Genomic DNA, 110,154 nt, shown 5'->3' with positions numbered 1-110,154 from the left:
GCCAGCTCGGCATCGGCGCGATCCGCGGCTCGGGCGCGCTCGGCAAGAAGATCCGCGAGAAGGGCGGCGCCAGCGCCTTCCTCGCCATGCTGAAGCGGCTCAAGGCCGGCGAGACGATGGTGCTCACCGCCGACGTCCCGAAGCGCGCCCGCATCGTCGGGCCGGGCATCATCCAGCTCGCGCGGGCCTCCGGGCGGCCGCTGCACCCGATCGCGGTGGTGACGAGCCGGCGCATCGACTTCAACAGCTGGGACCGGGCCTCGATCGGCCTGCCCTTCGGACGCGGCGCCATCGTCGTCGGCGAGGCGATCCATGTCGCGCGCGAGGCGGACGAGGCCGCCTGCGAGGCGGCGCGTCTGGCGCTGGAAGCCGGTCTCGACGCCGTCCATGCCCGCGCCTATGCGTTGGTCGGCGCGCAGGACCCGGGCGCCGGGCTGAGGCAGGCGCGGCTCGCCGCCGAAGGCGCAGCGCCAGGGGCAGCGGCATGAGCGGCAAGGGCGCGATCCTCACCGGCTACCGGCTGCTGACCGGCCTGCTGGAGCCTGCTGCGGCGGGACTGCTGGTCTGGCGCCGCCGCCGCGGCAAGGAAGACCCGACGCGCCTCGCCGAGCGGCGCGGCTATCCGGGCGTGCGCCGTCCGGACCGGCCGCTGGTCTGGTTGCACGGTGCCAGCGTCGGCGAGACGGTGACGCTGCTGCCCCTCGTCGCCCGCTTGCAGAAGCGCGGCCTGACCGTGCTCGTCACCTCCGGCACGGTGACCTCGGCCAAGCTGCTGGCGGCGAGGCTGCCGGCCGGCGTGATCCACCAATATCTCCCGCTCGACGTGCCGCGCTACATGCGCCGCTTCCTCGACTACTGGCAGCCCTCGCTCGGGCTGATCTGCGAGTCCGAGATCTGGCCCAACCTGCTGATCGAGGCGCGCAAGCGCGAGGTGCCGCTCGTGCTCGTCAACGCCCGGATGTCGGAGCGCTCCTTCGCGCGCTGGTACAAGGCGCCGCAGACCTCGCGCTTCCTGCTGTCCTGCTTCGAATCCTGCCTCGCCCAGTCGCAAGGGGACGCCGAGCGGCTGGCGCAGCTCGGCGCACCACGCGTCAGCGTCGCCGGCAACCTGAAGTTCGACGTGCCCGCCCCGCCGGCCGATGCCGACACGCTGGCCATCCTCGACGGGCTGACGACGGGACGCCCGATCTGGGTGGCGGCGAGCACGCATCCCGGCGAGGAGGAGCAGGTCATCGCCGCCCATCTCGGGATGAAGCCCTATCTGCCTAACCTGCTGACGATCATCGCGCCGCGCCATCCGCAGCGGGGCGTCGAGATCGAGGCGCTGGCGGAGGCCAACGGCATCGCCCTTGCGCGCCGGGCCGCGGGCCAACTGCCGGAGCGCTGGGCGGAACTCTATATCGCCGACACGGTCAACGAGCTCGGCCTGTTCTACCGCCTCTCGCAGGTGGCCTATCTCGGCGGCTCGCTGGTGCCGATGATCGGCGGGCACAACCCGATCGAGCCCGCCAAGCTCGGCTGCGCGCTGCTGCATGGGCCGTTCGTCCACAACAACGCCGAGATCTTCGCCGCTTTCGACCAGGGCGGCGGGGCGCGCGAAGTCGCCGACGCTCAGGCGCTGGCGGGAGCCGTGCATCGCTGGCTGAGCGATCCCGCCAGCGCGCGCCAGGCGGCGCGGGCGGCCGCACAGACGAGCGGCGAACTGGGCGGCGCGCTCGGCCGCACGATCCAGGCGCTGGAACCGCTGCTGATGCGGATCGCACTCGGCCAGCGCGACGGCGCGGCCTGATGCGGGCGCCCGCCTTCTGGTGGCGCCGTCCGGGCCTGCTCGCCGGGCTGCTCGCCCCCTTGGGCTGGCTCTATGGCGCGATCACGCTGCGACGGATGCGGCAACCCGGCACTGATTGCGGCATCCCGGTGATCTGCGTCGGCAATTTCGTCGCCGGCGGGGCCGGCAAGACGCCGACCGCGATTGCGATCGCCGGGCTGCTGGCCCAGCGCGGCGAGACGCCCTTCGTGCTGATGCGCGGCTATGGCGGCAGCCTGCCCGGCCCGGTCGAGGTCCATCCCGAGCATCATGCCGCCCGTGCCGTGGGCGATGAGCCGCTGCTGATGGCGCGCCATGCCCGCACCGTGATCGCGCGCGACCGCGTCGCCGGGGCGAGCCTGGCGCGGGCGTTCGGCGCGAGCGTGATCGTGATGGATGACGGGCTGCAGAACCCGGCGCTGACCAAGCGGCTGAGGCTCGCGGTGATCGATGGCGCCTCGGGCGTCGGCAACGGCCTGTGCCTGCCGGCCGGCCCGCTGCGCGCGCCGCTGGCGGAGCAACTCGGCGAGGTCGATGCCGTGCTCGTCATCGGTGCGGGCGAACCGGGCGCGGCAGTGGCGGCGGCCGCCGCGGCGCGGGGCGTCCCGGTCCTGCGCGCGCGGCTTGACCCGGACCCGGCCGCGGTCGCGCGGCTCGCGGGCCAGGCGGTGCTGGCGGTCTCGGGGATTGGGCGACCGGCGAAGTTCGCGGCGACGCTGCGCGAGGCGGGGGCGCGGATCGTGGCGGAGCGCGCCTTCGGCGATCATCACGCCTACAGCCCCGCCGATGTCGAGAGGCTGGTGGCGGAGGCCGCGCTCTATGACAGCCTCGTCGCTACCACCGAGAAGGACTTGGTGAAGCTCGCGCCGATCTGGCCGGATGCAGAGCGCGGCCGGTTGCTGCCCGTGCCGGTCAAGCTCGCCTTCGATGCGCCGGAGCCGATCGCGGCGCTGCTTGCGGGCGCGACCGGCTCAGGGGCGGGCGCCGCGCCTTAGCCGCAGCTGCACGGCCTCCGGCGAGGCATAGGCCTCCTGCCAGTCGACGGACCAGTAGCGCAGCTCCTCCAGACGGATCGGAACGCCCGTCACGGCGCAGCGCACGAAAGCGCCCGGACGCACGACGCGAAACTCGCCATGGCCGTAATCGAGGGCCGCTTCGGACCCCGGCACCGGGGGGCGATCGCTGATGTTCATGACGATATATCTAAACCGTTGATCCGCGGAGGCAATGTCGGGATAATCCCTCCCCGTGATAGCGCCGCGCCCGACGAAGTCCAGCCTCGTGATTGCCTGCGTCGCGCGCCTCGCCGCGGCGATAGCGGGACTGTCGCTGCTGGCCGGGGCCGCGCTGGCCGGCGGCTACGAGCGTGTGCGCCTGCCGAGCTATGACGGCGATCTCGACGCCGTGCTCTACCGCCCCAAGGGGCCGGGGCCGTTTCCGGCCGTCGTCGCGCTGCATGGCTGCGGCGGGCTGTTCCGCGAGAACGGCAAGCTCTCGCTGCGTCATTCCGACTGGGGCGAACGCCTCGCCGCCGAGGGCTATCTGGTTCTGATGCCGGACAGCTATGGCTCCCGGCGGCTGGGCTCGCAGTGCGGCATCAAGGAAATGACGGTGCGCGCCAGCCGCGAACGGGTGGCGGACGCCGCCGCCGCGCGCCATTGGCTGCAGATGCGCGGCGACGTTCGCCCGGACCGGATCGCCCTGCTCGGCTGGTCCGGCGGCGGCTCGACGGTTCTCGCCGCGGCCCGCAAGGACCGCCGCCCGGCCGACGAACAGCCGGATTTCGCGCGCGCCATCGCGTTCTACCCGGGCTGCCGGGTGCAATCCGAATCCGCGAGCTTCGCAGCGCGCCTGCCCCTGCTGATGCTGATCGGCGATGCGGACGACTGGACCCCGCCCGGCCCCTGCGACTATCTCGCCAAGGCCGCGAAGGCCCGCGGCGAGAAGGTCGAGATCGTGATCTATGCCGGCGCGCTGCATGATTTCGACCACCCGCGTCTCGAGGTGAAGGAGCGCAGCGACATCGCCTTCTCCGCCACCGGAACCGGCAAGGCCACGGTCGGCACCAATCCGGAAGCGCGCGAGGATGCGATCAAGCGGGTTCGGGCGTTCCTGAGCGGTCTCTGATTCAGCCGATCAGAACAGATCGCCCTGCCCCGTCTTCGGCCCCTCGCGCCGGGCGGGACGCGCCGGACGGGCCGGCCCCTCCCCGCCACCGGCCACGACCACGCCGAAGCGTCCGCCCGCGACCTGCACGCCCAAGGCCTGGCCCGCGCGCAGCTGCCCCGGGTCGCGGATGACGGCCCCCGCTTCGTCGCGCACCAGCGCATAGCCGCGCGCCAGCACCGCCTCGGGACCGAGCGAGGCGAGCAGCGAAACAGAAGACCGCAAGCGCTCGCGGCGACGCATCAAGCTCTGCGCGAACGCGCGCTGCAGCCGCGCTTCCAGTGCCGGAAGCCGCTCGCCACGCAGGATGACGCCCCGCGCCAGCGCCCTTGCCCCGCGTTGCTCGAGCTCCTGAAGTCGCCGCCGGGCATCCGCGATGCGCCGGCTCTCGGCCGAGAGCGCCGTGTTGCGGGCCTGCGCCAGCACGCGCCCATAGCCGTCGAGCTTTGCCCGCAAGGCCGCCAGCCTCGCCATCGGAGACTGCCGCGCGAGGCGCTGGGCGGCGAGGCCGAGCTTCTGTTCGTGGACGCGGGCGTTCCGCGCCAGCGCCGGCGCCAGCCGTGCCGCCGCGAGATCGAGCCGCTGGCGCGGGCCCGACAGCACCGCCTCGGGGCCGGGCAAGGCGCGGGCGAGCGCACGCAGATCACTGCGGCGGCGGTCGGAGAGGCGACGCATGGCGCCGGCCTGGCGACGCGCGAGATCGGCGACGAGGCTCATCAGCTCGGCGCGCACCGGCACGACCTTCTCGGCCGCGCCGGTCGGGGTGGGAGCGCGCAGATCGGCGGCGTGGTCGATCAGGGTGATGTCGGTCTCGTGGCCGACGGCGGAGACGAGCGGGATCAGCGAGGCGGCCGCCGCGCGCACCACGATCTCCTCGTTGAAGCCCATCAAATCTTCGAGCGAGCCGCCGCCGCGCGCGACGATGATGACGTCCGGCCGCGGAATGCGCCCGCCCTCGGGCAAGGCGTTGAAACCGGCGATGGCGGCGGCGACCTCCGCGGCGCTGGTCTCGCCCTGCACCCGCACCGGCCAGACCAGCACATGGCGGGGAAAACGATCCTCCAGCCGGTGCAGGATGTCGCGGATGACGGCGCCGGTGGGCGAGGTGACGACGCCGATGACGCGCGGCAGATAGGGGATGAGCTGCTTGCGCTCCTGGGCGAACAGCCCTTCGGCGGCCAGCTTGCGGCGGCGCTCCTCGAGCAGCGCCATCAGCGCGCCGATGCCGGCGGGCTCAAGCGAATCGATGATGATCTGGTAGCTCGACTTGCCGGCGAAGGTGGTGATCTTGCCGGTGGCGATGACCTCCAGACCTTCCTGCGGCCGTGTCTTCAGCCGGCCGAAGACGCCCTTCCAGATCACCGCGTCGATCTTGGCGTTGGCGTCCTTCAGCGAGAAATAGACATGGCCCGAACCGACCGGGCCGCGATAGCCGGAGATCTCGCCGCGCACGCGCACGAAGCCGAAGGCATCTTCCAGGGTGCGCTTGAGCGCACCGGAGAGGTCCGAGACCGACCATTCGGGCGTATTGCCGACGGGCTTGGGCGATTCGCTGTCCATGGCGCGACCATAACGGCGTGACGGCGGCTGCAGAAGCGTTGCCGTCCGGGCGCGCGGCGGCTATTGGCCAGCCGACCCTTTGGCCCACCCAGCCCTGCGGATTGAGACGACGATGAAGATTCTTCTGATCGGATCGGGCGGCCGCGAGCATGCTCTGGCCTGGGCGATCTCGGCCTCGCCGCTCTGCGACCGGCTCTTCATCGCGCCCGGCAACCCCGGCACCGCGCAATGCGGCGAGAATGTCGTCCTCGATATCGCCGACCATGCGGCAGTCGCCTCCTTCTGCAAGCTGCAGGGCGTTTCCTTCGTCGTCGTCGGTCCCGAGGGGCCGCTGGTCGCCGGCCTCGCCGACGATCTCGCGGCCGCCGGCCTCAAGGTCTTCGGCCCCTCGAAGGCGGCTGCCCAGCTCGAAGGCTCCAAGGCCTTCACCAAGGAGCTCTGCGCGGAGTTCGGGATTCCCACCGCCGGCTTCGGCCGCTTCGCGGACGCGGCGTCCGCCAAGGCCTATGTCGCGGCGAAGGGCGCACCTATCGTGATCAAGGCCGATGGCCTCGCCGCCGGCAAGGGCGTGGTGATGGCGGAGACGCTCGAAGAGGCGAACGAGGCCATCGACATGATGTTCGGTGGCGGGCTGGGCGCAGCCGGAGCCGAGGTCGTGATCGAGGAATGGATGATCGGCGAGGAGGCGAGCTTCTTCGCGCTCTGCGACGGGACGAACGCCCTGCCGCTCGCCTCAGCGCAGGACCACAAGCGCGTCGGCGATGGCGACACCGGCCCCAACACTGGTGGGATGGGCGCCTATTCGCCGGCGCCGGTGATGACGCCCGCGATGGAAGCGCGGGTGATGAAGGAGATCATCGCGCCGACTCTCGCCGGCATGGCGCAGCGCGGGACGCCGTTCAAGGGCGTGCTCTTCGCCGGGCTGATGATCACAGCGCAGGGCCCCAAGCTGATCGAGTACAATGTCCGCTTCGGCGATCCCGAATGCGAGGTGCTGATGCCGCGGCTGAGGAGCGACATCGTGCCGGCACTGCTGGCCGCCTGCGACGGCGTGCTCGACCAGATCACCCTGCGCTGGTCGGACGAGGCCGCGCTGACGGTTGTTCTGGCGGCGCGCGGCTATCCGGCCCAGCCGGAGACCGGGAGCGTGATCAGGAACATCGACAAGGCCGCGGCGCTCGACGACGTGCTCGTCTTCCATGCCGGCACGAAACAGGAGGCAACGGGTGCGCTGCTGGCGGCGGGCGGGCGCGTGCTCAATGTCGTGGCGCTGGGCAAGACGGTGAGCGAGGCGCAGGCGCGGGCCTATCGCGGCGTCGATGCGATCGACTGGCCCGATGGATTCTGCCGCCGCGACATCGGCTGGCAGGCGGTCAAGCGCGAGCGCGAAGGCTGACAGAGGCAGGCGCCTAGCGTATATATCGTTGCCGCGTTCGATATATACGGAAGGGCGCCATGGCAATTCTGATCAAGGATGCCCACACGGACCGCGTCGTTCGGGAGTTGGCAGCGCGGACCGGTCGTACGATCAAGGAGGCGGTGCGCCTTGCCGCGGAACGCGAACTGGCCGAGCTCCCGAGCGACAAAGGGCGCATCGATCCCGTGAAGCTCGCGGAAACGCTTGCGCGGCTTCGTTCTTATCCGGTGACAGACGAGCGATCGGCCGACGAGATCCTCGGCTATGATGACAACGGACTGCCGAGGTGATCGTCGCCGACAGTTCGGCGATTGTCGCGATTGCCTTCGGCGAGCCAGAGGCTGCCCTTTTCCAAAGGCTGCTGACCGAAGCGTCCGACTGTGTCTGCTCTGCCGTCACCTTCACTGAATGCGTGATGGTCCTGATCGGCAAACGGGCCGCGACGCCCTTGCGCGAAGTGGAGGCCCTGTTCGGCGACCTCAAAGTTCGGCCTGCCGCCCTCGATCCAGAGCAAGGCCGCCTTGCGGCCGAAGCTTTCATCCGCTTCGGCAAGGGCCGCCACTGGGCCGGCCTCAATCTCGGCGACTGCTTTTCCTACGCTCTTGCCAAATCCCTGCAGGCCCCTCTGCTCTACAAGGGTGAGGATTTCGCCAGAACCGACATTGCATCTGCGCTGACGGCAGGAGCCCGACCATGAGCAATATCGACAGCCTCTTTCCCGGCTTCACCGGGCGCTGGATCAACGGGCCCGTGGGCAAGATCTTCGCCCGCGTCGGCGGCGAGGGGCCGCCGGTCGTGCTGATCCACGGCTTTCCGCAGACCCATGCCGAATGGCACCCGATCGCCGCCGAGCTGGCCAGGACCCACACCGTGGTCTGCCCGGATCTGCGCGGCTATGGCTGGTCGATGGCGCCGCATGGCGATGGCGGGCGCGAGACCTACACCAAGCGCGCCATGGGCGAGGACATCGTCGCGGTGATGCAGGCGCTGGGGCATCTGCGCTTCGCGGTCGTCGGCCATGACCGCGGCGCGCGGGTCGCCTACCGTCTGGCGCTGGACCATCCCGGCCGCGTCGAGAGGCTGGCGCTGCTCGATATCCTGCCGACGATCTCGATGTGGGAGGGCATGAATGCCGGCCGAGCCCTGCAGGTCTATCACTGGACCTTCATGGCACAGCCCGAACCGGTGCCGGAAAACCTGATCAAGGGCGATCCGCTCGGCTGGCTCGACCACACCATCGCGAGCTGGACGCGGGCCAAGTCGCTCGACCTGTTCGATCCGCTGGCGATGCAGGCCTATGGCGAGTCCTTCAGCGACCCCGCCCGGATCCATGCCGCCTGTGAGGATTACCGCGCCGGGGCGACCACCGATGTCGAGCATGACCGGGTCGATCTCGCCGCCGGCAACCGCATCCTCTGCCCGACGCTAGTGCTGTGGGGCGAGGCCGGCATCCCGGCCAAGGGCGCCAGCCCGCTCGAGATCTGGCGCGAGACCTTTGCGCCCCAGGCAGACGGACAGGCGATCGCGAGCGGGCATTTCCTGCCCGAGGAAAACCCGAAGGCGACGCTGGCGGCGCTCGCACCCTTCCTGTCGCAACCCATTGCCTGAGGCGACGCGAAGGGCCAGATCCGGCTGATGCCACGCAGCGAGCACCGCCCTCCCGATGCCACGCCGCAGGACGCCATCGCGGTCCGACGGCAGCAGCCCGGCCAGCCCGAACTCGTCCTCGTGCTCGGCGCCGGCGGGGCGCGCGGACTCAGCCATATCGTCGTGCTGGAGGCGCTCGACGAACTCGGCATCCGGCCGGCCCTGATCGCCGGCTGCTCGATGGGTGCGATCGTCGGCGCGGCCTATGCGGCCGGACTTTCGGGCCGCGATCTGCGCGAGCACGTCACCGCCTCCTTCAGGGACCGGGCCAAGGTGATCGCGCGGCTGCTCGACGCCCGCATCGGCAAGTTCACCGATCTCATGCGCGGGCTCGGCAACCCGGTGCTGATCGATGGCGAGCGGATGCTCGACCTGTTCTGGCCCGAAGCCGTGCCGGACCGCTTCGAGGATCTCGCCATCCCGTTCTTGGCGACGGCGACCGATTACCATCTTCATGCCGAGGTCGCGCTCGGCCGCGGCCCGCTGACGCCGGCCGTGGCGGCCTCGCTGGCGATCCCCGGACTGATCCGGCCGGTGGTGATCGAGGGGCGCGTGCTGATCGACGGCGGCGCGATCAATCCCCTGCCCTATAACCGGCTGATGGCGCCGGGCCGGATCGTCATGGCGGTCGACACCAGTGCGCCGGCCACCATCAGCGAGACCCGGGTTCCGAGCCCACTGGAGGCCATACTCGGCGTCAGCCAGATTCTGACGCGGACGATCGTGCAGCGCATGATCGAGCGCCAACCGCCGGACATCCTGATCCGCGCCGGCGCGGATGGCATCGGCGGGCTGGACTTCTTCAAGGCGAAGGCGATCCTGGACGCGTCCGCCGCGGTGAAGGACGAGGTCAAACGGCGGCTGACGCAAGCGCTGGAACAGGCGAGCTGAGAGCCTCCGGCGCGTCGCAGACGAAGCCGGGGAGCGCTGCGGCCAGTGCCGCCCGCCCGGATGCGGTGAGCGTCACCGCGCGGCTGTCCTTGCGGCGAAGGACCCAAGCCTTTTCGAAGCAGCGGCAGGCCAGGGCGGCGGCGAGATGGCCCGCGAGATGCGGCCTGCGCTCGCTCCAGTCGAGACAGGGGCGCAGAAGCGCGCGGCGCGGCGGCCTGTCCGGCAGGGCGATCCCGAGCGCGGCGAAGACGCCCTCGCCCGACGCCGTCAGGCCGTAGCCACCCTCCGCGACCGCAAGATGCCCGCCCGCCACAAGTGCGTCGTGGATATCCGTACCGAGCCGTCCGGCGAAATGGTCGTAGCAGGTCCGCGCCTGGCTGAGGTCGGCACCGACGCGCTGCGGCAGCTTGCGAGCGGCGGGCCCGGCGGCCGCGAGCACCATCAGCCCTTCCAGCGCCTGCGCGACCTCGGCACCGGCCAGGCGGTAGTAGCGGTGGCGGCCCTGCGCCGCGACGGCCAGAAGGCCACCTCGCAGCAACTGCGCCAGATGGCCACTGGCGGTCTGCGGGGCGACGCCGGCGAGGAAGGCGAGTTCCTTGGCGGTCAGCGCGCGGCCGTCCATCAGCGCGTGCAGGATGTTCGCACGAGCGGGATCGCCCATGAGGCTGGCGATCTCCGCGAGGTAGGGGCCGCTGGCGTTCATGACGCGAGGATGCGCCGTCCCGCCGCCAGCGCAAGAGGCGATGCTACGGCCCCGGCCGTTGCGTCCTGCAGAGACAGCGGGCCGCGGCAATGCGACAACACGGCATGCTTCAGCCTCTCAGCACCGATCCCACTCTCCTGCTGTTCATTGCCGCGACCTTTCTGCTCGCCGGCTTCGTGAAGGGTGTCATAGGCCTCGGTCTGCCGACCATTGCCGTCGGCGTGCTCGGCGTCGTCATGGCGCCGGCACAGGCCGCGGCGCTGCTCGCCGTGCCCAACCTCGTCACCAATGGCTGGCAGCTCGCGACGGGGCCGGGCCTCCGGCGCATCCTCTCGCGGCTCTGGCCGATGCTGGCGGGGATCGTGGCAGGAACCTGGCTGGGCGCGGGGCTGATCGAGCAGCAGAAGAACGGCTCCGCGACCTTCTGGCTCGGCCTCGCTCTGGTGCTCTACGGGCTCGTGGGGCTCAAGGCCGCGAAGCTGCGCGTTCCTGCCGGCGCCGAAGGCTGGCTGGGGCCGCTCGTCGGCCTGGCGACCGGTGTGGCGACGGCGGCGACGGGAGTCTTCGTGCTGCCGGCCGTGCCCTATCTGCAGGCGCTGGGCCTCGACAAGGACGAGCTCGTCCAGGCGCTCGGCCTGTCCTTCCTGGTTTCGACGCTGGCGCTCTCGGTCGGACTGCTCGAGGCCGGCGTCCTCGATGCCCGCGTCGCGCTGCAGTCCGGGCTCGCTCTCCTGCCCGCACTCGCCGGCATGGCCGCTGGCGCGGCGCTGCGCGCCCGCATCTCGGCCGCGAGCTTCAGGCTCTGCTTCTTCGCCGGGCTGCTGGCGCTCGGCGGCTATCTCGTGCTGCGCGCGACCGGCTGACGCCGGTCGCGCCGGGCCTCAGCGGCCGCGGGTGTTGTAGGCGAAGCGGCGATTGCTGCGCTTGATGCCGTACCAGGCCAGTTGCCGGTCGCCGACATCGACATGGACGAGCCCGTTCGAATAGGAGCCGACGCCACCGACAGCGTCCAGCGTCTTCGCCACCGCCGCGGCCTTGCGCGGCGTCGTCGCCAACGGGCGGAAATCGATGGCCTTGCCTTTGTAATGCTGGGAGTTGCGGGCGTGGCGCCCGCCGCAGGTCGAGGTGATCTGGATCGGACCGATCTTCTCGACGAGCTCGCGGATCATGGCGACGGTTTCGGCCTTGAGGCAGCGCAGCCCCTTGACCTGGGGCTGGAATGACACCTGCTCGATCGCGGAGTCGGCGCGCGCAAGAACAGGCACCGAGACCGTGAAGATCACGGCCATGACAATACAACGCATTACTAACCTGACGTGATGGGGAGAGAGGAAGGCTCAAGCCACCATCGCATGGTCTGGCTGAGCGGTTCGGGCGCTTCACTAGAGCGATCACGCGGCCAAAACAAGGCAGATCATCTGACATGATCTGAAACTGTAGCCTTCCCGTGGTCGGCACGATTCGAGATGATGGCTGAAACGCTCCGGAATCGACGCGGATTATCAATGGTTACAAACGCATTTATCAGCCTGCGCCGGTTTCGGCCGCTGGCCGACGGATTTCGGCCGACGATAAGAAGACCTCGCCCGGAGGATTCGCGGCATCGCATTGACGCAGCGCTAACCGCAGGGGCTCTCGGCGAGAGCAAGGGCTGTTCACGCGTGCTACCGTTCGACCGTCCGATCCTGCGGGGAAGACGGAGGATGACCGACGAGACGCGCAACTATCTCCTCTCCGAGATAGAGACGCTGCAGGCCACGGTGTTCAAGGCCGGGGCGCTGAACGCCAAGACGCTCGGCATGGCGGCCGAGAAGCACATCGAGAACGTGCTGCCGCTGGTGGCGCTGTCGCCGCCCCTGGAGGAGGCGACCTACCTTGCCGTAGCCCAGATCGCCCAATTCGCGCGGCTGCTCTATGGCCAGGCGCCGGTCGCCGAGATCGAGCAGGCGCGGCGCAGCACATTGGTCGCGGTCGATGCGCTGGCGGCGCTGCTGCTGGCCTCGCTGCAGGATCAGCCAGCGCAGATGCAGATGGCCGAGCCCGCCGCCGAAGCGCTTCCCCTCGCCGGCTGAGCCAGGCGCTCCTAGCGTCGATCGCTGAAGAAGTCGCGCAGCAGAGCCGCCGCCTCGCTCTCGCGCAGGCCGCCATAGATTTCGGGCGCATGATGGCAGGTCGGGCTGGCATAGAGCCGGACCCCGTTCTCGACCGCCCCGCCCTTGGGATCGCCCGCGCCGAAATAGAGCCGGCGGATGCGGGCGAAGGAGATCGCCGCCGCGCACATCGGGCAGGGCTCGAGCGTGACATGGAGATCGCAGCCGATCAGGCGCTCCGAGCCCAGCGCCTCGCAGGCCAGCCGCAGCGCTAGCATCTCGGCATGGGCCGTCGGATCCCTCAGTTCCAGCGTGCGGTTGCCGGCGCGGGCGAGCACCACACCGTCCCGGCTGACGACCGCTCCGACCGGCACCTCGCCACGCGCGGCAGCGGCGCGCGCCTCGTCGAAGGCGATGGCCATCGGATCGGTCGCGGGCATGGACAGCGGCGCGGGCTGCTGCAGGGCCATCTCACCTCCGTTTTTGACGCTCGCGGCGCCGGGAACGCTCTGCTACAAGCGCCGGCTACACAGCCAATTTCGAGCCTGTCCAGCGTGCGAAGCGGATCTCCGCCCGCGAGACGACCGGCTCAGGAGCCATCATGAGCGACGACAACAATCAGAAAAGCCGGGGCCCGCGCAAGGGTGGAACCGGCGGACGCGGCGGCGGGTCCGGCGGCGGCCGCGATGGCGGCGGCTTCGGCGGCAGGGGTCCACGCAGCGGAGCGGCCGGCGGCGAGCGCAAGCCGTTCCGCGGCCGCAGCGAGGGCGGCGACCGTCCGGCTCGCGCAGAGGGCGCAGCACGCCCGTTCCGGGCCCGCCCTGATGGAGAGCGCAGTGCGAGCCGTCCGCCGCGCGAGGGCTTTGCACCCCGCGGCGAGCGCCCTGCTTCCGGGGGCAAGCGCTTCGACAAACCCCGCTCCGACAATCCTCGCCTCGACCGGCCCCGCTCCGACGGCCCGGCGCGTCCGCGGCGCGCCCGCGAGGAGGCTCCGGCGCCCGAGGCCAAGCTGCTGCCCTCGCTGATCCCCGAGCCGGAGCGTATCGCGAAGGTGATGGCGCGCGCCGGCGTCGCCTCGCGCCGCGACAGCGAGGCGATCATCCTCGAAGGCCGCGTAAGCGTGAACGGTCGCGTGATCGACAGCCCGGCGCTGGATATCGGCCCCGACGATGTCGTGCTGATCGACGGCGAGCCGCTGCCGGCGCGCGAGCGCACGCGGATGTGGCTCTACCACAAGCCGCGCGGGCTGGTGACGACCAACCATGATCCCGAAGGCCGGCCGACGGTGTTCGACGCGCTGCCGGAGGATCTGCCGCGCGTGCTCTCTGTGGGGCGGCTCGACATCAATACCGAGGGCCTGCTGCTGCTGACCAATGACGGCGGCCTGGCGCGCATGCTGGAACTGCCCGAGACGGGCTGGCTGCGGCGCTACCGCGTGCGCGCCTTCGGCTCGGTGACACAGGACAGGCTCGACACGCTGCGCGACGGCGTGACCATCGACGGCGTATCCTATGGCCCCGTAGTGGCGCGTTTCGAGCGCCAGCAGGGCTCCAACACCTGGCTGACGGTCGATCTGCGCGAGGGCAAGAACCGCGAGGTCAAGACGGTGCTCGAGCATCTCGGCCTCGACGTGAACCGGCTGATCCGGGTCTCGTTCGGGCCTTTCCAGCTCGCCGACCTGCCCGAGGGCGAGGTCGATGAGATCCGGTCGCGCGTGCTGAAGGACCAGCTCGGCGAGGAGCTGATGGCCAAGGCGGGCGTCGATTTCGAGGCGCCGCGCCGCGACGAGGCACCGGCGGCCCCGCCGAGACCTCCGCTGAGCAAGGCTGCGCCGAGTGGCGACGATCGCCCACGGCGCCGGCGCGAGAGTGGCGAGGCGGAGGGCAAGCCCGAACGCTGGCAGAGCGACGCGGTGCGCACGCCCTCGCGCGACGACCGCAGCGACAAGCCGTGGAAGCGCACCGTCTGGCGTGACGAAGAGGCGCAGCCCCAGCGCGAGCGCAAGGCTCCGCCGCGCCGCGGCGCCGACCCGAAGGCCGAGCGCCAGACGCGCGAGGCTAGCGGCGAGGTGGTGCGTCGCCGCGACAAGGCGATCGCCGATCCCAAGGGCCGGCGCGTGCTGGTCGAGCGCGTTGCCTCCGCACGCGAGGACGCCCCGGCGCGTGAGGCCATCAACCCGAAGCGCAGGCCCGATCGCCTGCCGCGCAGCGAGCGCGGGGCGGCAGGCCGCGAGGGGCGCGCCTCCCGCGCGCCCGAGCGGGCGAGCGGCGGCGAGCGTCCCGCCCGCCGACCGCGCAGCGAAGGCGGCGAGCGCGAGCGCCTGCAGGAGCGGCCCGAGCGCGCGCCCCGCGGCGACCGGCTCGATCGGGCTCCGCGCGAGGGCGGCGAGCGTCCGCCGCGTCGTTTCGACGACGCTCCGGGCGGCGCCAAGCGCAGCTATGCGGCACGCTCCAGCGAAGGGCCGGCGGGCCGCAGCGGCGAGCGCAGCGGGGGCAAGTCCTTCGGGGCCAAGCCCGGCGGCGGCCGGCCCTTCGGCGGCAAGCCGGGCGGCGGTGGACGTCCGGGTGGCGGCCGCCCCGGCGGCGGGTCCAAGGGTCCACGCTCCGGCGGCAAGCGGGACTGACGGCTAGCCGATGCGGATCGTCGGCGGACGTTTGCGCGGACGGGCGCTGGCCGGCCCCAAGCCGGGGATCGGGACCATCCGCCCGACCTCGGACCGCCTGCGCGAATCCCTCTTCAACGTGCTCGCCCATGCCTATGACGACCCGCTCGACGGCGCGCGCGTGCTCGACCTCTTCGCGGGCACCGGCGCGCTCGGCTTCGAGGCGCTGTCGCGCGGCGCCGCTTTCGCGCTGCTGGTCGACGACGGCACCGAGGCGCGCAGCCTGATCCGCGAGAACCAGATGGCGCTGGGGCTCGCCGGCCACAGCCGCGTCTTCCGGCGCGACGCGAGCAAGCTCGGCCCGATCAGCGCCATGGACCCCTTCGCGGTCGTGTTCTGCGACCCGCCCTACCGCAAGGGACTCGGCGAGACAGCGCTCGCCTCGGCCCGCGACGGCGGCTGGCTGGCCCCCGGCGCGCTGGTGATCCTGGAGGAGGCCGGCGACGCCGAGATCGCCCTGCCGGACGGGTTCGAATTGCTGGAACGGCGGGAGTACGGTGAAACGCAGGTGCTGATCCTGCAGGCGAGCCAGCCGTGACGGTTCGCCCGATGCCCATCGCGCATCGGGCCGCAGCCGAAATCGCATGACGCCGCGCGCCGCGACCCACGCATAGTCGCGCGATGTCGCACCCGTCTGGCCGTTCGCTGCTGCTCGTCCCGCTGCTGGGCCTGCTCTGGGGCTTCAACTGGCCGGCGGTGCGGATCGCGCTGACCGAGATCGCGCCCTGGACGCTGCGGGCGAGCGGCATGACCTTCGCCGGCTTGTTCCTCGTCGCGGTCGCTCTCGTGCGCGGCCTGACGCTGGCGGTGCCGCAGGCGCAATGGCTTCGATTGGCGGTCGCCGGGTTGTTGTCGATCGCGGCCTTCAACATCCTGCTCGCCTTCGCTCAGCTCGTCGCGCCGACCTCGCGCGCGGCGATCCTGACCTTCACCATGCCGATCTGGGCGACGCTGCTCGCCCGCTTCGTCCTGGCCGAGCCGATCGACCGGCGGCGGCTGGTCGGGCTCGGGCTCGGCATGGCGGGGCTGGCCTGCCTCGGCCTGCCGCTGATCGCCGGCGGCGGCCTCTCCTTCGGCCTGCTGCTGGCGCTGATCGCGAGCGTGAGCTGGGCGCTGGGCACCATCGTCAGCAAGCGCTGGCCGGTGAGCGCGCCGGCGCTGACCATCGCCGCCTGGCAGCTCCTCATCGGCGGCGCAGCCGGGGGGGCTCGGCATGCTCGTCTTCGAGGGCGTGCCGGTGCCCAAGATGCTGGAGGCGCGGACGGTGGCGGCGCTCGCCTTCCACATCCTCGGCGCGCAGGCGCTGGCCTATGTGCTCTGGTTCACGGTCATCGCCAGGCTGCCGGCCGGCATCGCGAGCCTGGGCACGCTGATGGTGCCGGCGGTGGGCGTGCTCGGCTCGGTGCTGCTGCTCGGCGAGCGCCCGACGCCGAGCGACTGGCTCGGCCTCGCGCTGGTGATCGCGGCGTCCGGCTCGATCCTGATCCCGGGACGGGCGAAGGCGGGGGGCGTCGCCGAAGCCGGCTGAGCCGCGGAGCCGCCGTCTGCCGCGGGGATAAGCAGCCCATCTTATCCCCGGTAGGCTCCGCGTGCCTGATCTTCGCATCCGTCGCGGAGGTCAGACGCACGGATGCCCCTTCCCTATCCAGATCACTGGCGTTCCCGAAGCGCCGCGCTGCAGCGCAGGCGGCTTGCGAGCCAGATCGCCGGCGACCGCATGATGCGGGCCCTGGCGCGGCTGCAGGCGCTCGTTGAGAAGGCCGGCTTCCGCGAGGATCAGCCGCGCATCCCTGCCGGCAACGGCCGCGAAAGCGGTCAGTGGCGGTATGTCGAGGGCTATGCTCAGGGCCGGCAGCCGGGCATCGGCGACAATGGCGGGCCGTCACTCGACCCGCCCGACCCTCCGAAAGAACCGCCCAAGGACAGGGTCTCGAAGACCCAGGCCGCGAAGGCGCTGGCCAAGCAGATCGCCCGCGCGGCGCTGCGGCGAGCAGGCCCGATCGGCGCGGTCGTCACCGCGATAGAAGCCGGCCACTGGCTGTACTCCGAATGGCCGTCGATCCGGTCCTATCAGGATCCGCCCCAATCGCTCACCGAACTCCAGCAGCAGGCGGGGCAGCGGCGGCCGGGTTATGACGACCATCACATCGTCGAGCAGGGTGCGGGAGGGCGTGAAGGCTTTCCGCGCTCGATGCTCGACGGCCCCGACAATGTTGTCAGCATACCCCGCTACAAGCATCATGAAATTACGGGCTGGTACACGGCCAAGAATCCAAACTTCGGCGGCCTCTCGCCACGCGATTATCTGCGAGGTCGGGACTGGTCCGAGCATGTGCGGGTCGGACAGCAGGCATTACGACAGTTCGAGGTGCTCAAATGAGCAGGGTCAATCTCAAACGGCTGTCGACGAACGATCTGCTTCTGCTGTTCGAGAAGCTGTGCGTCGAGCAGTACGATTCTCTCGATCGCCAGGAGTACGCGGCTTTCAACCGGCGATACGATCGAATCCAGGCGATCGAAGACGAGCTGAAGTCGCGTCCCGGGGATCAGCGCCGCATCCTCATGACGCTCTTCGGCCATCCCAACATGCAAGTGCGACTCACTGCAGCGCGGGCCACCCTTGCCGTCGATTATCTCGCAGCCCGTCGCGAGATCCAGGAGATCGCCGACTCCAAATGGGGTCCGCAATGCGGAGACGCCGGCATGACCCTGATCAATCTGGACAATGGGATTTATCGGCCGAGTTGAGGCAGCCCCTCATCGGCGCCCGAACAGGCGCTCGATATCGGCGAGCTTGAGTTCGACATAGGTCGGGCGGCCGTGGTTGCACTGGCCGGAATTGGGCGTGACCTCCATTTCGCGCAGCAGCGCGTCCATCTCCTCGGGGCGGAGCCGACGGCCGGCGCGGACGGAGTTGTGGCAGGCCATCGTCGCCAGGACATGGTCGAGGCGTCGCTCCAGGGAACCGGCGGTTCCGTGCTCAGCCAGCGCGTCGGCGACGTCGCGGACGAGCTTCTGGAGGTTGCCGCCCGCGAGCTGCTGGGGCGCCTCGCGAACCAGAACCGCACCCGGACCGAAGGGCTCCAGCCTCAAGCCGAGCGTCGCCAGATCCTCGCTCGCCGCGTTCAGCCGGTCGGCGTCGACGGGGTCGAGTTCGACCACCTCGGGCAGGAGCAGAGGCTGCGTCGCGATGCCGCTGCGGGCGCGCTCGGCCTTGAGGCGCTCATAGACGAGGCGCTCATGGGCGGCGTGCTGGTCGACGATGACGACACCTTCTCGCGTCTGGGCGACGATATAGGTCTCGTGGAGCTGGGCCCGGGCGGCGCCCAGCGGCCGGTCGAGCGCGTCCGGCGCGGGCTCCGCGAGATGGGCGCGGGCGTCGGCCGAGGCGACGGCGAACCCGGCGAAGCCCTGCTGCGGTCGCGCGTCGAAGCCGGCGACGGGCGCGTTCCAAGCGGGCGTCTCCGGCAGGGTCGGGCGCAAAGGCGAGGTGCTGTTGCCGGTGCCAGCGAAGACCGCGCGGAAGGCCTCCAGCGTGCGCGCGCCGCCGGTCGTGGTGGCGCGGTGGCCGGCCTGCGCCAGCGCCGCCTTCAGCCCGGACACGACGAGGCCGCGGACCAGCTGCGGATCACGGAAGCGGACCTCGCTCTTGGCCGGGTGAACGTTGACGTCGACGGCGCGCGGATCGCAGGCGACATCGAGGAAGAGCACGGGGTGGCGGTCGGAGGGCACGACATCGGCATAGGCGCCGCGCACCGCCGAGAGCAGCAGCTTGTCGCGCACCGGCCGGCCATTGACGGCGAGATGTACGCCGGCCGAGGTGCCGCGGTGGAAGGTCGGCAAACCGGCGAAGCCGGTGACGTGGACGCCCTCGCGTGCCGCATCGAGCCGCAGGGCGTTCTCGGGGAAATCGCGCCCGAGCGCGCGGCCGAGCCGGCGCAGCTGCCCCTCCTCGCCGATCGCTTCCGCCGGCCAGTCGAAGGGCGAGACATGCTCGCCCTCGAGCGAAAACCGGATCGCCGGATGGGCGATGGCGAGGCGCCGCAGCATCTCCGAGACGGCCTGCGCCTCGGCCCGGTCGCTCTTGAGGAATTTCAGCCGGGCGGGGGTGAAGGCGAACAGATCGCTGACCTCGATGCGCGTGCCGGGTGCGGCGGCGACAGGGCGGACCACGCCCTTCTCGCCGGCCTCGACGATGAGGCCGACGCCCTGGGGGGCATCGTGGCGGCGGGTCGCGATGGAGAGCCGCGCGACCGAGCCGATCGAGGGCAGCGCCTCGCCGCGGAAGCCGAGCGACTGGATCGCGAAGAGATCCCCATCGGGTAGTTTCGAGGTGGCGTGGCGCTCGACGGCGAGCGCCAGATCCTCGGGCGTCATGCCGGCCCCGTCATCGACGACGCGGATCAGTTCGCGCCCGCCTGCCCGGATCGTGACCGCGATCGATCGCGCGCCGGCGTCGATGGCGTTCTCGACCAATTCCTTCACCGCCGCAGCCGGCCGCTCGATCACCTCGCCGGCGGCGATGCGGTCGACCAGGACGGGATCGAGGCGGCGGACGGGCATGCGGGTTCCGGAGCGGCGGGCGGCGCGGCGAATCGAGGGGTAGCGTCACGGCAGGATAGGGGATGGGGGCGAGTCGTGCCCAAATCGGATTCGCCAGCCCCAAATGAACGGGCGCGGGGAACCCCTCCCCCTTGTGGGGAGGGGCAGGGGTGGAGGTCGGGCCGCTCGGTCAGCGGTCACCAAGCGGAACCACCCCCATCCCCATACCCTTCCCCACAAGGGGGAAGGGAGGAGCGCTACTGGGCCGGCCTCGTCTGCGAACTCACACCAGCCCGACCGGCCGGCCGACCGCCTGGACCAGCAGGCGCGGGTCACCGAAGAGGCGCTCCGCCACGCGCTTGACGTCGGCCAGCGTCACCGCGGCGAAGAGGCTGTTGCGTTCGCTGAGGAACTCGGGCTCGAAGCCGTTGACGGCGAGGCCCAGCAGTTCCGAGGCGATCTTCGGCGAGGTGTCGAAGCGCAGCGGGTAGGAGCCGATGATGTAGCGCCTGGCCTCCTCGACCTCGTGCTCGCTCGGCCCCTCATTGGCGAGCTTGGCCATCTCCTCGCGGATCACGCTCATGGATTCAGCGGCGCGCTCGTTCTTGGTGGCGGTGCCGCCGACCAGCATGGCGCCCTGGCGCAGCGGCAGCAGGCTGGAGGAGACGCCATAGGCAAGGCCGCGCTTCTCGCGCACCTCCATAAACAGCCGCGAGGTGAAGGCCGAGCCGCCCAGGATGTGATTGAGCACGCTGCCGGCGATGAAATCCGGATCGTGCCGCATCAGGCCGGGGCCGACGAAGCGCAGCACGGTCTGCGGTACGTCGAGATCGATGGTGTGGGTCTGGCCGAGACCCTGGATCGGCAGGGCCTCGGCCGGCTGCGCGCGCGGCAGCCCTTCCGGCAGCGCACCGAAGATCTGGTCGAGCCGGCTTGCGAGTTCGTCGGCCGTGATGTCGCCGACGACGACCAGCTTCAGCCCGGCCCGTGCCAGCAGATCGCGCGAGAGCGCCTTCAGCGCGGTCGCTTCGAGCTGCGAGACGCTGTCGACATCGCCCTTCTCGGGCCGGCCATAGGGGTGGCCGGGGAAGGCGGCGGCGTAGAGCGCGTTGCGGCAGAGGGTTTCGGGGTTCTGGGCCTGGCGCTGCAGGCCGGAGATGACCTGGCCCTTGACGCGCGCGACGGCGTCGTCATCGAAGCGCGGGGCGTTCAGCGCCAGCGCCAGCAGCTCGAAGGCGGTGTCGCGGTGGCTCGACAGCGTCTGGAGATGGCCGTGGAAGTCGTCGCGGCGGGCATCGAAGCCGAGGCTGATGGCGTGGTCGGCGAGCTTGCCCTGGAAGGCCTCGGCGTCGAGATCGCCCGCGCCTTCGTCGAGCAGGCCGGAGACGAGATAGGCGCTGCCGGCGGCGTTCTCGGGATCGCGCGTCGCGCCACCGTCGAAGGCGAAGTCGACCGCGATCAGCGGCAGGCTGTGTTCCTCGACCAGCCAGGCCTCGACGCCGGCGGACGAGCGGACCTTCTGGACCGGGACCGAGGGGCCAGCGAGGCTGGTGGCGGCAGCGGGAATCGGAGCGTTCATGTCATGTCCTGGCTCGGGCCGGAACGCGGCCCCGTGCGGAAGGAGGACGGAGTCAGGCGGCGGGCAGGAGCAGGCCGGTGACGCCGCGGTCGGGCCGCAGATAGCGCCGCGCCGCTTCGAGAACAGCCTCACGCGACACGGCCTCGATCCGCTGCGGCCAGGCCAGCACGTCCTCGACCGTCTCGCCGACGGCCAGCGACGCCCCGAAAATGCGGGCGAGCGAAGACTGGCTGTCGCGGGCGAAGACCGTCTCGGCGACGAGCCGGGTGCGGGCGCGGGCGAGTTCGAGTTCGCTCGGCCCCTCGCTGAGGAAGGCGGCGAGCGCTGCATCGAGCCCGGCTTCCAGCGCGGCCATCTCGACGCCGGGGCGGGGGCTCACCGAAAGTTGGAAGGCGGCGCGGTCGACCATCGAGCCCATGAAGTAGGCGCTGGCGCCAGCGGCGAGATCGGCCTCGACACAGAGGCGGCGATAGAGCCGCGAGGTGGTGCCGCCACCGAGGATCTCGGCCAGAAGCTCGAGCGCGAAGACCTCGCCGGCATCGCCGCTGAGATAGGTCGGCGTCAGCCAGCCGCGCCGCAGCGAGGGCTGGCGCACGCGCGGGTCGCTCAGCGAGACCCGGCGCGCCGCACGCGGATGGGGCTCGGCCGGGCGCTTGCGGACCGGGGCCTCGCCGCGGGCGGGAATGGCGCCATAGGTCTCTTCCGCGAGGCGGCGGACGGTCGCGGCATCGGTGTCGCCGGCGACGACGAGGATCGCGTTTTCCGGCGTGTAGAAGCGCTGGTAATAGGCGAAGGCGTCGTCCCGATTCAGGCCCTCGATCTCGTGCTCCCAGCCGATGATCGGGGTGCCATAGGGGTGATGGACAAAGAGCGCGGCCGAAAACTCCTCGCCGAGCTGGGCGGCCGGGTCTGCATCGACGCGCATCTTGCGCTCTTCCAGCACCACGTCACGCTCGGGCCCGACGACGCTCTCGTCGAAGGCCAGCCCGGTCATCCGGTCGGCCTCGTAATCCATCATGGCGCGCAGATGCTCTTTCGGCACGCGCTGGAAATAGGCGGTGTAGTCGAAGGAGGTGAAGGCGTTCTCCTGGCCGCCAAGCCCGGCGACGATCTTGGAGAACTCGCCCGCCGGCCATTTCGCCGTGCCCTTGAACATTAGATGCTCGAGGAAATGCGCGATGCCGGACTTTCCGGCCGGATCGTCGGCGGAGCCGTTGCGGTACCAGACCATGTGGGTGACGACGGGCGCGCGCCGGTCCGGCACCACCACGATGTCGAGACCATTTGCGAGGCGAAAGGATTCCACCGGCTGGGCGGCTCCGGTCGGCTGCGCATGCATGTTCACCTGGACCGTCTCCGTGATGGGGGCGCCGGCGGCGCGTTCAGATGTCAGTGAGGCGGCCGCGCCGGGACGACGCGCCGCCTCTCCATGCATTTATGTGTTGCCGGCGCGAACCGCCAGTGGCCGGCCCGGGGCCGCGACACCGCAGGGCGCCGCCGCACGCGTCTTATTGCAGCGGGATCTGACCGGTCAGGAATTCGCGCTGACCGACCGCCTGCTTGTCCTCAACCGGACCGCCCTGGCCCGGACCCAGCGGGGCGGAACCGGCGGGGCGACGGTAGCCGACCGGCGGATCGGCGAGCGTGCGGCGCGGCGGCTCCGAGCCATAGGTGAGTTGATCGAGCGCCACCTGATTCTGGCGGCTGGCCAGTTCACGACCGGTGCGGATCGGCGCGATCTGGTTGTTGTAGTTGTTGTGTTCCTCGACGATCTCGGGCCGGCCGGTGTCGCGGGTGGTGCGGCCGCGGCGCAGTTCCTCCTGGCTCAGCATCGGGTTGTTGCGCCAGTTGGGGTTGGAGCCGGCGGGCGCGCGGGCGGCGGCGGCATCGGCGCGGCGGGCGGCGACGTCGGGATCGTTCGGCCAGGCGGCGTTGCGGGTGCTGGCGGATTCCTGCGGCCGCGGCAGGGTCGAATTCGGCGGAACGACCAGCGGCGGCCGCTGGCGATACTCGATGTCGTCACCCGGACGGCCGCCGACGACGCCTTCCAGCAGGTTCTTGAAGAGCATGCCTTCCTGGGCGAGCGCGGGCTGGCCCGCCAAAGCGAGGCCGCCGGCCAGCAGCAGATGCGTCACGCGGATGCGATGCGCCATGTCAAACCTCCCTCGGGGATATTGCTTCCCCGTCTCAAACCGCACGCGAACGGCAAAACGATGGCGGAGCCGGGTTCAAGCCGCGTTTTCGGCCGCCGGCCGGAAGGACTCATACAGCAGCCCGACCACCCCGACAACGATCGCGGCATCGGCGATGTTGAAGATGTACCAGCTGAAGCTGCCCCAATGCAGGTGAACGAAGTCGACGACCGCGCCATAGACCCCACGGTCGAGCCCGTTGCCGAGCGCGCCGCCGACGATGAGAGCAAGGCTCGCGACCGTCAGCGGGCGCTGCTCGCGCCACATCCAGCGGCCGAGCCAGATCGCGGCCGCGATCGAGATCACGACGAGACCCCAGCGGCCGAGATCGCTGTGCTGCTGGAACAGCCCGTAGGAAATGCCGCGGTTCCAGGCGAGCACGATGTCCATGAAGGGCGTGACCGCATAGGGCCCCGTTTCCGCCAGGCGCAGCCCGAAGAGCAGCCAGAGCTTCAGCGCCTGGTCGACGAGGAAGACGACCAAGACGATGGAAAGGCCGAGCCGGCGGGCGGGCGTCACGCGGCGCTCCGGCCGAGTTCGCGCAGCGCCTTGGCGTCGCGCGGCGTCACGGCGGGATAGGCCGGATCGGCCGTCGCGGGATCGAAATACTTCCAGGAGCGCGCGCATTTGACGCCATCGGCGCGATGCGGGACCACCGCGACGCCCGGCACCTCGGGCAGGCGGACGGCCTCCGCCGGCCCCTCCCCGCTCTCGACGCGGATGGCCGAGGTGATGCTGATCTCGGCGAGATCGGCGCCCGAGAGCGCAGCCAGCAGATCGGGATCGGAGACGAAGACCTGCGGGGCGGCCTCCAGCGAAGAGCCGAGACGCTTGGCCGCACGCTCGAGTTCGAGCGCACCGGTGACGACGCGGCGGACCTTGCGGATCTTGCTCCAGCGCTCGGCCAGTTCGGCATCGAGCCAGGCCTCGGGCACGCTGGCGAAGAGCTCCAGATGGACCGAGCCTTCGAGCGTCTTCTGCTCCGGATAGCGCTCCAGCCAGGCTTCCTCGGCGGTGAAGACCAGGATCGGCGCGAGCCAGGTCGTCAAGCAGCGGAAGAGATGGTCGACGACGGTGAGCGCGCTCTTGCGGACATGGCTGGAGAGCGGGTCGCAATAGAGCGCGTCCTTGCGGACGTCGAAATAGAAGGCCGAGAGCTCGGTGTTCATGAACTGCGAGAGCAGCGTCACGACCTTCTTGTAGTCGTAGGTGCGGTAGGCCTCCTCGACCTGCGGGCCGATCTCGGCCAGCCGGTGCAGCATCAGCCGCTCCAGCTCCGGCATGGTCTGAACCTCGGCCACACGGATGTCCTCGCTGAAATGGGCGAGCGTGCCGAGCATCCAGCGCATCGTGTTGCGGAGCTTGCGATAGGTCTCGACGAAGGTCTTGAGGATCTCCTTGCCGATGCGCAGATCGTCGGAATAGTCCGCCGCCGCGACCCAGAGGCGCAGGATGTCGGCGCCCGAATCCTTGATGATGTCCTGCGGGGCGGTGACGTTGCCCTTCGACTTCGACATCTTCTCGCCCTTCTCGTCGAGGCAGAAGCCGTGCGTCAGCACGATGTCGTAGGGCGCGCGGCCACGCGTGCCGCAGCTTTCCAGCAGCGAGGAGTGGAACCAGCCGCGATGCTGGTCCGAGCCTTCGAGATACATGACGCGGTCATTGCCGCCATCGCCGCGACGGCGGGCGCGCAGATCGGCGCGCTTCTCCAGCGTGAAGGCATGGGTCGAGCCTGAATCGAACCAGACGTCGAGCACGTCGGTGACGCGCTCGTAGTTCGCCGGGTCGTAGCCGAAGGGCTTGAGGAAACGGGCGCCGTCGGTGTCGGTGAACCAGGCATCTGCCCCTTCCGCCTCGAAGGCCTCGGCGATGGCCGCGTTGACCTTCGCGTCGACCAGTATCTCCTTGCTCTCCTTCTCGACGAAGACGGTGATCGGCACGCCCCAGGCGCGCTGGCGCGAGACCACCCAGTCGGGGCGGTTGGCGATCATGCCATTGATGCGGTTTTCACCCGCTGCGGGAACCCATTGGGTGTCCTTGATCGCGCCGAGGGCGACTTCGCGCAGGGTACGGTTGCCGAGCGTGTCGACCGCTTTGTCCATGGCGATGAACCATTGCGGCGTGTTGCGGAAGATGACCGGCTTCTTCGAGCGCCAGCTATGCGGATACTGGTGCTTCAGGCGGCCGCGCGCGACGAGGTTGCCCGACGCCGCGAGCGCCTTGATGACGACCTCGTTGGCGTTGCCCTTCTCGCCGGTGTCGGTGATGACCTGAGCGCCCTCGAAGCCCGGCGCGTCCTTGGTGAAGCGGCCATCGGCATCGACGGTGTAGGGGATGCGGGTCTCGATGCCGCGCTCGGCGAGCTGGCGGCCGTTGCTCATCCAGACGTCGAAATCCTCGCGGCCATGGCCGGGCGCGGTGTGGACGAAGCCCGTGCCGGCGTCGTCGGTGACATGGTCGCCGTCGAGCAGGGGAACGTCGAAGTCGTAGCCGTGCCCACGGAGGGGGTGGGCGCAGGTGAGGCCGGCGAGCGCGGCCGCCGGGACGTCGGCGACGAGTTCAAAGGCCTCGACCTTCGCTGCCTTGAAGACGCTTTCGGCGAGATTTTTAGCGAGGACATAGGTTGCACCAACCTTGGCCCAGTTGTTCTCGGGCGCAACGGTGACGCGGTAAAGCCCGTAAGCAATCTTATGGTTGAACGAGATCGCGCGGTTGCCGGGCATCGTCCACGGCGTTGTGGTCCAGATGATGACAGATGCGTTTCTTAGTTCCTCAGCGAATTTCCAAATCTTCGGCCACGGCGTCGCCCCCATGTCGCCCGTCATCGGCTGAACAATTGGAAACGCCACGAACACCGTGTCGCTCGTGTGCTCCTCGTATTCGACCTCGGCCTCGGCGAGCGCGGTCTTCTCGACCACCGACCACATCACCGGCTTGGAGCCGCGATAGAGCTGGCCGGTTTCGGCGAACTTCATGATCTCGCGGGCGATCTGCGCCTCGGCCGGATAGGCCATGGTCAGGTAAGGATCGTCCCAGTCGCCCTCGACGCCGAGCCGCTTGAACTCCTCGCGCTGGACCGAGACCCAGTGCTCGGCGAAGCTGCGGCATTCCTTGCGGAACTCGACGACCGGCACGTCGTCCTTGTTCAGCCCCTTGGCGCGGTACTGCTCCTCGATCTTCCACTCGATGGGCAGGCCGTGGCAGTCCCAGCCCGGGACGTAGTTGGAATCGAAGCCCAGCATCTGCTGCGAGCGCGTGACGAGATCCTTCAGGACCTTGTTGAGCGCGTGGCCGATATGGATGTTCCCGTTGGCATAGGGCGGGCCGTCATGCAGGACGAAGCGGTCGCGGCCCTTACCGGCCTCGCGCAGCTTGCGGTAGAGGTCGATCCTGGCCCAGCGCGCCAGCAGTTCCGGCTCGCGCTGCGGCAGGCCGGCCCGCATCGGGAACTCGGTCTGGGGCAGGAACAGCGTCTGGGAATAGTCGGTCGCGTCGGTCTTATCGGCGGTCTGGTCGGTCATGGTCCGGCTCGGGCACTGGGACAGGCGGCGGCGGTGGCCGCGCTCATCCTCTGGAAACGGGAAAAGCGGTCTTCAACCCGGACTGCGCAGGCGCCCGCGCTCAGCGCGAGGCGGCAGCCGGGCCTGTAATTCGCCGGAGAAGGCACATAGGCAGCATGACCATCGGCAGCTTCTAGACCAGATCTCTCGTCGCCGGAACCGCCACCGCGCGTGGTTGAACGTCGTCGCTGCTCTAGCAAAGCCCCGTCAAGGAAGGAAGGGCGGCGTCGTGCTGAGGATCTCGCGGGCGCGGGCGCTATCGGCGTCCATCTGGACGATCAGGGCTTCGAGCGAGTCGAACTTCGCCTCGCCCCGCAGCCAGGCGACGAAGGCGACATCGACCTGCTTGCCGTAAAGATCGCCGGAGAAGTCAAAGACGAACGTCTCCAGCCGTGGGGCGCCGTCGTCGAAGGTCGGCCGGCTGCCGAAGCTTGCGACGCCGTCGTGCCAGATGCCGTCGATCTTCATACGCACCGCGTAGATGCCGTATTTCAGCCGGCAGTCGCGGGCGAGATGCATGTTTGCGGTGGGGTAGCCGAGATCGCGGCCCCGCTTGTCGCCATGGGCCACGACGCCGCGCACGAACCAGGGGCGGCCGAGGAAATCGGCGGCGCGGGCGACGTCGCCCTGCTCCAGCGCCGTTCGGATCAGCGTCGACGAGACGGGCTCGCCGTCGCGGGCGAAGGGCGGCACGACGACGACCGGGATGCCCTTACCCGCGCAACGCTCCTGCAGCATCTCCGGCGCGCCGCGGCGACCCTGGCCGAAATGGAAATCATAGCCGCAGACGAGGCCGGCGGCGCCGAGGCGCCCGAGCAGGAGATCGTCGACGAAGGCTTCGGCCTGGATCGCGGCAATGGTGCGGTCGAAAGGCAGGACGAAGGTCAGCGGCAGCCCCATGGCGCCGAGTAGCTCCGTCTTCAAGGCCGGCGGCGTCAGGCGGAACACCGGCTCCTCCGGACGGAAGACGCTGCGCGGGTGCGGCTCGAAGGTCAGCGCCGCCGGGCGCCGGCCCAGTCGTTCGGCCAATCCGACCGCCTCGCGCGCCAGCTCGGCATGGCCGCGATGGACACCGTCGAAATTGCCGAGCGCGAGGACGCAGCCGCGCAGCGCGGCCGGTACGGGCTTGTCGAGGTCGATCACGAAGCTGGAGGGCGCGTCGGCGGGCGAAGTCATCTGTGCGGGCGATCCGGGCATCCCGGCTTACGCCGGACCGGCCCCTCATTGGCCAGCGGCGGCGAAGCGTCAAGCCGGACCGTCGCCCGATGGCCCTCGGCCGCGTCAGCTCCGCGGGCGCGCGGGCGGCAGGGCGACCCAGGCCTCGCCCTCCAGCACGGCCTTGCCGTCGACGAGGCATTCGCAGAACAGCCGCGCCCGGCGACGCTCCGCCACCAGCTCCATCACCTCGACACGCGCCGTGACGACGTCGCCGATCTTGACGGGGGCGAGAAAGGTCAGGGTCTGCGACAGATAGACCGCTCCCGGCCCCGGCAGCCTTGTGCCGAGCAGGGCGGAAACCAGGCTCGCGGTGAGCATGCCATGAGCGATGCGCTGGCCGAATTTGGTGTTGGCGGCGTAGCGGTCGCAGAGATGGATCGGGTTGGCGTCGCCGGACAGATCGGCGAAGAGCGAGACGTCGCGCTCCATCACCGTCCGCATGAGGCTCTGGCTCATGCCGACCGTCAGATCCTCGAAGGCATGGACGGTATAGAGGGCGCTGGTCATGGGTGTCGGTGCCTGGGCTCGACCGCGGCGCGGGGGTCGCCGGGTCGATTTTTGCTGCGTCGCAGCCTCTCACAGCGGCAAAAACCCGGCCATTGGACTTTCGTGGCTGGTGGCAAAAACGCCATGACCAAGCGTCACTGCGGCATTGGATTAACGGCTTTGAAACACGGCCGCGGTAACGCTGGGTTCACTGACTGCCGCTGCGCTTGCAGCGGCCCGGCGCGGCATGTTCCGCGCCGTCACCGTTTGCTTGGAGCACCGCCATGGCTCTCGATCCGTCCATGCCCATTCTGGTGGTCGACGATTACCAGACGATGGTCCGGATCATCCGCAACCTGTTGAAACAGCTCGGGTTCGAGAATGTCGACGATGCCGCCGACGGCCAGGCGGCCATCGCCAAGATGCGGGACAAGCGCTACGGCCTGGTGATCTCGGACTGGAACATGGAGCCGATGACGGGCTTCGAGCTGCTGCAGCGCGTGCGCGAGGAAGACGCGCTGGCCTCGACGCCTTTCATCATGGTGACGGCGGAATCCCGCACCGAGAACGTCATCGCCGCCAAGAAGGCCGGCGTGAACAACTACATCGTCAAGCCGTTCAACGCGCAGACGCTGCGCTCGAAGATCGAATCCGTCTGCACGGGCTGATCCGCGCACGAGGCGCCAGCCCGCGCCTCACCAGACGAGATGCGGCAGCGCATAGGCAGGGCGATGGCTCTGTCGGCCGAACCAGCCATGGCGCTCGTCCCAGGACGCCTCCATCAGATCCTGCGCGTGGATTCCGGCCAGAACCATGATGCCGGTGATGCCGAAGGCCTGCGCGCCGGCGATGTCGGTGCGGATCGCATCGCCGATGCCGCAGATCCGCTCGCGCGGGATCGACGCGCCGCGCAAGCCGTCGGCGACGGCCAACGCCGCCTCATAGATCGGCGCATGTGGCTTGCCGGCATAGATCGCCCGCCCGCCCATCTCCTCATAGGCGAGCGCAACCGAGCCGGCGCAGGGCACGATCCGGCCACCGCGCTCCACCACGAGATCGGGATTGGCGCAGATCATGTCGAGCCCGCGCGCGGCGAAGCCGGCGAGAAGGCCGGCATAGGTCTCGGCCGTATCGGTCTCGTCGTCGAGCAGGCCGGTGCAAAGCACGTAGCTGGCCTCCTCCGGCGCGACCTCTGGCGCATCGAGCCCCGCGACCAGCGGCTTGTCGCGCTCCGGCCCGAGCCGGAACATCGGCCGGCCCGCGCGCGCGGCAATCAGGCCGCGACAGACATCGCCGGAGGTGACGATGGCATCCCAGGCTGCACGGGGCACACCGAAGCCATCGAGCTGCTGCTCGATCACGGCCGCCGGGCGCGGCGCATTGGTGACAAGGACAACGCTGATCCCGCGTTCGCGCATCGCGACCAGCGCCGAGACGGCCTCGCCAAAGGCGGCAACGCCGTTATGGACCACGCCCCAGACGTCGCAGAGGCAGAGATCGAAACGGCCGGCGATCTCGGAGAAGCCCGACAGCGGCAGGGTCGGCGGGGTGGTGGATGACGGCACGGCGGGTGGCTCCCAGACTCGGTGCCGCCGGCTTTACAGGATCACGCCGCGCCTCGCATCTGCGAAAGGTCGCAGCGGCGCCGATCAAGCCGTGGCGCGGCGCAGGACCGAGCGGAAGGATTGCCGCTCCGGCGGAGCCTCGCGGGTCGCCGCCGGCTGGCCGGGATAGTCCACGACCTCGGCCAAGCGCTGCTCCGGTGCGGGAGCCGGCGACGGGGAAGGCTCGGCAGCGGCGGGTGCGGGCTCGGCCGGCTCGGCGAAGACATCCGGCTTGACCGGGCGCGGCGGCGAGAAGACCGGCCCCTGCCCCATCCCGACGCCGAGGTCGATCATGTCCGCGACCGTCGGGTCGTCGGCGACCTGGTCGGCGACCAGAACGATCGAGGCACGCGCCAGCAGAGCAGAGAGATCGGCCGGCGCAATGTCGGCGGTCTCGCTGTCGACCTGCTCCATCAGAAGAGCGGCCGGCGCCTTGACGAAGCGGATGCCGCGATCGAACAGCGCGACCGGATCGAGCCTGAGATCGACCAACTCATCCAGCGCGAAGCGCACGCCATTGGCCGACATGGCGCCGAGCAGGCCGAGGCTGGTCGGGTCCAGGCCGCGGAACACGCGCTGCGGCATCTCGATGATCAGATGGCCGGTGTGCTCGCGATACTTCTCGAGGATGCGCGACAGCGTCGCCAGCGCCTTGGACGAACTCCAGGTCGCGCCGCTGAAATTGCAGGACACGAAGAGCTCGCCCGGCTTGGAGCCGAGATGACGGGCGATGGCGAGCGCCCGGGTCAGCACCAGCGCATCGAGCGTCGGGCCGAAGCCGCGCTCCTCGATCACCGGGATGAACTCGTGCGGGAGCAGCAGGGTGTGCTCGTCCAGCCGCAGGCGCACCAGCGCCTCGTAGCCCCGCGTGCGGCGCTGCGGCAATTGCACGATCGGCTGCAGATGAACCTCGACGCGCCCTTCGGACAACGCTGCGCCGATGACGGCGGCGCGCTCTGCGGCGGCCCGTTCCTCGGCCTGGCGCGCGGCTTCCGCCCGTTCGGCGGCTTGCGCCTTGAGACGCTCCTGCCGCGCGGCCTCCGGATCGACGACGACGAGCGGCGCGACCCTGGGAGCGGGCGGAGCGACAGCCGTCGACCGCTCATCCGCCGCCGGCGCAGCGGCGCGCGCCTGGACCGCGGCCAGCGCGGCGTCGTGATCGGCCAGAGTCGTGGCGACCTGATGGATCAGATCGCCAAGCAGGCCGACCTCGGCTGTCAGTTCGTTGATGGCGGCTCGCGCCGGTGCCGCGTCGACATCGCGCATCGGCATCTGCTCGACTCTCTTGGAGAGTGCATCGAGGCGGATCGCATTGGTCGCCAGCCGGACCTTGACCTCCCCGACAGCGGCGAGAACCTGCTCGCGCTGCGCTTGGGCTCGCCGTTCGGCCAGCCACATCGAGCCAAGGCCGCCCCCGCCCGCCAGCAACAGGCCGAGCGCGGCCCCCAGCGGAGTCGGCCAGAGCAGCGTCAAGACCGCGCCTGCCGACAGCCCGGTGACGGCGCTGGCGAGAGGATGCAGAGCGTTCGGTCGGAGAGGGGCCAAGGCAGCGGTCGCGCGAGGGGTTGATCGGGAAGAAACGGCGAATCACACCACTGTGACAACACTAGCCGCAGAGCCGCGCGGAGGCGAGCTTTCGGCCGTTTTGGCTGTTGGGAATGCCGGTTTCGCCCAGCGAAGGCAGCCGGCATCGTCAGTGACGGACGACGCCGAGATCCGCGAGAAGTCGGTCGGTGATTTCCGCCCCGAAACCGCGCTTCATCAACCAGACGCGCGGCTCGCGATGAAAGGCTGGGAACTGTTCGCACAGCTCGGCGATGGCGCGGGACCGCTCCTCGGCATCTCCGGTCTGCACGGCGTGGAGCGCGCGTCCCAGCAGGGCAAAGGGGTTTCCGCCACCGGCCAGGAACTCGCCATGTCCACGCGCCACCTGCCGGGCGCCGAGCAGATGCGCGCCCAGCAGAGCGTAGAAATCATAGGAAGCCGGGCGCCCTGCACTCAGCGCGATCGCCTTCTCGAGGAGGGGCAGCCCCTCGGCCGGTCGATTGAGCTGGATGTAGCGCGCGCCCAGCATCGCCATGATGTCGGGGTCGTAGGGGTTGCGTCCCATTGCGGCGCGCCCGGCCGCCAGCCCTTCGTTGATGGCGCCGCGCTTGAACAGCGTCGACATCAGCGCCTGATGGGCGCGGGCGCTGGAAGGAGCCAGCCGCACCGCCGTCAGCGCCGCGGCATGGGCACGCTCCAGCGCATCCGGCAACTGGTTGAAGCCAAAGCTTTGCTCGAACACCGACAGCAGCGAGAGCTGGATCCAGGCGGGGTAGAAGGTGGGGTCACGCCGGACGAGGTCCTGAAGACAGTTGCGCGCCGCCAGATGCGCCGCTGCGGTCATCGTCCGCCGCACATCGATCGCCTCATAGATGCAGCTCATCGGACCGGCAGTCCGATTCTGACGAATGTCGGCATGGATGATCCCGAACGGCTCGGCCAGCCGCGTCGCCAGGCGCCGCGCATTTTCGGGAAGGTCCTCGTCATTCGCCCTGAGCACGCGTGTCGACGAAGCGGACCAGATGATGCGCCCGTCCGGCACCGCCCTCAGTCGGCCGAAGCCTTCCGTGCCCGTGGCAACGCTCTGAGCCGACATCTCCAGCACATAGTCGGCCTCCCGTGGCAGCGGCTGCCCCTGGGCCGGCACCTTGATGGTCAGCAGGTCGTCGAAACGGGAGAGCGCATCGACCAGGAAATTCGTAAAGCGGCGGGAGGCTGCAGCGAGTTCGGCATCAGCGAAATCCGGCACCGAGACGACCAGGACGGTCGTCTCGAGCGGCGCCGCTGCGGGTTTGTCGAGCCTGGCAAGCGGCATCTCCCGATCCATGCTCGCCAGCGCCGTGCCGGGCGCATCGACCGAGGCCACCCGATCGGCCGTGCGCGGGCCCAGCAGGCCACCATACCAGGCGACGAGCGAGAGCAGCGCCGCTGTGAGCGCGAGACCAGCCGCCAGCGGCCAGCGCTTCGCCAGACCTCGTTCGAGGGGCCTCTCCGTGATCGGCGCCACCGTCGGGGGCTCGTCGCCCCGATCATCCGTTGCGCTTTCGCTGCGATGCGCCTGCCCTGCGTCGGTCTGCGCCGGCTCGACGCGCTCGAAGGCCGGGACATAGGCGCCGACGGGAATGGTGATTCGCACCGGATCCGCGGCGCCCTCGCCGGCATAGTACTGCGCCAGTGCCCGACGCAGGCGGCCGGCCTCGACGCGCACGATGGGGTCAGATTGCGGGTCGAAATCCGGCGAGCGGCCGAAGGCTTCGACTGCGATGGTGTAACCCTTCAGCTCGCCGCCGCGGCCTGCCACGGCGCGATCGACGATGAAGGCGAGGAAGGCCGAGAGCTGCGGCGCCGCGCGGAAGGCATCCGACGCGAGGATCCGCGCGAGCCCGGCGCGGATGTCCGCGAGGGGCTCGTGATCGAGCGTTTCCGAGCCTGCGCCTGATACGTCCATGGGGGTCCGGTTCAGTTTACGCCCCTTGTTCGGAGTACAGCAAAAGCGACGCTGGGTCACCCCATTCGCGACGCGACCCGCCGTTGCGGCGCCGCAGGGATGCCCTGTCCCGCATGCGATTTACAGCCTGGATCGTGCTGTTAGGTTGAGTGATTGTTAAACACAGGATCCGCCCGATGACCGCAGCCTCTTCCCCGATCGCTAACCCCAACGATCTCGAGGCCTTCTGGATGCCGTTTACGGCAAACCGGGCCTTCAAGCAGCGGCCGCGCATGATCTCCCGGGCGGAGGGCATGTATTATTACACCCCCGAGGGCAAGCCGGTGATGGACGGCACGGCGGGTCTCTGGTGCTGCAATGCCGGCCACAAGCGCCGGCCGATCATCGAGGCGATCCAGGCCCAGGCCGAGGAACTGGATTTCGCCCCGAACTTCCAGTTCGGCCATCCCAAGGTCTTCGCGGCGGCCGCGCGCATCGCGGCGCTGGCCCCGGGCGATCTCGATCATGTCTTCTTCGCCGGCTCCGGCTCGGAAGCCGCCGACACGGCACTGAAGATCGCGATCGCCTACTGGAACGTCACCGGCAAGGGCTCCAAGACCCGCCTGATCGGGCGCGAGCGCGGCTATCACGGCGTCGGATTCGGCGGCATCTCGGTCGGCGGCATCGTCTCCAACCGCAAGTTCTTCGGCTCGCTGCTGGCGGGCGCCGACCACCTGCCCGCGACCTATGACCGCGAGAAGCAGCGCTTCACCAAGGGCGAGCCGGAGTATGGCGCGCATTTCGCCGACGAACTGGAGCGGATCGTCACGCTGCACGACGCCTCGACCATCGCGGCCGTGATGGTCGAGCCGATGGCGGGCTCGACCGGCGTGCTGCCGCCGCCCAAGGGCTATCTCCAGCGCCTGCGCGAGATCTGCACGAAGCACGGCATTCTGCTGATCTTCGACGAGGTCATCTCCGGCTTCGGGCGGCTCGGCTTCGCCTTCGCGGCCGAGCGCTACGGCGTCGTCCCCGATATGATCACCTTCGCCAAGGGCGTGACCTCGGGCACCGTGCCGATGGGCGGCGTGATCGTGCGCAAGCCGATCTTCGACGCCTTCATGAACGGCCCGGACAACGCGATCGAGCTGTTCCACGGCTACACCTATTCGGGTCACCCGCTGGCGGCGGCGGCCTCGCTGGCGACGCTCGACATCTATCGCGACGAGGGGCTGTTCGAGCGGGCGAAGACTCTGGAGCCGCTCTGGGCCGATGCCATCATGGAGCTGAAGGAAGAGCCCAACGTGCTGGACATCCGCACGCTCGGGCTCGTCGCCGGCATCGACCTCGCCTCGCGGCCGGAGGGCGTCGGCAAGCGCGCCTATGCCGCGATGGAGCATGCGTTCCATGAGGAGGGCCTGATGATCCGCGTCACCGGCGACACCATCGCCCTGACCCCGCCACTGATCGTGACCGAAGACCAGATCGGCGAGATCGTCGAGAAGACGAGGCGCGTGATCAGGGCCGTGGCGGGGTAAGCCAGCGTCAGCACCCTCGCGCTGTCACGTCATGGTCGGGCTTGTCCCGACCATCCACGTCTTCCGTCGGCAAGACCTGTGTTCAAAACGTGGATGCTCGGTACAGGGCCGAGCATGACGCGCAAGGCGTGGTGTCCGTTAGGCTGCCCTACCCCCGCCCCAGTTTCCCATACCGCGCGATCACCCGCTCGCGCTTCAGCCGCGAGAGGCGCTGGAGCCAGAAGATGCCGTCGAGCTGGTCGATCTCGTGCTGGTGGCAGGTGGCGAGGAAGCCTTCGGCCTGCGCCTCATGGGCGGTGCCGTCGAGATCGCGCCAACCCACGCGGATTTTCGCGGGCCGCTCGACCTCTTCGGTAACGCCCGGCATCGAGACGCTGCCTTCGGTGGCGCGGCTCGTCTCCGTCGAGGCCCAGAGGATCTGCGGATTGGCGTAGGTCCGCACCTCGCCGGGCGTCAGCTCCAGCACGACGACCCGCAGTGGCACGCCTATATGAGGCGCGGTGATGCCGACGCCGGGCGCGGCGCGCATCGTCTCCAGCAGATCGGCGGCGAGCTGCCGCAGCTCGCTGTCGAAGCGCTCGACCGGCTCCGCGACCGCGCGCAGGCGCGGATCGGGGAAGCGGAGGATCGGCCGGATCGCCAAGGCCGCCTCAGGCGGCGACTTTGGCCGCCGCTGCGCCGTAATAGCTCTCGCCGGTCTTGGCCATGCGCTTGAGCTGCCGGTTGGGCCTGAAGCGCTCGCCATGCTTCTTCGCCAGGCTCTCGCAGAGCTTCACGAAGGCGGCCGCACCCATATTGTCGATGAAGGAGAGCGTGCCGCCCGAATAGGGCGCGAAGCCGAAGCCGATGATCGAGCCGACATCGGCCTCGCGCGGATCGGTGACGACGCCCTCCTCATAGGTGCGGGCCGCCTCCAGCGCCTGCGTGACCAGAAGGCGGTGCTGCAGCTCCTGCATGTCGACCTGTTCCGGCGCCAGACGCTTGCCGACCAGATCGGCCAGCCCCGGCCAGAGGCGCTTGGGCCCGGCTTCCGGATAGTCGTAGAAGCCCTTGCGGTTCTTGCGGCCGAGACGTCCGTTCTTCTCGACCATGTCGGAGAGCAGCTTCTCCTGCGCTGGATCGACGGCGCCCTCGCCGAGCTGGGCCTTCGTCGCCTTCAGCACCTTGAAGGCGAGATCGACCGCGACCTCGTCATTGAGCGAGAGCGGGCCGACCGGCATGCCGGCCTGCTTGCCGGCCGCCTCGATCATCGCGGGCGGCACGCCCTCCATCAGCATGAGATGGCCTTCGCGCAGATAATTGCCGACGCAGCGATTGGCGTAGAAGCCGCGCGTGTCGTTGACGACGATCGGCGTCTTCTTGATGGCGCGGACGAAGTCGAGCGCCATGGCGAGCGCCTTCTTGCCGGTCTTTTTGGCCATGATGACCTCGACCAGCAGCATCTTCTCGACCGGCGAGAAGAAATGGATGCCGATGAAGTTCTGCGGCCGCAGGGAGTGCGACGCGAGACCGGTAATGGGCAAAGTGGAGGTGTTGGAGCCGAAGATGGTCTTCGGCCCGACGGCGGCTTCGACCTTGGCGATGACCTCGGCCTTGACCTTGGGATCCTCGAAGACGGCCTCGACGACGAGGTCGCAGCCCTTCAGCGCCGCGTAATCGGCGGTCGCGGTGATGCGGGAGAGCAGCGCGTCGCGGTCGGCGGTCTTGGCGCGGCCCTTCATGATCTGGTCGGAGACCAGCTTGTGCGAATAGGCCTTGCCCTTGTCGGCCGCCTCCTGGTCGCGGTCGACCAGCACGACCTCAAGGCCGGCCTGGGCCGTGACATAGGCGATGCCGGCGCCCATGAAGCCGGCGCCGACGACGCCGACCTTCTTCAGCTTGCTCGGCGGGAGATCGGCCGGGCGGCGCGCGCCCTTGTTGAGCTCCTGCATCGAGACGAAGAGCGAGCGGATCATCGAGGCCGCCTCCTTCGTCCGCAGGATCTTGGCGAAGTAGCGGCTCTCGACCTTCAGCCCGAGATCGATCGGCAACTGCAGGCCCTCATAAACCGCGGAGAGGATGGCGCGGGCGGCCGGGTAGTTGTCGTTGGTCTCGCGGCGATAGATCGCGTTGGCGGGCGGCCAGATCTGCATGCCGGCCGGCGAATAAACCTTGTTGGAGGGCAGCTTGAACTTCGGATCGTCCCAAGGCGCCTTCGCCTGCGGGTTGGCCTTGAGCCACTCCTTGGCGTTGGCCACGAGCTGATCGCGCGGGACGACGGCATGAACCAGGCCGGTGTTGCGGGCCGGCAGCGCCTTCACCTGCTCGCCCTTGAACATCATCTGCAGGGCGTCGCCGGTCTGCATCAGCCGGGCGACACGCTGGGTGCCGCCGGCGCCGGGGAAGAGCCCGACCTTGATCTCCGGCAGACCGACGCGGGTCGAGGCATCGTCGGAGACGACGCGATACTGGCAGGCGAGCGCGAGTTCGAAGGCGCCGCCGAGGCAGACGCCGTGAATCGCGGCGGCGAAGGGTTTCCCGCAGGTCTCGAGCTTGCGGTAGAGCAGCGAGAGCTTGCGGCTCTCGTCGAAGAAGGACTGCATCGCGACGGGCTCGCCCTTCTCCTTGGCGAGACGGATGTAGAGGTCGCGCAGGCCCTGCAGCATGGTCAGGTCGGCGCCGCCGGAGAAGGCCTCCTTGCCGGAGGTGATGACGCAGCCCTTGATCGCCTCGGTCGAGGCAACCGTGTCGATGATCTGGTCGATCTCGGCCATCAGCTCGGGCGTGATGACGTTCATCGAGCGGCCCGGCATGTCCCAGGTCGCGGTGGCGATGCCGTCGGAATCGGTCTCGAAGCGGAAATTGGTGAGGTTCATGGCGGCTCTCCTCAAACCCGTTCGATAATGGTGGCGACGCCCATGCCGGCGGCGACGCAGAGCGTCACCAGAGCGGTGTTCTTGTCCGTGCGCTCCAGCTCGTCGAGCACGGTGCCCAGGATCATCGCCCCTGTCGCGCCGAGGGGGTGGCCCATGGCGATGGCGCCGCCATTCACGTTCAGGATGGCATCGTCGATGTCGAAGGCCTGCTGGAAGCGCAGCACGACCGAGGAGAAGGCCTCGTTCAGCTCGAAGAGGTCGATGTCCTTCGTCGTCATGCCGGCCTTGCGCAGCACGAGCTCGGTGACGTCGACCGGGCCGGTCAGCATCAACGCGAGGTCCGAGCCGATGGTGGCGAAGGCGCGGATGCGAGCGCGGGGCTTCAGGCCGGCCGCCTTGCCGCCCTTCTTCGAGCCGACGAGCACAGCGGCGGCGCCATCGACGATGCCCGAGGAGTTGCCGGCGTGGTGGACGTGGTTGACGAACTCGACATCCGGGTGCGCCGCGGTCGCGACCGCGTCGAAGCCGCCCATCTCGCCCATCTGGACGAAGGAGGCCTTCAGCGCGGCGAGCGCCTGCATGTCGGTGCCGGGGCGGATCGTCTCGTCGCGGGCGAGGATGGTCAGCCCGTTGACGTCGGTGACCGGCACGACCGAATTCGCGAAGCGCCCGGCCTCCCAGGCGGCGTGGGCGCGCTTGTGCGAGCGCACGGCATAGGCGTCGACATCGTCACGCGAGAAGCCGTATTTCGTCGCGATCAGATCGGCCGAGATGCCCTGCGGCATGAAGTAGGTGTCGATGGCGACCGAGGGGTCGACCGCGATGCCGAAGCCCGAGGCGCCCATGCCGACGCGGCTCATGCTCTCGACGCCGCCGCCGATCGCCAGTTCCTTCTGGCCCGACATCACCTGTGCCGCAGCGAGGTTCACCGCATCCAGCCCCGAGGCGCAGAAGCGGTTGATTTGGATGCCCGGCACCTCCTTGCCGTAGCCGGCCTTGAGCGCGACCGTGCGGGCGATGTCGGCGCCGGCCTCGCCGACGGGATCGACGCAGCCGAAGACCACGTCCTCGACGAGCTTGGTGTCGAGCTCGTTGCGGTCGCGGAGCGCGCGCAGCGTCGTCGTGCCGAGCTCGATCGCGGTGACCTCGTGCAGCGAGCCGTCGGCCTTGCCCTTGCCGCGCGGCGTGCGGACATGGTCGTAGATGAATGCGTCTGCCATCAGGGGCCTCCCGGGCTGGCCGCAGCGAGGCGGCTCGTTCTCGTGCCGGACGTCATGGTCGGGCTTGACCCGACCATCTCGTCATCCAGCGGGGTGTGCAAGGTCTTCGAGAGATGGTCGGGCCAAGCCCGACCATGACGCGCGATGCTCAGAACTGCTCGGCGCTCAGCGCCATCGTCGCATCGGCGCCGCTGGTGATCCGCGCCAGATGCGCCGCCGTCTCGGGCATGCTGCGCTCCATGAAGAAGCGGGCTGTGACGAGCTTGGTGTTCATGCGCTCGGTCGCGCCATTGGCGCCGGCCTTGAGCTTGTCCTGCGCGACCTTGGCCATCTTGGCCCACATGTAGCCGAGCGAGACGAGGCCGAGCAGGTGCATGTAGTCGGTCGCGCCGGCGCCGGCATTGTCCGGCTTGGCGAGCGCGTTGTTCATGAACCACATCGTCGCCTGCTGGAGATGGCCGAGCGAGGCGGCGAGCGGCGCGAGCAGGGGCTTCAGCGCCTCGTCCTCGCCGTTCTCCTTCAGGAAGCCGCCGACCTCGTTGAAGAAGGCCATGATGGCGCGGCCGCCGTCGCGGCCGAGCTTGCGGCCGACGAGGTCCATCGCCTGCACGCCATTGGCGCCCTCGTAGATCATGGCGATGCGGGCATCGCGGACGAACTGCTCCATGCCCCATTCGGCGATGTAGCCATGGCCGCCGAACATCTGCTGGGCCTTCACCGTGTTGTCGAAGCCGACATCGGTGAGCACGCCCTTCAGCACCGGGGTCATCAGGCCGAGTTGGTCGTCGGCGGCCTGCCGCTCGGCGGCGTCGCCCGAACGGTGGGCGATGTCCGATTTCAGCGCGTTCCAGAGCACGAAGGCGCGCGCCGCCTCGTTGAAGGCCTTGATCGACATCAGCGTGCGGCGGACGTCGGGGTGGACGATGATCGGGTCGGCGGCCTTGTCGGGATTCTTGGCGCCGGTCAGCGAGCGGCCCTGGATACGGTCCTTCGCATAGGCGACGGCGTTCTGATAGGCGACCTCGGACTGTGCCAGGCCCTGGATCGCGACGCCGAGACGCGCCTCGTTCATCATCACGAACATGGCGTTGAGGCCCTTGTTCTCGGCCCCGACGAGCCAGCCCTTCGCCCCGTCATAGTTCATGACGCAGGTGGCGTTGCCGTGAATGCCCATCTTGTGCTCGATCGAGCCGCAGGACACGCCATTGTTGGCACCGACCGAGCCGTCCGGGCCGATCTGGTTGCGCGGCACCACGAAGAGCGAGATGCCCTTGGTGCCGGCGGGCGCACCCTCGATGCGGGCGAGCACGAGGTGGATGATGTTCTCGGTGATGTCCTGCTCGCCGGCCGAGATGAAGATCTTGGTGCCGGTGATGGCGTAGGAGCCGTCGCCGTTGGGGACCGCCTTGGTCTTGATCAGGCCGAGATCGGTGCCGCAATGCGGCTCGGTCAGGTTCATCGTGCCCGACCACACGCCCTCGATCATCTTCGGCAGATAGGTGCGCTTCTGCTCGTCCGAGCCGTGGACGTTGAGCGCCGCGATCGCGCCCATGGTCAGGCCCGGATACATGGCGAACGCCATGTTCGCCGAAGAGGCGAACTCGTTCATGACGGCGCCCAGCGTGTAGGGCAGGCCCTGGCCGCCATACTCCGGATCCATGGCGAGGCCGATCCAGCCGCCCTGGGCATAGGCCTCGTGAGCGGCCTTGAAGCCCTTCGGCGTGGTGACGCGGCCGTCGGTGTGGCGGGTGCAGCCCTCCTGGTCGCCGGAATGGTTCAGCGGCTGGAGCACCTCCTCGCAGAGCTTGGCGCCCTCGCCGAGGACCGCCTCGACGACGTCGGGCGTCGCATCGGCGAAGCCCGGCAGGTTGTTGTAGCGCTCGATGGCGAAGACGTCGTTCAGCAGAAACAGGGTGTCTTCGACGGGTGCCTTGTAGACCGGCATGGCGTTCCTCCCTCGCGTCGGCCGGGCGTCTGCGACAGCGACGCTCCGTGATAGTTCACATCTAAACTATCTAGCTACGCTTGGCAAGGAAGCTCGCGCGTTCGTGCTCGCAGGACAAAGGCGGGAGGCCCGGAAAGACGAACGCCCCGGCCGCTGGCCGGGGCGTCGATGACGGGTATCGCTGTTCACAACATCCGGCGGGCGGAGCCGACCGGCGTCGCAAGGCCCAGGGCGGAGCTCAAGCCTTGGCGAAGCGGGCAGCGGACGCTTCCAGCTCGGCGATGGCGTCGTCGATCTCGGATCGCTGAGTCCGCAGCAGCTCGAGCTGCTCGAGGACCTGCTCGCGGCTGAGCTGGAGGCCGCCGACGGAGGCGGCGCCACCCTCGGCGCCCTTCTTGTCCTCATTGGCCAGCATGGCGCGGATCTCGACCAGCGTGAAACCAAGCTGCTTGCCCTTCAGGATCAGGGCGAGGCGGGCGCGATCGCGGCTGGAATAGATGCGCGTCATGCCCGAGCGGGCCGGCGCGATCAGACCGCGTGATTCGTAGAAGCGCAGCGTGCGCAGCGTTACGCCGAAATCGCGGGCGAGATCGCTGATGGTGAAGCCGCCGGAAGCATCGGCGTCGTTCTGAGCGGGATCGGCACGGCCGTTATCGATCGAGGCGGCCGCCAGAGCGGAGCTTTGGCGAGACATCGGGTTCAATCCTTGAATGCGGAAAATAGGTCGCCATGAGAATCAGGCGATCTTGGGATGGCCCCTTCTACGACAAACCCTCTCCTAGCGTCAGGTAATGTGACCCTTACCTGAGGTAAGTTACCGTTAGCCGAAGCCCGGGGCCGGCTTGCGTCCCCTGCCGTTCGGGAAAAATTAACCCTTGGGGTCGGAATCTTAACCCGCTGTTTACCACGTCGACCAAAAGCTCGCGCTTGCAGATCGGCGTCCTGCCTGTGGCAACCTATTCTTCAGGTGTCGACGATCCGCAGGAAGCCGCGGCGTTCAGGGGCCTGCGTCTTCCGGTCTGGTTCGGAAGCCCCGAAGGCGAGCGTCAACATGGCCACCAGCCTGCCCTGGAGCGTCAAGGGCGTCGATCCCCGCACGCGCGATGCCGCCAAGGCCGCCGCTCGGCGCGCCGGAATGACGCTGGGCGAATGGCTGGACCACAAGCTGCGCGAGGAAGCCGCACCCGAGCCGGCCCCGCCACCGGAGCAGCTCGACATCGCCGCCCTCTCCGAACGCCTGGCGCGGCTCTCCCAGGGCCAGATGGATACCGCGCCGCAACCGGCCGCCCCGATCTCCCGAGACGACCCGTCCCGTCGGGACATCGACACGGTCCTCGCCCAGGCGGCGCAGATCGAAAAGCTGACCCGCGAATCGAGCGCCAAGACCGCCGGCGCTCTGGATTCGATCGCCCGTTGGATCGAGACCGCCGAGCAGCGGATGAGCTCGGGCGAGCGCGCTGCCGCCGAGCGTCAGGACCGCGCGACCAGCGTCATCGCCGATGCGATCAAGACCATGGGCGAGCGCCTCGCCGAGATCGAGCGCCGCACGGTCGAGGCCGCGCGTACGCCGGCCCGCAGCGAAGCGGCCCCGCGTCTGGCCTTCAGCCGTGACGGCCTCGCCGCCGCCGTCACTGACATCCGCACCCGCCAGCGCGTGCTGGACGAGGAAGACGGCTCCGCTCTTCGCGCCCCCTCCGCCGCAGCGGAAAGCCGCATCTCCGCCCTGCGGCAGGATCTCCGCGACCTCAGCGCCCGCATTGCGCCGGCGGCAGCCCGCACGGAACGCCCGTTGGCACCGGTCCGCCCGGCCCCGCCCGCCCGCGACCCACAGATCGACCAGATCGAAGGCCGGATCGCGGAGCTCGGCGCCAAGCTCGACCGGCTCGACACGCGCGACCGGCTCGAGCCCATCCTGAAGCCGCTGGCGCGGATCGAATCCGAGGTCGCGCGACTGGCGCATGACCGTTCCGGCGAGAGCTTCCAGCGCTTCGAGCTCGAGATCGCCCATCTCGCTGCCAAGGTCGATGCGCTGACGGCGCGCGGCGGCGACCGCACGATGCTGGTGCCGCTCCAGCGCGACATTGCCGAGCTGCGCGACATTCTGGCCAGCAGCGGCAACGAGGCGCGGCTGGGCGAGCTGTCGCAGCAGGTCGGAGCGCTTTCGCTCGAAATCGGCCGGATGCGCGACAGCCGACCGGACGGTCGCGAGTTGCACGGCCTGACGGCGGCCATCGACGACATCCGCGACGCCATTCTCTCCGACCGCAGCCAGTCCCGTCTCCAGGATCTCGAGCCTCTGGCGGCGCTATCCCGGCAGATCGAGACGCTGGCCGGAAAGCTCGACACGCGCTCCGACCGCCAGATCGAGGACCGGATCGACGCGCTGCAGGCCCGGATCGAGCAGCTGGCCGAGAAGGGCCCCACTGCTGTCACGCGCCAGATCGAGGCGCTGGCCGGGCGCATCGAAAATCTCGCAGCCTCCAGCAGTCTTGCGCATCTCGTCAGCGACGGCCAGCCGGTCCAGGTCACCCAGGTCGACCTGCGCCCGGTCGAGGAGATGCTGCGCAATCTCGCCGAGAAGATCGACGAGGCCGGGCGTCCCGGCGCCGACACCGGCGCCTTCGATGCGCTGGAGCGCCAGATCTCCGGCCTCGCGCAGCGCCTCGACGCCGCTGCTGCGACGCGTTCGGCCGAGACCGGCATGGAGCGCACGCTGCAGGATCTCGTGCTGCATCTTCGCTCGCTGCGCGAGGAAACCACGGAAGCCGCCGAACGCGCCGCCCGCGCCGCTATGTCGGACCATCTCGGCAAGGCGCCGCAGGCCAGCGGCCTGTCGGAGCTGAGCACGCTGCTCTCAGGCCTGCACGCGACGCAAGCCTCGACCGGCCGCGAGACGCAGGACGCCATCGGCGCGGTCCACCAGACGCTCGAGACCATCATCTCCCGGCTCTCCAGCCTCGAGGCGGAGCTGGTCGCGGACCGGCAGGCCGCCGCGGCCGCACCCCCGGCCGCCCCCGCCGGCATCAGCCTGGCGCTGGAGGACCGCATCGCTGCGCCCGAGCGCGCCCCCGCCGCCAAGGCCGAACCGGCCGCCGCCGCGACGGCACAGCTCAATGCGGCGCTGGACGTGCCGCTCGAGCCCGGCTCCGGACGGCCGCGGGCCGAGGCGCCGGCCGGCGCGACTGCCGACGCACAGTCGATTCGCCAGAACCTGATCGCCGCAGCGAGGCGCTCCGCCAAGGCAGCGACGGAGGCCGCCGCCACCGCGCCGGCGGCTGCCCCGGAGACGGCGAAGGGCGGCAACCGCATCAAGGAGATGCTGGAGAAGCGCAAGCGCCCGCTCCTGCTCGGTCTCGCCGCGCTGGTGCTGGCGCTCGGCACCGCGCATCTCGTCAGCGGCGCGCTGAAGGGTCCGCGCACCGCCGCGACCGGCGAAGCCGTCCAGAGCCCGATCGCGCCGCGCGAGGAGGCCCCGGCCCTGCCTCCGCCGGCAAAGGACCAGTCTTCCGCGCTGCAGCCCGGCACCGCCGCGCCGCAGGCGAGCACCCTGGCCGCGATCCCCGCCGGTGCTCCCCCCGCCGCCGAGGTCACCGGCTCGACCACGCAGCCCCCGGCTCCGCCGCTGGCGGCCCCCGTCGCCGCTCCGCCGGCGGCGAATGCCGAGGCGGTGCAGCCCGTGACCGGCCTGGGCGAGTTGCCCCCCGGACTGGGCGGGCCGGGGCTGCGCAAGGCAGCGCTCGATGGCGACGCCCGCGCCGTCTACGAACTCGCCAGCCGCGCCGCCGACGGCCCGGCCGCCACGCGCGATCCGAAGCTCGCCATGCGACTGTTCGAGCGCGCCGCCGTAGCCGGTCTTGCCCCGGCGCAGTTCCGCCTCGGCAACATGTTCGAGAAGGGCATCGGCACAGCGCGCGACCTGTCGCTGGCCCGCGTCTGGTACACGCGCGCCGCCGAGCGCGGCAACGCCAAGGCGATGCACAATCTTGCCGTGCTCCATGCCGAGGGCGTCTCGGGCAAGCCGGATTATGCCTCGGCCACGGACTGGTTCCGCCGCGCGGCCGAGCACGGCGTGCGCGACAGCCAGTACAACCTTGCCGTCCTGCTCGGCCGCGGGCTCGGCGCGCCGACCGACCTCGCCCAGTCCTATCTCTGGTTCGCGGTCGCGGCCAGCCAGGGCGACGACGACGCGACGCGCAAGCGCGACGAGGTCGCCCAGCGCCTGAGCCCGACCGATCTCGCCGCCGCCAAGGCCGAGGCCGCCGCCTGGAAGCCGCGCCAGGCCAGCGCCGCCGCCAACGAGGTGACGCCGCCCGCGCGCGGCTGGGAAGCCGCGCCGACCGCCACGGCGCCGAAGCCGGCCAAGCCCGCCCGCATCTGAGCTCGAGGCGAGCGGCCGGAGGAGCCCACAGGGCGGAACCGTCATGGTTTCGACGCGTTGGCGCGCCATCAGGACGAGGCCGGCTTTCGCCCGCGTCGTCCTCGCCGCATCGGAAACTCCCCTTAACCGGATCGGTGCAGAGTGAGTCCCGGCGGGCGGGGCCGCCAGCAGACGCCCGCGTCGCGTGAGGAGCCGAGGTGCAGATCTATCTCCCGATCGCCGAGCTGCCGATCAGCATCCTCACGGTGCTGGGGCTCAGCGGCGCGGTCGGCTTCGTCTCCGGGCTGTTCGGTGTCGGCGGCGGCTTCCTGCTGACACCGCTGCTGATCTTCCTCGACATTCCTCCCGCGGTCGCAGTCGCCACCGTCGCGGCCCAGGTCGCCGGCTCCTCGACGACCGGCGTGCTGACCTATTGGCGGCGGCGCGCTCTGGATCTGAAGCTCGGCAGCATCCTGGTCGCGGGCGGTATCCTCGGCACGCTGCTCGGCGTGCTGTTCTTCAACTCGATGCGGCGCCTCGGCCAGCTCGAGCTGGTGATCACCCTGTCCTATGTGACGCTGTTCACGATCATCGGCGGGCTGATGCTCTATGACGCGCTGCGCGCCATGTTGCGTGTCCGCGCCGGCAAGCCGGCGCGGCTGAAGCGACGGGCCGGTACCCATCCCTGGTGGATGGGGCTGCCGCTGCGGATGCGCTTTCCGGATTCGCAGCTCTATTGCAGCGTCATCCCGATCGCGACGCTCGCCATCGTGATCGGCTTCATCGGCGCGGTGCTGGGCGTCGGCGGCGGCTTCATTCTCGTCCCGGCTTTGATCTATTTCTTCCGCATCCCCACCGCGATCGTGGTCGGGACGTCGCTGTTCCAGATCCTGGTCACGATGACCGGCGCGACGCTGTTGCATGCGCTGACCAACCAGTCGGTCGACATCGTGCTGGCGATCCTGCTGCTGCTCGGCGGCGTGATCGGCGCACAGTTCGGCGGCCGGGCCGCGCGCAACCTCAACGTCGAATCCTTCCGTCTGCTGCTGGCCTTGCTGATCCTCTCGGTCGGGCTGCGCTTCGCCATCGAGCTGTTCATCCCGCCCAGCGAGCCGTTTTCCGTCGTGATCTCGGAGGGGACGCGATGAGAGCGCTGGCACGCCTCGCGGCGATCCTCGCCCTTCTCGCGGGCAGCCTCGGCTCGGCGCGCGCGGAGTCGCTGATCGCGGCGATGTCGAGCCACCAGATCCTGATCACGTCCAACTACACCGGCAGCCAGCTCACCGTCTTCGGCGTGGTCGAGCGCGACGGCCGCACCGTGGCGCGTGGCGACCCCTACGACATCGTCGTCACAGCGCGGGGGCCGCGGCGGATGCTGCTGGTGCGCGAGAAGGAGCGGCTCGGGCCGATCTGGATCAACCGCACACAGCGGCGCTTCCCCGACAGCTCGCTGTTCCTGACGGTCGCCAGCAACCGGCCGCTGAGCGAGATCATGAGCCCTGAGACGGCGCGGCGCGAGCGTGTGGGGCTCGAAAACGCTCACCGGACGCGCGACGCCGCGCTCGACTTCGATACCACCACCGCCCGTTTCTCCGACGGGCTCCTGCGCATCCTGTCCGAGAAGGGGCTCTACTCGGCGGCTGAGCGGGGCGTGACCTTTCTCTCCAGCACGGTGTTCAGCGCGCCGATCGAGGTGCCGGCGACGGCGCCGACGGGATCCTACGAGATCGAGATCGTGCTCTATGCCGGGGGCGTTCCCCTCGCCCGCCAGACCACCAATTTCGAGGTGGTGAAGAGCGGCATGGAGCAGCGCCTGGCTGCGGGCGCGCATGAACTGCCGCTGGTCTACGGACTCGTCACCGTGCTGATGGCGCTGCTGCTGGGCTGGCTCGCCAGCGTCGTCTTCCGGCGGGACTGAAAGCCCCTCAGCCGATCAGCAGCGCATAGGCGAGGAAGGGCACGATGGTTCCCTCCTCGATCCGCGTCATGTCCTCTTCGAGTTCGACCAGGCCGTCGGTGCGGGTGAGCGAGGTCAGCACGCCGGCTCCGTCCTGCGGGTGCTTACGAGCAATTTGGACGCCATCGGGGCCCGGCTCGAGCGAGACCCGGACATATTCGCGCCGCCCCTCCTTCTTGCGGTAGGCGAAGCCGAGCCGCACCGGCAAAGACAGGGGCGCGACAGGCGCCGTGCCGGCGAGCCGCGCGATCAGGACGCGGGCGACGAAAGCGAAGGTGACGAAGACCGCGACCGGGTTGCCGGGCAGGCCGATGAACGGAACCGTGCCGATGCGCCCCAGCGCGACGGGCCGGCCAGGCTTGATGCCAATGCGCCAGAAAGCGAGCTCGCCGACCTGCTCCAGCGCCGCCTTGACGTGATCCTCCTCGCCGGTCGAAACGCCGCCCGAGGTCAGGACAAGGTCGCAAGAGGCTGCCGCCTCGGCCAGGCGCTGCGCGAGGCCCGCGCGCTCGTCGCGCAGGATGCCGAGATCGACGACCTCCGCGCCGGCGCGCGTCACCATCGCCCGCAGCAGGGCGCGGTTGGCATCGTAGATCGCGGCCGGGGCCAACGGCTGTCCGGGTTCGGTGAGTTCATCGCCCGTCGAGAAGATGGCGACGCGCGGCCTCCGGCGCACCACCACCTCCGTGACGCCCAGCGCCGAGAGCAGTGCGAGATCCTGAGGGCGCAGGCGCTGGCCCGCCGCGGCGGCCAAGGCACCGCGGGCGATGTCCTCTCCGGCCGGTCGGGCATTGGCGCCCGGAGCGAGTCCCGCCGGGAGGAGCACCGCCCCGTCCTCGAGCACGACATCCTCCTGCATGAAGACGGTGTCGGCGCCCGGGGGCATCGGCGCGCCGGTGAAGACACGGATGGCAAGGCCCCGCGCAGTGAAACCGGCCGCGTCGGCACCCGCCGCGACGCGGCCGCCGAGGGGCAGGCGTGTCGTGCCGGAAGGCGCCAGATCGCCGGAGTGGACGGCATAGCCGTCGACGGCCGAGTTCGCGAAAGGCGGCAGATCGAGAGGAGCGAGAACGGTGTCCGCCAGCACGCGACCATCGGCCGCCGCCAACGGGACGGTTTCCGTTCCGCCCACCGGGGCGACAAGCGCCGCGACGCGCTCGCCCGCCTGTTCGAGGGTCATCAGGGCGCCAAAGGCCTCGTCGTCGCGGCTGAGTTGGGCCATGGCGGCGTCACTCCCTCCCGCTGCAGCGCACCAGCGCCTCGGCCAGCGGCAGGGCCTGTGCCAGCACGATCTCCGCCACGGCGGCGATGTCGTCGAGAGCGACAACCGGGCGTCCGGCGTCGGGAAAGGCGGTGTCGCTCGCGACCGCGACGATGCTGTCGTCGCCCGGATGCAGGGGCGGCTTGCCGTTGGCGGCGCGGTGGATCTCGATCTTGGCGTGGCGCTGGCGCTTGAAGCCCTCGACCACCACAAGGTCGACGGGCGACAGTCGCACCAGCAGGTCCGGCAGTTCAGCCTCGGCCTCTCCGCGCAGCTCCCGCATCAAGGCCCAGCGCCGCTCCGACGAGATCAACACCTCGCGCGCGCCGGCCTCGCGATGGGCGTGCGAATCCTTGCCCGGTGTATCGAGATCGAAAGCATGGTGGGCGTGCTTCAGCGTCGAGACGGAGACGCCGCGCCGCCCGAGTTCCGGGATCAGCCGGGTCAGCAGGGTGGTCTTCCCTGCACCGCTCCATCCCGCCAGGCCGATCACACGCATCGAAGAGCTTCACCCCAAAACGAAACCGGGCGCCGAAGCGCCCGGTCGTCATCGGTCAGCCGACCCTGCGGGTCAAGCGGATCATTCGGCCGGCTGGAGCCGGTTGTCGGCGCCGGCGCGGGCCTTCTGCATCTCTTCTTCCACCCAGAGCGAGTGATGCGCCTTGGCCCAGTTCAGGTCGACCTCGCCGGAGCCCATGGCATCGAAGGCACCCTCCATGCCGATCGAGCCGATATAGATGTGGCCCAGCATCAGCGCGATCATCAGCACCGAGACGATCCCGTGCACGACGTTCCAGAACTGGAGGTTGAGCACACCGCCCGCCGAGAAGGGGAAGAGCAGGTAGAAGCCGGACACGGAGAGGGCCGCGCCACCCAGGACCACGCTCCAGAACACGACCTTCTGGCCGGCATTGAAGCGCCGCGCCTCGGGATGACCCTTGCCGATGATGCCGCCGCCGGCCGCAAACCAGCGGATATCCATCGCGTTGGGGATGTTGTCCTTGATCCAGATGACGAACATCAGCGCGATGCCGAGCATGAAGGGCCATGCCAGGAAGTTGTGCGCCCATTTGGCGGCGATCGACAGGTTCGTGAAGGCCTGCGGCCCGATCAGGGGCAGAAGGACCAGTTTGCCGAAGGTGACGTTCAGGCCCGACAGGGCGAGAATGATGAAGCAGCCGGCGGTGAGCCAGTGGATGAAGCGCTCGAAGGCATTGAAGCGCGTGATCGTCTGCCCCGCCGGCCCTGCCTCGGTGCGGATGCGCCCGCGGATCAGGAAGAACGCCGCCAGGACCAGCAGGGTGCCGAGCACCGCGATCACCGCCGTCCGCAGCATGGTGCCCTGGTGGAAGGCGCGCCAGTCACGGCCCGCGGGCCGCTCCAGCGTCGCGGCCTTCTGGTCGGGGATGGAGATGCGGCCCTGGAGTTCGGCCTGGGGGTTGCCCTTGAGGGCATCGAGGAACTGGCGCTCGCGGACGGCGTCGGCCGTCGGATTGACCTGCTGGGCGCCGGCTGGAACGGCGAGAGCGACCGCGAAGGTCAGCAGCAGGCCGGTCACCAGCAGGCGGATATGGGCGCCGAAACGCATGGCTCTGTTCCCTTGCTCCGGCCCTCGTCGCGAGAGGCCGATCTGTCTGAAAGGGGCGCCCCGGCGAAGGGACCGGCAAGGCCGGCTTTCGGTCGAAGCACCTGTCGTGGCCCCTCTTCGCGGGGGCCTCTCTCCGTCTCCAGACGGGACGTCAGATGGCGATGGTTTCCTTGTAGGCCGTCTGCCAGCCCCAGGCGCCCGAGCCGTAACCGCGCTTCACCACCCGCTCCTTGTAGATCTGGGCGATGATCTCGCCGTCGCCGGCCAGCAGAGACTTGGTCGAGCACATCTCGGCGCAGAGCGGCAGCTTGCCCTCGGCGAGGCGGTTCGAGCCGTATTTCTGGAACTCGACCGGCGAGAGATCGGCCTCCGGACCGCCCGAGCAGAAGGTGCACTTGTCCATCTTGCCGCGCGAACCGAAGTTGCCGACCTTCGGATACTGCGGCGCGCCGAAGGGGCAGGCGTAGAAGCAGTAGCCGCAGCCGATGCAGAGGTCCTTGCTGTGCAGCACCACGGCGTCCGCCGTGGTGTAAAAGCAGTCGACCGGGCAGACCGCCGCGCAGGGCGCGTCGGTGCAGTGCATGCAGGCCATCGAGACCGAGCGCTCGCCGGGCTTGCCGTCATTGATGGTGACGACGCGCCGGCGGTTGATGCCCCAGGGCACCTCGTTCTCGTTCTTGCAGGCGGTGACGCAGGCGTTGCACTCGATGCAGCGATCCGCGTCGCAGAGGAATTTCATCCGGGCCATGGTTCAGTTCCCCCTTACGCCGCCGCAATCTGGCAGAGCGTGACCTTGCCTTCGTGCATCGCCGTCACCGGGTCGTAGCCATAGGTGGTGACGATGTTGACGGATTCGCCGAGTACGATCGGGTCCGTTCCCTTCGGATAGTTCCCGCGCTGGTCCTGCCCCTGGTAGAACCCGCCGAAGTGGAAGGGCATGAACGCGACGCCCTTGCCGACGCGCTCGGTGACCAGCGCCTTGACGCGGGCCTTCGAGTTGTTCTCCGGGCCCGACACCCAGACGAAGGCGCCGTCCTTGATGCCGCGCGCGGCCGCATCCGCCGGGTTGATCTCGACGAACATGTCCTGCTGCAGCTCGGCCAACCACTTGTTCGAGCGGGTTTCCTCGCCGCCGCCCTCGTACTCGACGAGACGGCCGGAGGTGAGGACGATCGGGAAGGATTTCGCGATGCCCTTCTCGACCGCCGCCTTCTGGACGGAGGTGTGGAGGTTGGGGATGCGGAGCGTACGCTCGTCCGGACGGGCCGGCCATTTCGCCACGAGGTCGACGCGGGGCGAGTAGATCGGCTCACGGTGAGTCGGCACCGGGTCAGGCAGGTTCCAGGCATTGGCCCGGGCCTTGCCGTTGCCGTAGGGCACGCAGCCATGCTTCAGCGCAACGCGCTGGATGCCGCCGGAGAGGTCGTTCGCCCAGCTCACCGCATCGATGTTGTTGCCACCGATCCAGGTGATGGTCTCGAGCTCCTTGGGCGTCAGATCGGCATCCCAGCCGAGCTTCTTGAGCACGCCCATGGTGAACTCGGGATAGCCGTCCTTGATCTCCGAGTTGAGGGAGTAGGAGCCGTTCTCCGCCAGCAGCGTGTCATTGACCTTGCTGCCGTCGGCGAGCGTGCGCTCGCGGGTGAGGCCGAAGCGGGGACGGAAGGTGCCGCCGCCGTTCCCCGCCTCGAGCGAGGTATTGTAGAGGATGTGGGTACCGGGATGCTTGAGCTCCGGCGTGCCCCAGCACGGCCAGGGCAGGCCGTAATAGTCGTTCTCGACGGGCGAGCCCTGGGCGCCGCGCAGGCTCACGAGATCGAACTTGTCCTGATGCTCCATGTGGAGCTTCAGGCGCTCCGGCGACTGGCCGGTGTAGCCGGTCGACCAGCCGCCGCGGTTGATCTCGCGCAGGATGGACTCAGGCGAGGGCTCGGGGCCGTACTTGCCCTGCACCATCTCGTAGTTCTTGTGCATCTGCTCGGCAAAGCCGAGCTTCTGCGCCAGCTTGTAGATGACGAAATAGTCGCTCGCGGCCTCGAAGATCGGCTCGACGACCTTTTCGCCCCACTGCACCGAACGGTTGGAGCAGGTGCGCGAGCCCGAGCATTCGAACTGCGTGCCGATCGGCAGCAGATAGGTGCCGTTCTTGCGCCCGCCGAGCGAGACGAAGTTCGTCGGGTGCGGGTCGGCGACCACGAGGAGTTCGAGCTTCTCGAGCCCCTTCACCGCGTCGGGCATGCGGGGAATCGTGTTGCCGCCATGGCCCATGACGAACATGGCCTTGAGGTTGTCCATCTGATCGACCTGCTCGGCCGGCAGATTGGCCGCATCGAACCAGCGGGTCGAGGTGTGGCCAGAGGTCTCCATATTGGCCTTGCGCGTCCGCGCCGGCCGGCCGCCCTTGGCCGGAACCTCGTCGAAGCGGGTGACGAAGTAGTCGTAGGGCACGTCCCAGACGCGCGCCCAGTGGCGCCAGGCGCCCTCGACCAGCCCGTAGTAGCAAGGCAGGTTCGAGATATCGAGGCCGAAGTCGGTCGCGCCCTGCACGTTGCAGTGGCCGCGGAAGATGTTGGCGCCATTACCCATGCCGCCAACGTTGCCGGTGGCGAGGAGCAGGTTGCAGATGGCACGGACGTTGGCGGTGCCGACCGAGTGCTGGGTCACGCCCATGCACCAGATGAAGGTGGCGGGCTTGACCTTGGCAAAGGTTTCGGCGGCACGCTTGAGCTGCGCCTCAGGCACGCCGGTGATGTCCTCGACCGTCTTGGGGTCGTATTTCTCGACCTCCTTGCGGACGTCATCCATGCCGTGCACGCGGGCGGCGAGGAATTCCTTATCTTCCCAGCCGTTCTTGAAGATGTGCCACATCATGCCCCAGATCACCGCGATATCGGTGCCCGAGCGGATGCGGATGTAGTCCGTCGCATGGGCCGCGGTGCGGGTCAGACGCGGATCGAAGACGATGACGTTGGCGCGGTTCTGCTCCTTGCCGACGAGGATGTGCTGCATCGAGACCGGATGCGCCTCGGCCGCGTTCGACCCCATGAACATGATCGTCTTGGAGTTGCGGATGTCGTTGTAGGAGTTCGTCATCGCGCCGTAGCCCCAGGTGTTGGCAACACCCGCGACCGTGGTGGAGTGACAGATGCGCGCCTGGTGGTCGACGTTGTTCGTGCCCCAGAAGGCGGCGAACTTACGGAACAGATAGGCGCCCTCGTTCGAGAACTTGGCCGAGCCGAGCAGATAGACGGAGTCGGCGCCGGACTTGGCCCGGATCTCCATCATCTTGTCGCCGATCTCATTGATCGCGACGTCCCAGGAGATGCGCTGCCACTGGCCGTTGACCAGCTTCATCGGATACTTGATGCGGCGGTCGCCATGGACCAGTTCGCGCACGGACGCGCCCTTGGCGCAGTGCGAGCCGCGGTTGATCGGGCTCTCCCAGGCCGGCTCCTGGCCGACCCAGACGCCGTTGGCGACCTCGGCCTTGACGGTGCAGCCCACCGAGCAGTGCGTGCAGATGTTCTTGACGACCTTGGTGCCGGTCGCCGGGCCGAGGCCGGCGGCCTCGGCCTTGCGGACGGACCCGATCTGAAGGGCGCCGGCGGCGGCGATGCCGCCCGCGACGAGACCCGAACGGCGCAGGAAGGCGCGGCGGTCCATGACGCCGGACGACAGGCCGGCGATCGCGGACTGGAGCCGGCCGCGCTGGACGTCGGCGGATTTACGCTTGATCAGCATGGTGCGGCGCCTCTCAGTAACGGTTGACGCGGTAGAAGTCCTTGACGTGCTCCGACTCGCGGTAGCGCGCCTTGGTCTCCTCCTTGCCCGGATCGACGGCCGCGGCCGGCGTCACCATCGCCGGCGTCGCCGCCAGCGTGGCACCCGCGCCCAGCGCCTTGAAGAAGCTGCGGCGATCGACGGCCGGTTTTCCGGTTTCTTTGCTGTTCGACATCGTCGTCTCCCACGCGTCGGGTTGAGCGTTTTGTGTGTTGCCGGTCATGCGGGCAGCCCCGCAGCCTGCGTTTCGATGGACAGGAACAGGCTGCCGAGCCGCCCCACCGCCTTGTAGAATTTCGCGGCCTTCGCGATCTCGAGATCGGCAAAGAAGCGCTCGCCCCAGGGCTGGATGTGCCGGGCGTAGAAGCGATCCGCGTCGATGCCGTCGGCGGCGACCTCGCCGCGCAGCAGCTTCGCCATGATGTCGAGCAGCACGGCGATGTGGTCTTCCGGCTCGCCCGCACGCGCATCGCGGGCCAGGCCGAGGGCGCCCATGTCCTCGCGCACCAGCGCCAGCGGGCGCTCATGCAGGAAGCCGGTCAGGTAATAGGACGCGTACGGGAGCAATTCTCCGCGGCCGACGCCGATGAAGAGTTCGAAGAACTCATCGCGCAGGCTTTCGGGCGTCGCCTCGTCGGCGGCTTCCGCCAAAGCGAGATGCGCCATGCCGAAGGGCGAGGCGTCGCCCTGCAGGCTGCGGAGGACCTCAAGCGTCTCGGTCGTCGGGGCCCGCCACAACAGAGCGCCGATCAGTTCGCACTCTTGCGCCCGCGCGGCATCGATCTCGTCGATCGGTTGCGTCAGCGTGATTTCGGAGTGGACTGGGGCTGTGGCCTCCGGCTGGGGATAGAGGTCGGGCCGCAGCTCGGTACGCGGAATGCCCGTCGTCGCCTCGACGGACAGCACACGGTCGGCCGGCACGCGCTTCCAGCTCGAGATCGCCGGCTGCGAAATGCCGAGACTGCGCGCCAGAGCCCGGACGCCGCCGACGCTTCCGATCGCTTTTTCCAGTGCCGGGTCGCGCATTTGACTCAGATCAATGTCCTTTGGGCGGGGCGGCTCGACAATTGGCCGCCCGAGTTGCCGTGATAACGGCAGGTTATTGCCCAAAAATAAAACGATTCCAATCTCTTTTCAGATTGGAATTGCGCCACCTCCACGCTTGCGCACACGCACGGAGACCGGCTCGCGCGGGGCCTCTTGCTGCATTGCAGCATCAAGATCTAATGGCGTCGAAGCGCGCGCCCGCGGCGGATTTGGGCGGTTTTCCGGACCTCCCGTGAGGCGCAGCGGGGCAGGCTCTTTGTCCGCAGACTCGCCTTCCCGCACCGCAGCATCGATGCTCTCCGCCTTGTCCTTAGACGAAAGGGGATGCGACATCCCGTCGCCGGGTGCCTCTTCGGTGACCAGGGTGGCTGCCGTTGGGGCAGGCTGCTCGCCGAAGATGCCGCGGACCAACTCGGCGATGTCGTCTGATTCCGTCAGCGGGCCATATCCCGGCGCCCCGCCAGGCGTGTTCCAGTCGAGCGCATAGTCGCGGGCGGGGTTCTCGAAATTGGCGATGGCCGGATCGTTCTCCCAGGCGCGCCGCATGGCGGCGAGCTTCCACGTCTCCGGCACGTTCTGCTTCAGCCACGAGGCCAGGTCGAAGTCCTTGTCGATCAGATCGAGCGACGGGGGCTCGATCATCTCGACCTCAGGCTCGGGCGCTTCGGTCGCGGCCGGCGCAGCGCTCTCGCTTGCCGGGGCGGCAGGGAGCGATGCCGGCTGCTCCTCAGGCTCGCCCTCGCGCTTGCGGCGCGACCAGCGGCTGAGGAATCCCTCGTCTGACGGCGTGCGCGTGCTCATGCTGCGCCCCCGGGCCCGCTTTCGCGCCGACGCAGGCCCGGCTCGGACCGGGGTGCCGGCCCCTTGCGCGGGTCATGCTCGCTGCGCTTGCGCTTGATGAATTCGCGCTCGACATGGTGCGCCTCGAAGAAGGCGAGCACCGCCTCGGCGATGGCGAGCGGCATCGGCAGCGCCTCGACGATATCGCCGACATTCTCACAATAGACCTCGCCCTCGAAGGGGTCGGCGGTCACGCCGACGAACTCGATCTCGGGCTCTATTCCGGTCGGGCGGATCGCGACCCAGAGCTTGGCGCGGCCCGCCTGGAAATTCTCGCGGAAATGGGCGGTGTCGACCGAATGCAGCGTCAACGTCGCCGGGCCGAGATAGAATTGGCGACGGCCCGGCTCGTCCGGCAGCTCGGTCCAAGGCGCAAGCGGCGGCGGCTCCGGCAGCACGGCCAGCGGCGCCCAGGCGTGGTCCGCCCAGGGCGAGTCGATGGCGCGTCGTTCGACGACGATCCCGACCTCGATATGCTGCTGCGTCATCGCGGACTCCTCAGTTCGCCATTTCGCGCCGGGCGAGCGGCAGGCCGGCGACGAGGTTCTGCGGCTTCAGCCGCAGCAGATTGTCACCCGACATGGCCATGATGAGATAGATGGGCTTGCCCTTCGCCGCCGGCAGGACCGGGACGTCGGCGGGCAGCGTCAGGGTGAACAGGGCGAGCACGCGCGCCATCTCGGCCGCGGCGACGGTCTTCCCCTGCCAGAGCGCATTGCCGACGGCGGTGGCCTCTGCGTCGAGCCCGACGAACCAGCGCCAGTCCGCATCCGTCACCGTCTCCAGCGGTTCGATGGCGACGTCGAAACCATGGATCTGGCGGATCCAGTGGCGCAAGGCCTGGCCAAGCGCCGCCCGGCCGGACGGCGACCCGCCGAGATCCAGCACCATGTCGAACCCGTCCGAGCGCTGCCAATAACGATCGGCATTCGCCGGCTTGAGGATGTCGAGTTCGGTCGCCGCCGGTCCGCCCAGCATCGCGAGCAGCGGCGAGGCGTGCCGGTCGGCCTCGTGGCCCTCGATCATCTCGGCATCGGCGAGCAGGATCGTATTTTCGTGGAACGTCACGCGCTGCGGGCGGAACAGGCATTCGGCCGCGCGGGTGACGAAGGGATCGTCAGCCTCGTCGAGCGCCGCGCGCATGATGACGTGAACCAGCTGGTCGAGGAAGAGCGGCGGGATCCCGCTCACGCCCTCGCGGATGATGCCGGCATAGGCCGCCTCGAGCGTCGGTGCGGCCAGCAGCCGGTCGCGCCAGCCGAGCATGAAGCGCCAGTTCTCGCGTGCGTCCTCGTCGGCGATGGCCGCAATCGCGCTCGCCGGCACCTCCGCCTGAGGCGTCTCCATCAGCCTTGCATGCAGCGCACGCTCGGCCTCGCAGGCCTCCGCCGGCGGCAGCAGTTCCGGCCGGGCGAGATAGGCCTTGATGAAGTCGTCGGTCACGCGCAGCCCGCCGCCGGGTTCGCGGTCCAGCAGGAGATGGCCGGAGCTGGCCCAGAAATGCGTCATGTCAGCCTGGTCTTTTCGAGATTGAGGAGGTCGACATGCTCGACCGGCCCGTCCTCCTCGCCCGCCACCTCGAGGAATTCGAAGGCGCGGAAGCCTTCGCTCTGGCTGGCATCGCGCGGCGTCAGGGTGCGGAAGCGCTCGCGAATCTCGCCGTCTTCAATCGTCCGGTGCAAAGCGAGCAGGGTCTGAGGGGGATGATCGCAGAGGGTGGCGGCAAAAGCGACCTCCTCGGCGGCGGCCGCGCGCGCCGTCGCGAGATCGGGTGCGCCGAGCTTGTCGACGAGATGACCGGCGAGGCTTTCGACCGCCGCCTCGAGCTCGGGCTCGCTCGCCTCCGTCACCACGGCGAGCGTGCTCCAGCCGAAGCTCGCCACGCCGAGGAAGCCGGAGCGGAAGGCGGCCTTGCCCTTGGCGTCGAGCGCGGAGGGATCGGTGCCGCCGAACAGGAAGGACCCGGTCACGAGCCAGTCGCCCGGCTCGGCCGCCCTCCGGAAGACGAAGGTGTCGGACGGGTCGAGCCGGATGGCGCGAGGCAGCTTCAGCCCCTTCACAGCTTCGGCCCGCCGCTCTCGCGGTCCAGCCAGTCGACCCGGGCCAGCGCCTCGACCAGGCTGCGGCGCTCGGTACCGGCCTGGGTGGTCGCGACGAGATCGCCGTTGGGCTCGATGCCGTGGCGCGTGCCGACGACCTTGTCGAGCCGGTCGAGCCAGCGCAGCGCGGCAGCCTTGGGCCCGGCGCTCTGCCAGCGGGTGACGGCCAGCATGAGATGGCGGGCGAAGGCCTCGATCAGATCGACGGCGTCGATCTCCTCGAAGCCCTCCTCGGCCATCCCGACACCGACCTGCCCGATCGCGAAGGGCGTCATCGTGGTGGCCCGCAGCATGGCGCCGAAGACGACCCAATCCGGCACCTCATCCTCGCCGCAGTTCTGCGGCCAGGCGAGCCGGCCGCCGCCGATCAGGCCGAGATCGTAGATCAGCGCATCGGGCCAGCGGAACAGAATCGGCCGCTCGGGCGGGCTGTAGACCGCAAGCGCGTCGGCCAGCGCCGTCATCGCGAGGTAATGCGCCAGCCGCGCCTCGCGCAGCGGATTATCGGGTTCGAGCACGACGGCAAATTCGATGACGTCGAAGCGCCGGGTCCAGACCAGCGTCGCCGCGCCCGCCTCGGCCGCGATCGAACAGGCATGGGCGAAGGCGTCGCCCGATTCCCGCAGCGCCACCAGCGAGAATCCCGGCGGCAGGACCGGCTCGCGGCGCAGATCGTCCGTACGCAGGGCGCTGGCTGCCATGATCGGGCTTCCTCCGAGACTGCGACGAAACACGCCGGCTTCGTTTCTTTTGAACCGCTCCAATTCCATATAAGCATGGTTTATCGCAAGAGAGGCGACACAACGCCGCCGGCCCGAGGATCAAGCCCACCATGCCTGACACCACCCGCACGCTGATGGTGTGCTCGTGCGAGGACACCATGCCGCTCGATGCGGCGGCCATCGCACGCGGCTGCAAGGGCGCCGATATCCGCAGCGCGCGCCATCTCTGCCGGACGCAGACCGACCTCTTCACGCGCGCATTGGGCGAGAGCCAGGCCATCACCGTCGCCTGTACGCAGGAGGCACCGCTGTTCGAGGAGATTGCGGCCGATCTCGATTATGCGGGCGATCTCGTCTTCACCAATATCCGCGAGACGGGCGGCTGGTCGCGCGAGGCCAAGGCGGCCGGGCCGAAAATGGCGGCGCTGCTGGCGGCGGCGGCCGAGCCGATGCCGCCGATCTCCTTCACGACCCTGACCAGCAAGGGCGTCGCCCTGGTCTATGGCCGCGACGAGACGGCACTGTCCGTCGGGCAGCGTCTCTCGGAGCATCTCGACGTCACCATCCTGATCAGCCGGCCCGGGGAGATCACGCCGCCGCGCGTGGTCGAGACGCCGGTGCTGAAGGGCACCATCGTCGCCGCGACCGGCTGGCTCGGCGCCTTCGAGCTGCGCATCGACGATTATGCCGCGCCGGCCCCCTCCTCCCGCGCCCGCCTCGTCTTCGGCGAGCCCCGCAATGGCGCGACCTCGCATTGCGACATCGTCATCGACGTCTCGGGCGGGACGCCTCTGTTTCCCGCCGGCGAGTTGCGGGCGGGCTATCTGCGGGCCGACCCGGCGAGCCCCGCCGCAATCGAGAAGCTGATCGCGGAAGCCGGCCATCTCGTCGGGGAGTTCGACAAGCCGACCTATGTCCGGCTGAACGAGGATCTCTGCGCGCATTCGCGCTCGAAGAAGACCGGCTGCACGCGCTGCCTCGAGCTCTGCCCCACCGGGGCCATCACCCCGAACGGCGACCATGTCGCGATCTCGGCCGAGATCTGCGCCGGCTGCGGCGCCTGCGCCGCCGTCTGCCCGACCGGTGCTGTGACCTATGCGCTGCCGCCGGCGGACGCGCTGCTGCGCCGGCTGCGGACGCTGCTGACCACCTATGCCGAGGCCGGTGGCCGCGAGCCGGTCGTGCTGCTGCATGACGAGGCGCATGGCGAGCCGCTGATCGACGCGCTCGCCCGCTTCGGCGAAGGGCTGCCGGCCCGCGTGCTGCCGCTGCGCGTCAACGAGATCACCCAGATCGGGCTCGACGCCTTCGCGGCGGCGCTCGCCTTCGGCGCGGCCTCGATTCAGGTGTTGAGCCGCGCCCGTCCCAAGCACGATCTCTCAGGCCTGCAGCGCAACCTCGCCTATGCCGAGACGCTCGCCGCGGCGCTCGGCTATGGCGCCGGCAGTGCCGGGCTGATCGAGACCGACGATCCCGAGCAGCTGGCGGCGGCGCTGGCGCGGGTCGTGCCGGGCACGGTCTCGCCGAAGCCGGCGCGCTTCCGCCCGATGGGCGAAGGCCGGCCGCTGCTGCGCCAGACGATCGGCGAGCTACACGCCGCGGCGCCGATGCCGGTGGCCACGGTGGCGCTGCCGCCGCGCGCGCCCTTCGGCACCGTGCATGTCGACACCGATGGCTGCACGCTCTGCCTGGCCTGCGTCTCGGCCTGCCCGGTGCAGGCGCTGTCCGATGATCCCGAGCGGCCGACCCTCGCCTTCCAGGAGGACCTCTGCGTGCAGTGCGGGCTCTGCGCCGCGACCTGCCCGGAGAAGGTCATCACGCTGGAGCCGCGCATCGATTTCGAGGCCTGGAAGGGCGGCAAGCGCGTGATCAAGCAGGAGGAGCCGTTCCACTGCATTGCCTGCGCCAAGCCCTTCGGCGTGCGTAGCACGATCGAGAAGATCACCGCCAAGCTCGAGAACAAGCACTGGATGTTCTCCGGCGACGCGGCGAAGCGCATCTCGGTTTTGAAGATGTGCGAGGATTGCCGCGTCGAGGTCGTCGTCAACGAGAGCTTCGACCCGCATCTCTCGCCGCAGCGCCCGCCGGTGCGCACGACCGAGGACTACCTGCGCGAGAGGGCGGAGCGCGGGGACGATCCGCTGCAGTAGGCGTCATGCTCGGGCTTGACCCGAGCATCTCTGACAGCAGCGATCTGGTTCAGGAGATTCTCGGGTCAAGCCCGAGACTGACGCCTATTTTGTCACCTTCTCCAGCCAGTCGACCAGCGCCTGCCGGTCTTCGGCCGAACTGATCGTCTGCTCGGGCATCTTGGTGCCCGGCGTGTAGGCGTTGGGGCCGATCTCGAAGAGCTTCGCCACCGTCTCCTTGGTCCAGACGATGTCCATCGTCCTGAAGGCCTCGGAATAGGCGTAGCCCGGCGCGGTGGCGATGCGGCGGCCGAAGATGCCGTGCAGTGTCGGCCCGGCGCGGTTGCCGTCCGACGGGGTCAGGGTGTGGCAGGCGGCACAGGCGCGGAAGACCTGCGCGCCACGCTCGCCGTTGAAGGCGGCGAGCACATCCGCTCCGGCGCGCGGCACGACCGTGCCGATGTGTTCGCCCGTGACGGCGTTCCAGCGGCGCACGAGCCGGTCGGCGCCGCCCGAGAGGATTTGCTTGCCGTCTGGAAGGAAGGCGAGCGACCAGACCGGAAGGCCCGGCCCGACAAGCGTCGCGCGGATGCGGCGTGCGGCGCGGTCGATCAGTGCGACCTGCCCGCGCAGGCCGCCGGCGGCCAGCGTCGTGCCGTCGGCCGAGAGCGCCAGCGCGATCAGCGGCGTCTCGCCGACAGTCACCTCCCCGCGCGCCTCGCCATCCGGCCCGAAGAGCCGCAGCCGCCCGTCCGCCGCGGCGACGGCGATTTCGCCATCGGCGGCCACGACGACCCCGTTCAGCGGCGCTGGCAGCGTCACGATCCGGGGGGCGCCGGCATCCGCCGGCCAGATCCGCAAGGTCGCGTCATAGCCGGCGGTGACGAGGCCGCCGCCGGGCAGGAAGGCGACGCCGTTGACCGGCCCCTGATGGCCCTCGAAGGCGACCGCAGCGCCGCCCTCGCGGGTCGTCACCCGCGCCGTCCCGTCCCAGGAGGCGGAAGCGATGCGGCGCCCGTCGGCCGAGACCGCCAGTGCGGCCACCGGCCCCCTATGGCCCTCGACGACCTCGGCCGGCGCGGCCGCCGCCCCGCGCCAGAGCGCGATGCGCCCATCCTCGGCACCGGTGGCGAAGCCGAGGCCCGGCACGGCCGCGACCGCATTGACCGCGCCCTCATGGAAGCGCAGCACGGCCTCCGCCGTGCCGCCCGACAGGCTCCAGAGGATCGCCGACTGGTCGAAGGAGCCGGTCATGGCGGTCGTCCCGTCGGGCGCGACCGCGATGGCGCGCACCGGCCCGCCATGGCCGCGCAGCTCCTGGGCGGCGACGGGTTGGGCGAGACAGAGAAAAAGGATGAGGGGCTTCAGGAGGGGTCGCATCTTTCCATCATGCCGGCTCCCCGGCGCCGTGACAAAGCGGCCAGTTGCCCCGGTGCGACCGGCCATCCTATGAAGCGGCGCCCCTCCTGCTGGTTACCGCCATGACCGCCACGCCTCTCAATCTTCGCGGCCTGAAATGCCCCCTGCCGGCGCTGCGGGTCCGCAAGGCGCTGAAGGGTGCGGCGCCCGGTACGCTGTTGCTGGTCGAATGCACCGATCCGATGGCGGCCATCGACATTCCCAACCTGATGCGCGAAACCGGGGATGCGATCGAGGAGAGCCGCAGCGACGGCGACCTGCTCGTCTTCCACATCCGCAAGGCGCCGGCCTGAGCCGCGCCGATAGGAGTTCAGCCCTTGGCCCTCACCCAAGCCGACATCCTGCGCGCGCTCGAGCTGGTGAAGCTGCCGGCCAGCGGCCAGTCGCTCTCCGCCTCGGGCCGCGTCGCCGACATCCTGATCGACGGCGGCAAGGTGATCTTCGCCATCGGCATCGACGCCACCGAAGCCGCCGCCATGGAGCCGGTGCGCAAGGCGGCCGAAAGCGCCGTCTCGGGCCTCCCCGGCGTGAACCAGGTCCTCGTCGGGCTGACCGCCGACAAGGCGCCCTCCTCGGCCGCAGCGCAGGCACGGCAGCAGGCCCAGCGTCCCACTCCCGGTGCGGGGCCCGGTGGCCCGACGCCGAAGGCGGCCGGCGTGCCCGGCGTGAAGCAGATCATCGCGGTCGCCTCCGGCAAGGGCGGCGTCGGCAAGTCGACCACCACCGCCAATCTCGCCGTGGCCCTCAGCGTTCTCGGCCTCAAGGTCGGCGTGCTCGATGCCGACATCTATGGCCCCTCGGTGCCCAAGATCTTCGGCATCACCGGCAAGCCGCGGCTGGTCTCCGGGCGGACGCTGGCGCCGATGGAGGCCTATGGGCTGAAGATCATGTCGATCGGATTCCTCATCGACGAGGAGACGCCGATGATCTGGCGCGGGCCGATGGTGATCTCGGCCATCACCCAGATGCTGCGCGAGGTCGCCTGGGGCGAGCTCGACGTGCTCGTCGTCGACATGCCGCCCGGCACCGGCGACGCGCAGCTGACCATGGCGCAGCAGACGCCGCTGGCCGGCGCCGTCATCGTCTCGACGCCGCAGGATCTGGCGCTGCTCGACGCGCGCCGCGGCGTCGCGATGTTCAAGAAGGTCGAGGTGCCGATCCTCGGCATCGTCGAGAATATGAGCTATTTCATCTGCCCGGAATGCGGCACGCGCTCGGACATCTTCGCCCATGGCGGGGCGCGGCATGAGGCGGAGCGCCTTGGCGTGCCTTTCCTCGGCGAGGTGCCGCTGGCCATGCCGATCCGCGAGACCTCCGATTCAGGCCGCCCGATCGTGGCGAGCGATCCGGACTCGGCGCACGCCAAGGCCTATCTCGCGATCGCGCGGCAGGTGATGGCGTCGATGGCCGGAGGCGCCGCCAAGGCCGCGCCGCGCATCGTCATCGAGTGAGGGCGGAGCTCGCTGGCGCGACCTCGACGTCATTCTCGGGCGAAGCGAAGCGCAGACCCGAGAATCTCAGGATGATGAAGCGGCACGCTTGCGGCGGCACGAGATGCTCGGGTCAAGCCCGAGCGTGACGGCCTGGCTCGGGCGCCGCTTCAGCCGTTCAAAGCCGGACGCCACCGGTCGTGAAAGCGACGTCGACGGGCTTCTGGAAATAATCGTTGAGGACGAGGCTCGCGCCGAAGGCGAGGATGGCGGCGACAGCGACAGCGGCGACGAACGACTTCATGATCTTCCCCCGAGAGGCGACACGGCAGCGATAAGCCGCTCTTATACAAGACAGATAGCGAAGGACAGCGGGCGCTTCAAGCGGTCGCAAGAGTGGCGAAAAGCCGCTCGGCCTCGTCCAGATCCTCGGGCCTGTTGGCGTTGAAGAAGGGATCGACCGGATCGACCGGCCACTCCGCGCTGGCGCAGCCATGGCGGGCGGTCCAGCGGTCGATCTTGCGCTCGTCCTCGACCGTCAGCGCCCGGCGCAGATTGTCCCTCAGCGACACCGGCCAGAGCCCGATCACCGGATGCGTCCAGCCGCCCGAGGCGGCGCAGGCGAGCGGGACGCCCTGCTCCTCGCGCGCCTCGTGCAGACGGGCGACGAGATCACGCGGGATGAAGGGCGTGTCGGCGGCGACGCTGACGAGCCATTCGGTCTCGGGCCGATGGGCCGCCATCCAGTCGAGCCCGGCGAGGATGCCAGCGAGCGGTCCGGCGAAATCGGGCACGCTGTCGGCGACCACCGGCAGGCCGTAATCCGCGAAGCGGGCGGGATCGCCATTGGCGTTGACCAGCAGGCGATCGCATTGGGGCGCCAGGCGCTCGATGACATGGGCGAGGATGCTGCGGCCCGCGATGGTCCGCAGCGGCTTGTCACCGCCGCCCATGCGGCGCGCGAGGCCGCCGGCGAGGAGGAGGCCGAGGGTGGGGGGCATCACGACGCAATTCCCTGCAGGCGACGCATTTCCTGGGCGACAGCCTCGGCATCGGCGATGCCGATGAAGCCGTCCCTGATCATGTCAGGACCGCTGTCACTGGGAGGCGCCGGTCGATCCAGAAAAATGACGCTTCCAATCGGCTTACCGCTGTTTTCAACCTCGACCGAGCGGATCGCAGCGAGACGAGCATCTGTCACTGCGCTTCCTTCCACGATGATCGCTCGGCGGTCGGTCAGGAGGTACGTCAGCCCCCTCGCGCGCCGAAACCGAACTGCCGGCCAGCTCACAGCAAGCACACCGCACGCTGCGAGGAACGCGCAGAACACCGGAACGACCATGCCGACGCCACTCCAGCGTCCTTCCCGAAAAGATTGAGCTGCAATAAGCCCCGCAACAACAATCCCCCCTGAGCCAACCAGCAGCGGCACCCACGCCTGTCTCTGACCGTAGCGCCACGGATCAGGCCGACCCCACCAGATTGCCTGCTCGCCAGGATCAAGCAAATGCGTGGGACACGGCAAATCCGTTCGGGGCGCAAGGCCGCTCAATCGTCGCCCCCCGCCCCCTTGCGGCGGCTTTTCCCGCCCTCTTCCTCGACCGTGTCCGGGTCCTGGTCGAAGACGATGTTCTGCTCGCCGGCGAGCGCGACGAAGCGCTTGCCGCGAGCCCGGCCGATCAGGGTGAGGCCTGCCTTGCGCGCCAGTTCGACGCCCCATTCGGTGAAGCCGGAGCGGGAGACCAGCACGGGGATGCCCATGCGGACGGTCTTGATGACCATCTCGGAGGTCAGGCGGCCGGTGGTGTAAAAGATCATCTTCGCGGGATCGACATTGTGCCGGAACATCCAGCCCGCGACCTTGTCGACGGCGTTGTGGCGGCCGACATCCTCCATATAGACCAAGGGCCTGTCGGCCTCGCAGAGCACGCAGCCATGGATGGCGCCGGCCTCGAGATAGAGCGAGGGCGTGGTATTGATCTTCTTCGTCAGGGCATAGAGCCAGCTGGTGCGGAGTTCCGCCTTGGGCAGTTCGATCTCGTCGATCGCTTCCATCAGGTCGCCGAAGGCGGTCCCCTGGGCGCAGCCCGAGGTCAGCGTCTTCTTCTTCAGCTTCTCCTCGAAATTCGTGCGCTCCGGCGTGCGCACGACCACGACCTCGAGTTCCTCGTCGTAATCGACGGCGTCGACGACATCGCCGCGCTTGAGCATGTTCTGGTTGAGCAGATAACCCAGCGCCAGCGCGTCGGGATGGTCCCCGATCGTCATCATCGTGACGATCTCCTGCGCGTTCAGGTAGAGCGTCAGGGCCCGCTCGGTGACGACACGGGTCTCAACGGTCGCGCCGGTCTGGTCGATGCCCGAGACGGTCGCTCCGAGGCGGGCCGCCTGCGGGTCGGGCCGCACAAGATAATCGTCGAGGAAGCTCATATCCTGTGGCATCGCGCCCCTCCGCTCAGGCGGCGACCCGCGCGACGCCGAGCCCCCAGGACTCGACCGCCTCGGCCAGAGCCGGCAGCTCGGTCCAGTCCTCCCCCGCAAAGTCGCGGAAGGCGGGCAGCATGTCGCGCCGCACGGCGATCAGCACGGGCAGGCCCGCGAGCAGCGCCGCGGCGATCTCGTGCCGCAGACCCTTCCCCAGAGCCTCCTGCCGGCCGAATTTGTTGACGATGACGAGATCGGTTTTGTCCGCCAGCGCCGCGCCCAGCGCACCGCCGGCTGCCGCGAGGCCGGTCGCGTCGAGGCGGCAGCCGGTGGCGCCGGCGCCGCGGTTTTCGCTGATCGGGAAACGCGCGCCGCTGGCGAGGTCCTCCAGCGCCATCGCGAAACAACCGCTCTCGCAGGTGCCCTCATTGTGCTGGACGACGCCGCCGAGACGCAGGCCCCGCGCCTTCAGCCGCGAAGCGGCGTCGGCCATGAACCGGTCGATCTCGAAACCCGACGAATAGGGAATGACGGCCATCAGCATCAGGACCTCATCCCATGAATTGGGGGCTGCCACCAGTGGACATTCGCCGCAGGAGGAGCGGGCGTTTCGCGGCGAGAAGCGATCCCAGTGTTGCGCCGGACCTACAGTCTCGCCCGCCGGGGACGGCTACGGTTGAGATCCGCTCTCCGGGTGCTCGCCGGCAGAGCCTTTCCCTCGGTTCCCGTTTGATGCCACGTCACCTTGCCCCGACTCCGCTCGACCCGGCTGCCGACGCCGCGCTGCTGCTGCGCCGCATCGCCTTCGGCACGCTGGCGCTGCTGCTGCCGATCGCCTCTCTGGTCTCGCGCCGCGCCGCCGTCGTGCTGGCGCCGATCGGCGTCGTGCTGCTGGTGATTGCCGTGCTGATCGAGGACCCGCGCGATTTCGTCTCGCGCCTGAAGCGCAGCGTATTCAGCCTGCCCGGACTGATCCTGCTCGGCCTTGTCGGCTGGGCCGTGCTGTCGCTGGTTTGGAGCCCCTATACGGGCTCGGCGACGGAAAAAGCCGGCAACATCGTGCTTGCAGTCGCGCTCGGCTTTCTCGGCAATGCCGCGCTTCCTGACCGGATGCGGGCCTCGAACCTCAACCTCGCCCCGCTCGGAGCCGGCACGGCCGCCGCCTTCGCACTCGCGCTGATCGTGGCGACGGCGCTTCGCCATCAGGACACCGATGCCGGCGTCGAGCGTGGCATCAGCGTCATCCTGATCATGGCCTGGCCCGCCCTCGCCTGGCTGCTTTCGCGTGAGCGCGGCTTGAGCGCGCTCGGGCTCGCGCTGGTCGTCGGCCTGCTCTCGCTGACGCGATTCGAAGATGGCGAGGCCGTCGCGATGATCTGCGGCGCCGTCGCCTTCGGCGCGGTCAGCGCGAGCCGCGAGAAGGCCTCGGCCCTGATCGCGGCGGCGATCGCCGGGCTCATGTTGCTCGCGCCGATCCTGCCCTTCCTGCTGATTCCGATCGCCGCGCGCCTGCCGGACAGCGGGCTTATCGCCTCGCTCGCTACCTGGGCCGACGTCGTCAGCGGCGCGCCGATCCAGCTCGTGACCGGCCATGGGCTCGACACCGTGTTGCGCGGACGGCTGACTGGCGCGCTGCCGCCCGCGACGCCGACGACTCTGCTGTTCGAGACCTGGTACGAGCTCGGACTCGTCGGCGCGGCCGCCGCCGCCTTCTGCCTCTATGTCGCCATCCGGGCCGCGGGGCGGATGCCGAGCGCGCTCGCGGCCGGCGGTGTCGCGGCTTTCACCACGGCGTTCGCCCTCTCGGCGCTTGGCTTTGCGACGCTTCAGCCCTGGTGGCTGATGACGCTGACGGCGGTGGTGCTGCTGTTCGGCGCCATCGCGCGCGGGCAATACCGTACAGACCGGCCCGTCGCGCCGCTGCTCAAGCCCGCCGGCACGACGCGCCCGAAGGCCGGCACGCCCGCCTGATCGCGATCAGGCCGCCGCCTCGCGTGTCGCCTGCACGGCATGGCAGGCCACGCCGTCGATCACCGGCGGGTTTTCCACCCGGCAGCGGTCGAAGACGAGCGGGCAGCGCGGGTGGAAGGTGCAGCCCGGGGGCGGCGCGATCGGGTTCGGGATCTCGCCCTTCACCGATTGGCGCAGCTTGCCGACCATCGCGAGGTCGGGCACCGCGTCGAGCAGCATGCGGGTGTAGGGGTGGCGCGGCGCGGCGAAGAGCTGCCGCCCTTCCGAGACCTCCACGAGGCGGCCGAGATACATCACGCCGATGCGGCTCGCCATGTGCCGGACGACGGCGAGGTTGTGCGAGATGAAGAGATAGGTCAGCCCCAGCCGCTCCTGCAGGTCGCGCATCAGGTTGAGGATCTGGGCCTGGACCGAGACGTCGAGCGCCGAGGTCGGCTCGTCGCAGACGATGAACTCGGCGTCGGAGGCGAGCGCGCGGGCGATCGCGATGCGCTGGCGCTGGCCGCCCGAGAACTCGTGCGGGAACTTGCTGCGGTCGTCCGGATGCAGGCCGACGAGGCTGAGCAGTTCGCCGACGCGCTCGGCGATCGTCGCCTCGCCCTCGATCAGCCCGAAGGCGCGGATCGGTTCGGCGATGATGCGCCCGACCCGCCAGCGCGGATTGAGCGAGGCGTAAGGGTCCTGGAAGATCATCTGGATGCGCCGGCGCAGGCGCTGGCGCTCATCGGCCGCCGCCGCATCATGCATCGAGACGCCGTCGATGGTGACCGTGCCCGCCGAGGGCGGCAGCAGGCCGACCACCATGCGCGCCACGGTCGATTTGCCCGAACCGGATTCGCCGACCAGCGCGAAGGTCTCGCCCTTCCGGATGTCGAAGGAGACGCCGTCGACCGCTTTGAGGAACTGGCGCGGCGCGCGCTCGATGACGCGGTTGAGCCAGGGCTTCGAGACGTCGAAGACGCGCTTGAGATCGCGGACCTGGACGAGTGCGGCGGGATCGGCGGTCATGCGGCGACCTCGCTGTCGGTGCGCGTGTCGTAGAGATGGCAGGCGACCTTGCGGCTGCCGACGGCGATCGGCTCCGGCCGCTCGGTGCGGCAGCGGTCGAAGGCCTGGGCACAGCGCGGGTTGAAGGCGCAGCCTTGCGGGATGGCGGAGAGCCGCGGCATCGAGCCCGGGATCTGCACGAGCCGCGTGGTCTCACCCTCCAGCGAGGGGATCGCGCCCATCAACCCCTTCGCATAGGGGTGCAGCGGCTCCTTCACCACCTCGCGCACGGGACCGATCTCGGCGATGCGCCCGGCATACATCACCGCGACGCGGTCGGCCGTCTCGGCGATCACGCCCATATCGTGGGTGACGAGCATGACCGAGGTGCCGCGCTCGCGGCAGAGCGTCTTGATCAGCGCGATGATCTGCGCCTGCACCGAGACGTCGAGCGCGGTGGTCGGCTCGTCGGCGATGATGAATTCCGGCTCGGCGCAGAGCGCCAGCGCGATGACGACGCGCTGGCGCATGCCGCCGGAGAACTCGTGCGGGTAGCTGTCGATCCGCTTTTCGGGGGCGGGAATGCCGACTTCGTCGAGCAGGGCGATGGCGCGGGCCCGCGCCTGGGCAGCGTCGAGATCGGTGTGGACGCGGATCGTCTCGATCAGCTGCTCGCTGATCCGGTAGAGCGGGTTCAGGCTGGTCAGCGGATCCTGGAAGATCATGCCGATGCGCTTGCCGCGGACCTTGCGCATCGCCTCGTCGGGCAGGTCGTCGATGCGCTCGCCCGACAGCCTGACCTCGCCGCCGGCGATGCGGCCGGGCGGGTCGATCAGGCCGATGATGGCCGAGCCGGTGACCGACTTGCCGGCGCCGGATTCGCCGACCACGCCGAGCACCTCGCCGCGCGCGACGTCGAAGGAGATGCGATCCAGCGCGCGCAGCGTGCCGCGGCGGGTAACGAACTCGACCGTCAGGTCGCGGACGGAGAGGATCGGGGCAGCGTTTTCAAGCTCCATCGCGCTCATCTCAGCTTCGGGTTGAGCGCATCGCGCAGCCAGTCGCCGAACAGGTTGATCGACAAAGCGAGCAGCACCAGCACAAGCGAGGGAAACAGCAGGATCCACCACTCCCCGGAGAAGAGATATTGCTGACCGAAGCGGATCAGCGTGCCGAGCGAGGGCTGGGTCGGCGGCATGCCGACGCCGAGGAAGGAGAGCGTCGCCTCCTCGATGACGGCGAGCGCCAGGTTGATGGTCGCAATCACCAGCACGGGCCCGGCGACATTGGGCAGGACATGCTTGAGCATCACCGGCCAGGCCTTGAGCCCGATCAGCCGGGCGGCATCGACATAGACCTTGTTCTTCTCGACGAGCGTCGAGCCGCGCACGGTGCGGGCATATTGCGCCCAGTTCGACAGGCCGATGGCAACGACGAGGACGAGCAGCGTCATCTGCTCCTGCAGCGCCGGGGGGATCAGCCCGCGGGCCACGCCGAAGACCAGCAGCGCAACCAGGATCGCCGGAAAGGAGAGCTGCACGTCGGCGACGCGCATGATCAGCGCCTCGGTGCGGCCGCCGACATAGCCGGCGACGAGACCGAGCCCCACACCGATGACGAGCGAGAACAGCACGGAGGCCGCACCGACCAGCAGAGAGACGCGCGATCCGTAGAGGATGGCCGAAAAGATGTCTCTGCCCTGCGCGTCCGAGCCCAGCCAGAAGACCTTTCCGGTGATCTCGTTGGGCACCATCGGGCGGGAAAAACCGTCGGAGAGATCGAGCGAGGCAGGGTCGAAGGGATCATAGGGCGCGATCAGCGGCGCCGCGATTGCCGCCAGCACGAGCAGAAGCGCCAGCAGTGTCGCCACCACCGTCATCGGCGAGGAGCGAAAGGAGTAGGCGATATCGGAATCCCAGAGCCTCGCGAGGCGTCCGGGCGGCTTGGGGGAAGCAGGCATGCTGGTCATGATGCGAACCTCGCTCTCACTTCGCCATGGCCGGATTGCCCGTCCGCAGGCGCGGATCGAGCGCGACATAGACGAGATCGACCAGGAGCGAGGTCAGCACGAAGACGAAAGCCACGAAGAGGAGATAGGCCGACATCACAGGCACGTCGACGAACTGCACGGCATTGACGAAAAGCGCCCCCAGCCCCGGCCACTGGAACACCGTCTCGGTGACGATGGCGAAGGCGATGACGCCACCGAGCTGCACGCCGGCGATGGTGATGACCGGGATCAGCGTGTTGCGCAGCGCGTGGCGGAACTCGATGCGCCGCTCGGGAATGCCGCGCGCCCGTGCGAAGCGTATGAAGTCCGCCCGCATCACCTCCAGCATCTCGGAGCGGACGAGGCGCATGATCAGGGTGAGTTGCAGAAAGCCCAGGGTCAGCACCGGCAGAACCAGCGATTTCAGCCCGCTGGTCGTGAGCAGGCCGGTGGTCCACCAGCCGATCGCAACCGTGTCGCCGCGCCCGAAGGAAGGCAGCCAGCGCAACTCCACAGCAAAAATGTAGATCAGGCCGATGCCGATCAGGAAGGTCGGCAGGCTGACGCCGATCAGCGAGAGCGACATCACCAGATTGGCGAGCCAGCCATCGCGCCGGATGGCGGCATAGACGCCGAGCGCGATGCCGGTCACGAAGGCGAAGATCGCCGAGAGCACCGCGAGTTCGACCGTCGCCGGCAGCCGCTCGAGGATCAGCGTCGAGACCTTGCGACCCTGGCGGTAGGAGATGCCGAAATCACCCTGCGCCGCATCCGCGACGAAGCGGGCGAACTGCAGCGGCACGGGGTCGTTGAGGCCGAGACGCTCGGTCAGCTCGGCGCGGTCCTGCAGCGTCGCCTCCTGGCCGAGCATGTTGACCACGGGATCGCCGACGAAGCGGAACATCGAGAAGGCGATGAAGGCGACCGCCAGCATCACGACGATGCCCTGCATCAGCGAGCGCAGGATGTAGGCGAGCATTGCGCTGTCATTTCATCACGAAGCACAGGCCGGACACACCCTCCACGTCATCCCGGGCGGAGAGGAGCGGAGACCCGGGATCCATGCCGGAACGGCTCAGGCATGGATCCCGGATTAGCGCCGCTATGCGGCTTGTCCGGGATGACGATGGAGGTTCGAAAGCCAACTCGCCGGAACTACGAGCCCTTGAAGCTCACCATCTTCAGCTTCGGGTTGTTGCCGACGTCGACCGGGATATCGAGCGAGGTCTTCATCGCGTAGCTGAGCGACTGGTGGTGGATCGGCAGGTAGATTGTCTCGTCCTTCAGCCGGGTCCAGAGCTTCGCGATGGTCGCATCACGCTTGGCCAGATCGACCTCCTTCGAGAGCGACTCGATCATCGTGTCGACCTCGGCGTTCTTGAAGCCGGTCGCGTTCCAAGAGCCCTGCGAGCCGGTGCGCGAGTGGTACATGTAGGAGAAGATGTAGTCGGAATCGTAGGTCGGGACGCCCCAGCCGACGAGGTAGAACTCCGTCTCCGGCGGGTTCCGCTGGATCAGGTTGAAGTGGATCGACTTCGACTGCGAGACGAGGTTCACCTTCACGCCGATCTGGCCGAACATGCCGACCGCCGCCTGGCAGATGCCCTCGTCGTTGACATAGCGGTCATTGGGGCAGTGCAGCGTCACCGAGAAGCCGTTGGGATAGCCCGCTTCCGCGAGAAGGGCCTTCGCCTTGGCGTTGTCGACCGCGGGGAAGCTGTCCAGCTCCTTGGTCCAGCCATTGACGAAAGGCGGCATGATCACGCCCGTCGGCACCGATTCGCCGCGCATCACGACCCGCTGGATCGCCGGCCGGTTGATCGCCATGTTGAGAGCCTGGCGCACCCGCTTGTCCGCGAAGGGGTTCTTGCCCTGGACGTCGTCGCCCTTGAGGTCGGCGGAGGCGACGTCCATGCCGAAGAAGATGGTGCGGTTCTCGGCGCCGGAATTGACCCGCAGGTTCTGCTGGTTCTTGAGACGCGCGATGTCCTGCACCGGCACGTCCTGCACGAAGTCGACCTCGCCCGAGAGGAGCGCCGCGACGCGGGTCGCGTCCTGCTTGATCGGCACCAGCGTCAGCTCGGTGATCTGGAGCGGAACCTTGGCCTTGTTCCAGTAGGCGTCGTTGCGCTTCATCACCGTCTTCACATCGGCCTCGCGCGAGACGAGGATGAACGGGCCGGTGCCGTTGGCGTTGCGGACGGCGAAGTTCTCTTCCTTGTTCTTGAAGTCCTGTGCCTTGACGGCGTTGTTCTTCTCCGCCCAGGCCTTGCTCATGATGCGGATCGAGGAAGTGTTGTTGACCAGCAGCGGGTTCGGCCCCTTGGTCTTGATGCGCACCGTCAGGTCATCGACCTTGCTGACCTTCTCGACCGAGGTGAGATAGCCCTTGAAGTCCGAGGTCGGCTGCATGGCGCGCTCATAGGAAAACACCACGTCGTCGGCCGTGAAGGGCGTCCCGTCATGGAACTTGACGCCGGACTCCAGCTTGAACTCCCAGGTGGTCGGATCGTCCGGCAGGACGCGCCAGGACGAGGCCAGCAGCGGCAGCAGCTTGCCGGCGTGGTCACGCTCGGTCAGGCTTTCATAGATGTGCTGGTTGAGCGACGTCGTCGGCCCCTCGTTCTGGGCATGGGGATCGATCGTCAGGGCGTCGCCGGCAGCGGCCCATTTCAGGGGTCGGGCCTCGGCGGCGCCGAGCGCCAGCAGCGAAACCCCGAGCAAAGCGGCCGCAAGGCCGAACACACGCGCTTTCATCGAATCACACCTCCCCTTGCAGGCACCGCGCGGCGCCTGAAAGGCAGGATGTTAGGGGCAGGCCGCGCGCGAGTCACGGGTCTCCCGCGCGGCAGACGCATGGCTGGGTGCACGCGCTGCACAAGTTTTCGTCATCTGCAGCGACGGAGCTCTAACGCGCGAGGTCGGCAATGAGCTTGCGCACGAACTGCGTGCCGGCCTCGAGCTGGTCGAGCGTGATGAACTCGTCCGGCTGGTGGGCCTGGGCGATGTCGCCCGGACCGCAGACCACGGTCGACCAGCCGGCGCGCTGGAACAGGCCGCCTTCCGTGCCATAGGCCACGACATGGCGGCCATTATCGCCGGTCAGGCGGCGGCAGAGCTCCTCGGCCGCGCCGTTCTCCTCCGGCCCCATTGCCGGGGTGTCGGAGGTCACGACGAAATCGATGCCGGTCTCGGGGGCGATCGCCTGCATCTGCGCTTCCAGCGCCGCGACCTCGGCGCGGTAGCGCTGCTCGTAGCTCTCGAAGCTCTCACCCGGGACGCAGCGAACCTCATGGGTGAACATGCAGTTCTCGGCCGTGATGTTGACCGCCGTCCCCCCATTCACCACGCCGACGTGGAGCGTCGTGTAGGGCGGCTCGAAACCGTTACCCGGCGCGGTGCGGGCCTTGTTCTCGGCCATCACCTGGTTGTGCCAGTCGATCAGGCGGCCCGCGATCATCACCGCCGGCACGCCGACATCGACGCGGCTGGAATGGACGGCGTGGCCGCGCACCGTCGTCCTCATCCGCATGCCGCCCTTGTGGCCGGTGACGACGTGCATCATCGAGGGCTCGCCGACGATGACGGCCGATGGCTTCAAACCGTCCTTCGTCATCGCCTCGATCATGACGCGGGCGCCCTGGCAGCCGACCTCCTCGTCATAAGAGAGCGCGATGTGGATCGGCCGCTTCAGCGGCGCCGCCAGCATCTCGGGCACCAGCGCCAGTGCGATGGCGTCGAAGCCCTTCATGTCGCAGGTGCCGCGGCCGTAGAGCTTGCCGTCCCGCTCGGTCAGCGTCCAGGGATCGGAACTCCAGTCCTGCCCGGCGACCGGAACGACATCGGTGTGGCCGGAGAGGACGACGCCGCCGTCAACCTTCGGGCCGATCCTGGCGTAGAGATTGGCTTTCTGCCCGTCGGGGCTGGGCGCCAGACGGCTCTCGACACCGAGGTCTGCGAGATAGTCGCGGCAGAAATCGATCAGCTCGAGATTGCTGCGCTGCGATTCCGTGTTGAACGAAACCAGCCGGGCCAGCATCTCCTTGGGGGTCATCGTCACGCGGCTTCACTCCAAATGGCGCTGCGAGGCAGGTTTCGTGCCGGGGCCGGCCCGGCGCTGCCCTGATATATGTTCCTAGGCCTCTGCTCCGCCGCTGCCAACGATCCGTTTCCGTCCGTTGCCGGGGCCGCCTATAACGACGGCTCAAGACACGAGGCCCAGCATGACATTCGACGTCACCCTTGCCGATATCCAGGCTGCCGCTGCGCGCATCGCCGGCAAGATCCGGCGCACGCCGACCTATTTCAGTGCCGGCCTCTCGGCGCGGCTGGGCGTCGAAACGGTCGTCAAGGTCGAGAGCCTGCAGCTCGGCGGTTCGTTCAAGGTCCGGGGCTGCTTCAACAAGCTGATGGCACTGAGCGAGCGGGAGCTTGCCCGCGGCGTCGTGACCGTGTCGGGCGGCAATCATGCGATTGCGGTCGCGCTGGTCGCCAAGACGATGGGCTGCCGCGCGCTGGTGCTGATGCCGCAGAACGCGGCGGCCTTCAATGTCGAGATGGCGCGTTCGCTGGGGGCCGAGATCGAGCTCTGCGCGGATTCGATCGAAGCCTTCGCGAAGGCTGAAGTCTACGCGGCCCAGGGCATGACCCATGTCCATTCCTATGACGATCCGGCGATCATCGCCGGCCATGGCTCGCTCGGGCTCGAGATGAACAACGATGCCGGCGGGCGGCTCGACCACGTCTTCATCTTGATTGGCGGCGGCGGCTTCGCGGCCGGCGTCGGCGCGGCGATGAAGGGGCTCGACCCCGCCCTGCGCATCCATGGCGTCGAAACCGAGGGCGCGACCGCGATGACGCAGGCGCTGGCGGCCGGCAAGCCGGTGCCGATCCGCCCGACCTCGATCGCACGCACGCTCGGCGCCCCCTTCGCGACAGAGCGGACCATGGCCGCCGCGCGGCAGTTCCTCGAGGACATCGTGATCGTGCCGGACGCCGAGGCCGTGCGCGAGATCACCTGGGTGCTGCAGAACGGGCGCGTGCTGCTGGAGCCGGCGGCCTCCTGCGTGGTGGCCGCGGCGCTGGCGCGCAAGGCGATCTTCAAGCCCGGCGAGCGGGTCGGGCTCGTGCTCTGCGGCTCGAATGTCGCGCTCGACGACATTGCCGCCTGGCGGACGCAGTTCGGGGTTTGAAGCGCCTGTGCCGCCGACGCGCGGCAGGGTCGCGGCGCCGCGCCTTGACGCTGCCGCCAGTTCCGGGTTGTGGAGAGAGGCGCCACGTCCGACCGAGACGGCGGGGGGCCGCCTCGGCGGGCGCGGGCTGAAGCGGAGGCAGGCCTATGACGATCCTCGACCACAAGACGCAGCCGCAGGAGAAATGGCGCGACGGCGTCATGACCGAGATACGGGTCTCCGCGATGGTCGAAAGCAAGCAGCTCTGCATCTTCGAGCAGTTCTGCGAGCCCGGTCTCGGCGCGCCGATGCATCTGCATGCGGTCGAGGAGGTGCTGGAGGTGATGGCCGGCACGGCCGAGATCTATCTGCGCGACAAGACGATGGTCGTTACCGCCAACCAGTCCGTCCTGGTGCCGGCCGGTGCCCGCCACGGCTTCAAGAACATCGGCACCGACACGCTGCATGTGCGCGCAACCCTGGCGGCTGCGATCTTCGAAGCCTCCTATGACGACCGCAACGAATTGTCGCGCCGCTACGTGCCCGCCAACGCCTGAACGGCTCTGTCCACCTTGCCCAAGACGCGATCCGCCGCGGGTGGGTCGCATTCGCGCTTTCCGAGGTTCCGATGCCCAAGACCGAACTCATCGCCGCCATTCATCCGGAGCTCACGGCGATCCGCCGCGACCTGCACCGCCATCCCGAGCTGATGTACGACGTGCACCGTACGGCGGGCGTCGTCGCGCAGAAGCTGACCGAATGGGGCGTCGACGAGGTCGTGGCCGGCATCGGCAAGACCGGTGTCGTCGGCGTGATCAAAGGCCGCAACCAGGGCTCGGGCAAGGTCATCGCGATGCGCGCCGACATGGATGCGCTGCCGATTCATGAAGAAACCAATCTCGAGCATCGCTCGACCGTGCCGGGCAAGATGCACGCCTGCGGCCATGACGGCCACACGGCCATGCTGCTCGGCGCCGCGAAGTATCTCGCCGAAACCCGCGATTTCGACGGGACGGCCGTGGTGATCTTCCAGCCGGCGGAGGAAGGCGGCGCCGGGGCCAAGGCGATGATCGACGACGGGCTGATGACCCGCTTCGGCATCCAGGAGGTCTATGGCATGCACAACAAGCCCGGCCTGCCCATCGGCCAGTTCGACGTGCGCAAGGGCCCGACCATGGCGGCTGCCGACCGCATTCACATCAAGATCGAGGGCAAGGGCGGCCATGCCGCGGCGCCGCACCGCGTCAACGACCCGATCGTCGCCGCCTGCCAGCTGGTGACGGCGCTGCAGACGATTTCCTCGCGCAATGCCGACCCGCTCGATTCGATCGTCGTCTCCGTGACCGCGATCAATGCGGGCGAGGCCTTCAACGTCATCCCGCAGACCGTCGAGCTCAAGGGCTCGGTCCGGACACTGACGCCGCAGATGCGCGAACTCGCCGAGAAGCGCATCAAGGAGGTCACCGCCGGCATCATGGGCGCCTTCGGGATGAGCTTCGTCTGCGACTATCTCCACGGCTACCCGGTGACCTTCAACCATGCGGAGCAGGCCGAATTCGCGGTCAGCACGATCGAGGCCGCCTTCGGGGCGGGCAAGGTCGATACCAGCGTGCCGCCGACGATGGGCTCGGAAGATTTCTCCTACATGCTCGAGGAGCGGCCCGGCGCCTTCATCAATATCGGCAATGGCGACTCCGCGGGGCTGCATCACCCGGCCTATGAGTTCAACGACGAGGTCATCCCCGTGGGCGTGACCTACTGGGCGAACCTCGTCGAGACAGCGATGCCAGCCAAGGCCTGAAGGGCGCCCGCCTCATGCATGACATCGACTGCCTGGTGATCGGGGCCGGCGTCGTCGGCCTCGCGACAGCGCGGGCGCTGGCGCTCGCCGGGCGCGAGGTCGTCATCGCGGAAGCCGCGGAGGGCATCGGCACGCAGACCTCGGCGCGCAACAGCGAGGTCATCCATGCGGGGATCTATTATCCGCCGGGCTCGCTGAAGGCGAAGGTCTGCGTCGAAGGTCGCAAGCTTCTCTACGCCTATCTCCGCGAGCGGGGCCTACCGCACAAGGCCTGCGGCAAGCTGATCGTCGCGACCAGCGCTTCGCAGAAGCCGGCGCTGGAGACGATCATGACGCGGGCCCAAGCCTCCGGTGTCGACAGCCTGCGCTGGCTCGACGCGGCCGAAGCCAAGGCGCTGGAGCCGGAGGTGCGCTGCGAGATCGCGCTTTTGTCGCCGGAGACCGGCGTGGTCGACAGCCATGCCTTCATGCTGTCGCTGCTCGGCGAATGCGAAGCGGCGGGCGGGTCGCTGGCACTCAACACGCCGATCGCCGGCTGGAGGCGCGAGGCGGACGGCTTCAGCGTCGATTTCGGCGGGGCGGAGCCCGCGACCTATAGCGTCAGGACGATCGTGAATTCGGCCGGCCATGGCGCGCCGAAGCTGCTCGGCACGCTGGAGGGTTTCCCATCCGAGCATGTGCCGGTGCAGCATTACGCCAAGGGCAATTACTTCGCGCTGCTGGGCAAGCAGCCCTTCTCACATCTGGTCTATCCGGTGCCCGAAGCGGCGGGCTTAGGCATCCACGCCACGATCGACATGGGCGGGCGGGTCAAGTTCGGCCCGGATGTCGAATGGGTCGAGCACGACCAGGACCTCGTCGTCGATCCCGCGCGGGCCGAGACGTTCTACGCCGCGATCCGGACCTATTGGCCGGCCCTGCCCGACGGCGCTCTCGTCGCCGATTATGCCGGCATCCGCCCGAAGCTGCATGATTCGACGCAGCCGATGCCCGATTTCCGCATCGACGGGCCAGCCGTCCATGGTGTGGACGGGCTGGTCAATCTGCTGGGGATCGAAAGTCCCGGCCTGACGAGTTCGCTGGCGATCGCGGAGATGGTGGTGGAGCGGCTGCGGGCCTGACGCCCGTCATGCTCGGGCGAAGACCCGAGCATCTCAGGGCGACGAGGCCGCCGTGCCGGCGCTCCATTCTGGAAGAGCTTCTCGGGTCTGCGGTTCGCTTCGCCCGAGAATGACGCCGGCGGTCAGCCCCTCAGCGCCCTGAACGCCTCGCTCGCCTCTTTCGCGAGCCTCGTAACGCGCGCCCAATCGCCGGATGCGATGGCGTCCGCCGGCACCAGCCATGAGCCGCCGACGCAGATGACCTGCGGCAGGGCGAGGTAGCTCCCGAGGTTGTTCAGGCCGACGCCACCGGTCGGGCAGAAACGCATCTGCGGGAACGGGCCCGAGAGCGCCTTGAGCGCGGGCGGCCCGCCCGCTGTTTCTGCAGGGAAGAACTTCGCGACAATGCGGCCGGCAGCGACCGCGCGCATGCAGTCCGACGCCGTGGCGACGCCCGGCAGCCAGGGCAGCCCCGCCGCCTTCAGCGCCTCGTCGACGGCTTCAGAAAAGCCGGGACTGACGACGGCCTTGGCGCCGGCATCCTTGACCTGCTGGACCTGCGCCGGCGTGACGACCGTGCCGGCGACCGGCAGCGCGCCCGGCACCGATCGGGCGATGGCTTCCAGCGCAGCGAGCCCGGCCGGGCGGCGCAGCGTGACCTCGACGACGTCGATGCCGCCGGCGACGAGGGCGTGCGCCAGGTCGATGGCGCGCGAGGCATCCTCGATCACCACGACCGGAATCACGCCACAGGCTTCGAGGCGGGCAATCGCGGCGGTCTCGTCCATCGTCGGCGTCTTTCAATCGTTTGAACGGGTTCGGGCGGTCTAGCCTTTCGCCCAGTAGACGTCGAGGCCCTGCGGCCGGCCGAGGAGGAGATCGACAGGCAGCGGCACGGGGCGGTCCGAGGCCGCCTTCAGCACGGCTTCCTTCTGCGCGCCCGAGACCAGCAGGCTCGCCCAACCCGCGCCGGAGAGACGGGCGGGCGACAGGGAGAGTCGCGGCGGCAGGCCGGGCGGCGTGGCGATGCAGATGCCGCTGTCGGGCAGCGCTTCAAAGCGAGCCTCTTCGCCCGGGAACAGCGAGGCGATATGGCCGTCGCTGCCCATGCCGCTGACGACGAGGTCCAGCGGCGGCAGGCTCGCGAGGTCGGAGGCGAGCGCGGCGGCAGCCGCTTCGATATCGCTGCCATGGTCATGGAAGGACAGGAACCCGACCCGCCCCTCGCGCAGCGGCGCGAATTGCGCGCGGATCATGCGCTCGTTCGAGGCTTCGTCGTCGGCGGCAACGAAGCGCTCGTCGGTCGGCAGCAGCGTGACGTTCTCCCAGGCCAGGTCGCGGCTGCCGAGCGCGGCCAGAAAGCGGGCCGGCGTCGTGCCGCCGGGGACGGCGAGCGACGCCCTGCCCTGCCCCGCCAGCAGGGCGCGCAGCCGGATGGCGACGGCCTCCGCCAGCGCCTCCGAGGCGTCGGCCAGGGTCGCGAAACGATGCCAGGCGACAGATCCTTGCGGCTGCATCACTCGAAGTCCGGATCGGCCCAGGAGCGGCCCTCGCGCTCGATCAGGCCGATGGCCTGGGACGGCCCCCAGGAGCCGGCGGCGTAACGATGCGGGTGGGGCGAATAATCCTGCCAGCCGGCGATGATCGGATCGACCCAGCGCCAGGCCTGCTCGACCTCGTCGCGATGCATGAACAGCGTCTGGTCGCCGCGGATGACGTCCGTCAGAAGGCGCTCATAGGCGTCGGGCGTGCGCTCGTCGAAGGCGGTGGAATAGCGCAGGTCGAGCTGGCGCGGCACGATCTTCAGCCGGCCCGAGCCCGGCACCTTCATCATCAGCTGGAGCTGGACGCCGTCATTGGGCTGGAGGCGGATCAGCAGGCGATTGGCGTAGAGCTTGTCACACGATCCGCCGCCAAAGATCGAGTGCGGCACCGGCTTGAAGGTGACGACGATCTCCGAATAGCGCTGCGCCATGCGCTTGCCGGTGCGCAGATAGATCGGCACGCCGGCCCATCGCCAGTTGTCGAGTTCGCAGCGGAGCGCGACGAAGGTCTCGGTGTTGCTAAGATGGCCGAGTTCGTCGGCATAGCCGCGCACGCGCTGGCCGTCGATCTGGCCGGTTCCGTACTGGCCCCGGACCGTGTAGCGCTCGACGTCGGGGCCGACGATGGGCCGCAGCGCCTTCAGCACCTTGATCTTCTCGTCGCGCACGGCGCCGGCCTCGAGCAGGTTGGGCGGCTCGATGGCGAAGAGAGTGAGCAACTGCATGAGATGGTTCTGGACCATGTCGCGCATCTGCCCAGCCTTGTCGTAGTAGCCGGCGCGGCTTTCGAGCCCCACCGTCTCGGCCACCGTGATCTGGACATGGTCGATGTCGCGGCCGGTCCAGGAGCGCTCGAACAGCGTGTTGGCGAAGCGCAGCACCAGCAGGTTCTGGACCGTCTCCTTCCCGAGATAATGGTCGATCCGGTAGGTCCGGTCCTCCGGCAGGATGCGCGCGACGGCGTCGTTGATCTCGCGCGCGGAGGCGAGATCGCGCCCCAGCGGCTTCTCGAGGATGACGCGCGAGGTCGGCGTCAGGATGTCGGCGGCGGCGAGGTTCTCGCAGATCGGGATGAAGAGGTCGGGCGGCGTCGAGAGGTAGAAGGAGCGAACGCGGCCATCGTCACCGAGCGCCTTCTTGAGCGCCTTGTAGGTCTCCGGCTTCACGGCATCGAGAAGCACGATGGTGAGGCGCTGCTGGAAGGCATGGATGTGATCGGGGGAGAGCCCCTCCTCCTTCAGTCGCTTGGCGATCTGCTTCGGCAGACCATCGACATCCTCCTGCTTGCGGACGATGCAGAGAATGCGGCTCTCGTCGGGAAGAACGCCTTCGCGGCTGCGCTGCGCCAGCGCCGGGAAGAGCTTGCGCAGGGCAAGGTCGCCGCCCGCGCCGAAGATCACCAGGTCGAAGGCGGGCACGGGCGTGCGCTCGGGAATGGTTTCGGGCCGCAGCGTGCGGCCGGCAATGGCGTCCATGGGTCAGTCGTCTCCGTGCCCGTCCGCGAATCCAGCGCGGCGTCCGAGTGGACGGCGGGCGTGCGACGAGAATGAGACCAAGCGCCGCGATTGCCAAACGCTCAGAGCGCAGGGCGGCCGGCCGTCAACCGCGGCGGAAGCCCTCGCTGGCGGTCAAAAGCTGCCGGGCATAGTCCGTCTGCGGGTTGCGGGCCGCGAGCGTGCCCGCCGTCATCTCCTCGACGCCGCGGCCGAACTGCATCACCAGCAGCCGCTCGCACATATGGCCGACGACGGCGAGATCGTGGCTGACGAGGATATAGGTCAGCTTGCGCTCGTGGCGCAGCGCCTGCAGCAGGTTCAGCACCTCGGCCTGGATCGAGACGTCGAGCGCCGAGGTCGGCTCGTCGAGCAGCAGGATCGAGGGCTCGAGCACGAGCGCGCGCGCGATCGCGACGCGCTGGCGCTGGCCGCCGGAGAGCTGGTGCGGGTAACGGAAGCGGAATGAGGACGGCAGGCCGACCTCCGACATCGCCCGCCCGATCCGCGTCTCGGCATCGCCGATGCCGTGGATGGCGAGCGGCTCGGCCAGCGTGTCATCGACCGTCTTCTTGGGATGGAGCGAGCCGTAGGGGTCCTGGAAGACCATCTGGACGGCGCGGTAGAAGGCCTTGTCGCGGATCTTCGGCTGGGTCTGGCCGGTGATCTCGACGATGCCGCTCCAGTCCCGGTTCAGCCCCGAGAGCACGCGCAGTACGGTCGACTTGCCGGAGCCGGACTCGCCGACGATGCCGTAGCTCTCGCCGGAGGCGACCGCGAAGGAGAGGTCCTTCACGACATGCGAGTCGCCGAAGGAGACGTTGAGGTTTTCGACGCGGATGGCGGGTTGCGTGGTCATTCAGATGTTCCGGGGTCGGCAGCCGCACCGCCGTCATGCTCGCCCTCGTGGCGAGCATCCACGTCTTGGTCATAGTGCTCGGCGCAGAGAGGCGTGGATGGTCGGGACAAGCCCGACCATGACGGGAGAGGCAAGGCGCTGAACGCGACGACCCTCATGCTAGCCATGCCGGGTCGCGCTGGAGGGTCGACAGCTTCGCGCGCGGATGGTCGAGATCGGGCAGACAGCCGAGCAGGCCGAGCGTGTAGGGGTGGCGCCGGGCGCGGGCGGACTCATCGGCGAGTTCGGCCGCCGGCAGCGTCTCCATCGCCTTGCCGCCATACATGACGATGACGCGGTCGCAGAAGGACTGCACCAGATGCAGGTCGTGGCTGATGAAGATCAGCCCCATGCCGCGCTGGGTGACGAGATCGTCGAGGATCTTCAGGATCTGCAGTTGCACGGTGACGTCGAGCGCCGAAGTCGGCTCGTCGGCGATCAGGATGTCGGGCTCGGCGATCAGCATCATCGCGATCATCACGCGCTGGCCCATGCCGCCCGAGACCTCGTGCGGGTAGAGGTCGTAGACGCGGCCCGGCTCGCGGATCTGGACCTGCTCCAGCATGGCGAGCGAGCGTTCCTTCGCCTCGCGGGCGCTGGCCTTGTGGTGGACGCGATAGGCCTCGGCGATCTGGTCGCCGACGGTGCGGACGGGGTTGAGCGAGAATTTCGGGTCCTGCATCACCATCGAGATGCGGCGGCCGCGCAGTTTGCGGCGCTCGCGCTTGTCCATGGTCAGGAGGTCCTGCCCGCGGAAGACCATGCGGTCCGCCGTGACGATTCCGGGCGGCGGAATCAGGTCGAGGATGGCGCGGCCGGTCATCGACTTGCCGGAGCCGGACTCGCCGACGATGCCGAGTCGCTCGCGGCCGAGCGTGAAGGAGAGCCCGCGCACGGCATGGACGATGCCGGTCGGCGTGTGGAAATCGACGCGCAGATTGTCGAGTTCGAGGAGGGGCTGGTCCGCAGGGGTCTGGTTCATGGCGCTCACCTCGCATCCATGACGTCGCGCAGGCCGTCGCCGAGCAGGTTGAAGCCGAGGGCGACGATGCAGATGGCGATGCCGGGGAAGGTCGCGACCCACCACTGGTCGAAGATCTGCTCGCGGCCGGCCGAGATCATCGCGCCCCATTCGGGGATCGGCGGCTGGGCGCCGAGCCCGAGGAAACCGAGGCCGGCAGCGATGAGGATGACGCCCGCCATGTCGAGCGTGGTGCGCACGATCAGCGAGGGCAGACAGAGCGGCACGACATGCTTCCAGACGATGCGCCATTGCGAGGCGCCCTGCAGGCGGATCGCGGCGATGTAGTCCTGCTGGCGGATGATCAGCGTCTCGGCGCGGGCGACGCGGGCGTAAGGAGGCCAGGCAGTGATCGCGATGGCGATGACCGCATTCTCCAGGCCGGGGCCGAGCGCCGCGACGAAGGCGAGCGCCAGCACCAGCCGCGGAAAGGCCAGAAAGACGTCGGTCATGCGCATCAGCGCTCGGTCGACCCAGCCGCCGAGATAGCCCGAGGCCGCGCCGATGAGCAGGCCGATCGGCCCGACCGAGACAACGACGAGCAGCACGATCACCAGCGTGACGCGGGTGCCGTAGACGATGCGGCTGAAGATGTCGCGGCCGAGCGAGTCTGTGCCAAAAAAGTTGGTGCCCGAGGGCGGCAGCAGGCGGCGGTCGAGATTCTGTGCCAGCGGGTCGGCGGTGGCGATCAGCGGCGCGAAGGCCGCGACCAGCAGCAGTGCGACGATGATGCCGAGCCCGACCATGGCGAGCCGGTTGCGCCGGAAGGCGAGCCATTTCCGGTACATCTGCCCGAGCCGCGCTTGGCGGCGGGAGGACGGCGAGTCGGTGAGGAGATAGTCGGTCCAGGTGGTCATGCCGGCCTCAACGCGTACGCGGATCGACCAGCCGGCCGAGGATGTCGGAGAGCAGGTTGACGCCGATGAAGACGGCTCCGATCACCAGCGTGCCGCCCAGCACCGCGTTCATGTCGGCGTTCAGGAGCGAGTTGGTGAGGTAGCGTCCGAGCCCGGGCCAGGCGAAGATCGTCTCGGTCAGCACCGAACCTTCGAGCAGGTGCATGTAGGAGACGGCGATGACCGTCACCAGCGGCACGAAAGCGTTGTGCATCGCATGACGCCAGACGACGCGGAATTCGGAGAGCCCCTTCACCCGCGCGGCGATGACGTATTGCTGCTGCAGCTCGGTGATCATGAAGCTGCGGGTCATGCGGCTGATATAGGCGACGCTGAGAATGCCGAGCACGGAAGCCGGCAGGACGAGATGGGACCAGGCGTCGCGGACGGCCTCCCAGTCGCCCTCGAGCGCGGCGTCGATCATCAGGATGCCGGTGACGGGCGTGATCAGGTCCTGGAAGGCGACGCCGGCGCGGCCGGGCCCGCCGACCCAGCCGAGCTTGGCGTAGAACAGCAGTAGCCCCATCAGGCCGAGCCAGAAGACGGGAATCGAATAGCCGAACAGGCCGATGATGCGGGCGACCTGATCGGGCCAGCGGCCCTGATTGACCGCCGCGACGACGCCGAGCGGGATGCCGAGCAGGCAGCCGATCAGCGTTCCGAGCGTCGCTAGTTCCAGCGTCGCCGGGAAGACGCGCTTGATGTCGTCGACGACGGTGTTGGAGGTCAGCACCGAGCGGCCGAGATCGCCGCTGAAGACCTTGCCGACATAGATCGCGAATTGCTGCCAGAGCGGTTTGTCGAGGCCGAGCTCGATGCGGGCGGCCTCATAGGTCTCCGGCCGGGCGTTGTCGCCGACGACCGCGAGCACCGGGTCGATCGGGATCACCCTGGCGATGAAGAAGGTGATCAGCAGCAGGCCGAAGATGGTGATGGCTACGGTGACGAGTTCTCGCGAGGCGATCTTCGCCCAGCGTCCCGCCGTTTCGCCCCAATGGCGTTTTCGAACCGGGCCGGCAGCCATGTCCGTCATCGTCGTTCTTCCGTGTTCGGCTCCGGCGAGGCAGGTGCGCCCCGGACCGGAAGCAAAAGCCCCGCCGCGGCCGGTCGGCCGAGGCGGGGCGTGTCGTGAGAGGCGCTCAGTTCTTGGCGATCGGCGCGTAGAAATTCGTGTCCGAGCTCGGACCGATGACCCAGTTCTTGACGTTCTTGCGCTCGGCCGAGACCTCGACCTGCTGGAACATGATCACGAAGGGCGAGACCTTCTGGTGCTCGCGCTGCAGATCGCCATAGACGGCGGCGCGCTTGGCGGCGTCCTGCTCGAGCACATTGGCCTGGGTGGTCTTGGTCATCTCGGGGATGTCCCAGGCGTTGCGCCAGGCCAGCGTCTTCGACTTCGCGTCCTCGTTGTTGTTCTCGTTGATGGCGAAGGTCTCCGCATTGGTGTGCGGGTCGAGATAGTCCGGGCCCCACTGGCCGATATAGATATCGTGGGTGCGGGCGCGGTACTTGGTCAGCGTCTGCTTGCCGTCACCGGGGATCAGCTCGAGCTTGATTCCGGCCTGACCCCAGGTCGACTGGATCGCCTGAGCGATGTCGGTGATCGGGCTGACCGAGCGCACGTCCATCGTGACGGAGAAGCCGTTCGGCAGACCGGCCTTGGCGAGCAGTTCCTTCGCCTTGGCGGGGTTGAACGTGTAGGGCTTGTCGTCGATCGCGCCGAGGAAACCCTTGGGCAGGAAGGACTGGTGCGCCTTGTAGGTGCCCTCGACGATGTTGCGCTCGATCGAGGCATAGTCGACGAGGTACTTGAGCGCCTCGCGGACCTCCGGCTTGGCGAAGTTCGGGTTCTTCGTGTTCAGGCCGAGATAGAGAATGTAGCCCTTGTCGCCCTGGACGAGCTCGATGTCCTTGTTGGCCTTGACCGCCGTCAGCTGGTCCTTGGACAGGTTGCGGGCGATGTCGATGTCGCCCTTCTCGAGCAGCAGGCGCTGCGAGGCCGGCTCGGCGACATGGCGCACGATGATGCGCTTGTTCTTCGGCGCGCCCTTATACCAGGCCTCGTTGGCATCGAGCGCATATTGCTCGTTGGGACGATAGGCGCGGACCTTGTAGGCGCCGGAGCCGGCCGAGTTCTGCTTCAGCCAGCCATTGCCCCAGTCGCCATCCTTCTCATTGGCCTTGACCAGCTTGCTGTCGACGATCGAGGCGACGCCGGAGGTCAGGCAGTTGAGGAAGAAGGTCGGCGCGAAGGGCTTGGAGACGGTGATGACGAGGGTGGAATCGTCGGTCGCCTTCACCTTCTCGGTGACGTTGTCCTTGGTGAAGCCGAACTGGGCCAGGATGAAGCCGGGCGACTTGTTCAGCGTCACGGCCCGCTGGAAGGAATAGACCACGTCGGCCGCCGTCAGCGGGTTGCCCGAGTGGAACTTCACGCCGGGGCGCAGCTTGAAGGTGTAGGTCAGATTGTCGGGCGTGACGCTCCAGCTCTGGGCGAGTTCGGGGACGAGCTCGTTGTTCTTGGCGAGGTCGACGCCCATCAGCTTGTCGTAGAGGTTGGTCACGACCTCGACGCCGGAGAATTCGAACGCCTCGGCCGGATCGAGCGAGATGATGTCGTCGATCTGCTTGGCCATGACCACCGTGTCCTTCGGGGTCTGGGCCAGGGCCACGGTGGTCTGGGCGGTCGTCGCCAGCAAGGCCGTGAAGGCCGACGCCACCATCAATTTCGCAACGTGACGCATCGCATTCCCCATCGGTTCGGATTGTCGGCCGCGCTCCGGCGGCCATTGGCGTGAATGTGGAACCAGTTGGCGGCTTCTGTCCAGCAGGACGAGGCGCATGTCCAGATGTTGCTGCACAGTTCTTGTGCATCGGGCTGGTCGGGATCGGGCAATGCGTCGCGAGTTGCGGCTTTGCGCGCCCTGCCGGCCTCGCTAACGTGAGCATGCTCCGGCGCCCGCCGGCCCATGACAAGCAGGTGCCCAGCCCTTGGCCATCATCGCCGCGCTCCACCACGTCACGCATTACCGCTACGACCGGCCCGTCACGCTCGGGCCCCAGATCATCCGCCTGCGCCCCGCGCCGCATTGCCGGGCGGCGATCAACAGCTATTCGCTGAAGGTCACCCCGGCCGAGCATTTCGTGAACTGGCAGCAGGACCCCAGCGGCAACTGGCTGGCGCGCTATGTCTTCCCGGAGCCGGTGCGGGAGTTTCGCATCGAGGTCGATCTCGTCACCGAGCTGTCGATCATCAACCCCTTCGACTTCTTCGTCGAAACCGATGCCGAGACCTTCCCCTTCGCCTATCCGGAGGAACTCAGGGCCGAACTCGCGCCCTATCTGGTGACCGAGCCCGCCGGCCCGTTGCTGACGGATTTCCTCGCCACGGTGGCGCGCGAACCGACCAATACGGTCAACTTTATCGTCGACCTGAACGCGCGGCTCGCCGGCACGATCGCCTATGGCATCCGCATGGAGCCCGGCGTGCAGGAGCCGGAGCACACGCTCGGCATCAAGTCCGGATCCTGCCGGGACACGAGCTGGCTGCTGGTGCAGATCCTGCGGCATCTCGGCCTCGCGGCCCGCTTCGTCTCCGGCTACCTGATCCAGATGAAGGCGGATATCGACCCGCTCGAGGGGCCGCGCGGCACGGACAAGGACTTCACCGACCTCCACGCCTGGGCGGAGGTCTATATCCCCGGCGCCGGCTGGATCGGGCTCGATCCGACCTCGGGCCTGCTGACCGGCGAGGGCCATCTGCCGCTGGCGGCGACGCCGCATTACCGCTCGGCAGCGCCGGTCTCAGGCCTGGCGAGCTATGCCGAGACGGTCTTCGATTTCGACATGAGCGTGGCGCGCGTCCATGAGGTGCCGCGCATCACCCTGCCCTTCTCGGACGAGTCCTGGCAGCGCCTCGACGCGCTGGGCGAGCGCGTGGAATCCGATCTTCAGGCGCAGGATGTGCGGCTGACGATGGGCGGCGAGCCGACCTTCGTCTCGATCGACGACCAGACCGGCGAGGAATGGAACACCGCTGCGGTGGGGCCGACCAAGCGACAGCGCGCGGATGTGCTGATCCGGCGCCTGCGCGAGCGCTTCGCGCCCGGCGGCATGCTGCATTACGGCCAGGGCAAGTGGTATCCGGGCGAGAGCCTGCCGCGCTGGGCCTTCGCGCTGTACTGGCGCGCCGATGGCGAGCCGATCTGGCGCGACGCCGCGCTGATCGCCCGCGAGCCCGGGGCTCCGACCGGCGTCGACCGCGAACTCGAGGCGGGCGCGACCATGGCCGAAGCGGAGGCCCTCGCCGAAGGACTGTCAGACAAGCTCGGGCTCGGCGCCGACTATGTGCTGCCGGCCTATGAGGACACCGGCTTCTGGCTGCTGAAGGAGGCGCAGCTTCCCGACAATGTCGATCCGCTCGACCCGCGTCTCGCTGACCCCGAGGAACGCGCGCGGATGCAGCAGGTCTTCCAGCTCGGGCTGGGCAAGCCGCGCGGCTACGTCATCCCGGTGCAGCGCTGGCAGAGCCAGGCCGGCGACCGGCGCTGGCGCTCGGAGAAATGGCGCCTGCGGCGCGGCAAGCTCTTCCTCGTGCCGGGCGATTCCCCCGTCGGCTACCGGCTGCCGCTCGGCTCCCTGCCGGTGGTGCCGAAGGCGGAATACCCGCATATCCACCCGCAGGACCCGATGGAGACCCGCCCGCCGCTGCCGCGCGCGGCCGGCGGCTTCGGCCCCGCGGTCGATCCGCCGCATGAGGCGCCGGTCAAGCCGGAGCCGCACCCGACCCAGGACCCGCCTCATCAGACGTCGCGCTCGGTCGAGACCGGCGGCGCCGCCGCGCAGGACCGCACCGAGCAGGAGATCGGCGGCGAGCATGTGCGCACCGCGATCAGCCTCGAAATCCGCGACAAGGTGCTCTGCGTCTTCCTGCCGCCGGTGGAGCGGCTGGAGGATTATCTCGACCTCGTCGCCAGCGTCGAGGCGGTGGCACGCGAGCGCAACCAGCCCGTCCATATCGAGGGCTATGCGCCGCCGCACGATCCGCGGCTCAATGTCGTCAAGGTCACGCCCGATCCCGGTGTCATCGAGGTCAACATCCACCCGGCACGGAACTGGCGCGAGGCGGTCGAGATCACGCGGGGCGTCTATGAGGAGGCGCGGCTGGCGCGGCTCTGCGCCGAAAAGTTCATGGTCGACGGGCGTCACACCGGAACGGGCGGTGGCAACCATGTCGTGCTCGGCGGCGTCACACCGCCGGATTCGCCGTTCCTGCGCCGGCCGGACCTGCTGAAGAGCATCGTGCTCTACTGGAATCGGCACCCCTCGCTCTCCTATCTGTTCTCGGGGCTTTTCATCGGCCCGACCAGCCAGGCGCCGCGCATCGACGAGGCGCGGCACGACGCGCTCTACGAACTCGAGATCGCGCTGGCGAACATCCCGGGGCCGGACGCCCCTTCGATCCCGCTCTGGCTGGTCGACCGGCTGCTGCGCAATCTCCTGGTCGACGTCTCCGGCAACACGCATCGCACCGAGATCTGCATCGACAAGCTCTATTCGCCGGACGGGCCGACGGGACGGCTCGGGCTGATCGAGTTCCGTGGTTTCGAGATGCCGCCGGATGCGCGGATGAGCCTGGCGCAGCAACTTTTGGTGCGGGCGCTGATCGCGTGGTTCTGGCGCGAGCCGCAGACTGGCCCGCTGGTGCGCTGGGGCACGGCGCTTCATGACCGCTTCATGCTGCCCGAGATGGTCTGGCAGGATTTCCGCGAGGTGCTCGCCGATCTCGGCCGGGCCGGCTACGCCTTCGATCCGGTCTGGTTCGAGGCGCAGGCCGAGTTCCGCTTCCCCTTCTTCGGCAAGGTCGAGCATGGCGGCGTCGAGATCGAGATCCGCCAGGCGCTCGAACCCTGGCATGTGCTCGGCGAGGAGGGCGCGATCGGCGGCACGGTGCGCTATGTCGATTCCTCGGTCGAGCGGCTTCAGGTCAAGGCGAAGGGGCTGGTGCTAGGGCGCCATCTCGTCACCTGCAATGGACGGCGGTTGCCGATGACGCCGGCCGGGACCACGGGCGAGAGCGTCGCGGCCGTGCGCTTCAAAGCGTGGCAGCCGGCGTCGGGCCTGCACCCGACGATTCCGGTCCATGCTCCGCTGACCTTCGATATCGTCGACACCTGGGTCGGGCGCTCTCTCGGCGGCTGCGTCTACCATGTCGCCCATCCCGGCGGTCGCAATTACGAGACGCCGCCTGTGAATTCCTATGAGGCGGAGGCGCGCCGGCTCGCGCGTTTCGAGGCAATCGGCCATACTCCCGGGGCGCTGGCGATTCCGCCGGAAGAGCGCAGCGCCGAATTCCCGCTGACGCTGGATCTGAGGCGGCCTGCGGGAGTGTAGACGAAAGCGATGGCAGCCCAGGGCCGATCCCCCTCCGTGCGCGTGGGGACGGAGCGTCGCAACGCTCTGCTGGCGGATTATCGCCCTCTTCCGGGCGTCTATGACGAGATCCTCGGTGCGGACGGCCAGGTCCGCCCGCAATGGGAGCCCTTCCTGACGGAGTGGTGCGCCTTCTCGCCCGAGGAGCTGAATCAGCGCTTCGGCCTTGCCGACCGCCATGTCCACGACACCGGCGTCTCCTACCGCGTCCATGGCGACATCGATCCGCGCGACCCGACCGCAGGCGAACGGGCCTGGCCGCTCAGCCATGTGCCGCTGGTCATCACCGGGGCGGAGTGGCAGACGATCGCGGCCGGCGTCGCCCAGCGGGCGCAGCTCTTGAGCGGGCTGCTCGAGGACATCTACGGCCCCGGCGAGATGATCGCGAACGGTCTCCTGCCAGCGTCGGTGGTGACGGGGAGCCCGGACTATCTGCGCCCGCTGCAGGGCGCGCCCGGCGGCGGCACGCTGCAGCTCTATGCGGTCGATCTCGGGCGCGGACCGGACGGGCGCTGGTGGGTGCTGCAGGACCGCACCCAGGCCCCGTCGGGAACCGGCTATGCGCTGGAAAACCGGCTCGCCCTATCGCGCGCCTTCCCCGACATGTTCCGGACCATGAACATCGAGCGGCTGGCGGCCTTCTTCCAGGCCTTTCGCGCCGGCCTCGTCGCTCGGTCCAAGCGCGTCGAACCGCGGATCTGCCTGCTGACGCCAGGGCCGCTGAACGAGAGTTACTTCGAGCAGACCTATCTGGCCCGCTATCTCGGCTTCCTACTGGTCGAGGGCGGCGATCTCGTCATGAGCGAGGGACGTGTGCATGTGCGCACCATCGCCGGGCTGAAGCGCGCGGACGTGATCTGGCGCCGCATCGACGGCGATTTCGCCGATCCGCTCGAACTCAACGCCTCTTCGGCGCTCGGTGTCGCCGGGCTGGTGCAGGCCGTCCGCAAGGGCAGCGTGCATGTCGCCAACGGGCTGGGCTCAGGCGTCGTCGAGGCGCGCGCCCTGATGGGCTTCCTGCCTGCGCTGGGCCAGCGTCTGCTGGGCGAAGCGATGATTCTGCCGAACGTCGCGACCTGGTGGTGCGGCCAGCCGCGCGAGCGGGCCGTGGTGCTGGAGCGCTTCGACGAGATGAGCATCGCCCCGGCCTTCCGCAGTGCCGGCGGCGGGCTCGACAGCGGGCCGGTCGTGGTGGCCGATCTTCCGGCCGCCGAGAAGGAGGCGCTGAGGCGCCGCATCGAGGCGCGGGGCATGGACTATGTCGGGCAGGAGGTGGTGCGGCTCTCGACCACGCCGGTGTTCCAGAACGGGCGGCTGCAGCCGCGCCCGATGACGCTGCGTGTGTTTGCCGCCGCCACGCCCGACGGCTGGAAGGTGATGCCGGGCGGCTTCTGCCGGATCTCCGACGAGCGGGACGCGCGGGCGGTGAGCATGCGCAGCGGCGTGCGTTCCAGCGACGTCTGGGTGACCTCGGATGCGCCGGTCGACCCCGTTTCGCTGCTGCCGGCGCCCGACCGCATCACCATCCGCCGCATCACCGGCACGCTGCCGAGCCGCGCCGCCGACAACCTGTTCTGGCTCGGGCGCTATCTGGAGCGGACGGAGGCGACGCTACGGCTGGTGCGCGCGCTGCTGGGGCGGCTGATCGACACCGACCCGGCGCAGGGCCGCAACGAGACGCTGAAACGCCTCGCCAATCTGCTCGTCGCCTGGGGCGCCGCCCCCGGCGGGCGCGGCCAGACTCCGGCCGGCCAGGCCTCGGCGGCGCTCCACGCGCTCGACCAGTACGGCTCGGCGATCTCGACGATGCGCGAGGCGCGACGCACGGCCTCGGTCATCCGCGAGCGGCTCTCGATCGACGCCTGGCGGCTGTTCGGCGACATGCAGGAACAGCTGACCCTGGAGCCGGGACGCGAGCCCAGCGAGGGCGAGGCTTATGAGATCGCCGACCGGGCGCTGAAGTCGCTCGCCGCCTTCTCGGGCCTCAGCCAGGAGAACATGGTGCGCGGCCCGGGCTGGCGCTTTCTCGACATCGGGCGACGGCTGGAGCGCGGCATCGCGACCTGCCGCTTCGCCCGCCATTTCGCCGAGACCAATGCGCCGGGCGACGCGCTCGACGCGCTGCTCGACCTGACGGATTCGCAGATCACCTATCGCTCGCGCTATCTGCTCGGCGCCAGCCTGCAGCCCGTCCTCGATCTCGTGATGCTCGACCCCTACAATCCCCGTTCCGTCGCCTTCCAGATCGACCGGCTCGACACCGAGATCCGGGATCTGCCGTCGCTGACCGAGGACGGCATGCTGGAAGCTCCGCGCCGGCTGATCCTCAAGCTCGCCGCCGAATGCCGCACGGCCGAAGCCTCACGGCTCGACCGCACCAGCATCCTGCTTTTCGAGCAGTTGCTGATGGGCGTCTCGAGCGCCATCGCCGACCGCTATTTCCTGCAGAGCAGCGGTCCGGAAGCCTCGCGCCTGACAGGCATCGCGTGATCTACGACCTGCGTCACGTCACGACCTACGCCTATAGCCGGCCGGTCCCCTTCGCGCGCTGCATCCTGCGGCTGCAACCCCGCAACGACGGCGGGCAGAGCGTCCAGAGCAGCGAGCTCATCGTGACGCCGCGCCCGGCCGAGCGCGACGACGGCGTCTGCTTCTTCGGCAACCGGATGACGACGCTCACCATCGCCAAGCCACATCGCGAGCTGAAGATCGAGATGCGGGCACGCGTCGAGGTGCGGCGGCCGCAGGCGCCCTTCCCCGCTCTGACGCGCAGCTGGGAAGAGGTCGGCGAGCAGGCCCTCGCCTCGGCCAGCCTCGCGCCGGATTCCCCGGCGCATCACCTCTATCCCAGCCGTCTCGTGCCGCCTGTCGCGGCCGTCACCGACTATGCGCGCAACAGCTTCCCGCCGAGGCGACCCGTCCTCGAGGGGGCGACCGAGCTGATGGCGCGCATCAAGACCGACTTCACCTATGATCCCGAAGCCACCGAGGTCTCGACGCCGCTGGAGGAAGCCTTCCGCCAGCGCCACGGCGTCTGCCAGGACTTCGCCCATGTCATGATCGCAGGACTGCGCGGGCTCGGCCTGCCGGCGGCCTATGTCAGCGGCTACATCCGCACCGTGCCGCCGCCGGGGCAGAAGCGGCTCGAGGGCGCCGACGCCAGCCATGCCTGGGTGATGCTCTGGTGCGGGCCCGAGACCGGCTGGATCGGGCTCGATCCGACCAACGACCTGATCGTCGCCGACGATCACATCGTCACCGCGTTCGGGCGCGATTATGCCGACGTCTCTCCGCTCGACGGCGTGGTCATCGGCCCCGGCTCGCAGAAGATCGGCGTGGCCGTCGACGTCATCCCGATCGGCTGAGCGCCTGCGGCCACGCAGACCAGCCCGAGCTACTTTTCTTTTATTGGTTGCCATGGCAACTTGTTTCCGCGCAGCCGCCGGCAAGGCGGGCGCAGGGAGGATGTCGTGCGAACTCAGGTGGCGATCATTGGGGCCGGCCCGTCGGGGCTGCTGCTCGGCCAGTTGCTGCATCAGGCGGGGATCGACAGCGTCATCCTCGAACGCAAGAGCCGCGACTATGTACTCGCGCGCATTCGTGCCGGCGTGCTCGAGCAGGGCACCGTCGGCCTGCTCGACAAGGTCGGGGCCAGCGGACGGCTGCATGCGGAGGGCCTGCCGCATGACGGCTTCGAGCTGCTCTTCGGCGAACGGCGCCACCGCATCGCCCTCAGCGAACTGACCGGCGGCCGGCACGTCACCGTCTACGGGCAGACGGAGGTGACGCGCGACCTGATGGACCAGCGCGCCGCGCAGGGCGGCAAGACGGTCTTCGAGGCCGACGACGTGACGCTGCACGGCTTCGACGGCACCAGCCCCTATGTCACCTATCTCGACGGCGGCGTTCCGAGGCGGCTCGACTGCGACGTCATCGCCGGCTGCGACGGTTATCACGGCGTCGCCCGCGCCAGCATTCCGGCGAGCGCGCTGCGCGTCTTTGAGCGAGTCTATCCCTTCGGCTGGCTCGGCATCCTCGCCGATGTGCCACCCGTCTCCGACGAGCTGATCTATGCCCGCAGCCAGCGCGGCTTCGCGCTCTGCTCGATGAGATCGCCCACGCGCAGCCGCTACTATGTCCAGTGCGGGACCGACGAGCGGGTCGATGCCTGGTCCGACCAGCGCTTCTGGGACGAGCTGCGCCGAAGGCTCGACCCCGAAACGGCGGAAGGCCTGACGACGGGGCCCTCGATCGAGAAGTCGATCGCGCCACTGCGCTCCTTCGTGGCCGAGCCGATGCGCTTCGGCCGGCTGTTCCTCGCGGGCGACGCCGCCCACATCGTGCCGCCCACCGGCGCCAAGGGCCTCAACCTCGCCGCCAGCGACGTGCATTACCTGTTCGAGGCGCTGCGCGAACTTTTCCTCGACCACTCCGAGGCGGGCATCGACGCCTATTCGCAGACAGCGCTGGCCCGGGTTTGGAAGGCGGAGCGCTTCTCCTGGTGGCTGACCTCGCTGATGCATCTCTTCCCGGAGCAAAGCCCGTTCGAGCAGCGCATGCAGCAGGCCGAACTCGACTATCTGGTCTCGTCCGAGCACGCGATGGCGGCGCTGGCGGAGAACTATGTCGGGTTGCCCTACTGACGGAGGCGCTCAGGCGGCCTGCGGCTCCCGCTGCGTGGCGTGGCGTTCGCCCCACGCCTTCAGCGCCATGATGACCGGCTGCAGCGTTCGCCCCCTGTCCGAGAGCGAGTATTCGACCCGCGGCGGCACCTGCGGATAGACGACGCGCAGGATCAGCCCGTCAGCCTCCAGCTCACGCAGTTGTGTGGTGAGCATGCGCTGGGTCACGCCGGGGACGCGCTTGCGGATCTCGTTGAAGCGCAGCGTCCCGCTCATCAGGTGATAGAGCAGGATTCCCTTCCATTTGCCGCCGATCAGCCCCAACGCGGCCTCGACCGGGCAGCCTGCGGAACAATAGGGCTCCTGAAAACGAGGAGGCATCACGGTATCCTTTTCGGCACTATCGGCGGAAATTGTGCGTTCTTGCGGCATCCGAGAATAGGGATCATCTCGCCTGCATTGCAATGCAGGAGACCTCCCCCATGCGCGCCATCGGCTATCGCGAACCCCAGGACATCAGCGCCGAAACCAGCCTCATCACCCTCGATCTGCCCGAGCCCGTCGCGACCGGCCGCGACCTGCTGGTCGAGGTCAAGGCGATCTCGGTCAATCCGGTCGACACCAAGGTCCGGCGCAACGCCCGCCCGCCGGAGGGCGAGGCGCGGATTCTCGGCTGGGATGCGGCCGGCATCGTCAAGGCTGTGGGTCCCGAGGTCACGGCCTTCGGGCCCGGCGACGCCGTGTTCTATGCGGGTGCGCTGAACCGCCCCGGCGCCAACATGGAGTTCCATCTCGTCGACGAGCGGATCGTCGGACCCAAGCCGACAAGCCTGTCCTTCGCCGAAGCCGCCGCCCTGCCCCTGACCATGATCACGGCCTGGGAGATGCTGTTCGACCGGCTGAAGGTGCGTGACCCCGTGCCGGGCGCGGCGCCGGCCCTGCTCATCGTCGGTGGGGCGGGCGGCGTCGGCTCGGCGGCGATCCAGCTCGCGCGCCAGATGACCGATCTCACCGTCATCGCCACCGCATCGCGGCCGGAGACCCGGGCCTGGGCGAGCGAACTCGGCGCGCATCATGTCGTCGATCACAGCCGCCCGCTGGCGGAGGAGGTCGCGGCTCTCGGGATTGGAGCGTCCGGTTTCGTCTTCTTCACGACCCACACCGCCCAGCATCTGCCCGAGGTTCTGAAACTGGTCGCGCCGCAGGGGCGGCTCGGCGTCATCGACGACGCGCCGACGCTCGATGTGATGCCGCTCAAGAACAAGTCGCTGTCGCTGCACTGGGAGCTGATGTTCACCCGCTCGCTGCACCAGACCGCCGACATGCAGGCGCAGGGCGACCTGCTGGCCGAGGTGGCGCGGCTGGTCGATGCCGGCGCGTTGCGCTCGACCCTGACCGAGAGCTTCGGCCGGATCGACATCGCCAATCTCAAGCGCGCCCATGCCCTGCTCGAAAGCGGCAAGGCCAGGGGGAAGATCGTGCTTGAGGGCTTTTGAGCGTCAGGCGTGACGCGGGAGCGCCGAACCGTTCACCGGGCGGCGCAACACGGTGAGCAGCCGAGCCCGCCCTTGCGGATTCCCGCTGGGTCCGCGCGGTCGGGCCAACTGATGGCAGCCGGCCCGGAACCCCTCCGGGCCCAGGCCGTTCCTCAAAGGCCTCCGCACCTTCGGCGGAGGCGACAGCAGAAAGGAACGTCATGCACAGACGCTCATTTTTGGCCGTCCTGGTCGGCAGCTTGACCATGGCGACGAGCGGAGCCGCTCTGGCGGCATCGACCGTTTCGAACGAGGCGCAGGCCGATGCCGTCGATCTTGCGGGACTCGACGAAGCAGATTCTGAATATGCCCATATGCCGCCCGGACCGCGGCATCGCGGGCATCGCGAATGGCACCGGCGCCGCTGGGCCCGGCGTCGCCGCCGCCGGATGCGCCGCATGCGCCGCCGCTGGCATCGCGGTCGCTGGCATTATTACTGGTAGCCGGCCGATAGCTTGAGGCGCTGCCCCGACATGACGACGCTCGCGCTCCGCTGCGCGGGCGTCAGGCAGGGGTGGGGAACTCGGATCCCGACCATTCGACGGGGACCTTCAACGTTCCGGCGACGATGGAGCTCGCCGCAGCTTCGATCCGCCCCCGGATATCGACGGGCACCGAGGGGGCCATAACGAGCCGGACAGCCTCCGGCGTCTCCAGCCCGAGCCGCTTGATCTCGCCGGTGGCGAATTTGCCCGCGGTGAAATCCGCCACCGCATCGAACAGGGCCCGGCCGGAATCGGCGAAGGCGGAGGCGATGAAGACGTCGGGCGCGATCGCGGTCCAGTCGCCGACATTGCCGATCTGCTTGACGCCGCGCTCGCGGCAGGCGGCCGTGACGCCGTCGCGACCGGCATTGAGCATGGTGAAGATCACCTGCGCATCCTCGGCGATCATGGCGCGGGCGACCTTTTCCGACAGGGCGTTGTCGTCCTGGTTGCCGGAGAAATTCGTCAGCAGGATCACCTTCGGGTCGGCATGAGCGACACCGGCGGCATAGGCGGCGCGGCCCTTCAGGCCCGGCGTGACGCGGATGCCCGACATATGGCCGACGACACCGGTGCGGGTGGTCAGGGCGGCGAGCATGCCGGCAAGGAAGGCCGACTGCTCCTGCAACACCTCGTAGCTCGCGAGGTTGGTTCCCGTGACGTTGCCCTGGGTCACGGCGAAACGCACCGACGGGAATTCGGCCGCCACCGCCTTGGCGGCGGCGTTGTTCTGGCCGCCATGGGCGATGACGAGGTCGGGCCCGGCAGCCGCGAGTTCGCGCAGCGCGGCCGTCAACTCCTCGGGCTTCGGCTGGACGCCCTGTTTGAAGGCGACGGAGACGCCGAGACGGGCTTCGGCCAGCTTCAACCCGTCATAGCCCGCCTGCATGAAGCCGCGATCGTCGATGCGCCCGGCAAAGAGCGCGGCGACCTTCTTCGGAGCCTGAGCCCGCCCGAGGGTCGGCAGGCAGGCGGACGAGATCAGGGCGAGCGCGGTACGGCGGTTCGGACGAAGCAGGGTCATCGTGGCGGGGTGCCTCCGGTTGAGATCAGCCGGGAGCAAAGACCAGATCGGCGGGCGCTGCAATGTCGGAAGACCGGGCGGCGCTGCGGCCGCCCGGTCCCGAGTCGTCTCAAGCCAGCGTGTAGGCGGTCTTGACCGTGGTGTAGAACTCTTTGGCGTAGGCCCCCTGCTCGCGGGGTCCATAGCTCGAGCCCTTCCGGCCGCCAAAGGGCACATGGTAGTCGACGCCCGCGGTAGCGAGGTTGACCATCACCATGCCGGCTTCGGCATTGCGCCGGAAATGCGTCGCATGCTTCAGCGAGGTCGTGCAGATGCCGGAGGACAGGCCGAACTCGGTGTCGTTGGCGATGGCGAGCGCTTCCTCGTAGTCCTTGACGCGGATGATATTGGCGACGGGCCCAAAAACCTCCTCCCGCGAGATCCGCATGCTGTTCGTGGTCTCGGTGAAGAGCGCCGGCTGGAGATAGAAGCCGGGGGTCTCGCGGTTCAGGAGCTCGCCGCCCCAGACCAGCTTGCCGCCCTCGTCCTTGGCGATCTGGATGTATTTCAGATCCTGGTCGAGCTGGCTCTGGTCGACGACCGGGCCGATATGCGTGCCGGCCTTGAGCGCGTCGTCGACGACGACGCCCTTCAGCCGCTCGATGCAGGCCTCGACGAAGCGGTCATGGATGCCGGACTGGACGATCAGGCGCGAGGACGCCGTGCAGCGCTGGCCGGTGGAGAAGAAGGCGCCGGTGACGGCGGCCTCCACCGCGACCTTGAGATCGGCGTCGTCGAGCACGACGAGCGGGTTCTTGCCGCCCATCTCCAGCTGAACCTTCTTCATCGGCGAGGAGGCGATGCAGGCCTCCGCCACCTTGCGGCCGGTCGCGACCGAGCCGGTGAAGGAGATGGCGTGGACGTCCTTGTGCTGAAGCAGCGCCTGGCCGACGACCGAGCCGCGACCCATGACCAGGTTGAGCACGCCCTTGGGCAGTCCGGCGCGCTGCAGGATGTCGACCAGCGCCCAGGCCGAGCCCGGCACGAGGTCCGCCGGCTTGATGACGACGCAATTGCCATAGGCGAGCGCGGGCGCAATCTTCCAGGCGGGGATCGCGATCGGGAAGTTCCAGGGCGTGATCATGCCGACGATGCCGACCGGCTCGCGCGTGATCTCGACACCGACGCCCGGGCGCACCGAAGGCAGGGCCTCGCCGGTCAGGCGCAGGCATTCGCCGGCGAAGAAGGCGAAGATCTGGCCGGCGCGACCGGCCTCGCCGATGCCCTCGGCCAGGGTCTTGCCCTCCTCGCGGGAGAGCAGGCGGCCGAGCTCCTCCTTGCGGGCGAGGATCTCGTCGGACGCCTTCTTCAGGATCTCGTAGCGCTCCTGCGGGCCGGAGCGGCTCCAGGCGGGAAAGGCGGCCTTGGCGGCGGCGACGGCGTCGTTGAGCTGATCGACGGAGCCCTGGGCATATTCGCCGACGACGTCATTGGTGTTGGAGGGGTTGATGTTGCGCGAAACTTGCGAGCCGCCGGCCCATTCGCCAGCGATCAGGTTCTTGAACATCTCGGTCATCAGCGGCCTCCCACGGCGTTTTGTGTTCGCCGCGCGGTGTAGCCGTTCTGGCCGGCGATGACCATTGCCGCGGCGGGACGGGCCAAGTCCGCTCGCGCATGGAGGGCGCTCAGAACTCCGCGTCGAGCTCCTCGACCTCCTCGGGCTCGGCCTTCGCGGCTTCGATCCAGCGCTGCAGCACGGGCCAGGCGGCGATGGTGCGGCAATAGCTCCGGCAGGCTTCGTCCAGCGCGACGTCATAGGTGAGGAAGCGCAGGCAGACCGGCGCGTACATCGCATCCGCCATCGTCAGCGTCCTGCCGAAGAGATAGGGCCCGCCATAGCGCTGCAGGCAGTCGCGCCAGATCTCGGTGACACGGTCGATATCGGCCTGGGCGCCGGCCCAGACCTTGAAGCCGGGGTAATGCGCCTTGAGGTTCATCGGCAGGGCCGATCGCAGATTGGCGAAGCCGGAATGCATCTCGCCGCAGATGGCGCGGCAATGGGCGCGGGGGGCGGCGTCCTGCGGCAGGAGGCCGGCATCGGGCCTGATCTCGTCGAGATAGGCGGCGATGGCGAGCGTGTCCCAGACCTTGATGCCGTCATGGGTCAGGCAGGGCACGAGGAAGGAGGGCGAGAGCAGCAGCAGCTCGGCCCGCGTCGAGGGGTCGTCGGCGGAGAGCATGTGCTCCTCCACCTCGAGACCCGCCATCATGCAGAGCAGCCAGCCGCGCAGCGACCAGGACGAGTAGTTCTTGCTGCTGATCGTCAGTGTCGCGCCGGTCATGGCAGGCATCCTCTGCGGCAGTCAGAGATCTAGCAAGAGCCATTCCACTGCGGAATGCGGATTAGAACAATCTTGCGGAAACCCGCTTTTGCAGTGCAACATCGAGCGGGGCGCGGCCTGCCGCCGGAGAATGCCGGTTGCGGCCCGCCGGGCTGTTCAGCAAGGGCGCGTCGCGATGCTCTATCTCGCCTATCAGGCCCAGTCGGATCTGTTGAATCCGGCCCGGATGCTGGCGCAATCCGCCCTGGCGGCGATCGGCGCGCGGGCGATGAGCGGCCAGCCGGTAGACTGGCGCGCGACGGCGGCGGCTTACGAGATGGTGACGCGGGCGGGCCTGACCCATGAACGCCCGCCCTACCACATCGAGAGCGTGCGCGAGGGCAATCGCGACGTGCCGGTGACCGAGGAGGTGGTGCTCACCCTCCCCTTCGGCAGCCTGCTTCGCTTCCGCAAGGACAGCGACACGCCGCAGGCCAAGGTGCTGGTCGTGGCGCCGATGTCGGGCCATTTCGCGACGCTGCTGCGCAACACGGTGGCGACGCTGCTGCGCGACCACGACGTCTACATCACCGACTGGCACAATGCCCGCGACGTCTCGCTGGAGGCAGGCCCTTTCGGCTATGACGACTATGTCGACACGCTGATCCGCTTCGTCGAGACGCTGGGGGCGGACACGCATATCGTCGCCGTGTGCCAGCCCTGCGTGCAGGTGCTGACGGCGGCGGCCGTGATGGCGCAATCGGGCAGCCCATTCCAGCCGCGCAGCATGACGCTCATGGCCGGGCCGGTCGACACCCGGATCAATCCGACGACGGTCAACAAGCTCGCGACCGACAAGCCGATCGAGTGGTTCCGGCGCAATCTGATCGCGACGGTGCCGTCACGCTTCCCCGGCGGCGGTCGCAAGGTCTATCCGGGCTTCGTGCAGCTCGGCGCTTTCGTGGCGATGAACATGCAGCGCCATGTCAACGCGCATATCGACATGTTCCTCCACCTCGCCACCGGCGAGACGGAGGAGGCGCAGAAGATCAAGTCCTTCTACGACGAATACTTCGCCGTGCTGGACCTGCCGGCGGAGTTCTATCTCGAGACCGTGCAGTGGATTTTCCAGGAGGCGCGGCTCGCCGCCCGCACCCTGACCTATCGGGGCGAGCCGGTCGATTGCCGTGCGATCCGGCGCACCGCCCTGCTGACCGTCGAGGGCGAGCGCGACGACATCTGTTCGCTCGGCCAGACCTCGGCGGCGCATGACCTCTGCTCGGGGCTGAAGCCCTTCCGCAAGCGCCACCACATGCAGGCCGGCGTCGGCCATTACGGCGTCTTCTCCGGCCGCAAATGGGAGGGGCAGATCTACCCGATCGTCCGCAACATGATCCTGGCCAACAGCTGAGGCCCCGGAGGCCTCACTTCTCCTTGATCGACAACCCGTTCTTGCCGACCGAGATCTCGACGCCCTCGGGCTGCTTCTTCTCCTGGTAGAGGGCATAGCCGGTGGCGGCGAGGCCGACGACAAGGGCGAAGACGAGGGCAACAAGCAACTGGCGCGAGGCGAGCATGTGACGATCCATGTGAAACCGCATTCCCTGCGGCGCGTTGACAACTTGCGACCCGCCCCGATGTTCCCGGACATCCGCGTCCGGCGGCGGGCCCGTTCGGAGAAGGAGACCGCCATGCCGGACAGCGAACTGCAGCAGAGCGTCTGGGAGGCGCTGGAGCGCCACCCGGTCTGCATGGTGACGACCGTGGTCGACGGGGCGATCCGCACCCGCCCGATGAGCGGACATGTCGAGCGCGAGCATCACCGCCTGCTCTTCATCGTCCATCGCGAAACCGGGCTCGTTGCGGCCGCCGGTCAGCCGACCGGGCTTTCGATCGCGATCAGCGACGAGGCCCGGAACTTCTATGCGGCCGTGCGCTGCGCCGCGGCGGAGATCGAGGACCGCGATCTTCTCGCCCGGATCTGGACGCCGGTGACGGGGGCGTGGTTTCCGGGCGGCCCAGACGATCCGGAGGCGACGCTGCTAGCGTTGACTCCGGAGAGCGCGGAGATCTGGAACGGGCCCTCGAGCGGCGTGTTGGTGGCCTTCAAGCTCGCCACGGCGAAGCTCTTGGGACGGACGCCCGATCTCGGCGTCAACGCCAGGATCGACATGCGCTGAGACGGCGTCGCCGTCTCAGGCAGCCTGTCCGGCCGGCGGCGGCTCGATCCCCTCCGCCCGCGCCATGCTGCGACCGAGGATCGCGATCGACAGACTCGACCAGACAATCCCGAGGCACCAGCCGCCGATGACGTCCGTCGGCCAATGGACGCCGAGATAGATCCGGCTGAGCCCGATCAGCACGATCATCACCCAGGCGAGCCAGACGCAGAGCCGGGCGATGTCCTCCCGGCGGGAGGCCAGGCCAACGAAGCCCGCGATGCTTAAAAGCGTCACGGCCGAGAGGAAGGCGTGGCCGCTCGGGAAGCTGGCGGTAAAGGTCAGCGCCGCATGTTCAACGATATCGGGCCGGTCGCGGCCGATCAGAATCTTCAGCACCGTAGAGGCGAGCGTCGCGGCGAGCACCGAGACGGCGAGCCCGATCGCCAGCGGCCGGTGTCGACAGATCCAGAGCGAGAGGCTCGCAGTGATCGTCATCAGGCCAAGACCGACGAAACTGCCGAAGGCGGTCATGTCGCGCACCGCCTCCTGCAGCCAGGCAGGGCCTATCGGCGAGGTCGGGTCGCCCGCCTCGCGGAAGAACAGGACGATGCTGCGGTCAAAGGCGAAGCTGCGCCCGGAGACGATGAAGAGAGCCAACCCCAGAAAGGCGAAGCCGGCAGCGACGGGAAACAGCACACGCGGGGACAACACGAAAAAACCGCCTCCGGAACAGGGACCATCGGGACATAGGAGCCAAAGGTCGGGACGCAACCCGCTCGCTAGCCGGCGAGCCGATCGCGCGCGGCAATCAACTGGATCGCTCCCGGCAGGAGCGCGTAGCGGAGCGGGCCCGCCTTGCGTTCGACCTCGCCGTCGAAGGTGATATGCCCACGGCGCTGGTCGCGGCGCGTCAGCGTCACCTCCTCCGCCGTGAAGGAGGTCAGGTTCGGTGAAGTCCGCCAGCCGCCGGACACGACGGACAGGGCCGCCTTGCAGCGCGAATAGATGCCGCCCGCCTTGAGGATATGGACCTCGAACAGGCGGCCGTCGAGCCTCGGGCGCCGCCATTCCGCGCCCTCGAATCCGTTGACGGTGACGAGCACGGCGTCCGCCTGGACGACGCTGCGTTGGCCCTGGACGCCGATATCGACCGTAACGGCCCGTGTGAACAGGATCGAGCGCGTCGCTGCGACGACGAAGGCGATGGCCCGGCTGAAGGGAAAGCGACGACGCGCCTGCTCGCGCTCTCGTGCCATCAGGCTGAAGAACCCCATGCCGGACAGTGAATGGAACAGGCGGTCGTTGACGGTGCCGATGTCCAGAACGACAGCCTCGCCCTGGCAGAGCGCTTCGATCTGCTCCTCCAGCGTCCCGGTCAGGCCGAGATCGCGGCCGAGCACATTGACGGTTCCGAGCGGGAGCACGCCGACCGGCCGGCCGGCCTGAAGCAGGACGGGCAGAACGCCGTTCAGCGTGCCGTCGCCGCCGGCGATGACGGGGATGCTGTCAGCGTTCTCGATCGCCAGCGACAGGGCATCGTCGAGTTCGCGCGGGTGCACCAGCCGCACCTCCGCCGTGCAGCCGCTCGCCTCAAACGCCGCGACGATCCGCGCCGCGAATGCGTCGGGCCCCGCCTCGAGAGCGGTCCCGGCCCGAGCGTTGACGACGACGGTGTGGTGCATGGGCCGGGGAGTGAGAGGGAGGGCGGGAAGGAGAGGTCGAACGACGACAATAAGGCCAGGACGAGATACTCGCCCTTCAGGAATGGATGGTTAGCGGTGAGCCATCCTGCCGGTGCCCGGCGGCGAATGCCGGCGAGGGCATGGGATCCTCGATTTCCTCGGTGATCACCTCAAACCGTTGCAGCGTGTGCGGCCCGAACGAGCTGAGCATCGCCACATCCGTCGCGTCGCGGCCCCGGGCGATCACGACACGTCCGATCCGCGGCACGTTGTGGCGGGCGTCGAACGTGAACCAGCGCCCGCCGAGATAAACCTCGAACCAGGCGTTGAAGTCCATGGGCGCGGGATCCCGCGGCACGCCGATATCGCCGAGATAGCCGTTGCAGTAGCGCGCCGGCACATTCATGCAGCGGCAGAGCGCGACCGCGAGATGCGCGAAGTCGCGGCAAACCCCGATCCGCTCCTCGAAGGCCTCGGCGGCGGTGCGGGTGCTGCGGGCGAACTGATAGCCGAAGGTCAGATGGTTATGGACAAAGTTCACGATCGCCTGGACGCGGGCCCAGCCGGCGGGAATGTGGCCGAACAGGCTCCAGGCCTGGGCCGAGAGCTTGTCGGTCTCGCAGTAACGGCTGCCCATGAGATAGACGAGCGCCTCGTCGGGCAGACGCGCGGGGGGCACTTCCATCGCGGTCAGCTCGACCGGGTCCGGCTCGCCGGAGTCGTGAACGATGCCCTCGGCGCGCAGCGCGATCCCGCCCGCAGGGGCGGTGATCCGGCGGCAGATGTTGCCGAATTGGTCGATGTATTCCCTGGCGGCGATCCGCAACAACGGGTCGCGCAGGGAGACGATGTTCAACTCGTCGGCGACCAGGATGTCGTGACGACGCGACGGGTGGATATCGAGCAGCGTCACGAGCGGCAGATCCTGCTCGCAGATCATCTCGATGTTGTATCCGTAACGGATGCGCATGACGCCCTCGCGGTTCGCCCTGTGCGCCGCGGAGAAGGCAGCGCTTCCTGAATGGGCCGCCTCCAACCCCGGCGCTGACGCGGGATTGGAGGCTCTCACAAAACGGAAGATGCGGGCCTTTCGGCCCGCATCCCGCCGCCACGACGGTTCGGCTGGGGGGATAGCAACCGCCGCGACTTGCGTCTGGGCGTCGCCTACATCATCCAGTAGGGCATCGTGCCGTAGTAATCGTGGACCCGCTTGCCATAGGTGCGGTCGTCCCAATCCGGCTCGCCCTGACTGTCATACATCGGCGCCGCCTCGAGCTTATCCTTGGTCATGGGGACGACATAGCCGCCTCTTTCCGGATCGAAGTCGAGAACGCTCCAGGGGATGGGATGATACTTCTCGCCGAGACCGAGGAAGCCGCCAAAGGACATGATCGCGTAGGCGACCTTGCCCGTCTTTTTGTCGAGCATGACGTCGTAAATCTCGCCGAGATGCTCTCCTGCGGTGTTGTAGACCTCGGTACCCGCCACTCGCGCTCCGGCAATCAGCGGATTCGACGAAACCGTGGACTCCGACGTCGAGAACGTGTCGCGCAGGGTCATGATCGTTTCCTCCATCGGGAGCAGCATTCGGTGCTGCGGATCGTCGGAAGAACGCCGCTTCGGAGCCAAAGGTTCCGGCAGACCAGTGGCTTTTCGATCGGACCAGCAACCGCCCATCTCTGGCGGGGACCTGTCGGTGGCGGCCCGATGCGGCGGAACCTTTGTCGAGAGAGCACGTTCCGTTGGGCAGCCGGCCATCGCGCCGCCACGATGTGCACCTCATTCTGGCGTCCGCGCGGCAATGCTCCGAAACGACAGCGCCAAGGAAACGAACCCATGAAGAAGATTCTGATCATCGCCGCGGTTGCGGCCACGCTCGGCGCCTGCACGGCGCAGGAAGAGCGGACCGCGGGCGGCGCGCTGATTGGCGCGGGCACTGGTGCTGTGATCGGCGGCCTTGCCACCGGCCGGGCCGGCGGCGCCCTTGCGGGTGCGGCCATCGGTGGCGCTGGCGGCGCGATCATCGGCTCGGCCAGCGGACCGCGTACTTGCGTCGGCCGCGACGAATACGGCCGTCGCTTCCGCTACGATTGCTGAGCAACGCCGCCGCTGTTGCGGTGAGGTTGAGGCCCGGCCGGCGCGATGCGTCGGCCGGGCTTTTTCGTGTCGGCGTCAGACCGCTCCGTATGGCCCGAAACGGCCGACGAAACGGTGGCGGTTTCCAGGGTACAGCAGCCGCACCGCCGTGACCGGAGCTTCATGATTCCATGTCCGCCGCTCGATCAGCAAGCAGGCTTCCCCGGGGGCGATGTCGAGCAGGGCGGCATCATCAGGCTCAGCGGGCACGGCACTGATCGCGTGTTCGGCCTGTGACCAGAGGCTGTGCTGCAGCAGCCAGTCGCCCGGCGGGGTCTCGGTGAAATCCTGATCCGCCGCGGCCGGCACGGTCGCGAGATGGATGACCCGCTCCTCCAGCACATGCGGCTGATCGTCGGCGCGATGCAGCGTGACGAGATGGGCGATCCTCGCGCCGCGCTTCAGCCCGAAGCGCAGCGCCAGCTCGGGCGTCGGCCGGCCGTCATGACGCGCCAGAACCTCGAAGGTATAGCGCTGCCCCAGCCGCTCCACCTCGGCCGGGATCGACAGGATGTCGAGCATGGCATGGGTCGTCGGCGGGCTCGCCACCACGGTGCCCGAACGACGACGCCGCGTGATCAGGCCCTCGCGCGCCAGCTGTACCAGCGCACGATGAACGGTCATGCGGGAGGCGCCAAGCCGTTCCATCAGCGCGTGCTCGGGCGGCACCGGGGTTCCGGGCGGCCAGGTGCCACCGAGGATGAGATCGCGGATCGCGCGGCGGATCTGGTCATAGACCGGGCCTGCGCCATCCAGCTTCACGGCGTCGAGCCGGTCATGAGCCATCGCCGTCACAGCGCCGCCAGCAGCTTGCGCATGACGCTGCCGAAGCGGCCCTTCACCCGCTCGCGGCCGCGGTGGCGCCCCTCTGCGACGAGGTGCCGGCCGCCGACGATGACATCCCGCACCGGCAGCGCATTGGCGGCGAAGATGGCACTGTCGAGGGCCGCCTCGCCCGTCTTGCCGATGAGCGCCGGATGGTCGGCATCCAGTGTCACGAGGTCCGCCCTCATCCCCGGCGTGAGCACGCCGAGCGCCCTTCCGCAGGCCCGAGCGCCACCTACAGCGGCGGCCCGCCACAAAGCCACGCCAGTCGGAGCGTCTTCCTCGGCGAGCAATGCACGGCGGCGGTCGCGCAGGCGCTGCGAATATTCGAGCAGGCGCAATTCGGAGCCGGCGTCGATCTGGATGTTGGAATCGCTGCCGACGCCGTAAGCGCCGCCGGAGCGCCGGTAGCGCACGCCGTCGAAGATGCCGTCGCCGAGGCTCGCTTCCGTGATCGGGCAGAGACCTGCGACGGCGCCGCTGGCCGCGATCGCATCGCGCTCGGCATCGTCGAGATGGGTGGCGTGGATCAGGCACCAGCGCGCGTCGAGCGCGACCGTGTCCGCCAGCAGGGCGACGGGCCGGCGTCCCATGATCGCGATCGAATCCTCGACCTCGCGCATCTGCTCGGCGACATGGATGTGCAGGGGCGTGCCAGGGCGAAGACTGGCGAGCCAGTCCAGATCCTCCAGCGCGACCGCGCGCAGCGAATGCGGCGCAAGGCCGAGGACGGCGTCAGGCAGAGGGCGGATCGCGGCTTCGCTCGCCTCGATCAGCTTCAGATAAGAGTCGCGGTCGTTGACGAAACGGCGCTGGCCGTGGACCGAAGGTGCCTGGCCGAAATTGCCGAAGCGGTAGAGCACCGGTAGCAGCGTCAGGCCGAGCCCGGTTTCCTCAGCGGCGCCGGCGATCGCGGCCCCCATCGCGGCGATGTCGGCATAGGGGCGCCCGTCCTTGTCGTGATGGAGATAATGGAACTCGGCCAGCGCCGTGAAGCCGCCCTCCAGCATCTCGACGAAGGCCTGGGCGGCGAGCGCCTGCACGTCGTCGGGATCGAGCCGGTCAAGGAAGCGGTACATCACCTCCCGCCAGGTCCAGAAAGAATCCTCGCTCGCGCCACGGCGCTCCGAGAGGCCCGCCATGCCACGCTGGAAGGCGTGGCTGTGCAGATTGGGCATGCCGGGCAGAGCAAGCCCCGAGAGACACGTATCGCCGGGTTGAGCCCCGACGTCCGTCTCGAGCGCCGTGATCGTGCCCGCCGAACTCGTCAGACGCACATTCTCGGCAAAACCATTCGGCAGCAGCGCCTGCTGCAGATGCAGGGTCAGGGTCACGGCGTCTCTCCAGCGTCCAATTGCCTATGCAATTAAGGGCTTGTCATTTGCATATGCAATTAGCTAGCATACTCACCATTCGAGGATAGTCGAGAGGATGCGGCATGGCGACGATGTCGGCTGAGGCCCCGACCTGCGACCGGCTCTGGACGAACGCCCGTTTGGCGACGATGGCGTCCTCGGTGGCGGCGCCCTATGGCACAGTCGAGGATGGCGTCGTGGCCGCCCGCGACGGGCGCATCCTCTATGCCGGGCCGCGCCAGGAAGCGCCGGCCTTCCGCGCCGCCGAGACGATCGATTGCGGCGGGCGCTGGATCACGCCGGGGCTGATTGATTGCCACACCCATCTCGTCCATGGCGGCGACCGCGCCCATGAATTCGAGCTGCGCCTGCAGGGCGCGAGCTACGAGGAGATCGCGCGCGCCGGCGGCGGCATCCTCTCCACGGTGACCGCGACCCGGGCGGCGAGCGAGGATGCGCTGTTCGCCAGCGCCGACCGGCGGCTTTCGGCCCTGCTGGCCGAGGGCGTGACCACGGT

Annotated in this window: 103 protein-coding genes and 1 pseudogene (2 of these 104 cut by a window edge); 39 read left to right on the top strand and 65 right to left on the bottom strand. The window is 68.9% G+C overall.

All coding sequences use genetic code 11. The features are described from left to right. The 3 genes in view from ACFPN9_RS04155 to lpxK are tightly spaced (each overlapping or abutting the next) and all read left to right on the top strand, a layout consistent with a single transcriptional unit that may run on beyond the window. Positions 1-488, top strand: the 3' portion of a protein-coding gene (locus tag ACFPN9_RS04155) for a lysophospholipid acyltransferase family protein (protein ID WP_066721030.1). Its footprint begins 265 nt before the window's first position; 488 of the gene's 753 nt are visible here — the last part of the coding sequence; its start codon lies off the left edge, out of view; the stop codon is at positions 486-488. Then, positions 485-1,789, top strand: a complete 1,305-nt coding sequence (locus ACFPN9_RS04150; protein ID WP_066721029.1) for a 3-deoxy-D-manno-octulosonic acid transferase — start codon at positions 485-487, stop codon at positions 1,787-1,789. The genes ACFPN9_RS04155 and ACFPN9_RS04150 overlap by 4 nt, the downstream gene beginning before the upstream one ends. Continuing rightward, positions 1,789-2,802 (top strand): tetraacyldisaccharide 4'-kinase, encoded by a 1,014-nt coding sequence (gene lpxK, locus ACFPN9_RS04145; protein WP_066721027.1) that lies wholly within the window; start codon positions 1,789-1,791, stop codon positions 2,800-2,802. The genes ACFPN9_RS04150 and lpxK overlap by 1 nt, the downstream gene beginning before the upstream one ends. Here lpxK and ACFPN9_RS04140 read toward each other — a convergent pair. After that, positions 2,779-3,000: a DUF2093 domain-containing protein gene (locus ACFPN9_RS04140; protein ID WP_066721024.1), complete on the bottom strand. Its 222-nt coding sequence runs from the start codon at positions 2,998-3,000 to the stop codon at positions 2,779-2,781. The genes lpxK and ACFPN9_RS04140 overlap by 24 nt on opposite strands. A gap of 55 nt (positions 3,001-3,055) precedes the next feature. Between ACFPN9_RS04140 and ACFPN9_RS04135 the strand changes: the two genes are divergently transcribed. Then, positions 3,056-3,934 (top strand): dienelactone hydrolase family protein, encoded by an 879-nt coding sequence (locus ACFPN9_RS04135; RefSeq protein ID WP_245282510.1) that lies wholly within the window; start codon positions 3,056-3,058, stop codon positions 3,932-3,934. 9 nt (positions 3,935-3,943) lie between these two features. Here the strand turns inward: ACFPN9_RS04135 and xseA are convergent, their stop codons facing one another. Further along, positions 3,944-5,533 carry an exodeoxyribonuclease VII large subunit gene (gene xseA, locus ACFPN9_RS04130; protein WP_066721021.1) on the bottom strand — a complete coding sequence of 530 codons (1,590 nt, stop codon included), beginning with the start codon at positions 5,531-5,533 and terminating at the stop codon, positions 3,944-3,946. A 112-nt stretch (positions 5,534-5,645) separates the two neighbouring features. Between xseA and purD the strand changes: the two genes are divergently transcribed. The 5 genes from purD to ACFPN9_RS04105 are packed head-to-tail and all read left to right on the top strand — an operon-like array spanning position 5,646 to position 9,488. Further along, positions 5,646-6,929 carry a phosphoribosylamine--glycine ligase gene (gene purD / locus ACFPN9_RS04125; RefSeq protein ID WP_066721019.1) on the top strand — a complete coding sequence of 428 codons (1,284 nt, stop codon included), beginning with the start codon at positions 5,646-5,648 and terminating at the stop codon, positions 6,927-6,929. Between the two features lie 59 nt (positions 6,930-6,988). Then, on the top strand, positions 6,989-7,240 hold the full coding sequence (locus ACFPN9_RS04120; RefSeq protein WP_066721016.1) for a type II toxin-antitoxin system VapB family antitoxin: 252 nt from the start codon (positions 6,989-6,991) through the stop codon (positions 7,238-7,240). After that, entirely contained in the window at positions 7,237-7,647 is a 411-nt protein-coding gene (locus ACFPN9_RS04115) for a type II toxin-antitoxin system VapC family toxin (protein WP_066721014.1), read from the top strand. Before ACFPN9_RS04120 ends, ACFPN9_RS04115 begins: the two co-directional genes overlap by 4 nt. Beyond that, positions 7,644-8,558, top strand: coding sequence for an alpha/beta fold hydrolase (locus ACFPN9_RS04110; RefSeq protein ID WP_066721011.1), 915 nt, complete (start codon positions 7,644-7,646; stop codon positions 8,556-8,558). The genes ACFPN9_RS04115 and ACFPN9_RS04110 overlap by 4 nt, the downstream gene beginning before the upstream one ends. A 27-nt stretch (positions 8,559-8,585) precedes the next feature. Then, positions 8,586-9,488 carry a patatin-like phospholipase family protein gene (locus ACFPN9_RS04105; protein ID WP_082735042.1) on the top strand — a complete coding sequence of 301 codons (903 nt, stop codon included), beginning with the start codon at positions 8,586-8,588 and terminating at the stop codon, positions 9,486-9,488. Here the strand turns inward: ACFPN9_RS04105 and ACFPN9_RS04100 are convergent. Beyond that, complete coding sequence (locus tag ACFPN9_RS04100) at positions 9,448-10,191, bottom strand: ArsR/SmtB family transcription factor (protein WP_082735041.1); 744 nt, start codon at positions 10,189-10,191, stop codon at positions 9,448-9,450. The genes ACFPN9_RS04105 and ACFPN9_RS04100 overlap by 41 nt on opposite strands. A gap of 104 nt (positions 10,192-10,295) precedes the next feature. Here ACFPN9_RS04100 and ACFPN9_RS04095 point away from each other — a divergent pair, with 104 nt between their 5' ends. Next, positions 10,296-11,054 (top strand): sulfite exporter TauE/SafE family protein, encoded by a 759-nt coding sequence (locus tag ACFPN9_RS04095; protein ID WP_066721008.1) that lies wholly within the window; start codon positions 10,296-10,298, stop codon positions 11,052-11,054. Positions 11,055-11,072: 18 nt separating this feature from the next. On the opposite strand, the gene ACFPN9_RS04090 is transcribed toward ACFPN9_RS04095, so the two are convergent. Then, positions 11,073-11,480, bottom strand: coding sequence for a peptidoglycan L,D-endopeptidase MepK (locus ACFPN9_RS04090; protein WP_066721006.1), 408 nt, complete (start codon positions 11,478-11,480; stop codon positions 11,073-11,075). A gap of 414 nt (positions 11,481-11,894) precedes the next feature. Between ACFPN9_RS04090 and ACFPN9_RS04085 the strand changes: the two genes are divergently transcribed. Next, positions 11,895-12,263 carry a hypothetical protein gene (locus tag ACFPN9_RS04085; RefSeq protein WP_066721004.1) on the top strand — a complete coding sequence of 123 codons (369 nt, stop codon included), beginning with the start codon at positions 11,895-11,897 and terminating at the stop codon, positions 12,261-12,263. A gap of 11 nt (positions 12,264-12,274) precedes the next feature. Here ACFPN9_RS04085 and ACFPN9_RS04080 read toward each other — a convergent pair whose 3' ends face one another. Continuing rightward, complete coding sequence (locus tag ACFPN9_RS04080; protein WP_245282509.1) at positions 12,275-12,751, bottom strand: nucleoside deaminase; 477 nt, start codon at positions 12,749-12,751, stop codon at positions 12,275-12,277. Positions 12,752-12,882: 131 nt separating this feature from the next. Between ACFPN9_RS04080 and ACFPN9_RS04075 the strand changes: the two genes are divergently transcribed. The 3 genes and pseudogenes from ACFPN9_RS04075 to ACFPN9_RS04065 form a co-directional block, all read left to right on the top strand. Then, entirely contained in the window at positions 12,883-14,904 is a 2,022-nt protein-coding gene (locus ACFPN9_RS04075) for a pseudouridine synthase (RefSeq protein WP_156446539.1), read from the top strand. A 10-nt stretch (positions 14,905-14,914) separates the two neighbouring features. After that, positions 14,915-15,481, top strand: coding sequence for a 16S rRNA (guanine(966)-N(2))-methyltransferase RsmD (gene rsmD, locus ACFPN9_RS04070; protein ID WP_066721001.1), 567 nt, complete (start codon positions 14,915-14,917; stop codon positions 15,479-15,481). Between the two features lie 83 nt (positions 15,482-15,564). Further along, positions 15,565-15,921, top strand: a pseudogene (locus ACFPN9_RS04065) (DMT family transporter); the annotation flags it as partial. Here the strand turns inward: ACFPN9_RS04065 and ACFPN9_RS04060 are convergent. Beyond that, complete coding sequence (locus ACFPN9_RS04060) at positions 15,831-16,130, bottom strand: hypothetical protein (RefSeq protein ID WP_377815427.1); 300 nt, start codon at positions 16,128-16,130, stop codon at positions 15,831-15,833. The pseudogene ACFPN9_RS04065 and the gene ACFPN9_RS04060 sit on opposite strands and share 91 nt — an antisense overlap. Positions 16,131-16,156: 26 nt before the next feature. On the opposite strand from ACFPN9_RS04060, the gene ACFPN9_RS04055 reads away from it, so the two are divergent. The 3 genes from ACFPN9_RS04055 to ACFPN9_RS04045 all read left to right on the top strand — a co-directional run bounded on the left by ACFPN9_RS04055 (position 16,157) and on the right by ACFPN9_RS04045 (position 17,691). Further along, positions 16,157-16,471, top strand: coding sequence for an EamA family transporter (locus tag ACFPN9_RS04055; protein WP_377815425.1), 315 nt, complete (start codon positions 16,157-16,159; stop codon positions 16,469-16,471). 192 nt (positions 16,472-16,663) lie between these two features. Beyond that, positions 16,664-17,323, top strand: a complete 660-nt coding sequence (locus ACFPN9_RS04050; protein ID WP_377815423.1) for a hypothetical protein — start codon at positions 16,664-16,666, stop codon at positions 17,321-17,323. Further along, entirely contained in the window at positions 17,320-17,691 is a 372-nt protein-coding gene (locus ACFPN9_RS04045) for a DUF2019 domain-containing protein (protein WP_066720985.1), read from the top strand. Before ACFPN9_RS04050 ends, ACFPN9_RS04045 begins: the two co-directional genes overlap by 4 nt. 9 nt (positions 17,692-17,700) lie before the next feature. Here the strand turns inward: ACFPN9_RS04045 and mutL are convergent, their stop codons facing one another. From mutL to ACFPN9_RS04005, 8 genes are all read right to left on the bottom strand, one after another. After that, positions 17,701-19,506: a DNA mismatch repair endonuclease MutL gene (mutL, locus tag ACFPN9_RS04040; protein WP_066720982.1), complete on the bottom strand. Its 1,806-nt coding sequence runs from the start codon at positions 19,504-19,506 to the stop codon at positions 17,701-17,703. A gap of 262 nt (positions 19,507-19,768) precedes the next feature. After that, entirely contained in the window at positions 19,769-21,064 is a 1,296-nt protein-coding gene (locus ACFPN9_RS04035; protein ID WP_377815420.1) for a M16 family metallopeptidase, read from the bottom strand. 52 nt (positions 21,065-21,116) lie between these two features. Then, the gene (locus ACFPN9_RS04030) at positions 21,117-22,403 is read right to left on the bottom strand and encodes a M16 family metallopeptidase (protein ID WP_066721182.1); all 1,287 of its coding nucleotides are present in this window, start codon (positions 22,401-22,403) and stop codon (positions 21,117-21,119) included. A 169-nt stretch (positions 22,404-22,572) separates the two neighbouring features. After that, a complete protein-coding gene (locus ACFPN9_RS04025) occupies positions 22,573-23,217 on the bottom strand; it encodes a hypothetical protein (protein ID WP_066720974.1) in 645 nt (214 codons plus the stop codon). Positions 23,218-23,292: 75 nt separating this feature from the next. After that, a complete protein-coding gene (lspA, locus tag ACFPN9_RS04020) occupies positions 23,293-23,775 on the bottom strand; it encodes a signal peptidase II (RefSeq protein WP_066720972.1) in 483 nt (160 codons plus the stop codon). Next, positions 23,772-26,777 (bottom strand): isoleucine--tRNA ligase, encoded by a 3,006-nt coding sequence (gene ileS / locus ACFPN9_RS04015; RefSeq protein WP_066720970.1) that lies wholly within the window; start codon positions 26,775-26,777, stop codon positions 23,772-23,774. The genes lspA and ileS overlap by 4 nt, the downstream gene beginning before the upstream one ends. A 246-nt stretch (positions 26,778-27,023) precedes the next feature. Continuing rightward, positions 27,024-27,992 (bottom strand): bifunctional riboflavin kinase/FAD synthetase, encoded by a 969-nt coding sequence (locus ACFPN9_RS04010; protein ID WP_066720967.1) that lies wholly within the window; start codon positions 27,990-27,992, stop codon positions 27,024-27,026. 105 nt (positions 27,993-28,097) lie between these two features. Beyond that, a complete protein-coding gene (locus tag ACFPN9_RS04005; RefSeq protein ID WP_066720964.1) occupies positions 28,098-28,541 on the bottom strand; it encodes a MaoC family dehydratase in 444 nt (147 codons plus the stop codon). A 263-nt stretch (positions 28,542-28,804) separates the two neighbouring features. Between ACFPN9_RS04005 and ACFPN9_RS04000 the strand changes: the two genes are divergently transcribed. Further along, positions 28,805-29,188: a response regulator gene (locus ACFPN9_RS04000; RefSeq protein WP_066720961.1), complete on the top strand. Its 384-nt coding sequence runs from the start codon at positions 28,805-28,807 to the stop codon at positions 29,186-29,188. Between the two features lie 27 nt (positions 29,189-29,215). On the opposite strand, the gene ACFPN9_RS03995 is transcribed toward ACFPN9_RS04000, so the two are convergent. The 3 genes from ACFPN9_RS03995 to ACFPN9_RS03985 all read right to left on the bottom strand — a co-directional run bounded on the left by ACFPN9_RS03995 (position 29,216) and on the right by ACFPN9_RS03985 (position 33,617). Next, positions 29,216-30,085: a TIGR01459 family HAD-type hydrolase gene (locus tag ACFPN9_RS03995; protein WP_066720958.1), complete on the bottom strand. Its 870-nt coding sequence runs from the start codon at positions 30,083-30,085 to the stop codon at positions 29,216-29,218. Between the two features lie 84 nt (positions 30,086-30,169). After that, positions 30,170-31,669 (bottom strand): EAL domain-containing protein, encoded by a 1,500-nt coding sequence (locus ACFPN9_RS03990; RefSeq protein WP_066720955.1) that lies wholly within the window; start codon positions 31,667-31,669, stop codon positions 30,170-30,172. A gap of 148 nt (positions 31,670-31,817) precedes the next feature. Continuing rightward, on the bottom strand, positions 31,818-33,617 hold the full coding sequence (locus ACFPN9_RS03985; protein WP_066720952.1) for a tetratricopeptide repeat protein: 1,800 nt from the start codon (positions 33,615-33,617) through the stop codon (positions 31,818-31,820). 176 nt (positions 33,618-33,793) lie between these two features. Here ACFPN9_RS03985 and aptA point away from each other — a divergent pair, with 176 nt between their 5' ends. Continuing rightward, positions 33,794-35,134, top strand: a complete 1,341-nt coding sequence (aptA, locus tag ACFPN9_RS03980) for an omega-aminotransferase AptA (protein ID WP_066720949.1) — start codon at positions 33,794-33,796, stop codon at positions 35,132-35,134. A 148-nt stretch (positions 35,135-35,282) separates the two neighbouring features. Here the strand turns inward: aptA and ACFPN9_RS03975 are convergent, their stop codons facing one another. The 5 genes from ACFPN9_RS03975 to ACFPN9_RS03955 form a co-directional block, all read right to left on the bottom strand. After that, positions 35,283-35,777 (bottom strand): peptide deformylase, encoded by a 495-nt coding sequence (locus ACFPN9_RS03975; RefSeq protein WP_066720946.1) that lies wholly within the window; start codon positions 35,775-35,777, stop codon positions 35,283-35,285. A 7-nt stretch (positions 35,778-35,784) separates the two neighbouring features. Then, positions 35,785-37,989, bottom strand: coding sequence for an FAD-dependent oxidoreductase (locus tag ACFPN9_RS03970; RefSeq protein ID WP_066720944.1), 2,205 nt, complete (start codon positions 37,987-37,989; stop codon positions 35,785-35,787). Positions 37,990-38,000: 11 nt separating this feature from the next. Beyond that, a complete protein-coding gene (locus ACFPN9_RS03965) occupies positions 38,001-39,209 on the bottom strand; it encodes an acetyl-CoA C-acetyltransferase (protein WP_066720942.1) in 1,209 nt (402 codons plus the stop codon). A gap of 148 nt (positions 39,210-39,357) precedes the next feature. Then, positions 39,358-41,154: an acyl-CoA dehydrogenase C-terminal domain-containing protein gene (locus tag ACFPN9_RS03960; protein ID WP_066720940.1), complete on the bottom strand. Its 1,797-nt coding sequence runs from the start codon at positions 41,152-41,154 to the stop codon at positions 39,358-39,360. 238 nt (positions 41,155-41,392) lie between these two features. Then, positions 41,393-41,848 carry a MerR family transcriptional regulator gene (locus tag ACFPN9_RS03955; RefSeq protein WP_066720938.1) on the bottom strand — a complete coding sequence of 152 codons (456 nt, stop codon included), beginning with the start codon at positions 41,846-41,848 and terminating at the stop codon, positions 41,393-41,395. A 357-nt stretch (positions 41,849-42,205) separates the two neighbouring features. Here ACFPN9_RS03955 and ACFPN9_RS03950 point away from each other — a divergent pair, with 357 nt between their 5' ends. The 3 genes from ACFPN9_RS03950 (at position 42,206) to ACFPN9_RS03940 (ending at position 47,429) form a co-directional block, all read left to right on the top strand. After that, complete coding sequence (locus ACFPN9_RS03950; protein WP_377815409.1) at positions 42,206-45,532, top strand: hypothetical protein; 3,327 nt, start codon at positions 42,206-42,208, stop codon at positions 45,530-45,532. Positions 45,533-45,729: 197 nt separating this feature from the next. Then, positions 45,730-46,659: a sulfite exporter TauE/SafE family protein gene (locus ACFPN9_RS03945; RefSeq protein ID WP_066723753.1), complete on the top strand. Its 930-nt coding sequence runs from the start codon at positions 45,730-45,732 to the stop codon at positions 46,657-46,659. Then, entirely contained in the window at positions 46,656-47,429 is a 774-nt protein-coding gene (locus ACFPN9_RS03940) for a TIGR02186 family protein (RefSeq protein ID WP_066723765.1), read from the top strand. Before ACFPN9_RS03945 ends, ACFPN9_RS03940 begins: the two co-directional genes overlap by 4 nt. 7 nt (positions 47,430-47,436) lie before the next feature. On the opposite strand, the gene ACFPN9_RS03935 is transcribed toward ACFPN9_RS03940, so the two are convergent. The 12 genes from ACFPN9_RS03935 to ACFPN9_RS03880 all read right to left on the bottom strand — a co-directional run bounded on the left by ACFPN9_RS03935 (position 47,437) and on the right by ACFPN9_RS03880 (position 58,784). Then, positions 47,437-48,690, bottom strand: coding sequence for a molybdopterin molybdotransferase MoeA (locus ACFPN9_RS03935; RefSeq protein WP_066723768.1), 1,254 nt, complete (start codon positions 48,688-48,690; stop codon positions 47,437-47,439). A gap of 7 nt (positions 48,691-48,697) precedes the next feature. Continuing rightward, a complete protein-coding gene (gene mobB / locus ACFPN9_RS03930; RefSeq protein ID WP_066723770.1) occupies positions 48,698-49,228 on the bottom strand; it encodes a molybdopterin-guanine dinucleotide biosynthesis protein B in 531 nt (176 codons plus the stop codon). A gap of 81 nt (positions 49,229-49,309) precedes the next feature. Next, complete coding sequence (locus ACFPN9_RS03925) at positions 49,310-50,317, bottom strand: formate dehydrogenase subunit gamma (protein WP_066723773.1); 1,008 nt, start codon at positions 50,315-50,317, stop codon at positions 49,310-49,312. 151 nt (positions 50,318-50,468) lie between these two features. After that, complete coding sequence (gene fdh3B / locus ACFPN9_RS03920; protein ID WP_066723776.1) at positions 50,469-51,065, bottom strand: formate dehydrogenase FDH3 subunit beta; 597 nt, start codon at positions 51,063-51,065, stop codon at positions 50,469-50,471. A 14-nt stretch (positions 51,066-51,079) separates the two neighbouring features. Then, entirely contained in the window at positions 51,080-54,058 is a 2,979-nt protein-coding gene (locus tag ACFPN9_RS03915) for a formate dehydrogenase subunit alpha (RefSeq protein ID WP_066723778.1), read from the bottom strand. A gap of 13 nt (positions 54,059-54,071) precedes the next feature. Continuing rightward, the gene (locus tag ACFPN9_RS03910; protein ID WP_377815404.1) at positions 54,072-54,320 is read right to left on the bottom strand and encodes a formate dehydrogenase; all 249 of its coding nucleotides are present in this window, start codon (positions 54,318-54,320) and stop codon (positions 54,072-54,074) included. After that, positions 54,317-55,123 (bottom strand): Cro/CI family transcriptional regulator, encoded by an 807-nt coding sequence (locus ACFPN9_RS03905; protein WP_066723784.1) that lies wholly within the window; start codon positions 55,121-55,123, stop codon positions 54,317-54,319. Before ACFPN9_RS03905 ends, ACFPN9_RS03910 begins: the two co-directional genes overlap by 4 nt. Positions 55,124-55,231: 108 nt before the next feature. Then, positions 55,232-55,945 (bottom strand): DUF3306 domain-containing protein, encoded by a 714-nt coding sequence (locus ACFPN9_RS03900; RefSeq protein ID WP_066723787.1) that lies wholly within the window; start codon positions 55,943-55,945, stop codon positions 55,232-55,234. Beyond that, positions 55,942-56,472, bottom strand: a complete 531-nt coding sequence (locus ACFPN9_RS03895; RefSeq protein ID WP_377815401.1) for a DUF3305 domain-containing protein — start codon at positions 56,470-56,472, stop codon at positions 55,942-55,944. Before ACFPN9_RS03895 ends, ACFPN9_RS03900 begins: the two co-directional genes overlap by 4 nt. 10 nt (positions 56,473-56,482) lie before the next feature. After that, entirely contained in the window at positions 56,483-57,493 is a 1,011-nt protein-coding gene (locus ACFPN9_RS03890) for a DUF6352 family protein (RefSeq protein ID WP_066723797.1), read from the bottom strand. Next, a complete protein-coding gene (locus tag ACFPN9_RS03885) occupies positions 57,490-58,035 on the bottom strand; it encodes a DUF6505 family protein (RefSeq protein WP_066723805.1) in 546 nt (181 codons plus the stop codon). Before ACFPN9_RS03885 ends, ACFPN9_RS03890 begins: the two co-directional genes overlap by 4 nt. Before the next feature lie 5 nt (positions 58,036-58,040). Beyond that, on the bottom strand, positions 58,041-58,784 hold the full coding sequence (locus tag ACFPN9_RS03880) for a biotin/lipoate--protein ligase family protein (RefSeq protein WP_066723802.1): 744 nt from the start codon (positions 58,782-58,784) through the stop codon (positions 58,041-58,043). Between the two features lie 131 nt (positions 58,785-58,915). Between ACFPN9_RS03880 and ACFPN9_RS03875 the strand changes: the two genes are divergently transcribed. Then, a complete protein-coding gene (locus ACFPN9_RS03875) occupies positions 58,916-60,955 on the top strand; it encodes a 4Fe-4S binding protein (RefSeq protein WP_068074440.1) in 2,040 nt (679 codons plus the stop codon). A gap of 84 nt (positions 60,956-61,039) precedes the next feature. Here ACFPN9_RS03875 and ACFPN9_RS03870 read toward each other — a convergent pair whose 3' ends face one another. Next, a complete protein-coding gene (locus ACFPN9_RS03870) occupies positions 61,040-62,314 on the bottom strand; it encodes a c-type cytochrome (protein ID WP_066718145.1) in 1,275 nt (424 codons plus the stop codon). Between the two features lie 101 nt (positions 62,315-62,415). Between ACFPN9_RS03870 and ACFPN9_RS03865 the strand changes: the two genes are divergently transcribed. Then, on the top strand, positions 62,416-62,646 hold the full coding sequence (locus ACFPN9_RS03865; RefSeq protein ID WP_066718143.1) for a sulfurtransferase TusA family protein: 231 nt from the start codon (positions 62,416-62,418) through the stop codon (positions 62,644-62,646). 24 nt (positions 62,647-62,670) lie between these two features. Continuing rightward, complete coding sequence (locus ACFPN9_RS03860) at positions 62,671-63,804, top strand: Mrp/NBP35 family ATP-binding protein (protein ID WP_066718140.1); 1,134 nt, start codon at positions 62,671-62,673, stop codon at positions 63,802-63,804. A gap of 157 nt (positions 63,805-63,961) precedes the next feature. Here the strand turns inward: ACFPN9_RS03860 and ACFPN9_RS03855 are convergent, their stop codons facing one another. From ACFPN9_RS03855 to ACFPN9_RS03835, 5 genes are all read right to left on the bottom strand, one after another. After that, a complete protein-coding gene (locus tag ACFPN9_RS03855; protein ID WP_280939924.1) occupies positions 63,962-64,087 on the bottom strand; it encodes a hypothetical protein in 126 nt (41 codons plus the stop codon). Positions 64,088-64,163: 76 nt separating this feature from the next. Further along, positions 64,164-64,784 (bottom strand): molybdenum cofactor guanylyltransferase MobA, encoded by a 621-nt coding sequence (gene mobA, locus ACFPN9_RS03850; RefSeq protein WP_066718137.1) that lies wholly within the window; start codon positions 64,782-64,784, stop codon positions 64,164-64,166. Continuing rightward, on the bottom strand, positions 64,784-65,215 hold the full coding sequence (locus ACFPN9_RS03845; protein WP_156446447.1) for a hypothetical protein: 432 nt from the start codon (positions 65,213-65,215) through the stop codon (positions 64,784-64,786). The genes mobA and ACFPN9_RS03845 overlap by 1 nt, the downstream gene beginning before the upstream one ends. Positions 65,216-65,331: 116 nt before the next feature. After that, positions 65,332-66,225 (bottom strand): formate dehydrogenase accessory sulfurtransferase FdhD, encoded by an 894-nt coding sequence (locus tag ACFPN9_RS03840; RefSeq protein WP_156446446.1) that lies wholly within the window; start codon positions 66,223-66,225, stop codon positions 65,332-65,334. 13 nt (positions 66,226-66,238) lie between these two features. Then, positions 66,239-66,751 carry a DUF2478 domain-containing protein gene (locus ACFPN9_RS03835; RefSeq protein ID WP_066718128.1) on the bottom strand — a complete coding sequence of 171 codons (513 nt, stop codon included), beginning with the start codon at positions 66,749-66,751 and terminating at the stop codon, positions 66,239-66,241. A 188-nt stretch (positions 66,752-66,939) separates the two neighbouring features. Between ACFPN9_RS03835 and ACFPN9_RS03830 the strand changes: the two genes are divergently transcribed. Beyond that, the gene (locus ACFPN9_RS03830) at positions 66,940-68,178 is read left to right on the top strand and encodes a hypothetical protein (RefSeq protein WP_066718125.1); all 1,239 of its coding nucleotides are present in this window, start codon (positions 66,940-66,942) and stop codon (positions 68,176-68,178) included. A gap of 6 nt (positions 68,179-68,184) precedes the next feature. On the opposite strand, the gene ACFPN9_RS03825 is transcribed toward ACFPN9_RS03830, so the two are convergent. The 6 genes from ACFPN9_RS03825 to argE form a co-directional block, all read right to left on the bottom strand. Beyond that, positions 68,185-69,186: an ABC transporter ATP-binding protein gene (locus tag ACFPN9_RS03825; RefSeq protein WP_066718123.1), complete on the bottom strand. Its 1,002-nt coding sequence runs from the start codon at positions 69,184-69,186 to the stop codon at positions 68,185-68,187. Further along, the gene (locus ACFPN9_RS03820) at positions 69,183-70,184 is read right to left on the bottom strand and encodes an ABC transporter ATP-binding protein (RefSeq protein ID WP_066718121.1); all 1,002 of its coding nucleotides are present in this window, start codon (positions 70,182-70,184) and stop codon (positions 69,183-69,185) included. The genes ACFPN9_RS03825 and ACFPN9_RS03820 overlap by 4 nt, the downstream gene beginning before the upstream one ends. 5 nt (positions 70,185-70,189) lie before the next feature. Then, the gene (locus ACFPN9_RS03815; protein WP_156446445.1) at positions 70,190-71,134 is read right to left on the bottom strand and encodes an ABC transporter permease; all 945 of its coding nucleotides are present in this window, start codon (positions 71,132-71,134) and stop codon (positions 70,190-70,192) included. 16 nt (positions 71,135-71,150) lie between these two features. Then, on the bottom strand, positions 71,151-72,134 hold the full coding sequence (locus ACFPN9_RS03810) for an ABC transporter permease (RefSeq protein ID WP_066718118.1): 984 nt from the start codon (positions 72,132-72,134) through the stop codon (positions 71,151-71,153). Positions 72,135-72,310: 176 nt separating this feature from the next. Then, positions 72,311-73,912, bottom strand: a complete 1,602-nt coding sequence (locus tag ACFPN9_RS03805; protein WP_066718105.1) for an ABC transporter substrate-binding protein — start codon at positions 73,910-73,912, stop codon at positions 72,311-72,313. A 151-nt stretch (positions 73,913-74,063) separates the two neighbouring features. Next, on the bottom strand, positions 74,064-75,209 hold the full coding sequence (argE, locus tag ACFPN9_RS03800; RefSeq protein WP_066718163.1) for an acetylornithine deacetylase: 1,146 nt from the start codon (positions 75,207-75,209) through the stop codon (positions 74,064-74,066). Between the two features lie 169 nt (positions 75,210-75,378). On the opposite strand from argE, the gene ACFPN9_RS03795 reads away from it, so the two are divergent. The 4 genes from ACFPN9_RS03795 (at position 75,379) to ACFPN9_RS03780 (ending at position 79,248) form a co-directional block, all read left to right on the top strand. Continuing rightward, positions 75,379-76,347 carry a threonine ammonia-lyase gene (locus tag ACFPN9_RS03795; RefSeq protein ID WP_066718103.1) on the top strand — a complete coding sequence of 323 codons (969 nt, stop codon included), beginning with the start codon at positions 75,379-75,381 and terminating at the stop codon, positions 76,345-76,347. 146 nt (positions 76,348-76,493) lie between these two features. Beyond that, complete coding sequence (locus ACFPN9_RS03790) at positions 76,494-76,883, top strand: cupin domain-containing protein (protein ID WP_066718101.1); 390 nt, start codon at positions 76,494-76,496, stop codon at positions 76,881-76,883. A 71-nt stretch (positions 76,884-76,954) separates the two neighbouring features. Continuing rightward, a complete protein-coding gene (locus ACFPN9_RS03785) occupies positions 76,955-78,127 on the top strand; it encodes a M20 aminoacylase family protein (protein WP_066718099.1) in 1,173 nt (390 codons plus the stop codon). Positions 78,128-78,141: 14 nt separating this feature from the next. Beyond that, on the top strand, positions 78,142-79,248 hold the full coding sequence (locus ACFPN9_RS03780; RefSeq protein WP_066718097.1) for an NAD(P)/FAD-dependent oxidoreductase: 1,107 nt from the start codon (positions 78,142-78,144) through the stop codon (positions 79,246-79,248). 122 nt (positions 79,249-79,370) lie between these two features. Here the strand turns inward: ACFPN9_RS03780 and eda are convergent, their stop codons facing one another. The 8 genes from eda to ACFPN9_RS03740 all read right to left on the bottom strand — a co-directional run bounded on the left by eda (position 79,371) and on the right by ACFPN9_RS03740 (position 87,715). Next, positions 79,371-80,015, bottom strand: a complete 645-nt coding sequence (eda, locus tag ACFPN9_RS03775) for a bifunctional 4-hydroxy-2-oxoglutarate aldolase/2-dehydro-3-deoxy-phosphogluconate aldolase (RefSeq protein WP_066718095.1) — start codon at positions 80,013-80,015, stop codon at positions 79,371-79,373. Positions 80,016-80,054: 39 nt separating this feature from the next. Beyond that, the gene (locus tag ACFPN9_RS03770; protein ID WP_066718092.1) at positions 80,055-80,744 is read right to left on the bottom strand and encodes a 6-phosphogluconolactonase; all 690 of its coding nucleotides are present in this window, start codon (positions 80,742-80,744) and stop codon (positions 80,055-80,057) included. Beyond that, positions 80,744-82,246, bottom strand: a complete 1,503-nt coding sequence (gene zwf, locus ACFPN9_RS03765) for a glucose-6-phosphate dehydrogenase (protein WP_066718089.1) — start codon at positions 82,244-82,246, stop codon at positions 80,744-80,746. The genes ACFPN9_RS03770 and zwf overlap by 1 nt, the downstream gene beginning before the upstream one ends. A 124-nt stretch (positions 82,247-82,370) precedes the next feature. After that, positions 82,371-83,123 carry an ABC transporter ATP-binding protein gene (locus ACFPN9_RS03760; protein ID WP_066718086.1) on the bottom strand — a complete coding sequence of 251 codons (753 nt, stop codon included), beginning with the start codon at positions 83,121-83,123 and terminating at the stop codon, positions 82,371-82,373. A 154-nt stretch (positions 83,124-83,277) separates the two neighbouring features. After that, positions 83,278-84,144, bottom strand: a complete 867-nt coding sequence (locus ACFPN9_RS03755; RefSeq protein WP_066718081.1) for an ABC transporter ATP-binding protein — start codon at positions 84,142-84,144, stop codon at positions 83,278-83,280. Between the two features lie 5 nt (positions 84,145-84,149). Beyond that, on the bottom strand, positions 84,150-85,040 hold the full coding sequence (gene nikC / locus ACFPN9_RS03750) for a nickel transporter permease (RefSeq protein WP_066718080.1): 891 nt from the start codon (positions 85,038-85,040) through the stop codon (positions 84,150-84,152). 7 nt (positions 85,041-85,047) lie between these two features. Beyond that, a complete protein-coding gene (locus ACFPN9_RS03745; protein ID WP_082735137.1) occupies positions 85,048-86,112 on the bottom strand; it encodes an ABC transporter permease in 1,065 nt (354 codons plus the stop codon). Between the two features lie 106 nt (positions 86,113-86,218). Further along, positions 86,219-87,715, bottom strand: a complete 1,497-nt coding sequence (locus tag ACFPN9_RS03740) for an ABC transporter substrate-binding protein (protein ID WP_245282508.1) — start codon at positions 87,713-87,715, stop codon at positions 86,219-86,221. A 355-nt stretch (positions 87,716-88,070) separates the two neighbouring features. Here ACFPN9_RS03740 and ACFPN9_RS03735 point away from each other — a divergent pair, with 355 nt between their 5' ends. The 4 genes from ACFPN9_RS03735 to pobA all read left to right on the top strand — a co-directional run bounded on the left by ACFPN9_RS03735 (position 88,071) and on the right by pobA (position 96,154). After that, entirely contained in the window at positions 88,071-91,472 is a 3,402-nt protein-coding gene (locus tag ACFPN9_RS03735) for a transglutaminase family protein (RefSeq protein ID WP_066718079.1), read from the top strand. 9 nt (positions 91,473-91,481) lie between these two features. Further along, the gene (locus ACFPN9_RS03730) at positions 91,482-94,001 is read left to right on the top strand and encodes a circularly permuted type 2 ATP-grasp protein (protein ID WP_377815385.1); all 2,520 of its coding nucleotides are present in this window, start codon (positions 91,482-91,484) and stop codon (positions 93,999-94,001) included. Continuing rightward, on the top strand, positions 93,998-94,876 hold the full coding sequence (locus ACFPN9_RS03725) for a transglutaminase family protein (RefSeq protein ID WP_066718077.1): 879 nt from the start codon (positions 93,998-94,000) through the stop codon (positions 94,874-94,876). Before ACFPN9_RS03730 ends, ACFPN9_RS03725 begins: the two co-directional genes overlap by 4 nt. 105 nt (positions 94,877-94,981) lie before the next feature. Next, a complete protein-coding gene (gene pobA, locus ACFPN9_RS03720; RefSeq protein ID WP_066718076.1) occupies positions 94,982-96,154 on the top strand; it encodes a 4-hydroxybenzoate 3-monooxygenase in 1,173 nt (390 codons plus the stop codon). 9 nt (positions 96,155-96,163) lie between these two features. Here pobA and ACFPN9_RS03715 read toward each other — a convergent pair whose 3' ends face one another. Further along, the gene (locus ACFPN9_RS03715) at positions 96,164-96,514 is read right to left on the bottom strand and encodes a winged helix-turn-helix transcriptional regulator (RefSeq protein ID WP_066718073.1); all 351 of its coding nucleotides are present in this window, start codon (positions 96,512-96,514) and stop codon (positions 96,164-96,166) included. 101 nt (positions 96,515-96,615) lie between these two features. Between ACFPN9_RS03715 and ACFPN9_RS03710 the strand changes: the two genes are divergently transcribed. Continuing rightward, a complete protein-coding gene (locus ACFPN9_RS03710) occupies positions 96,616-97,629 on the top strand; it encodes a zinc-binding alcohol dehydrogenase family protein (RefSeq protein ID WP_066718070.1) in 1,014 nt (337 codons plus the stop codon). A 543-nt stretch (positions 97,630-98,172) separates the two neighbouring features. Here the strand turns inward: ACFPN9_RS03710 and ACFPN9_RS03705 are convergent. The 3 genes from ACFPN9_RS03705 to ACFPN9_RS03695 all read right to left on the bottom strand — a co-directional run bounded on the left by ACFPN9_RS03705 (position 98,173) and on the right by ACFPN9_RS03695 (position 101,498). Further along, positions 98,173-99,177: a BMP family protein gene (locus tag ACFPN9_RS03705; RefSeq protein ID WP_082735139.1), complete on the bottom strand. Its 1,005-nt coding sequence runs from the start codon at positions 99,175-99,177 to the stop codon at positions 98,173-98,175. A gap of 109 nt (positions 99,178-99,286) precedes the next feature. Then, entirely contained in the window at positions 99,287-100,732 is a 1,446-nt protein-coding gene (locus ACFPN9_RS03700; RefSeq protein ID WP_066718065.1) for an aldehyde dehydrogenase family protein, read from the bottom strand. A gap of 109 nt (positions 100,733-100,841) precedes the next feature. Then, positions 100,842-101,498, bottom strand: coding sequence for a glutathione S-transferase family protein (locus tag ACFPN9_RS03695; RefSeq protein WP_066718062.1), 657 nt, complete (start codon positions 101,496-101,498; stop codon positions 100,842-100,844). Positions 101,499-101,673: 175 nt separating this feature from the next. Between ACFPN9_RS03695 and ACFPN9_RS03690 the strand changes: the two genes are divergently transcribed. Further along, positions 101,674-102,888: a polyhydroxyalkanoate depolymerase gene (locus tag ACFPN9_RS03690; protein ID WP_066718059.1), complete on the top strand. Its 1,215-nt coding sequence runs from the start codon at positions 101,674-101,676 to the stop codon at positions 102,886-102,888. A 13-nt stretch (positions 102,889-102,901) separates the two neighbouring features. Here the strand turns inward: ACFPN9_RS03690 and ACFPN9_RS03685 are convergent, their stop codons facing one another. Then, positions 102,902-103,054 (bottom strand): hypothetical protein, encoded by a 153-nt coding sequence (locus ACFPN9_RS03685; protein ID WP_197431897.1) that lies wholly within the window; start codon positions 103,052-103,054, stop codon positions 102,902-102,904. 114 nt (positions 103,055-103,168) lie between these two features. Here ACFPN9_RS03685 and ACFPN9_RS03680 point away from each other — a divergent pair, with 114 nt between their 5' ends. Beyond that, on the top strand, positions 103,169-103,657 hold the full coding sequence (locus ACFPN9_RS03680) for a pyridoxamine 5'-phosphate oxidase family protein (RefSeq protein ID WP_066718056.1): 489 nt from the start codon (positions 103,169-103,171) through the stop codon (positions 103,655-103,657). A gap of 15 nt (positions 103,658-103,672) precedes the next feature. Here ACFPN9_RS03680 and ACFPN9_RS03675 read toward each other — a convergent pair whose 3' ends face one another. The 4 genes from ACFPN9_RS03675 to ACFPN9_RS03660 all read right to left on the bottom strand — a co-directional run bounded on the left by ACFPN9_RS03675 (position 103,673) and on the right by ACFPN9_RS03660 (position 106,881). Continuing rightward, positions 103,673-104,350 (bottom strand): phosphatase PAP2 family protein, encoded by a 678-nt coding sequence (locus tag ACFPN9_RS03675; RefSeq protein WP_377815379.1) that lies wholly within the window; start codon positions 104,348-104,350, stop codon positions 103,673-103,675. Positions 104,351-104,418: 68 nt separating this feature from the next. After that, a complete protein-coding gene (locus ACFPN9_RS03670; RefSeq protein WP_066718050.1) occupies positions 104,419-105,321 on the bottom strand; it encodes a diacylglycerol/lipid kinase family protein in 903 nt (300 codons plus the stop codon). Positions 105,322-105,397: 76 nt separating this feature from the next. Then, positions 105,398-106,291 carry a transglutaminase-like domain-containing protein gene (locus tag ACFPN9_RS03665; RefSeq protein WP_377815781.1) on the bottom strand — a complete coding sequence of 298 codons (894 nt, stop codon included), beginning with the start codon at positions 106,289-106,291 and terminating at the stop codon, positions 105,398-105,400. A 194-nt stretch (positions 106,292-106,485) separates the two neighbouring features. Then, the gene (locus ACFPN9_RS03660) at positions 106,486-106,881 is read right to left on the bottom strand and encodes a PRC-barrel domain-containing protein (protein WP_066718152.1); all 396 of its coding nucleotides are present in this window, start codon (positions 106,879-106,881) and stop codon (positions 106,486-106,488) included. Between the two features lie 276 nt (positions 106,882-107,157). On the opposite strand from ACFPN9_RS03660, the gene ACFPN9_RS03655 reads away from it, so the two are divergent. Beyond that, the gene (locus tag ACFPN9_RS03655; protein WP_066718047.1) at positions 107,158-107,418 is read left to right on the top strand and encodes a hypothetical protein; all 261 of its coding nucleotides are present in this window, start codon (positions 107,158-107,160) and stop codon (positions 107,416-107,418) included. 75 nt (positions 107,419-107,493) lie between these two features. Here ACFPN9_RS03655 and hutC read toward each other — a convergent pair whose 3' ends face one another. Both hutC and ACFPN9_RS03645 read right to left on the bottom strand, forming a co-directional pair. Then, positions 107,494-108,243, bottom strand: a complete 750-nt coding sequence (gene hutC, locus ACFPN9_RS03650; RefSeq protein WP_066718045.1) for a histidine utilization repressor — start codon at positions 108,241-108,243, stop codon at positions 107,494-107,496. A gap of 5 nt (positions 108,244-108,248) precedes the next feature. After that, positions 108,249-109,616: a formimidoylglutamate deiminase gene (locus tag ACFPN9_RS03645; RefSeq protein ID WP_066718043.1), complete on the bottom strand. Its 1,368-nt coding sequence runs from the start codon at positions 109,614-109,616 to the stop codon at positions 108,249-108,251. A 104-nt stretch (positions 109,617-109,720) separates the two neighbouring features. Between ACFPN9_RS03645 and hutI the strand changes: the two genes are divergently transcribed. Next, on the top strand, positions 109,721-110,154 hold the start of the coding sequence (hutI, locus tag ACFPN9_RS03640; RefSeq protein WP_082737723.1) for an imidazolonepropionase. The gene runs 799 nt beyond the window's last position; the window shows 434 of its 1,233 coding nt (coding positions 1-434); it begins with the start codon at positions 109,721-109,723; its stop codon lies beyond the right edge, outside the window.

It is taken from the genome of Allobosea massiliensis, from assembly GCF_042655245.1.
Lineage (GTDB): Bacteria > Pseudomonadota > Alphaproteobacteria > Rhizobiales > Beijerinckiaceae > Allobosea > Allobosea massiliensis.
Note: the sequence above shows the minus strand (reverse complement) of the source record. Positions and strands in the feature narration are given on the sequence as shown.

Bases quoted from the DNA above. Each gene is read 5' to 3' on its own strand.
- ACFPN9_RS03965 (WP_066720942.1), bottom strand. From the start codon at position 39,209: ATGGCAGACGCATTCATCTACGACCATGTCCGCACGCCGCGCGGCAAG.
- ACFPN9_RS03925 (WP_066723773.1), bottom strand. From the start codon at position 50,317: ATGCGTTTCGGCGCCCATATCCGCCTGCTGGTGACCGGCCTGCTGCTG.
- ACFPN9_RS03795 (WP_066718103.1), top strand. From the start codon at position 75,379: ATGACATTCGACGTCACCCTTGCCGATATCCAGGCTGCCGCTGCGCGC.
- ACFPN9_RS04005 (WP_066720964.1), bottom strand. From the start codon at position 28,541: ATGACCAGCGCCCTCTATACCGTCCATGCCTTCGAGGATCTGACGGTC.
- ACFPN9_RS03700 (WP_066718065.1), bottom strand. From the start codon at position 100,732: ATGACCGAGATGTTCAAGAACCTGATCGCTGGCGAATGGGCCGGCGGC.
- ACFPN9_RS04150 (WP_066721029.1), top strand. From the start codon at position 485: ATGAGCGGCAAGGGCGCGATCCTCACCGGCTACCGGCTGCTGACCGGC.
- ACFPN9_RS04110 (WP_066721011.1), top strand. From the start codon at position 7,644: ATGAGCAATATCGACAGCCTCTTTCCCGGCTTCACCGGGCGCTGGATC.
- ACFPN9_RS03910 (WP_377815404.1), bottom strand. From the start codon at position 54,320: ATGACCGGCAACACACAAAACGCTCAACCCGACGCGTGGGAGACGACG.
- ACFPN9_RS03680 (WP_066718056.1), top strand. From the start codon at position 103,169: ATGCCGGACAGCGAACTGCAGCAGAGCGTCTGGGAGGCGCTGGAGCGC.
- eda (WP_066718095.1), bottom strand. From the start codon at position 80,015: ATGGACGAGACCGCCGCGATTGCCCGCCTCGAAGCCTGTGGCGTGATT.
- ACFPN9_RS04120 (WP_066721016.1), top strand. From the start codon at position 6,989: ATGGCAATTCTGATCAAGGATGCCCACACGGACCGCGTCGTTCGGGAG.
- ACFPN9_RS03820 (WP_066718121.1), bottom strand. From the start codon at position 70,184: ATGGAGCTTGAAAACGCTGCCCCGATCCTCTCCGTCCGCGACCTGACG.
- ACFPN9_RS04000 (WP_066720961.1), top strand. From the start codon at position 28,805: ATGGCTCTCGATCCGTCCATGCCCATTCTGGTGGTCGACGATTACCAG.
- ACFPN9_RS04075 (WP_156446539.1), top strand. From the start codon at position 12,883: ATGAGCGACGACAACAATCAGAAAAGCCGGGGCCCGCGCAAGGGTGGA.
- ACFPN9_RS03940 (WP_066723765.1), top strand. From the start codon at position 46,656: ATGAGAGCGCTGGCACGCCTCGCGGCGATCCTCGCCCTTCTCGCGGGC.
- ACFPN9_RS03935 (WP_066723768.1), bottom strand. From the start codon at position 48,690: ATGGCCCAACTCAGCCGCGACGACGAGGCCTTTGGCGCCCTGATGACC.
- fdh3B (WP_066723776.1), bottom strand. From the start codon at position 51,065: ATGGCCCGGATGAAATTCCTCTGCGACGCGGATCGCTGCATCGAGTGC.
- ACFPN9_RS04100 (WP_082735041.1), bottom strand. From the start codon at position 10,191: ATGAACGCCAGCGGCCCCTACCTCGCGGAGATCGCCAGCCTCATGGGC.
- ACFPN9_RS03890 (WP_066723797.1), bottom strand. From the start codon at position 57,493: ATGACGCATTTCTGGGCCAGCTCCGGCCATCTCCTGCTGGACCGCGAA.
- aptA (WP_066720949.1), top strand. From the start codon at position 33,794: ATGACCGCAGCCTCTTCCCCGATCGCTAACCCCAACGATCTCGAGGCC.
- ACFPN9_RS03710 (WP_066718070.1), top strand. From the start codon at position 96,616: ATGCGCGCCATCGGCTATCGCGAACCCCAGGACATCAGCGCCGAAACC.
- nikC (WP_066718080.1), bottom strand. From the start codon at position 85,040: ATGACCACCTGGACCGACTATCTCCTCACCGACTCGCCGTCCTCCCGC.
- rsmD (WP_066721001.1), top strand. From the start codon at position 14,915: ATGCGGATCGTCGGCGGACGTTTGCGCGGACGGGCGCTGGCCGGCCCC.
- ACFPN9_RS03825 (WP_066718123.1), bottom strand. From the start codon at position 69,186: ATGACCGCCGATCCCGCCGCACTCGTCCAGGTCCGCGATCTCAAGCGC.
- hutC (WP_066718045.1), bottom strand. From the start codon at position 108,243: ATGGCTCATGACCGGCTCGACGCCGTGAAGCTGGATGGCGCAGGCCCG.
- ACFPN9_RS04030 (WP_066721182.1), bottom strand. From the start codon at position 22,403: ATGCATGCGCAGCCGACCGGAGCCGCCCAGCCGGTGGAATCCTTTCGC.
- ACFPN9_RS03960 (WP_066720940.1), bottom strand. From the start codon at position 41,154: ATGCCGGTCTACAAGGCACCCGTCGAAGACACCCTGTTTCTGCTGAAC.
- ACFPN9_RS03895 (WP_377815401.1), bottom strand. From the start codon at position 56,472: ATGACGCAGCAGCATATCGAGGTCGGGATCGTCGTCGAACGACGCGCC.
- ileS (WP_066720970.1), bottom strand. From the start codon at position 26,777: ATGACCGACCAGACCGCCGATAAGACCGACGCGACCGACTATTCCCAG.
- ACFPN9_RS04090 (WP_066721006.1), bottom strand. From the start codon at position 11,480: ATGGCCGTGATCTTCACGGTCTCGGTGCCTGTTCTTGCGCGCGCCGAC.
- ACFPN9_RS03670 (WP_066718050.1), bottom strand. From the start codon at position 105,321: ATGCACCACACCGTCGTCGTCAACGCTCGGGCCGGGACCGCTCTCGAG.
- ACFPN9_RS03730 (WP_377815385.1), top strand. From the start codon at position 91,482: ATGGCAGCCCAGGGCCGATCCCCCTCCGTGCGCGTGGGGACGGAGCGT.
- ACFPN9_RS03835 (WP_066718128.1), bottom strand. From the start codon at position 66,751: ATGCTGATGGCCGTCATTCCCTATTCGTCGGGTTTCGAGATCGACCGG.
- ACFPN9_RS03745 (WP_082735137.1), bottom strand. From the start codon at position 86,112: ATGACGGACATGGCTGCCGGCCCGGTTCGAAAACGCCATTGGGGCGAA.
- ACFPN9_RS03785 (WP_066718099.1), top strand. From the start codon at position 76,955: ATGCCCAAGACCGAACTCATCGCCGCCATTCATCCGGAGCTCACGGCG.
- ACFPN9_RS03740 (WP_245282508.1), bottom strand. From the start codon at position 87,715: ATGGCCAAGCAGATCGACGACATCATCTCGCTCGATCCGGCCGAGGCG.
- purD (WP_066721019.1), top strand. From the start codon at position 5,646: ATGAAGATTCTTCTGATCGGATCGGGCGGCCGCGAGCATGCTCTGGCC.
- ACFPN9_RS04085 (WP_066721004.1), top strand. From the start codon at position 11,895: ATGACCGACGAGACGCGCAACTATCTCCTCTCCGAGATAGAGACGCTG.
- ACFPN9_RS04105 (WP_082735042.1), top strand. From the start codon at position 8,586: ATGCCACGCAGCGAGCACCGCCCTCCCGATGCCACGCCGCAGGACGCC.
- ACFPN9_RS03915 (WP_066723778.1), bottom strand. From the start codon at position 54,058: ATGCTGATCAAGCGTAAATCCGCCGACGTCCAGCGCGGCCGGCTCCAG.
- ACFPN9_RS03770 (WP_066718092.1), bottom strand. From the start codon at position 80,744: ATGCAGCCGCAAGGATCTGTCGCCTGGCATCGTTTCGCGACCCTGGCC.
- ACFPN9_RS03660 (WP_066718152.1), bottom strand. From the start codon at position 106,881: ATGACCCTGCGCGACACGTTCTCGACGTCGGAGTCCACGGTTTCGTCG.
- ACFPN9_RS03705 (WP_082735139.1), bottom strand. From the start codon at position 99,177: ATGACCCTGCTTCGTCCGAACCGCCGTACCGCGCTCGCCCTGATCTCG.
- ACFPN9_RS03950 (WP_377815409.1), top strand. From the start codon at position 42,206: ATGGCCACCAGCCTGCCCTGGAGCGTCAAGGGCGTCGATCCCCGCACG.
- ACFPN9_RS03865 (WP_066718143.1), top strand. From the start codon at position 62,416: ATGACCGCCACGCCTCTCAATCTTCGCGGCCTGAAATGCCCCCTGCCG.
- ACFPN9_RS03695 (WP_066718062.1), bottom strand. From the start codon at position 101,498: ATGACCGGCGCGACACTGACGATCAGCAGCAAGAACTACTCGTCCTGG.
- ACFPN9_RS03855 (WP_280939924.1), bottom strand. From the start codon at position 64,087: ATGAAGTCGTTCGTCGCCGCTGTCGCTGTCGCCGCCATCCTCGCCTTC.
- ACFPN9_RS03690 (WP_066718059.1), top strand. From the start codon at position 101,674: ATGCTCTATCTCGCCTATCAGGCCCAGTCGGATCTGTTGAATCCGGCC.
- ACFPN9_RS04080 (WP_245282509.1), bottom strand. From the start codon at position 12,751: ATGGCCCTGCAGCAGCCCGCGCCGCTGTCCATGCCCGCGACCGATCCG.
- ACFPN9_RS04010 (WP_066720967.1), bottom strand. From the start codon at position 27,992: ATGACTTCGCCCGCCGACGCGCCCTCCAGCTTCGTGATCGACCTCGAC.
- ACFPN9_RS04035 (WP_377815420.1), bottom strand. From the start codon at position 21,064: ATGAACGCTCCGATTCCCGCTGCCGCCACCAGCCTCGCTGGCCCCTCG.
- mobA (WP_066718137.1), bottom strand. From the start codon at position 64,784: ATGCCCCCCACCCTCGGCCTCCTCCTCGCCGGCGGCCTCGCGCGCCGC.
- ACFPN9_RS03900 (WP_066723787.1), bottom strand. From the start codon at position 55,945: ATGAGCACGCGCACGCCGTCAGACGAGGGATTCCTCAGCCGCTGGTCG.
- ACFPN9_RS03970 (WP_066720944.1), bottom strand. From the start codon at position 37,989: ATGAACCTCACCAATTTCCGCTTCGAGACCGATTCCGACGGCATCGCC.
- ACFPN9_RS03655 (WP_066718047.1), top strand. From the start codon at position 107,158: ATGAAGAAGATTCTGATCATCGCCGCGGTTGCGGCCACGCTCGGCGCC.
- ACFPN9_RS04050 (WP_377815423.1), top strand. From the start codon at position 16,664: ATGCGGGCCCTGGCGCGGCTGCAGGCGCTCGTTGAGAAGGCCGGCTTC.
- argE (WP_066718163.1), bottom strand. From the start codon at position 75,209: ATGACCCCCAAGGAGATGCTGGCCCGGCTGGTTTCGTTCAACACGGAA.
- ACFPN9_RS03790 (WP_066718101.1), top strand. From the start codon at position 76,494: ATGACGATCCTCGACCACAAGACGCAGCCGCAGGAGAAATGGCGCGAC.
- ACFPN9_RS04060 (WP_377815427.1), bottom strand. From the start codon at position 16,130: ATGAGGAGCTGCCAGGCGGCGATGGTCAGCGCCGGCGCGCTCACCGGC.
- mutL (WP_066720982.1), bottom strand. From the start codon at position 19,506: ATGCCCGTCCGCCGCCTCGATCCCGTCCTGGTCGACCGCATCGCCGCC.
- ACFPN9_RS04095 (WP_066721008.1), top strand. From the start codon at position 10,296: ATGCTTCAGCCTCTCAGCACCGATCCCACTCTCCTGCTGTTCATTGCC.
- ACFPN9_RS03875 (WP_068074440.1), top strand. From the start codon at position 58,916: ATGCCTGACACCACCCGCACGCTGATGGTGTGCTCGTGCGAGGACACC.
- zwf (WP_066718089.1), bottom strand. From the start codon at position 82,246: ATGGACGCCATTGCCGGCCGCACGCTGCGGCCCGAAACCATTCCCGAG.
- ACFPN9_RS03955 (WP_066720938.1), bottom strand. From the start codon at position 41,848: ATGTCTCGCCAAAGCTCCGCTCTGGCGGCCGCCTCGATCGATAACGGC.
- ACFPN9_RS04140 (WP_066721024.1), bottom strand. From the start codon at position 3,000: ATGAACATCAGCGATCGCCCCCCGGTGCCGGGGTCCGAAGCGGCCCTC.
- ACFPN9_RS03805 (WP_066718105.1), bottom strand. From the start codon at position 73,912: ATGAAAGCGCGTGTGTTCGGCCTTGCGGCCGCTTTGCTCGGGGTTTCG.
- ACFPN9_RS03830 (WP_066718125.1), top strand. From the start codon at position 66,940: ATGCCACGTCACCTTGCCCCGACTCCGCTCGACCCGGCTGCCGACGCC.
- lpxK (WP_066721027.1), top strand. From the start codon at position 1,789: ATGCGGGCGCCCGCCTTCTGGTGGCGCCGTCCGGGCCTGCTCGCCGGG.
- ACFPN9_RS03755 (WP_066718081.1), bottom strand. From the start codon at position 84,144: ATGAACCAGACCCCTGCGGACCAGCCCCTCCTCGAACTCGACAATCTG.
- ACFPN9_RS03840 (WP_156446446.1), bottom strand. From the start codon at position 66,225: ATGCCACAGGATATGAGCTTCCTCGACGATTATCTTGTGCGGCCCGAC.
- ACFPN9_RS03810 (WP_066718118.1), bottom strand. From the start codon at position 72,134: ATGCTCGCCTACATCCTGCGCTCGCTGATGCAGGGCATCGTCGTGATG.
- ACFPN9_RS03815 (WP_156446445.1), bottom strand. From the start codon at position 71,134: ATGACCAGCATGCCTGCTTCCCCCAAGCCGCCCGGACGCCTCGCGAGG.
- xseA (WP_066721021.1), bottom strand. From the start codon at position 5,533: ATGGACAGCGAATCGCCCAAGCCCGTCGGCAATACGCCCGAATGGTCG.
- ACFPN9_RS03685 (WP_197431897.1), bottom strand. From the start codon at position 103,054: ATGCTCGCCTCGCGCCAGTTGCTTGTTGCCCTCGTCTTCGCCCTTGTC.
- ACFPN9_RS03985 (WP_066720952.1), bottom strand. From the start codon at position 33,617: ATGGACGTATCAGGCGCAGGCTCGGAAACGCTCGATCACGAGCCCCTC.
- ACFPN9_RS03715 (WP_066718073.1), bottom strand. From the start codon at position 96,514: ATGCCTCCTCGTTTTCAGGAGCCCTATTGTTCCGCAGGCTGCCCGGTC.
- ACFPN9_RS04045 (WP_066720985.1), top strand. From the start codon at position 17,320: ATGAGCAGGGTCAATCTCAAACGGCTGTCGACGAACGATCTGCTTCTG.
- ACFPN9_RS04055 (WP_377815425.1), top strand. From the start codon at position 16,157: ATGCTCGTCTTCGAGGGCGTGCCGGTGCCCAAGATGCTGGAGGCGCGG.
- ACFPN9_RS03665 (WP_377815781.1), bottom strand. From the start codon at position 106,291: ATGCGCATCCGTTACGGATACAACATCGAGATGATCTGCGAGCAGGAT.
- ACFPN9_RS03880 (WP_066723802.1), bottom strand. From the start codon at position 58,784: ATGGCAGCCAGCGCCCTGCGTACGGACGATCTGCGCCGCGAGCCGGTC.
- ACFPN9_RS03760 (WP_066718086.1), bottom strand. From the start codon at position 83,123: ATGACCACGCAACCCGCCATCCGCGTCGAAAACCTCAACGTCTCCTTC.
- ACFPN9_RS03780 (WP_066718097.1), top strand. From the start codon at position 78,142: ATGCATGACATCGACTGCCTGGTGATCGGGGCCGGCGTCGTCGGCCTC.
- ACFPN9_RS03905 (WP_066723784.1), bottom strand. From the start codon at position 55,123: ATGCGCGACCCGGCACTGGAAAAAGCGATCGGAAGCGTCGGCGGCGTC.
- ACFPN9_RS04025 (WP_066720974.1), bottom strand. From the start codon at position 23,217: ATGGCGCATCGCATCCGCGTGACGCATCTGCTGCTGGCCGGCGGCCTC.
- ACFPN9_RS03870 (WP_066718145.1), bottom strand. From the start codon at position 62,314: ATGCGACCCCTCCTGAAGCCCCTCATCCTTTTTCTCTGTCTCGCCCAA.
- mobB (WP_066723770.1), bottom strand. From the start codon at position 49,228: ATGCGTGTGATCGGCCTGGCGGGATGGAGCGGTGCAGGGAAGACCACC.